This window comes from Bacillus sp. FSL E2-8887 (assembly GCF_038007205.1).
Lineage (GTDB): Bacteria > Bacillota > Bacilli > Bacillales > Bacillaceae_G > Bacillus_A > Bacillus_A mycoides.
Genome location: NZ_JBBOWS010000001.1, coordinates 5,140,172 through 5,255,514, shown reverse-complemented (window position 1 = coordinate 5,255,514; position 115,343 = coordinate 5,140,172). Strand labels below are relative to the sequence as shown.

At 39.8% G+C, this 115,343-nt stretch carries 110 protein-coding genes, 18 tRNA genes, 9 rRNA genes, 2 pseudogenes, 2 riboswitches and 2 other annotated features (2 of these 143 running past the window's edge); of the genes and pseudogenes, 11 read left to right on the top strand and 128 right to left on the bottom strand.

Going from position 1 to position 115,343, the window contains the following annotated elements:
• Positions 1 to 457, bottom strand: the 5' portion of a protein-coding gene (locus NSQ08_RS27175; protein ID WP_002140132.1) for an ABC transporter permease. The gene continues 461 nt to the left of window position 1, outside the view; 457 of the gene's 918 nt are visible here — the first part of the coding sequence; its start codon is at positions 455 to 457; the stop codon falls past the left edge of the window.
• Between the two features lie 137 nt (positions 458 to 594).
• Positions 595 to 700, bottom strand: a riboswitch (SAM riboswitch).
• 395 nt (positions 701 to 1,095) lie between these two features.
• Here NSQ08_RS27175 and NSQ08_RS27170 point away from each other — a divergent pair.
• Complete coding sequence (locus tag NSQ08_RS27170) at positions 1,096 to 1,248, top strand: DUF3951 domain-containing protein (protein ID WP_002029357.1); 153 nt, start codon at positions 1,096 to 1,098, stop codon at positions 1,246 to 1,248.
• A gap of 18 nt (positions 1,249 to 1,266) precedes the next feature.
• On the opposite strand, the gene NSQ08_RS27165 is transcribed toward NSQ08_RS27170, so the two are convergent.
• From NSQ08_RS27165 to NSQ08_RS27140, 6 genes are all read right to left on the bottom strand, one after another.
• Positions 1,267 to 1,770: a lipoprotein gene (locus tag NSQ08_RS27165; RefSeq protein WP_016121352.1), complete on the bottom strand. Its 504-nt coding sequence runs from the start codon at positions 1,768 to 1,770 to the stop codon at positions 1,267 to 1,269.
• Positions 1,771 to 2,020: 250 nt separating this feature from the next.
• Positions 2,021 to 3,280 carry a multidrug effflux MFS transporter gene (locus tag NSQ08_RS27160; protein ID WP_340780006.1) on the bottom strand — a complete coding sequence of 420 codons (1,260 nt, stop codon included), beginning with the start codon at positions 3,278 to 3,280 and terminating at the stop codon, positions 2,021 to 2,023.
• Positions 3,281 to 3,397: 117 nt separating this feature from the next.
• Positions 3,398 to 5,116, bottom strand: coding sequence for a DUF3981 domain-containing protein (locus tag NSQ08_RS27155; RefSeq protein ID WP_033709756.1), 1,719 nt, complete (start codon positions 5,114 to 5,116; stop codon positions 3,398 to 3,400).
• Between the two features lie 78 nt (positions 5,117 to 5,194).
• Positions 5,195 to 5,728: an MFS transporter gene (locus NSQ08_RS27150; protein WP_012260185.1), complete on the bottom strand. Its 534-nt coding sequence runs from the start codon at positions 5,726 to 5,728 to the stop codon at positions 5,195 to 5,197.
• A complete protein-coding gene (locus NSQ08_RS27145) occupies positions 5,725 to 7,161 on the bottom strand; it encodes an FAD-binding oxidoreductase (protein WP_340780005.1) in 1,437 nt (478 codons plus the stop codon). The genes NSQ08_RS27150 and NSQ08_RS27145 overlap by 4 nt, the downstream gene beginning before the upstream one ends.
• A gap of 118 nt (positions 7,162 to 7,279) precedes the next feature.
• Entirely contained in the window at positions 7,280 to 8,044 is a 765-nt protein-coding gene (locus NSQ08_RS27140) for a DUF6612 family protein (RefSeq protein ID WP_002191718.1), read from the bottom strand.
• 145 nt (positions 8,045 to 8,189) lie between these two features.
• Here NSQ08_RS27140 and NSQ08_RS27135 point away from each other — a divergent pair, with 145 nt between their 5' ends.
• The 4 genes from NSQ08_RS27135 (at position 8,190) to NSQ08_RS27120 (ending at position 11,886) form a co-directional block, all read left to right on the top strand.
• Positions 8,190 to 9,098: an NAD(P)-dependent alcohol dehydrogenase gene (locus NSQ08_RS27135; RefSeq protein WP_340780004.1), complete on the top strand. Its 909-nt coding sequence runs from the start codon at positions 8,190 to 8,192 to the stop codon at positions 9,096 to 9,098.
• An 80-nt stretch (positions 9,099 to 9,178) separates the two neighbouring features.
• Positions 9,179 to 9,292: riboswitch (SAM riboswitch) on the top strand.
• Positions 9,293 to 9,377: 85 nt separating this feature from the next.
• Positions 9,378 to 10,190 carry a MetQ/NlpA family ABC transporter substrate-binding protein gene (locus NSQ08_RS27130; RefSeq protein ID WP_000756967.1) on the top strand — a complete coding sequence of 271 codons (813 nt, stop codon included), beginning with the start codon at positions 9,378 to 9,380 and terminating at the stop codon, positions 10,188 to 10,190.
• Between the two features lie 12 nt (positions 10,191 to 10,202).
• Complete coding sequence (locus NSQ08_RS27125; protein ID WP_061674526.1) at positions 10,203 to 11,243, top strand: methionine ABC transporter ATP-binding protein; 1,041 nt, start codon at positions 10,203 to 10,205, stop codon at positions 11,241 to 11,243.
• Positions 11,218 to 11,886: a methionine ABC transporter permease gene (locus NSQ08_RS27120; RefSeq protein WP_002124718.1), complete on the top strand. Its 669-nt coding sequence runs from the start codon at positions 11,218 to 11,220 to the stop codon at positions 11,884 to 11,886. Before NSQ08_RS27125 ends, NSQ08_RS27120 begins: the two co-directional genes overlap by 26 nt.
• 48 nt (positions 11,887 to 11,934) lie before the next feature.
• On the opposite strand, the gene NSQ08_RS27115 is transcribed toward NSQ08_RS27120, so the two are convergent.
• The gene (locus NSQ08_RS27115) at positions 11,935 to 12,711 is read right to left on the bottom strand and encodes an SDR family oxidoreductase (protein ID WP_113770488.1); all 777 of its coding nucleotides are present in this window, start codon (positions 12,709 to 12,711) and stop codon (positions 11,935 to 11,937) included.
• A gap of 520 nt (positions 12,712 to 13,231) precedes the next feature.
• Between NSQ08_RS27115 and NSQ08_RS27110 the strand changes: the two genes are divergently transcribed.
• The 4 genes from NSQ08_RS27110 to NSQ08_RS27095 all read left to right on the top strand — a co-directional run bounded on the left by NSQ08_RS27110 (position 13,232) and on the right by NSQ08_RS27095 (position 16,833).
• Positions 13,232 to 14,533, top strand: a complete 1,302-nt coding sequence (locus tag NSQ08_RS27110) for a DUF5068 domain-containing protein (protein ID WP_340780003.1) — start codon at positions 13,232 to 13,234, stop codon at positions 14,531 to 14,533.
• Positions 14,534 to 14,673: 140 nt separating this feature from the next.
• Positions 14,674 to 15,165 carry an RNA polymerase sigma factor gene (locus NSQ08_RS27105; protein ID WP_002029371.1) on the top strand — a complete coding sequence of 164 codons (492 nt, stop codon included), beginning with the start codon at positions 14,674 to 14,676 and terminating at the stop codon, positions 15,163 to 15,165.
• Complete coding sequence (locus tag NSQ08_RS27100) at positions 15,165 to 16,079, top strand: sigma factor regulator N-terminal domain-containing protein (RefSeq protein ID WP_002029372.1); 915 nt, start codon at positions 15,165 to 15,167, stop codon at positions 16,077 to 16,079. The genes NSQ08_RS27105 and NSQ08_RS27100 overlap by 1 nt, the downstream gene beginning before the upstream one ends.
• Before the next feature lie 247 nt (positions 16,080 to 16,326).
• On the top strand, positions 16,327 to 16,833 hold the full coding sequence (locus tag NSQ08_RS27095) for a DoxX family membrane protein (protein WP_002029373.1): 507 nt from the start codon (positions 16,327 to 16,329) through the stop codon (positions 16,831 to 16,833).
• Positions 16,834 to 17,014: 181 nt separating this feature from the next.
• Here NSQ08_RS27095 and NSQ08_RS27090 read toward each other — a convergent pair.
• The 21 genes and pseudogenes from NSQ08_RS27090 to NSQ08_RS26990 all read right to left on the bottom strand — a co-directional run bounded on the left by NSQ08_RS27090 (position 17,015) and on the right by NSQ08_RS26990 (position 34,114).
• Positions 17,015 to 18,981: pseudogene (locus NSQ08_RS27090) on the bottom strand (S9 family peptidase).
• A gap of 417 nt (positions 18,982 to 19,398) precedes the next feature.
• On the bottom strand, positions 19,399 to 21,201 hold the full coding sequence (glmS, locus tag NSQ08_RS27080; protein WP_002029375.1) for a glutamine--fructose-6-phosphate transaminase (isomerizing): 1,803 nt from the start codon (positions 21,199 to 21,201) through the stop codon (positions 19,399 to 19,401).
• Between the two features lie 12 nt (positions 21,202 to 21,213).
• Positions 21,214 to 21,398, bottom strand: a pseudogene (locus NSQ08_RS29965) (hypothetical protein).
• Between the two features lie 285 nt (positions 21,399 to 21,683).
• Positions 21,684 to 23,030 carry a phosphoglucosamine mutase gene (glmM, locus tag NSQ08_RS27075; RefSeq protein WP_002091472.1) on the bottom strand — a complete coding sequence of 449 codons (1,347 nt, stop codon included), beginning with the start codon at positions 23,028 to 23,030 and terminating at the stop codon, positions 21,684 to 21,686.
• Complete coding sequence (locus tag NSQ08_RS27070) at positions 23,023 to 24,510, bottom strand: CdaR family protein (RefSeq protein ID WP_340780000.1); 1,488 nt, start codon at positions 24,508 to 24,510, stop codon at positions 23,023 to 23,025. The genes glmM and NSQ08_RS27070 overlap by 8 nt, the downstream gene beginning before the upstream one ends.
• Positions 24,503 to 25,324, bottom strand: a complete 822-nt coding sequence (gene cdaA / locus NSQ08_RS27065) for a diadenylate cyclase CdaA (RefSeq protein ID WP_002191712.1) — start codon at positions 25,322 to 25,324, stop codon at positions 24,503 to 24,505. The genes NSQ08_RS27070 and cdaA overlap by 8 nt, the downstream gene beginning before the upstream one ends.
• 248 nt (positions 25,325 to 25,572) lie before the next feature.
• On the bottom strand, positions 25,573 to 26,466 hold the full coding sequence (gene rocF, locus NSQ08_RS27060) for an arginase (protein WP_002009861.1): 894 nt from the start codon (positions 26,464 to 26,466) through the stop codon (positions 25,573 to 25,575).
• A gap of 274 nt (positions 26,467 to 26,740) precedes the next feature.
• On the bottom strand, positions 26,741 to 27,886 hold the full coding sequence (locus tag NSQ08_RS27055; protein ID WP_088034696.1) for a glycerate kinase: 1,146 nt from the start codon (positions 27,884 to 27,886) through the stop codon (positions 26,741 to 26,743).
• Positions 27,887 to 28,011: 125 nt separating this feature from the next.
• Positions 28,012 to 28,084, bottom strand: a tRNA-Ala gene (locus NSQ08_RS27050).
• Between the two features lie 10 nt (positions 28,085 to 28,094).
• Positions 28,095 to 28,166 (bottom strand) — tRNA-Gly (locus NSQ08_RS27045).
• 5 nt (positions 28,167 to 28,171) lie between these two features.
• Positions 28,172 to 28,247: transfer RNA gene (locus NSQ08_RS27040), tRNA-Lys, on the bottom strand.
• A 5-nt stretch (positions 28,248 to 28,252) separates the two neighbouring features.
• Positions 28,253 to 28,327: transfer RNA gene (locus tag NSQ08_RS27035), tRNA-Gln, on the bottom strand.
• 83 nt (positions 28,328 to 28,410) lie between these two features.
• Positions 28,411 to 28,494: transfer RNA gene (locus NSQ08_RS27030), tRNA-Tyr, on the bottom strand.
• Between the two features lie 16 nt (positions 28,495 to 28,510).
• Positions 28,511 to 28,586 (bottom strand) — tRNA-Val (locus NSQ08_RS27025).
• A gap of 5 nt (positions 28,587 to 28,591) precedes the next feature.
• Positions 28,592 to 28,666, bottom strand: a tRNA-Glu gene (locus NSQ08_RS27020).
• 23 nt (positions 28,667 to 28,689) lie between these two features.
• Positions 28,690 to 28,762, bottom strand: a tRNA-Thr gene (locus NSQ08_RS27015).
• 4 nt (positions 28,763 to 28,766) lie between these two features.
• Positions 28,767 to 28,841, bottom strand: a tRNA-Asn gene (locus tag NSQ08_RS27010).
• A gap of 9 nt (positions 28,842 to 28,850) precedes the next feature.
• Positions 28,851 to 28,966 (bottom strand): 5S ribosomal RNA (gene rrf, locus NSQ08_RS27005).
• A 91-nt stretch (positions 28,967 to 29,057) separates the two neighbouring features.
• Positions 29,058 to 31,978: ribosomal RNA gene (locus NSQ08_RS27000) — 23S ribosomal RNA — on the bottom strand.
• Between the two features lie 141 nt (positions 31,979 to 32,119).
• Positions 32,120 to 33,671: ribosomal RNA gene (locus NSQ08_RS26995) — 16S ribosomal RNA — on the bottom strand.
• The 16S, 23S and 5S rRNA genes sit together here with 9 tRNA genes alongside, the layout of an rRNA operon.
• 224 nt (positions 33,672 to 33,895) lie before the next feature.
• The gene (locus NSQ08_RS26990) at positions 33,896 to 34,114 is read right to left on the bottom strand and encodes a hypothetical protein (RefSeq protein WP_002139933.1); all 219 of its coding nucleotides are present in this window, start codon (positions 34,112 to 34,114) and stop codon (positions 33,896 to 33,898) included.
• A 192-nt stretch (positions 34,115 to 34,306) separates the two neighbouring features.
• Here NSQ08_RS26990 and pdaB point away from each other — a divergent pair, with 192 nt between their 5' ends.
• Complete coding sequence (pdaB, locus tag NSQ08_RS26985) at positions 34,307 to 35,071, top strand: polysaccharide deacetylase family sporulation protein PdaB (RefSeq protein ID WP_002029332.1); 765 nt, start codon at positions 34,307 to 34,309, stop codon at positions 35,069 to 35,071.
• Positions 35,072 to 35,195: 124 nt separating this feature from the next.
• On the opposite strand, the gene kbaA is transcribed toward pdaB, so the two are convergent.
• Positions 35,196 to 35,807 (bottom strand): KinB signaling pathway activation protein KbaA, encoded by a 612-nt coding sequence (kbaA, locus tag NSQ08_RS26980; RefSeq protein WP_002124701.1) that lies wholly within the window; start codon positions 35,805 to 35,807, stop codon positions 35,196 to 35,198.
• 139 nt (positions 35,808 to 35,946) lie between these two features.
• Here kbaA and gerD point away from each other — a divergent pair, with 139 nt between their 5' ends.
• Entirely contained in the window at positions 35,947 to 36,561 is a 615-nt protein-coding gene (gene gerD / locus NSQ08_RS26975) for a spore germination lipoprotein GerD (RefSeq protein ID WP_002009716.1), read from the top strand.
• A gap of 53 nt (positions 36,562 to 36,614) precedes the next feature.
• Here gerD and NSQ08_RS26970 read toward each other — a convergent pair whose 3' ends face one another.
• The 98 genes from NSQ08_RS26970 to ftsH form a co-directional block, all read right to left on the bottom strand.
• Complete coding sequence (locus tag NSQ08_RS26970; RefSeq protein ID WP_002029334.1) at positions 36,615 to 37,682, bottom strand: Mrp/NBP35 family ATP-binding protein; 1,068 nt, start codon at positions 37,680 to 37,682, stop codon at positions 36,615 to 36,617.
• Positions 37,683 to 37,826: 144 nt separating this feature from the next.
• Positions 37,827 to 38,540 (bottom strand): N-acetylmuramoyl-L-alanine amidase CwlD, encoded by a 714-nt coding sequence (gene cwlD, locus NSQ08_RS26965; RefSeq protein ID WP_002009721.1) that lies wholly within the window; start codon positions 38,538 to 38,540, stop codon positions 37,827 to 37,829.
• Positions 38,541 to 38,606: 66 nt separating this feature from the next.
• The gene (locus tag NSQ08_RS26960; protein ID WP_340779989.1) at positions 38,607 to 39,035 is read right to left on the bottom strand and encodes a DUF2521 family protein; all 429 of its coding nucleotides are present in this window, start codon (positions 39,033 to 39,035) and stop codon (positions 38,607 to 38,609) included.
• A gap of 162 nt (positions 39,036 to 39,197) precedes the next feature.
• Positions 39,198 to 39,590, bottom strand: a complete 393-nt coding sequence (gene rpsI / locus NSQ08_RS26955; RefSeq protein ID WP_002009728.1) for a 30S ribosomal protein S9 — start codon at positions 39,588 to 39,590, stop codon at positions 39,198 to 39,200.
• Positions 39,591 to 39,611: 21 nt separating this feature from the next.
• The gene (gene rplM / locus NSQ08_RS26950) at positions 39,612 to 40,049 is read right to left on the bottom strand and encodes a 50S ribosomal protein L13 (protein ID WP_002029337.1); all 438 of its coding nucleotides are present in this window, start codon (positions 40,047 to 40,049) and stop codon (positions 39,612 to 39,614) included.
• A gap of 152 nt (positions 40,050 to 40,201) precedes the next feature.
• Entirely contained in the window at positions 40,202 to 40,945 is a 744-nt protein-coding gene (gene truA, locus NSQ08_RS26945) for a tRNA pseudouridine(38-40) synthase TruA (RefSeq protein ID WP_340779984.1), read from the bottom strand.
• 14 nt (positions 40,946 to 40,959) lie between these two features.
• On the bottom strand, positions 40,960 to 41,754 hold the full coding sequence (locus NSQ08_RS26940; RefSeq protein WP_002124692.1) for an energy-coupling factor transporter transmembrane component T family protein: 795 nt from the start codon (positions 41,752 to 41,754) through the stop codon (positions 40,960 to 40,962).
• A complete protein-coding gene (locus tag NSQ08_RS26935; RefSeq protein WP_002124690.1) occupies positions 41,742 to 42,623 on the bottom strand; it encodes an energy-coupling factor ABC transporter ATP-binding protein in 882 nt (293 codons plus the stop codon). Before NSQ08_RS26935 ends, NSQ08_RS26940 begins: the two co-directional genes overlap by 13 nt.
• Positions 42,599 to 43,441 carry an energy-coupling factor ABC transporter ATP-binding protein gene (locus NSQ08_RS26930; RefSeq protein ID WP_002029339.1) on the bottom strand — a complete coding sequence of 281 codons (843 nt, stop codon included), beginning with the start codon at positions 43,439 to 43,441 and terminating at the stop codon, positions 42,599 to 42,601. Before NSQ08_RS26930 ends, NSQ08_RS26935 begins: the two co-directional genes overlap by 25 nt.
• A gap of 104 nt (positions 43,442 to 43,545) precedes the next feature.
• Entirely contained in the window at positions 43,546 to 43,908 is a 363-nt protein-coding gene (rplQ, locus tag NSQ08_RS26925) for a 50S ribosomal protein L17 (protein WP_000331490.1), read from the bottom strand.
• A 35-nt stretch (positions 43,909 to 43,943) separates the two neighbouring features.
• Positions 43,944 to 44,888 carry a DNA-directed RNA polymerase subunit alpha gene (locus NSQ08_RS26920; RefSeq protein WP_002009743.1) on the bottom strand — a complete coding sequence of 315 codons (945 nt, stop codon included), beginning with the start codon at positions 44,886 to 44,888 and terminating at the stop codon, positions 43,944 to 43,946.
• 180 nt (positions 44,889 to 45,068) lie between these two features.
• Entirely contained in the window at positions 45,069 to 45,458 is a 390-nt protein-coding gene (gene rpsK, locus NSQ08_RS26915) for a 30S ribosomal protein S11 (protein WP_002009745.1), read from the bottom strand.
• 24 nt (positions 45,459 to 45,482) lie between these two features.
• Positions 45,483 to 45,848, bottom strand: a complete 366-nt coding sequence (rpsM, locus tag NSQ08_RS26910; protein ID WP_002063431.1) for a 30S ribosomal protein S13 — start codon at positions 45,846 to 45,848, stop codon at positions 45,483 to 45,485.
• 21 nt (positions 45,849 to 45,869) lie between these two features.
• On the bottom strand, positions 45,870 to 45,983 hold the full coding sequence (gene rpmJ / locus NSQ08_RS26905) for a 50S ribosomal protein L36 (protein WP_000868344.1): 114 nt from the start codon (positions 45,981 to 45,983) through the stop codon (positions 45,870 to 45,872).
• Positions 45,984 to 46,018: 35 nt separating this feature from the next.
• On the bottom strand, positions 46,019 to 46,237 hold the full coding sequence (infA, locus tag NSQ08_RS26900; RefSeq protein WP_001029884.1) for a translation initiation factor IF-1: 219 nt from the start codon (positions 46,235 to 46,237) through the stop codon (positions 46,019 to 46,021).
• Positions 46,238 to 46,305: 68 nt separating this feature from the next.
• Positions 46,306 to 47,052: a type I methionyl aminopeptidase gene (gene map / locus NSQ08_RS26895; RefSeq protein ID WP_000582542.1), complete on the bottom strand. Its 747-nt coding sequence runs from the start codon at positions 47,050 to 47,052 to the stop codon at positions 46,306 to 46,308.
• Complete coding sequence (locus tag NSQ08_RS26890) at positions 47,052 to 47,702, bottom strand: adenylate kinase (protein WP_002063428.1); 651 nt, start codon at positions 47,700 to 47,702, stop codon at positions 47,052 to 47,054. Before NSQ08_RS26890 ends, map begins: the two co-directional genes overlap by 1 nt.
• A gap of 54 nt (positions 47,703 to 47,756) precedes the next feature.
• Complete coding sequence (secY, locus tag NSQ08_RS26885; RefSeq protein ID WP_002091534.1) at positions 47,757 to 49,058, bottom strand: preprotein translocase subunit SecY; 1,302 nt, start codon at positions 49,056 to 49,058, stop codon at positions 47,757 to 47,759.
• Entirely contained in the window at positions 49,058 to 49,498 is a 441-nt protein-coding gene (rplO, locus tag NSQ08_RS26880) for a 50S ribosomal protein L15 (protein WP_002009754.1), read from the bottom strand. The genes secY and rplO overlap by 1 nt, the downstream gene beginning before the upstream one ends.
• A gap of 33 nt (positions 49,499 to 49,531) precedes the next feature.
• Complete coding sequence (gene rpmD, locus NSQ08_RS26875; RefSeq protein WP_001085231.1) at positions 49,532 to 49,714, bottom strand: 50S ribosomal protein L30; 183 nt, start codon at positions 49,712 to 49,714, stop codon at positions 49,532 to 49,534.
• Between the two features lie 13 nt (positions 49,715 to 49,727).
• Positions 49,728 to 50,228, bottom strand: coding sequence for a 30S ribosomal protein S5 (gene rpsE, locus NSQ08_RS26870; RefSeq protein ID WP_002063426.1), 501 nt, complete (start codon positions 50,226 to 50,228; stop codon positions 49,728 to 49,730).
• Between the two features lie 21 nt (positions 50,229 to 50,249).
• Complete coding sequence (rplR, locus tag NSQ08_RS26865; protein ID WP_002009761.1) at positions 50,250 to 50,612, bottom strand: 50S ribosomal protein L18; 363 nt, start codon at positions 50,610 to 50,612, stop codon at positions 50,250 to 50,252.
• A 31-nt stretch (positions 50,613 to 50,643) separates the two neighbouring features.
• Complete coding sequence (gene rplF, locus NSQ08_RS26860; RefSeq protein WP_002063425.1) at positions 50,644 to 51,183, bottom strand: 50S ribosomal protein L6; 540 nt, start codon at positions 51,181 to 51,183, stop codon at positions 50,644 to 50,646.
• Positions 51,184 to 51,215: 32 nt separating this feature from the next.
• A complete protein-coding gene (rpsH, locus tag NSQ08_RS26855) occupies positions 51,216 to 51,614 on the bottom strand; it encodes a 30S ribosomal protein S8 (RefSeq protein WP_002091529.1) in 399 nt (132 codons plus the stop codon).
• A 29-nt stretch (positions 51,615 to 51,643) separates the two neighbouring features.
• Positions 51,644 to 51,829, bottom strand: coding sequence for a 30S ribosomal protein S14 (gene rpsN, locus NSQ08_RS26850; RefSeq protein ID WP_001085700.1), 186 nt, complete (start codon positions 51,827 to 51,829; stop codon positions 51,644 to 51,646).
• A gap of 33 nt (positions 51,830 to 51,862) precedes the next feature.
• The gene (rplE, locus tag NSQ08_RS26845; protein WP_002091528.1) at positions 51,863 to 52,402 is read right to left on the bottom strand and encodes a 50S ribosomal protein L5; all 540 of its coding nucleotides are present in this window, start codon (positions 52,400 to 52,402) and stop codon (positions 51,863 to 51,865) included.
• A gap of 26 nt (positions 52,403 to 52,428) precedes the next feature.
• A complete protein-coding gene (gene rplX, locus NSQ08_RS26840; protein ID WP_000558201.1) occupies positions 52,429 to 52,740 on the bottom strand; it encodes a 50S ribosomal protein L24 in 312 nt (103 codons plus the stop codon).
• A gap of 38 nt (positions 52,741 to 52,778) precedes the next feature.
• The gene (gene rplN, locus NSQ08_RS26835; protein ID WP_002063420.1) at positions 52,779 to 53,147 is read right to left on the bottom strand and encodes a 50S ribosomal protein L14; all 369 of its coding nucleotides are present in this window, start codon (positions 53,145 to 53,147) and stop codon (positions 52,779 to 52,781) included.
• A 43-nt stretch (positions 53,148 to 53,190) separates the two neighbouring features.
• Positions 53,191 to 53,454 (bottom strand): 30S ribosomal protein S17, encoded by a 264-nt coding sequence (rpsQ, locus tag NSQ08_RS26830; RefSeq protein WP_002091526.1) that lies wholly within the window; start codon positions 53,452 to 53,454, stop codon positions 53,191 to 53,193.
• A 20-nt stretch (positions 53,455 to 53,474) separates the two neighbouring features.
• A complete protein-coding gene (gene rpmC, locus NSQ08_RS26825) occupies positions 53,475 to 53,675 on the bottom strand; it encodes a 50S ribosomal protein L29 (protein WP_002091523.1) in 201 nt (66 codons plus the stop codon).
• The gene (gene rplP, locus NSQ08_RS26820; protein ID WP_002063419.1) at positions 53,665 to 54,099 is read right to left on the bottom strand and encodes a 50S ribosomal protein L16; all 435 of its coding nucleotides are present in this window, start codon (positions 54,097 to 54,099) and stop codon (positions 53,665 to 53,667) included. Before rplP ends, rpmC begins: the two co-directional genes overlap by 11 nt.
• Before the next feature lies 1 nt (position 54,100).
• On the bottom strand, positions 54,101 to 54,760 hold the full coding sequence (gene rpsC, locus NSQ08_RS26815; protein WP_002009771.1) for a 30S ribosomal protein S3: 660 nt from the start codon (positions 54,758 to 54,760) through the stop codon (positions 54,101 to 54,103).
• 3 nt (positions 54,761 to 54,763) lie between these two features.
• On the bottom strand, positions 54,764 to 55,105 hold the full coding sequence (rplV, locus tag NSQ08_RS26810; RefSeq protein WP_002009773.1) for a 50S ribosomal protein L22: 342 nt from the start codon (positions 55,103 to 55,105) through the stop codon (positions 54,764 to 54,766).
• Positions 55,106 to 55,122: 17 nt separating this feature from the next.
• On the bottom strand, positions 55,123 to 55,401 hold the full coding sequence (gene rpsS, locus NSQ08_RS26805; protein ID WP_000124452.1) for a 30S ribosomal protein S19: 279 nt from the start codon (positions 55,399 to 55,401) through the stop codon (positions 55,123 to 55,125).
• A 60-nt stretch (positions 55,402 to 55,461) separates the two neighbouring features.
• On the bottom strand, positions 55,462 to 56,292 hold the full coding sequence (gene rplB / locus NSQ08_RS26800) for a 50S ribosomal protein L2 (RefSeq protein ID WP_002063418.1): 831 nt from the start codon (positions 56,290 to 56,292) through the stop codon (positions 55,462 to 55,464).
• 28 nt (positions 56,293 to 56,320) lie between these two features.
• The gene (gene rplW / locus NSQ08_RS26795) at positions 56,321 to 56,611 is read right to left on the bottom strand and encodes a 50S ribosomal protein L23 (RefSeq protein WP_001205557.1); all 291 of its coding nucleotides are present in this window, start codon (positions 56,609 to 56,611) and stop codon (positions 56,321 to 56,323) included.
• On the bottom strand, positions 56,611 to 57,234 hold the full coding sequence (gene rplD / locus NSQ08_RS26790) for a 50S ribosomal protein L4 (RefSeq protein ID WP_001127261.1): 624 nt from the start codon (positions 57,232 to 57,234) through the stop codon (positions 56,611 to 56,613). Before rplD ends, rplW begins: the two co-directional genes overlap by 1 nt.
• Before the next feature lie 25 nt (positions 57,235 to 57,259).
• Positions 57,260 to 57,892 carry a 50S ribosomal protein L3 gene (rplC, locus tag NSQ08_RS26785; RefSeq protein ID WP_000160209.1) on the bottom strand — a complete coding sequence of 211 codons (633 nt, stop codon included), beginning with the start codon at positions 57,890 to 57,892 and terminating at the stop codon, positions 57,260 to 57,262.
• A 34-nt stretch (positions 57,893 to 57,926) separates the two neighbouring features.
• Positions 57,927 to 58,235, bottom strand: coding sequence for a 30S ribosomal protein S10 (rpsJ, locus tag NSQ08_RS26780; protein WP_001040595.1), 309 nt, complete (start codon positions 58,233 to 58,235; stop codon positions 57,927 to 57,929).
• A 400-nt stretch (positions 58,236 to 58,635) separates the two neighbouring features.
• The gene (gene tuf, locus NSQ08_RS26775) at positions 58,636 to 59,826 is read right to left on the bottom strand and encodes an elongation factor Tu (protein WP_002009778.1); all 1,191 of its coding nucleotides are present in this window, start codon (positions 59,824 to 59,826) and stop codon (positions 58,636 to 58,638) included.
• 117 nt (positions 59,827 to 59,943) lie between these two features.
• A complete protein-coding gene (gene fusA / locus NSQ08_RS26770; protein WP_002139943.1) occupies positions 59,944 to 62,022 on the bottom strand; it encodes an elongation factor G in 2,079 nt (692 codons plus the stop codon).
• A gap of 206 nt (positions 62,023 to 62,228) precedes the next feature.
• Positions 62,229 to 62,699: a 30S ribosomal protein S7 gene (gene rpsG / locus NSQ08_RS26765; protein ID WP_002063416.1), complete on the bottom strand. Its 471-nt coding sequence runs from the start codon at positions 62,697 to 62,699 to the stop codon at positions 62,229 to 62,231.
• A 29-nt stretch (positions 62,700 to 62,728) separates the two neighbouring features.
• Positions 62,729 to 63,151 carry a 30S ribosomal protein S12 gene (rpsL, locus tag NSQ08_RS26760; RefSeq protein WP_001142341.1) on the bottom strand — a complete coding sequence of 141 codons (423 nt, stop codon included), beginning with the start codon at positions 63,149 to 63,151 and terminating at the stop codon, positions 62,729 to 62,731.
• Positions 63,152 to 63,265: 114 nt separating this feature from the next.
• Positions 63,266 to 63,514, bottom strand: coding sequence for a 50S ribosomal protein L7ae-like protein (locus tag NSQ08_RS26755; protein WP_000121833.1), 249 nt, complete (start codon positions 63,512 to 63,514; stop codon positions 63,266 to 63,268).
• A gap of 113 nt (positions 63,515 to 63,627) precedes the next feature.
• Entirely contained in the window at positions 63,628 to 67,239 is a 3,612-nt protein-coding gene (rpoC, locus tag NSQ08_RS26750) for a DNA-directed RNA polymerase subunit beta' (RefSeq protein ID WP_002009783.1), read from the bottom strand.
• Between the two features lie 37 nt (positions 67,240 to 67,276).
• Entirely contained in the window at positions 67,277 to 70,810 is a 3,534-nt protein-coding gene (rpoB, locus tag NSQ08_RS26745; RefSeq protein ID WP_002113316.1) for a DNA-directed RNA polymerase subunit beta, read from the bottom strand.
• A gap of 291 nt (positions 70,811 to 71,101) precedes the next feature.
• Positions 71,102 to 71,701: a class I SAM-dependent methyltransferase gene (locus tag NSQ08_RS26740; RefSeq protein WP_002124684.1), complete on the bottom strand. Its 600-nt coding sequence runs from the start codon at positions 71,699 to 71,701 to the stop codon at positions 71,102 to 71,104.
• 76 nt (positions 71,702 to 71,777) lie between these two features.
• The gene (gene rplL / locus NSQ08_RS26735) at positions 71,778 to 72,137 is read right to left on the bottom strand and encodes a 50S ribosomal protein L7/L12 (protein WP_002009788.1); all 360 of its coding nucleotides are present in this window, start codon (positions 72,135 to 72,137) and stop codon (positions 71,778 to 71,780) included.
• Positions 72,138 to 72,204: 67 nt separating this feature from the next.
• Positions 72,205 to 72,705: a 50S ribosomal protein L10 gene (gene rplJ, locus NSQ08_RS26730; protein ID WP_002009790.1), complete on the bottom strand. Its 501-nt coding sequence runs from the start codon at positions 72,703 to 72,705 to the stop codon at positions 72,205 to 72,207.
• A 39-nt stretch (positions 72,706 to 72,744) separates the two neighbouring features.
• Positions 72,745 to 72,890 (bottom strand) — a sequence feature (ribosomal protein L10 leader region).
• Between the two features lie 49 nt (positions 72,891 to 72,939).
• Positions 72,940 to 73,632, bottom strand: coding sequence for a 50S ribosomal protein L1 (rplA, locus tag NSQ08_RS26725; protein ID WP_002009792.1), 693 nt, complete (start codon positions 73,630 to 73,632; stop codon positions 72,940 to 72,942).
• A 180-nt stretch (positions 73,633 to 73,812) separates the two neighbouring features.
• Entirely contained in the window at positions 73,813 to 74,238 is a 426-nt protein-coding gene (gene rplK, locus NSQ08_RS26720; protein WP_001085872.1) for a 50S ribosomal protein L11, read from the bottom strand.
• A gap of 168 nt (positions 74,239 to 74,406) precedes the next feature.
• Entirely contained in the window at positions 74,407 to 74,940 is a 534-nt protein-coding gene (nusG, locus tag NSQ08_RS26715) for a transcription termination/antitermination protein NusG (RefSeq protein WP_002009795.1), read from the bottom strand.
• A 131-nt stretch (positions 74,941 to 75,071) separates the two neighbouring features.
• Positions 75,072 to 75,251 (bottom strand): preprotein translocase subunit SecE, encoded by a 180-nt coding sequence (gene secE / locus NSQ08_RS26710; protein ID WP_002009797.1) that lies wholly within the window; start codon positions 75,249 to 75,251, stop codon positions 75,072 to 75,074.
• 32 nt (positions 75,252 to 75,283) lie between these two features.
• Positions 75,284 to 75,430 carry a 50S ribosomal protein L33 gene (gene rpmG / locus NSQ08_RS26705; protein ID WP_012260172.1) on the bottom strand — a complete coding sequence of 49 codons (147 nt, stop codon included), beginning with the start codon at positions 75,428 to 75,430 and terminating at the stop codon, positions 75,284 to 75,286.
• Between the two features lie 128 nt (positions 75,431 to 75,558).
• Positions 75,559 to 76,218, bottom strand: a complete 660-nt coding sequence (locus NSQ08_RS26700; protein ID WP_193658094.1) for an RNA polymerase factor sigma-70 — start codon at positions 76,216 to 76,218, stop codon at positions 75,559 to 75,561.
• A gap of 67 nt (positions 76,219 to 76,285) precedes the next feature.
• Positions 76,286 to 76,798 (bottom strand): NYN domain-containing protein, encoded by a 513-nt coding sequence (locus tag NSQ08_RS26695; protein ID WP_340779941.1) that lies wholly within the window; start codon positions 76,796 to 76,798, stop codon positions 76,286 to 76,288.
• Positions 76,799 to 76,801: 3 nt separating this feature from the next.
• Positions 76,802 to 77,545 (bottom strand): 23S rRNA (guanosine(2251)-2'-O)-methyltransferase RlmB, encoded by a 744-nt coding sequence (gene rlmB / locus NSQ08_RS26690; RefSeq protein ID WP_002091503.1) that lies wholly within the window; start codon positions 77,543 to 77,545, stop codon positions 76,802 to 76,804.
• Positions 77,542 to 77,949 carry a Mini-ribonuclease 3 gene (locus NSQ08_RS26685; protein WP_002009804.1) on the bottom strand — a complete coding sequence of 136 codons (408 nt, stop codon included), beginning with the start codon at positions 77,947 to 77,949 and terminating at the stop codon, positions 77,542 to 77,544. Before NSQ08_RS26685 ends, rlmB begins: the two co-directional genes overlap by 4 nt.
• 2 nt (positions 77,950 to 77,951) lie before the next feature.
• Positions 77,952 to 79,349 carry a cysteine--tRNA ligase gene (gene cysS, locus NSQ08_RS26680; RefSeq protein WP_002091500.1) on the bottom strand — a complete coding sequence of 466 codons (1,398 nt, stop codon included), beginning with the start codon at positions 79,347 to 79,349 and terminating at the stop codon, positions 77,952 to 77,954.
• The gene (cysE, locus tag NSQ08_RS26675) at positions 79,330 to 79,995 is read right to left on the bottom strand and encodes a serine O-acetyltransferase (protein ID WP_002091498.1); all 666 of its coding nucleotides are present in this window, start codon (positions 79,993 to 79,995) and stop codon (positions 79,330 to 79,332) included. Before cysE ends, cysS begins: the two co-directional genes overlap by 20 nt.
• A gap of 137 nt (positions 79,996 to 80,132) precedes the next feature.
• Positions 80,133 to 80,378 (bottom strand) — a binding site (T-box leader).
• A 47-nt stretch (positions 80,379 to 80,425) separates the two neighbouring features.
• Positions 80,426 to 81,883, bottom strand: a complete 1,458-nt coding sequence (gene gltX, locus NSQ08_RS26670) for a glutamate--tRNA ligase (protein ID WP_002091496.1) — start codon at positions 81,881 to 81,883, stop codon at positions 80,426 to 80,428.
• A gap of 89 nt (positions 81,884 to 81,972) precedes the next feature.
• Positions 81,973 to 82,449, bottom strand: coding sequence for a 2-C-methyl-D-erythritol 2,4-cyclodiphosphate synthase (gene ispF / locus NSQ08_RS26665; protein ID WP_000488386.1), 477 nt, complete (start codon positions 82,447 to 82,449; stop codon positions 81,973 to 81,975).
• A 113-nt stretch (positions 82,450 to 82,562) separates the two neighbouring features.
• Positions 82,563 to 83,243, bottom strand: coding sequence for a 2-C-methyl-D-erythritol 4-phosphate cytidylyltransferase (ispD, locus tag NSQ08_RS26660; protein WP_002009811.1), 681 nt, complete (start codon positions 83,241 to 83,243; stop codon positions 82,563 to 82,565).
• Positions 83,244 to 83,259: 16 nt separating this feature from the next.
• Positions 83,260 to 84,363 (bottom strand): PIN/TRAM domain-containing protein, encoded by a 1,104-nt coding sequence (locus NSQ08_RS26655; RefSeq protein ID WP_002063406.1) that lies wholly within the window; start codon positions 84,361 to 84,363, stop codon positions 83,260 to 83,262.
• Between the two features lie 160 nt (positions 84,364 to 84,523).
• Positions 84,524 to 85,597, bottom strand: a complete 1,074-nt coding sequence (disA, locus tag NSQ08_RS26650) for a DNA integrity scanning diadenylate cyclase DisA (protein ID WP_000392162.1) — start codon at positions 85,595 to 85,597, stop codon at positions 84,524 to 84,526.
• A 3-nt stretch (positions 85,598 to 85,600) separates the two neighbouring features.
• Positions 85,601 to 86,977: a DNA repair protein RadA gene (gene radA, locus NSQ08_RS26645; protein WP_002009817.1), complete on the bottom strand. Its 1,377-nt coding sequence runs from the start codon at positions 86,975 to 86,977 to the stop codon at positions 85,601 to 85,603.
• Positions 86,978 to 87,071: 94 nt separating this feature from the next.
• Positions 87,072 to 89,507 (bottom strand): ATP-dependent protease ATP-binding subunit ClpC, encoded by a 2,436-nt coding sequence (gene clpC / locus NSQ08_RS26640; protein ID WP_002009819.1) that lies wholly within the window; start codon positions 89,505 to 89,507, stop codon positions 87,072 to 87,074.
• A gap of 22 nt (positions 89,508 to 89,529) precedes the next feature.
• Positions 89,530 to 90,594: a protein arginine kinase gene (locus NSQ08_RS26635; protein ID WP_002169332.1), complete on the bottom strand. Its 1,065-nt coding sequence runs from the start codon at positions 90,592 to 90,594 to the stop codon at positions 89,530 to 89,532.
• A 4-nt stretch (positions 90,595 to 90,598) separates the two neighbouring features.
• The gene (locus tag NSQ08_RS26630) at positions 90,599 to 91,147 is read right to left on the bottom strand and encodes a UvrB/UvrC motif-containing protein (protein ID WP_002009823.1); all 549 of its coding nucleotides are present in this window, start codon (positions 91,145 to 91,147) and stop codon (positions 90,599 to 90,601) included.
• A gap of 169 nt (positions 91,148 to 91,316) precedes the next feature.
• Positions 91,317 to 91,778, bottom strand: coding sequence for a transcriptional regulator CtsR (ctsR, locus tag NSQ08_RS26625; protein ID WP_002029353.1), 462 nt, complete (start codon positions 91,776 to 91,778; stop codon positions 91,317 to 91,319).
• A gap of 213 nt (positions 91,779 to 91,991) precedes the next feature.
• A 5S ribosomal RNA gene (gene rrf, locus NSQ08_RS26620) occupies positions 91,992 to 92,107 on the bottom strand.
• Positions 92,108 to 92,156: 49 nt separating this feature from the next.
• Positions 92,157 to 95,077, bottom strand: a 23S ribosomal RNA gene (locus NSQ08_RS26615).
• 146 nt (positions 95,078 to 95,223) lie between these two features.
• A 16S ribosomal RNA gene (locus NSQ08_RS26610) occupies positions 95,224 to 96,773 on the bottom strand.
• 77 nt (positions 96,774 to 96,850) lie between these two features.
• A tRNA-Ala gene (locus tag NSQ08_RS26605) sits at positions 96,851 to 96,926 on the bottom strand.
• Positions 96,927 to 96,935: 9 nt separating this feature from the next.
• A tRNA-Pro gene (locus NSQ08_RS26600) sits at positions 96,936 to 97,009 on the bottom strand.
• An 8-nt stretch (positions 97,010 to 97,017) separates the two neighbouring features.
• Positions 97,018 to 97,091, bottom strand: a tRNA-Arg gene (locus tag NSQ08_RS26595).
• A 3-nt stretch (positions 97,092 to 97,094) separates the two neighbouring features.
• A tRNA-Leu gene (locus NSQ08_RS26590) sits at positions 97,095 to 97,183 on the bottom strand.
• 16 nt (positions 97,184 to 97,199) lie between these two features.
• Positions 97,200 to 97,274, bottom strand: a tRNA-Gly gene (locus NSQ08_RS26585).
• A 29-nt stretch (positions 97,275 to 97,303) separates the two neighbouring features.
• Positions 97,304 to 97,384, bottom strand: a tRNA-Leu gene (locus tag NSQ08_RS26580).
• 14 nt (positions 97,385 to 97,398) lie between these two features.
• Positions 97,399 to 97,474: transfer RNA gene (locus NSQ08_RS26575), tRNA-Lys, on the bottom strand.
• Between the two features lie 13 nt (positions 97,475 to 97,487).
• Positions 97,488 to 97,563: transfer RNA gene (locus tag NSQ08_RS26570), tRNA-Thr, on the bottom strand.
• 4 nt (positions 97,564 to 97,567) lie between these two features.
• Positions 97,568 to 97,643, bottom strand: a tRNA-Val gene (locus NSQ08_RS26565).
• A gap of 5 nt (positions 97,644 to 97,648) precedes the next feature.
• Positions 97,649 to 97,764: ribosomal RNA gene (rrf, locus tag NSQ08_RS26560) — 5S ribosomal RNA — on the bottom strand.
• Positions 97,765 to 97,865: 101 nt separating this feature from the next.
• Positions 97,866 to 100,786: ribosomal RNA gene (locus NSQ08_RS26555) — 23S ribosomal RNA — on the bottom strand.
• A gap of 146 nt (positions 100,787 to 100,932) precedes the next feature.
• Positions 100,933 to 102,484 (bottom strand): 16S ribosomal RNA (locus tag NSQ08_RS26550).
• Between the two features lie 401 nt (positions 102,485 to 102,885).
• Positions 102,886 to 104,385: a lysine--tRNA ligase gene (gene lysS / locus NSQ08_RS26545; RefSeq protein ID WP_002009709.1), complete on the bottom strand. Its 1,500-nt coding sequence runs from the start codon at positions 104,383 to 104,385 to the stop codon at positions 102,886 to 102,888.
• A 160-nt stretch (positions 104,386 to 104,545) separates the two neighbouring features.
• On the bottom strand, positions 104,546 to 105,544 hold the full coding sequence (gene dusB, locus NSQ08_RS26540) for a tRNA dihydrouridine synthase DusB (RefSeq protein WP_002009708.1): 999 nt from the start codon (positions 105,542 to 105,544) through the stop codon (positions 104,546 to 104,548).
• A gap of 23 nt (positions 105,545 to 105,567) precedes the next feature.
• Positions 105,568 to 105,771, bottom strand: a complete 204-nt coding sequence (locus NSQ08_RS26535) for a helix-turn-helix domain-containing protein (RefSeq protein ID WP_002009706.1) — start codon at positions 105,769 to 105,771, stop codon at positions 105,568 to 105,570.
• Complete coding sequence (gene folK / locus NSQ08_RS26530; RefSeq protein WP_002138868.1) at positions 105,723 to 106,238, bottom strand: 2-amino-4-hydroxy-6-hydroxymethyldihydropteridine diphosphokinase; 516 nt, start codon at positions 106,236 to 106,238, stop codon at positions 105,723 to 105,725. Before folK ends, NSQ08_RS26535 begins: the two co-directional genes overlap by 49 nt.
• Positions 106,235 to 106,597, bottom strand: coding sequence for a dihydroneopterin aldolase (gene folB, locus NSQ08_RS26525; protein WP_000358063.1), 363 nt, complete (start codon positions 106,595 to 106,597; stop codon positions 106,235 to 106,237). Before folB ends, folK begins: the two co-directional genes overlap by 4 nt.
• Positions 106,598 to 107,458: a dihydropteroate synthase gene (gene folP / locus NSQ08_RS26520; protein WP_061689485.1), complete on the bottom strand. Its 861-nt coding sequence runs from the start codon at positions 107,456 to 107,458 to the stop codon at positions 106,598 to 106,600.
• The gene (gene pabC, locus NSQ08_RS26515; RefSeq protein WP_002091560.1) at positions 107,433 to 108,305 is read right to left on the bottom strand and encodes an aminodeoxychorismate lyase; all 873 of its coding nucleotides are present in this window, start codon (positions 108,303 to 108,305) and stop codon (positions 107,433 to 107,435) included. Before pabC ends, folP begins: the two co-directional genes overlap by 26 nt.
• Entirely contained in the window at positions 108,299 to 108,886 is a 588-nt protein-coding gene (pabA, locus tag NSQ08_RS26510; RefSeq protein ID WP_002029312.1) for an aminodeoxychorismate/anthranilate synthase component II, read from the bottom strand. Before pabA ends, pabC begins: the two co-directional genes overlap by 7 nt.
• 5 nt (positions 108,887 to 108,891) lie before the next feature.
• Entirely contained in the window at positions 108,892 to 110,289 is a 1,398-nt protein-coding gene (gene trpE / locus NSQ08_RS26505; RefSeq protein WP_340779909.1) for an anthranilate synthase component I, read from the bottom strand.
• Between the two features lie 223 nt (positions 110,290 to 110,512).
• Complete coding sequence (gene cysK / locus NSQ08_RS26500) at positions 110,513 to 111,436, bottom strand: cysteine synthase A (protein WP_002130221.1); 924 nt, start codon at positions 111,434 to 111,436, stop codon at positions 110,513 to 110,515.
• A gap of 117 nt (positions 111,437 to 111,553) precedes the next feature.
• Entirely contained in the window at positions 111,554 to 112,429 is an 876-nt protein-coding gene (gene hslO / locus NSQ08_RS26495) for a redox-regulated molecular chaperone HslO (RefSeq protein ID WP_002009693.1), read from the bottom strand.
• A 6-nt stretch (positions 112,430 to 112,435) separates the two neighbouring features.
• The gene (locus NSQ08_RS26490; RefSeq protein WP_002009692.1) at positions 112,436 to 113,224 is read right to left on the bottom strand and encodes a type III pantothenate kinase; all 789 of its coding nucleotides are present in this window, start codon (positions 113,222 to 113,224) and stop codon (positions 112,436 to 112,438) included.
• A 221-nt stretch (positions 113,225 to 113,445) separates the two neighbouring features.
• Positions 113,446 to 115,343 carry the 3' portion of an ATP-dependent zinc metalloprotease FtsH gene (ftsH, locus tag NSQ08_RS26485; RefSeq protein ID WP_002091565.1) on the bottom strand. It continues 4 nt past the right edge of the window, so the window shows 1,898 of its 1,902 coding nt (coding positions 5-1,902); its start codon lies off the right edge, out of view; its stop codon occupies positions 113,446 to 113,448.

Genomic DNA, 115,343 nt, shown 5'->3' with positions numbered 1-115,343 from the left:
ATACTTGTATAAATAGTGGTGCTAAAATAAAACTAGGAATAGAAATACCGAGAATCGCAAGCAAGCTCACACTATAATCAATCACTTTCCCATGATATAGCGCGGCAAATGTACCTGCTGCAATTCCGACTAACAATGAAATAACAAGTGCTTGTAAACCAATAATTGCCGATGGTCCAAAACCAGTTGTTATAATTTCCGATACACCTTGACCTGTCGATTGAACAGATTCGCCAAAATCAAAATGAACTACCCCATCCAAATAAGCAACATACTGATTCCATAACGGTTCATCAAGGTGATACTTCGCTCTCATGTTTTGTATTACTTCTTCAGGAAAGATTTTCGCATCTGATGAAAACGGATCACCTGGAATAATATGCATAATTAAAAATGTTACTGTCGTAATGACCCATAGCGTGAATACCATAACCGATAGTTTTTTAATAACATACACTTCAATAACCCCCTAAACAAATGAATTTACTTTGTTTTATTGACATATTTGTTGCCATTACTCCTTCTCTACTTCTTAAAACACAAAAAGCCTTGATCTTAAAAAATAAGATCAAGGCTTAATAAACGAAGGCCCATCACTTATCTTTCAAGACTTGCTTGCTGGAATTAGCACGGTGTTCCTGTTACAGAACCCGCTGCTGAGGTGTCATAGGGCCAGTCCCTCTACCTCTCTGGATAAGTAAATTACTATATTATTATTTGGTTCAAATTGTATATTTTGAATTATAATTCTGAAAAAATGAAAAGTCAATCAAATTGGATATATTTAGAAAAATCAGTTTTCTATTATATTAGTTATTGAAATTACAATCTTTCGCTTATAATAAAAAGAAATTGTATTAAAGGCGTTATAAGATGGATCCCTTACTTCTTGCTACTATAGGATTACCATTAACAATCGTAATACTTGTACTTGTCATCATCGGCTTCTATAAAGTGAAACTTTAATCAGTGGGGGTTTTGTTCATCCCCCACTGATTATCAGCCCTCACCAATCGGGCTTTTACGGGCAGTTGATCCCCTACCTAACTTCTTTGCTTTCACTGAACTTTGAGGTGGGGGTCTTACTGCCCGTTAATGCGGGATAAACTCTTCATTAAAAAGAAAAGCATCACTTCTTTTTACACTCCATTCGATAATATTACTGGCCAAACAATTTCAGAATTTCACGAAGAACAGAAGGTATTAGTATCCGAGGATGAAGACGGAGATGGTAAAAAGAAAAAATAACCTTGCGCATGCGCAAGGTTATTTTTTCGCCTCTGTTTGAAAGCGTTTATAGTATGTCGATGCTGTTGAAAAATTAATTTCTATATCACGAATCAACGATGAATCTTCTTCTTTAGCTAACTTCTGTAATTTTTTCATCGCTTGTTCTGCTTCATTTAAGAAACCAACATATAGTTCATGTTCGTCCTCTTTCGACTTCGGCACACGAATTTCTTTACGCATATGATCAATATCTTCTAACATGCCCGTCGTTACCTTCTGCACGTCTTCTTTATATTTAGCATTCGTTATTTCCTTACCGCCCTTTTCTTTTGCCACTTCCCATAACTGTAATGCTTTATTAATTTCTTTGTTCATCTTCATATCATATTTTTCATGTATTTCGCGATACACTTTCATCTCTTCTGTTTGTTCAGTAGATTGCTCTACCTTTTCTTTCGGTTCTTTCGTATCTTTATTTCCATTACACCCTGCTAGAAGGAGCATACTTCCCATTACAGCAATACCCAAAACCTTCTTCATCTCTTCTTCTCCTTTTATCTACAGCTATTACTCATTATAGTTTCTTTTATCTCCACTTGTTATTATACCGAGAACACCCTACTTTTTACACTTAAGACGAGATCTTAATATACACACCAACATTTTTGTCACAGTATCGTCACTTTATGCAAATAACTTTTGCATCACCTTACAACGCTGTATGGGTTATTTCAAAGAAATGAAAAAAGAGCTGATTCAACACATGTTTGAATCAGCTCTTTTTTATAAATTAGGCCTCTAAATTTTGTCTTTGTTGCAGTTCAAACTGCTTCTCACTTCTTCTGGCCATAAATAGATAACATAACACAGCACCAATTTCACAAAGCGCTATAACAACCCCCATCGGTAATGCGGTATTGCTTCCGCCAATACCTACTAATGGTGCAACAAGTGCTCCTGAAATGAACTGTAATAAACCTAATAAAGCCGATGCCGTTCCTGCAGCCTGTTTCTGATTTCTCATCGCTAACGAGAACCCAGTTGTTGATACAACCCCGACACTTGATACAACAAGGAATAACGAGCATAAAACACCGATTAGCCCTATTCCTAATACGATTGTAAGTAGTAATGATAGACCGCCAACAGCTGCAATAATAATACCGGAAACGAATAAAGTTTTCTCATTCACATTCCCTGCTAAACGGCCCGTAACCTGACTAGCAATAATAATACCGATACCGTTAATCGCAAAGAATAAGCTAAATTGCTGTGGTGATGCTCCGTATATGTTCTGCAACACAAACGGTGAACCAGAAATATAAGCAAACATTGCAGCTGTTACTAATCCTTGCGACAATGCATACCCCATAAATAAACGATCTTTCAGAAGCTTTCCGTATGTTGCAAGCGTTCCTGATAATCCACCTGTCTCTCTTTCTTCAGGAGGTAATGTTTCACGTAATACGAAAGTAGCTGATATTAGCATGAATACACTAATTGCTCCAAGAACGATAAAAACGCCGCGCCATGATGTGAACTGTAATAATTGCCCTCCAATAATTGGTGCCAAAATAGGCGCTGCTCCGTTTACTAACATAAGCAGTGAGAAAAACTTCGTCATTTCAGAACCTGAATACATATCACGTACCATTGCACGTGATATAACGATACCAGCAGATCCTGAAGCACCTTGTAAGAAACGTAAAAGCACTAAACTCCAAATCGATGGTGCAACAGCACAAAGTAAAGAAGAAGCAACATAAATAATAAGAGCGATAATAAGAGGTTTGCGTCTTCCGTAAATGTCACTAATTGAACCAATAAATAACTGCCCTACTGAAAGCCCAAGCAGACAAGCAGTTAATGTAAGCTGCGCGAGGGATGCACCCGTTTGTAAATCATCCGTTAACTTTGGTAAAGAAGGCAAATACATATCAATAGATAATGGCCCAATTGCCGTAAGTGTCCCTAATACAAGAATCATCCATAACCTGTTTGTCTTTACAGGTTTATATATTTCGTGATTAACTCCATTCACTTTTTCCATTCACCCTTTCATATAAATACTTAACCGTAACAATTATAGTTACAACATGAATATACGTCAAGTATACCGTATTTTCCTGTTTAATAATGTAAAAAAAGCGATAGAATCTCTATCGCTTTACTTTTTCAAATTACTATTTGTAAATTTAGATACAGATGCCATCATTTCTCCTGTGTCTAAATATGTGATTTGAATTGGATCTCCTACTTCTGTAAACATTGCATATGGGAATTTCTTCGCCGGTACCATGAATACTTTTTGCTCGTTTTCTAATAGTACGTACACAATCGTATTTTCACCTGATTTTTCTTTATACACACGTTGTACAGTACCTTCTTTTTGCGCTTCTTTCCCATTTGAAGTCGGTCTAAATGAATCACCACTTCCGCTCAGCGCATTTTTATAATTCTCAAGTGCTTCTTTTTGCGTTGAACCTGTTGCAAACACTTTTGCATTAGAAGCATATATGACAGTATGAGCACGTACTAATCCGCCGTCATCAATAACCGGTACAATCCAAGAAGGTTTACCATATACGTTATAAATAACCGGCATTGTTCCATGCCATTTCTCTCTCTTAAAGGAATTATCCACTACTTCTGTAGCAGCCGAACCATCCATAATTCCCTTTACTTCTTTTCCGTTATAGTAATACAACTTACCTGTACGCGCATCAATAAGCGAATAGCCTAGTGCAGAATCTACTCCTTCTTTCGGAGAGGTGAAATCAGTAAAATAATATAACGTTCCATCCTTACCGAAGATTGGTGTAACTCCTTCTTTCGTTCCCCACTCAGTCGGAATCTTCATATCCGTTTGTGAGAATTTTGTATTCCAAAATCCGTGAATATATTTACCAAAATACGTATTTAATGTAGATGCAGTCTCGTGATTTAATACGCCATCAACGAATTTAGGTGCCTTTCCTTTGTCGTATCTTTTCACTTCACCTGTTTGTGCGTCTACTACTACAACACCTTCTACTTCAAATCCAGATCTTCCTGAAATAAATTCACCATACGTCATTGTATAATACGGTTTCCCTTTATCATCAACTTCAAATTTTGGTTTTCCTTTAAAAACTAAATCTGGCTCTGCTTTTCGAACGACACGTTCTAATTTATTACCGAAAAACATGCTCGGCACATATTTCATTTTATAACCAAGATGCAGTTTCGCTTCCGCATCAGGATTCGTACCTGACATCGTTACGTACCCTGGAATTGTCTCAGCTTTACGTGCTTTAAAAAAGCCTGAAACTTCAATCGGTGCTACATATAAAGCCTCACCATTTACCATTTGTGGCGTTAATTCCCCTAGCTCAAAATAAGCTACTTTCGGAATATCCCCAAATACCTTTTTCATTTTATTTTCCGCTGTTTTAGGCGGAACTGTAAACGGCTGATCATTTTCAGTAAATGGCTCTGAAATATCTTTCTCGATCTTCACAACAGAATCATATTTTTTTTGCGTGATTACTATATCGTGCAAATAACCAAAATAGCCGTAACTTGCGAGTAAGACAAACATTAGAAGTCCCTTTAACGTACCTTCTAATTTCCCTACCTGCTCTTGTGAGAATAAAACAAGCCCAATTAAAATCGCTACTGCAACAGAATAATGAGTAAGAATAGAATCTGCTCGATCATCAATTAGCCAGAAATATTCATAGATTGCAATACCTATCCAAAATAAAACAGGAATAACTAAAATAGATGATTTCTTACCCTTTACAACTTTCTCATTTCCTCCTTTATCCACCGCGCGAATTTTATTACCGCTTCTAGTCCATGGAATCAAAAACAAAGTGAGAATAGCTAAAACTATAAATTTCATCAAAGGCAATGTCCCCTTTTCTTTTGTCTTCTCCATAAGTATAACAAATAAAGGGTAATCAGGTAAAAATGGGTATGATTATATTTTTTTGCTACTTAATACAATTCCACTCACTGCATATAAAATAGATGCTATATAAAAAATGGTGCCAATCGTAAAGAAATCTACTAAATATCCCGTTGCAATAACTGCTACTGCTCCTCCAACCGATGTCCACACATGATATTTTCCAATCTCATAACCAGCTTTTTTCTGTTCTACCTTTCGTGCTAACGATGTCTTCTCCGTATTACGCTGCACAGCACCTAAAATACCCATTAAAATTTGGAGAATGTATACATGCCAAACTTCTGTTGCAATAGGGAAAAAAAGCATTAATATAGCCATGGACCATGCGTATATAATTAATAACTTTCTATCACCTACCCTATCAGAGATTCTTCCAACTAACGGATATACTAGAGCTGAAGTTAAGGCAAATAAGCCGTACGCCCAGCCAAATTGCGAGAAACTATTTCCTACATTTCGAAGCAATAGTATATAAAAAGGAAATACCATACTACCTGCCATCATAATAATGCTTTGTGAGGCTACAAATCTTCTATATGTCATTTGCTATACTCCTTATAAAATAAATTCACAAACCTTTCCTCTGGGTCTACTTCCTTCTTCTTCTGAAGGAATTCTTCTATGCGAGGATACGCTTTCTTTAGTTGCTCCTTTTCCGGATAAGAATAATACGGTAAATAATAACTTCCATTATGCTTTAACGTAACATCAATCATCTTTTGAATGACCACTTTTGTTTTCTTTATTTCATCTTCAGAACGCCCTTGATTAATTAGAAGCACAAGCGCAAACATATCATCTTTCGCATAAGATAGCACCGCATTCTCATTCTTTTCTACATAGCGGATTGTAATGTTAAGAAGGTTTAATTCCTCTTCATTTAAAACGCTTCGCAAATCATCTATATACTCTGCAAAACCATCTATCGGTACAAAGTACTCTTGTAAAACTTCGGTCAAGTTTGGATTATCGTATTCCATAAAAGCACTATCAGATCTCATTACGTTATTTCGAGTTTCGTACTTACCATCTGTACGTTCAAAATAACTTCTTTGTATATCCCAAAATGCGCCCTTTCCCCAGTCACTATAACGTGATAACCCAAGTAAGAATTTCGGCGCAGCTATAATATTTTCTTCTTTTAATTTGCTGTACTCTTTCAACTTCTGTTGATCTTCTGCCAGTACATAATCTGTTACATACATTTCTTTTAAAAATGAATTTGGGGCAACAGAAATACGTGCTAAATGCATACGTATATTCTCATCCCTTCGCACTTTATTCTTAAAGTATGAAGAGTATTCTTTATAATCTAGTACTTTCGTATGCATTTCATACAATTCATCGTTTGTTAACTGTAGCGTCACATCTAAAATCACACCAAATAATCCATATCCCCCAATTACATATGGAAACAAGTCAGCATTTTCTTCTCTATTTACATTACGCACCGTACCATCTGCCATTAACAATCTGAACGACTCTACTGTATCAATCAATGCTTCATGACGAATATCACGCCCATGTACATTTACACTTAATGAACCACCCACAGTAAAAATATTTTGAGATTGCATCACTTGAACTGCAAGACCATATGGATTGATTTTCTTTTGAATGTCATTCCATGTGACACCGCTTTGTACCCTAATCCTCTTCTTCTCCGGATCGAATTCTAATATTTCATTATACCCTTTCATATCAAGCATCGTACCGTTCGGATAATACGTCTGCCCACCTTGGCTATGTTGCATACCTGCAATAGAAATCTTCTCTCCAGAAACATTTGCATCTTGCACTAACTGTTTTAATGAACGTTCATCCTCAGCATTTTCAACACGTTTAATTTTCGTTGGAAGCAACTTCCCTACATCACTCATAATAGGATGATCCAGTTGCCCTTTGTATGTATATACAGATGTCGCGAGCAACACTGTATACGCTACAATAACAACTGCTATCTTTCTTTTTTTCAAATGGCACTCTCCTCTTCTAACGTTCTTCCTCTTCATATTGTACCTACTTTCCTACGAAGAAGGTATTAACAAAAAAGAGAGAGACCCTTTATTTTAGGTCCCTCCCTCATCAAGACTGTTACTTTGCTGCTGGCAGCTGTATTGGCTCAAACTTTTCGTACGATGTATATTTTGCATTCGTAATAATGTGTGCCTTATCCTTACCATTACTACTCATAATCATATCTATCTTCGCTGATTCATATTTAAAATCTTTTGTAATGATATATTCTGCATCCACTTCTTCTATCTTTGCGTTTTGTGCTTGTAGCATTTTCTTCTGCGTTTCATCCATGCTAGTTAACATACTTTCTGTTTCTTGCCCTTTTAATGTAAATTTCAGTTTATATTTATCTCCGCTTTTCTCCATCTTCATTTTATCTAAAACTACTGCTGGTACTTCTAACTTATCTATAATATCTTGAGTCGCTTTCATTCCACCAGCGTTTAATTGCTCCTCTGGTACGGTTATAACTTCTCCTGTATTAGGGTTTTTCACCTCACCAGCAACTTTACCATCCACTGTATACACTACAACATCTGTACCAGAAATATTCATTTCAGAACGAGAATTCTTTGTCTTTGGCTCTAATTGCATCTTAGCCTTTAATATATCCATCTCTGTTCCCTCAGCTTTTATCCCTACATCATATGTCATCGTTACATTTTCTTCATTTTTAAAAGCTTCGTTCGTTTTCTTGAAAACATCCTTCGCTGCTAATTCCTTTTCTTTTTGCATAGCTTCTTTTTTCGGTTCATCAGTCTTTGTTGTTTTCTCATTGCTACACCCTACCCCCAGACTGATTGCAAGCACTAAACTTGAAATAAAAATAGTTTTTTTCATAATGTCGCCCCCTTTCTCAAAATAATATCACCTCTTTTCCTACGAAATCTATATAATTTTTAATCTTTATTCGCTATATAGCGACATGTTTGATGAGAGTTTTAAATATGATGTAAATAACAACAACTCATTTCAGGAGGTCATTATGAAGGCGATTATTTGCACACAGTATGGACCACCTAACGTTCTTCAGCTTCAAAATATAGAGAAACCTACACCTAAAAAGAACGAAGTATTAATTAAAATTCACGCAACAAGTGTAACGACTGGAGATTGTAGAATACGCGGCTTTAATAGCCCCCTCTTATTTTGGATTCCTATGCGGATCATATTAGGTTTCAGAAAACCGAGAAAACCTGTACTCGGCGTAGAGTTATCCGGTGAAATCGAGGAAGTAGGAACAGATGTAACTCAATTTAAAAAAGGTGATTCAATTTTTGCATTAACAGAACTAAACCTCGGTGGTTATGCCGAGTACACATGCGTACATGAAAGTGGATTAATAACATTAAAACCTACCAATGTGACGTATGAAGAAGCGGCAGTTATTCCTTTTGGTGGAACTTCAGCATTACATTTCCTGATAAAGGGCCGTATAAAAAAAGGGCAACAAGTGCTCATATATGGTGCCTCCGGATCAGTAGGAACAGCTGCTGTACAACTTGCTAAATATTTCGGCGCGACCGTTACGGCTGTTTGTAGTAATTCAAATTTTGAACTCGTGCAATCTTTAGGAGCTGATAAAGTAATTGATTATACGAAAGAAGATTTTACTAAGCAAGGCAAATGCTACGATATTATATTTGATGCAGTTGGGAAGTATAAAAAATCCCTTTGTACAAATACATTAACACCCAATGGAAAATATGTATCTGTTAATGGAATGATGGCCAAGGTAAGTAAAGAGGATATGATTCTATTAAAAAAACTAGTCGAAACGGAAAAACTAAAGCCCGTTATTGATAGAACTTACCGATTAGAAGAAATTGCTGAAGCTCATATGTATGTGGAAAAGGGACATAAAAAAGGGAACGTTTCGATTACCTTAAAATAAAATATATTCAGAAAATAATATTGACAATTCTTTTTGTAAGATTTACTATTAGTACCATATTTAAAAACTACATACACATACTCTTATCAAGAGTGGCGGAGGGACTGGCCCGATGATGCCCGGCAACCGAGCTTAGAACGTATAAGCTAAGGTGCTAATTCCTGCAGAACGATTTTCGTTTTGGAAGATAAGAGAGGAACCTATTTCGTCTATTCGGCACCTCTCTTATTTTTGAGAGGTGCTTTTTATTTTGGAACGTATATTAAGGGGGAATTATAGATGAAAAAGGTATTATTAAGTATTGTAAGCGGAGCTGTATTATTATTAGGTGCGTGTGGTGCTAATTCTGATAAAGAGGTAAAAGCATTAGATGAGAAAAAGATTACTGTCGGTGTAACAGGCGGACCGCATGAACAAATTTTTGAAAAGGTAAAAGAAGTGGCAGCAAAAGATGGTCTCGAAATTGATGTAAAGGTATTTAATGATTATGTAGCACCAAACGTATCTTTAGATGAAAAAAGCCTCGATGTAAATAGCTATCAAACTAAATCTTATTTAGACGTATTTAAAGCTGAACGCAACATGAAATTAACTGAAGTATTTTCCACAGTAACATTCCCTATGGGTGTATATTCTAAAAGCTTAAAAGATGTAAAAGAATTAAAAGAGGGCGATGCAATCGCTGTCCCAAATGATCCAACAAATGAGCTTCGTGCTTTAAAGCTATTTGAAAAAGCGGGTGTTTTAAAGGTTGATCCAAAAGCTACAGAAAAAGCGACTGCAAAAGATGTAATTGAAAACCCGAAAAATTTAAAGATTGTTGAATTAGAGGCATCTCAATTACCAACACAACTAAGTGAAGTAAAGGCAGCTGCAATTAATACAAACTTTGCATTAGGTGCAAAATTAAGCCCAGCGAAAGATTCTATTTTCCGCGAAGGAAAAGATTCACCATATGTGAATTGGGTCGTTGTTCGTACTGAAAATAAAGATGATGCTGTTGTTAATAAATTAAAGAAAGCTTATCAATCTAAAGAAGTAAAAGATTTCATTGAGAAAAAATTCGATGGTTCTGTTTTACCGTCTTGGTAGGAGCTGACTATAATGATTGAATTAAAAAATGTCTCCAAAGTATTTACAACAAAAAAAGGGAATGTTGAGGCTCTTAAATCAACTTCCCTTAAAGTAAAAAAGGGCGAAGTATTCGGAATCATCGGATATAGTGGCGCTGGTAAAAGTACATTAATCCGTTGTGTAAATTTATTAGAAAAACCAACGACAGGAGATATCATTGTAAATGAACAAGAGTTAACAACCTTATCGACAAAAGAACTCGCAAAGGCGAGAAAAAAGATCGGCATGATTTTTCAAGGATTCAATTTACTTAAAACCGTTACCGTTTATGAAAATATCGCACTACCCTTACGTCTATCTGGTCTTCCCAAAAATGAAATTGAAAAAAGGGTAGAAAAGTATTTACGCATTGTTGATCTCTTTAATAAAAAAGATGCCTATCCAAGTGAATTATCTGGTGGTCAAAAACAACGTGTAGCGATCGCTCGCGCACTATCTCATGAGCCTGAAGTTTTATTAAGTGATGAAGCAACGAGCGCATTAGATCCGGAAACGACCGATTCTATTCTTGATTTATTATTAAAGATCAACGAAGAAATCGGAATTACGATTTTGCTAATTACACACGAAATGAATGTCATCCAGCGTATTTGTGACCAAGTTGCTGTAATGGAACATGGGGCGGTAGTCGAAAGTGGAACCGTAAAAGATATTTTCACAAACCCACAACATGTAACAACGAAGAAATTTGTAAATAGCGCGTTTGCAGCTAAAATTCCAGAAGATGTACAGAAAGAACTACAAAGCACCGGGGAAATCGTAACACTTTCATTTATAGGAACCGCTTCAGGAGAACCAGCGTTAGCTATCGCTACAAAACGTTTCCACGTATATCCGAATATTTTATCAGGCAATATTACGCAGTTAAAACATGAGGCATATGGGAAACTGACCGTTCATATGCAAGGTGAAAAAAGTGAAGTACACCGTGCCTTATCATTTTTACAAGAACAAGGGATCATCGTAGAAGGAGGTAGAACAGATTATGGGAAACAAGTCCTTTTTGGATGAGTGGGGTAACGTAATATGGGAAGCAACAATTCAAACATTTCAAATGACATCTATTTCACTACTTATCTCTATTCTTATTGCATTACCACTCGGCGTCACACTTGTTTTAACGAGACCTGGTGGACAGCGAGAAAATAAGATTATCTATCCTATTCTTAATACAGTTATTAATATCATTCGTTCTCTTCCATTTATCATTCTATTATTCTTCATTTTACCTTTTACAAAGTTTCTAATGGGAACGTCCATTGGCGTGCAAGGTGTTATCGTACCACTTGTTGTCTTCACAGCCCCTTACATTGCCCGTTTAATGGAAACTGCTTTATTAGAAGTGGATCGCGGTGTCATTGAAGCATATCAAGCAATGGGAGTCTCTACTTTAAAAATCATTTGGCACGTTATGGTTAAAGAAGCTCGCCCGTCTCTCGTACTTGGATTAACAATCGCAACGATCGGCTTAATCGGTGCAACAGCAATGGCTGGACTTGTAGGTGCTGGCGGCCTTGGTGATTTAGCATATCGATTCGGACATTTACGCTACGAACCTGAAGTAATGTATGCAACAGTCTTTATTTTGATTATCCTCGTTCAAGGATTACAGTCTTTAGGGAATGGTGTTGCACGAAGATTGAAGAAAGATTAAAAAGAAGGTATCTCATTGAAATGAGATACCTTCTTTTTAATTATAAAATTATCTCTTAAATCCACCTTCTGAATGAATAACTTGCCCTGTAATCCATTCGGCTTCTTCGCTCACTAAAAACTTAATAAGTCTTGCTGCATCCTTTGGCTCACCAATTCTGCCGAAAGGAAACATCGGTCTTAATCCTTGCTTTATCTCCTCATTCATCCATCCTGTACTAGTTGGACCTGGATTAATTGCATTCACTGTTATCCCTAAATGGGCCACTTCCGCTGACAACGTACTAGTAAGAGCGTCAATTGCTCCCTTCGTTGTTGCATACGCTAATTCTCCTGCCATAGGTCCTTTAAATTGTCCCGACGTCATATTCACAATTCTACCACCAGATTTCTTATCAAAACCTTGGGCAAATTGACTACTTAACAATGTAGTCGCACGAACATTTACCATGTAGTGCTTATCTAGTTCTTCAGCAGTCAAATTAGAGAAATCATTATTTGTAGAATATGCTGCATTATTAATTAATATATGAGGGTACCCTAATTGTTCAGTAACTTTATTTATAAGCTGATTTGATGCATCATTCTGAGTTAGATCTAACTCCATGCTCGATACTTTGACACCGTTTTGTATCAACTCTTCTTTTAATTGTATTTGTTCATTTTCATCAACGCCCCAAGGCATCTCTTTATCGTATTCTGTCCAATACGTAAAAAATATATCGTATCCAGCCTCTGCTAACTCTTTACAAATAGCTGCTCCTATACCGTCTAGACGACTTACACCTGTAACAACTGCTATTTTATTTTTTAATTGATTCATCATATACTCCTCCAATTTTAAAGGACGCATATTTTATATAGGAGATATAAACTTTCCCACAAAAAAGACAGATACATAAAATAGGCATCTATCCTTACAAAAGGGATGTACAAGCTAAATATGCAGTCCTTGAATGATTTACAGATAGCTAAATAAACCCTCACTTATGAGAGAAAAATTCATCTATCTAATTTCTAATCATTACAAGTTCATCCACATATCGAGTCTTTGTCCCCTTTCAATATATCTCTATTATTTACTCTAACAAAAAGATTCAATATTTAAAATAGAAAAGATAATCTTCTCTCTCTTTTGGCGGAAAAATATTGTAATTACCTATATAAGCTTTAAATATGTTTCTATTAAAAATAACCATTAAGATATCAAAATAATAAAAACAATCAGAAAAACACTGGTAAATACTGGTTCACTTTCTTATAATAAAACGTGGGGCTAATGTGAGAGATATAAAGGGTCTGATTATACAGACCCAACTGGTTTTAAACAAATAGGGGGAAGAAACATGTCAAAAAAATTACTTTCTTTATTTTCTACACTAATCGTAGCAGCTTTTGTAATAACTGGCTGTGGTCAAAGCGATACGACAAATAAAGAACAAAAAGAAGATGTAACGCAAGAAAACAAAACAAAAAAAACGGATACAACGAAAGAAAATAAACCTGAAGAAAAAAAATCCGAAGATAAAAAAGCTGAAGATAAAAAGCCTGAAAATACAGCTACTAGCTCAAGCGATTACTCTAAGCTGATTTCCTATATGGAAAAAGAAACAGGTGGTAAAACAAAAGTTCTTTTTGAAAATAAGGAACCACAAGTGTATAAAGCTGAAGATGTTTCAGTAACAATGAATGGTTATACATTAGTTGAATTAAATGGATTCCATACAAACTTCGACATTCCGTTTAATCGTCAAACAGAGGGCGGAGTTATTCTTGTGAACTACAGCATAAAAAATAGTTCAGCTAAAGATATTTATTATATGCCAGCATTGGACATGTCATTTACTGGTGCTCAGAAAGCATATAGTAACTATAGAGATTTAATTCCAACAGAAGATCAGCTACCAACTAAGCTTGCTCCAACGAATGATTACTTAGTAAAAGCAGGAGAAACTATTTCTGGTTATATCGCTTATCCATTCGGAAAAGATGATCTAGCGAAAATTTTAAATCTCTCAACGGTCTCAGTCACAGTCCCAACTGCACAAGCTAATAAAGGAAAATTTGATGCTCCAATCGGAAGTCCTGGAAGCTTTTCATTAAGTTTAAACAAACAAGGTGCTGAAAAGGTTGCAACAGATAACACTTTCTACCAAGATAAAGCTACAGCTAATAACATGGGCGATAAAAAAATGTTAAAAGAGAAATCAAGTATTAATAACAGCCAAGAATTAGGCGCTGTTAATGTTACATTAGACGGATACCAATTCACTCAATTCACACCAAATTCCGTCGAAGCTCCACGCTTTGCAAATTTTAAAAACGGTCTTGTTCTGTTAACAGTAAAATTCAAGCTTGATAACAAAGATGCTCAAGACGTTTCACTATCTCCTATAAGCTCTACATTAAGAGTGAATGATGGTACACAATATACGATTAATGAAGGTATGCTATTAAATTACGACTATAACGCTTCAGTCAAAACAGGAACATCTGGAGAGTTACTGCAAGTATATATTTTAGACCAAGAGCAGTATGAAAAGACTTTGAAAGACAAAAGCTTCGAGATTGAGTTAGGACCTATGAGAAATAAAGAAGCAAAAGATATTTCACAGGGTAAAAAAGCTAAATTTACATTACCTAAATAGATTACTAAACATATAATAGAAAAGGCATATAACATATGATTGTTATATGCCTTTTCTATTTGTATAAAGAACAAAATTTTAATTTAAGTGTATACATTTATCATTACCTATCCGTTGTATAAGTGTAGGGAGGAAAAGTGATGGGAAAAGAAAATATATTGACCTCCTATCTTATCAATTTAGGAGAGGAAGTGTTCAAACTACTATTAGCGAAAGGGGCTATAAAAGAAGATGCAGAAGACATCATCCAAAATACCTTCTATAAAGTATACACATTGCTAGATGATCTAACCGAGGGTAACATACGTCCATGGTTTTTCAGAGTCGCATTAAACGAATACATTGACTTGAAAAGGAAAAAAGAGCAACAAAACATCTATTTAACTGAAGAGATTTATTCAAAATTACAATATACAGACCGAGAATTAGACGCTGTTTTAAATAAAGATGAGATTTTCTATCTATTAAAAGATATAAAACTAGAATATAAAGAAGCCTTCTTTTTAAAGTACTACTACAACTTTTCATATGAGGAAATCGCCCTAATACTAGATATTCAAGTAAACAGCGTCAAACAAAAGTTACATCGTGCACGTAAAGCAGTTCACTCAAAAATAGGAGGAAAACCTTAATGGATACTTCTTTAAAAGATGCATTAAAAAAAGCTAAAAGAAAACAGTTATTTAAAAATATTATTACCTCTATTATCGTTGTAATCATACTTATCCCTATATTTTATAAAGTTGGCAATTACTTCGCAGCAAAAAGCTCTACGAAGCTTCACGAAAAACTCTTTTTACATAACGCAATTGCAGAACCGAATATACAAATTGATTCTCAAGTAACGAGTAGTTCATCTATGTTTGGCGGCAATATCACATCCAATCGTTCTAAAAACATTAATGGTTACGTAGTACGATGGAATACACTGACAAGCCCTTACGATTGGTTTCGCTCTAACATCGATTACAATGAGTTAATACCAGGAACTCATTGGGGTAGGTCTAATAAAGAGTCTTATAATTACGATAAACAAACGAAAAATAAAGTTGCTACATTTTATAATCCGGCCATCAAGGAATATTACGATGGAGTCAAAAATGAATTAAGTGCAGTTTCCAAAATGGAAAACTATGTTGCGGAAGTCGCTATCTCTTTCGATCAACCTTATACATTAAAAGAAATTCAAACAAAAATACCGGATAACTTAAATATCGTATGGCTATATATGGTCTCACCTATTAGAGATGAGAGCGGAGGCCCTGCTGGTATGCCAGTTTACGGATTTGAGCCAGGAACCCCTCCCGAAGAATCGTACAAAAGGTTCTTTGATTCCCTTAAACAATATAATGATGGGTATGACAAGGACATTCAAAAATTTTTAAAATCAAACGAAAACAAACCATTCGATCAAGTGAAAATCTTAGGGGTTATGCTAACAGGAAAAACGGAAAACTTTAAGGAATTAGAAAACCAAGACTTTATTCGCGGTGCTTCTGTAGGGGCTACTGCACAAGTTGTTCCTTATATAAAACCAGAGAAATAATAAGGAAAAGACAAGATAAACTAATAGTAGCTAGTTAAAAGAACGTACATGAATCTGTTTACTATGGGAGCAACCTATTTTAGTGGAGAGCTCCCTTCATGTATTATTCATCCTCCAAACAATATATTTCCAAATACTTTATGTACAAATGAAAAATCATAATTTTTGTTCACACTTTATCCATTGTGAATTTATTCACAATGGATATATAATAAACATGTAAATACAATACATTGGAGGGATTTCAATGGTTATCAATTTTTTAAGAACTGATAAACGCGCTACTTTCATATTATTATTTTTACGACTTTACATAGGATATGCATGGCTCGCTGCTGGAATAGGAAAAGTTTTTGGACAGTCTTTTGATGCAAGTGGTTTTCTAAAAGGAGCTATCGCTCAAGCATCAGGTGACCACCCTGCAGTACAAGGTTGGTGGGCAGATTTTCTTCAACATTTTGTTCTTCCAAACGCAGACCTATTTAGCTTTTTAGTTCAATGGGGAGAAATTTTAGTAGGTCTAGGTTTGATTTTAGGTGGATTAACAAAAACAGCTGCATTTTTCGGCATCATAATGAACCTTTCATTTTTATTAAGCGGAACTGTTAGTGTAAACCCAAACCTACTTATTTTAACTATGTTCATTTTAGTTGCAGGACATAATGCTGGACGTATTGGATTAGATGGTTATGTTTTCCCAAAACTTTTCAAAAAAAATAACCGTGAAGCATATAAATTAAGTAAAACTGCATAAGAATAGTTCATCTTTTAAATATAAATAAGGAAAGAGCCTACATTCAGGCTCTTTTCTCATTTACACCAAAATATTTCACAGTTTGCCTTATCCGAAATGTTAAACTCAATCATATATAACCGGATAAATGTGTACGACTTTATTTCAAGCACCTAAAAAGCTTAAAGACTAAAACAAGCCATTATAAAACCCTAAAACCTTTCATACTTTCTCCAAGAATATAGTGTGAAAACCACATCAAATTCTGCTTCATAATAGCCACATTAATTCCTGGCTGATCAGAACTATATGCCATTCCTTTAAAAATAATTAATTCTGTATCAACTTCCATATCCCTTAACCCTTGATATAGCTCATATGCATTGGAAGTTGGAATCCTTGCATCCTTTTCGCCATGTTGGATTAAGGTAGGCGTACAGGCTGATTTAATATACGTCATTGGTGATGTTTTCGTATATATCTCCGGATCATTCCATAGAGTATTTCCTAAATACATTCTAATAAAGTAAGGTATATCTGTATTCACATAATGGGTACTCCAGTTAGTAATTCCACCTCCAACTGAAATAGCTTTAATCTATTACTAAATGTAGAACAGAAAGCTGATATATATCCCCCGTTGCTCCATCCCATAACCCCTACTCTATCTTTATCTGCAATCCCTTGCTCAACTAGTTTATCCACTCCAGATATAACATCCTCATAGTCAGCAATTCCCTGTTTTCTATAGTTGGCTTTTAAGAACTCATTACCATAGCCAGAACTTCCTCTATAGTTTGGCTCTAAAACTATAAAGCCTTTTTCGATAAACTGCTCAATCGGATATTTCTCATTAAAACAGTCTGAGAATATCGGAAAAGATGCCCAAGCCGGACCACCATGGATTACTACTAATAAGGGATATTTTTTGTTGGCATCAAAATCTACTGGGGTTGATAAAACACCCTCTATTTCAAGACCATCACTACTTTGCCATGAGATTATTTCCCTGTTACTTTTCAGCTTCCCTTTAAAAAGGCTATTTTCATCCGTTATTTTTTTATCGTCTAAATAAATTTCAAAGGTTTCATTTGTTATAGCCTTACTATAGGATATATGATTTCCATCCCTTGTTATAGAAGCATCCATTATAAAGCCATCTACTTTGTCACTTAACATTTCCACAGTGCCATCCTCACATAGCAATCCAATACGATAGTTAGTTTTATCCTGCCATCTAATTAAAATCCCCTTATCTGTCCACTGTAATGGCATAACCGTACTATCAAAGTTTGTTAGAGGCTGAATTACCTCTCCAGTATTCATATCATATATCTCTAATGTACTTTCTTGTATATGGTTTCTATAGTAATCCTTCTCTCTTATGCTTGCTGAATAACATATTTTGCTGCCTTCAGGAGAAAAGCAAACGCTCCCTCCCAACAACTTATCTACATTCATCTTTTGTAGTTCCTCAGCTTCAACATCTAATATGTATAGATCACCATTCATATGATCGTTTAGGCTTGGTGTAGCCATAAGTACAACCTTTGTCCCATCATTTGAAATATCAAAGTTATGTATATAAAAATCCTTACCCTCCGTTAATTGATAAACACCGCTAATTTCTCGTTCCCCTTTATCATTTTGTATCACTTTTTCTATTTCAATGTAGTATAAACAATTATTCTGGTGTTCCTTACCTGCATGTTGGAAGTCCCCATATAGCTCTTTACGTTTCTTTATTTCCTCACATTCTTTTGACTGTGTAACATAATAAAAACCTTTACCAGTAGGCTCCCATTTAAAATTACTGACTCCTTCTTTCTCATCAGTAATTTGAACCCCGTCATAACCATCTATTGACTTAACAAAGATTTGATTTTTCTTATTATCTCCGTCACCAACTGGGCTAAGGTATGCGATATCCCTAGAATCTGGGGACCATAATGGGCATGTACTTTCTATATCTCCAATTGTTAATGGGTAACTCTGAACCTTATCTTTTTCATATATCCACACATGATTCCTATATGTATTGTCTTCCCAATTAGCCATCTTCTTTACAAATGCTAGGTTCTTGCCATCATCACTTATGTTTGTACTTGATAAAGCCGGTAATGAAATAATCTCTTCTATACTTAAATATGTTTTTTCTTTCACCTTCATTAATAAACCCCCTTGTAATGTCTAGTAATCTAATTTGTTCAATAAAGTGAAACTTTAATCAGTGTTTTTTTCCATCAACGAATATCTGAAATAACAACAGAAAATTCAGTTAAATAAAAGTGGTTCCGTCCCAAATCCGATAAAACCTCATGCTGTCTGCCGGTTTTTATACTTTTTAAATCCCACTGACCGATCTAATGAGGGATCATCTTGAATTTCAAGACAAGGCTGATAATCTCTCCCACTGCCAGTTCCTTGCCCCTCTTTAATCCACTTATCGATTTTAGATGTTCTTTTTTTCGACACAAAAATGCCCCTTTAGATAATCATATCCAAAGGGGCAAAGCTTCACAACTTTTTTATAAACGTCGTGACTTTATTTTAAATTTACAATAATCTAGTTACTCTACCAATCTCCTACTCAACAGTAACAGACTTAGCTAAGTTACGTGGCTTATCAACGTCACATTCGCGGTGAAGCGCTGCGTAGTATGAGATAAGTTGGAATGGAATAACTGCTACTAGCGGTGCTAGTGCTTCGTGTACAGCTGGTAATACGAAGCTGTCACCTTCCATTTCTAAGCCTTTCATTGAGATGATACATGGGTTAGCTCCGCGTGCTACTACTTCTTTCACGTTACCACGAATTCCAAGGTTTACGTGCTCTTGTGTAGCAAGTGCGATAACTGGTGTACCGTTTTCGATTAAGGCAATTGTACCGTGTTTTAATTCTCCTCCAGCAAATCCTTCTGCTTGGATGTAAGAGATTTCTTTTAGTTTTAACGCACCTTCTAAACCTACGAAGAAGTCTACGCTACGTCCGATGAAGAAGCAGTTACGCGTTGTTGCTAAAAATTGTTTTGCTAATGCGTCCATTTCTTCTTTTTGATCACAAAGTTCTATCATTGCATTTGCTACAAGTCCTAATTCGTGTGTTAAATCAAAATCAAGAACTTCGCCTTTTGCTTTAGCAATGTCCGCAGCTAAAATTGAAAGTACCGCAAGCTGTGCTGTGTAAGCTTTCGTTGATGCAACTGCGATTTCTGGTCCCGCGTATAACGGAAGTGTATAATCAGCTTCACGAGAAAGCGTAGAACCAGGTACGTTTGTAATCGTTAATGCTTTATGACCCATTTCATTCGTTTGTACAAGTACTGCACGGCTATCAGCTGTTTCACCACTTTGTGAAATGTAAATGAAGAATGGTCTCTCTGTTAATAATGGCATGTTATAAGAAAATTCACTTGCTACATGCACTTCAACTGGCATTTTTGCAAACTTCTCGATAAATTGTTTTCCAACAAGACCTGCATGATAACTTGTTCCACATGCAATGATGTAAATACGATCGCTATCTAAAATTGCGTTACGGATATCTTCATTCAGTTCAATCTCGCCATTTTCATCTTGGTACTTTTGAATTATATTACGGATTACAAGTGGTTGCTCATCGATTTCTTTAAGCATGAAATGAGGGTATGTTCCTTTTTCAATATCACTTGCGTCTAATTCCGCTGTAAACGGTGCACGTTCAATCGTTTCACCTTGTAAGTTTTTAATTGTAATACTTTCTTTCGTTACGATTACGATTTCTTTATCCATTAACTCAATAAATTGATCTGTAACTTGTAACATCGCCATAGCGTCGCTCGCCACAACATTAAAGTTGTCACCAACACCTACTAATAGCGGGCTTTTGTTTTTAGCAACATAAATCATGTTTGGATTTTCAGCATCAAGTAATCCGATTGCATAAGAGCCATGTAAAAGAGATAGCGTATTACGGAACGCTTCTTCTACACTTAGTCCTGTGCTCACTTGTTGTTCCATAAGTTGCACGATAATTTCTGTATCTGTTTCACTTACGAACGTTACATCTTGTAAATATTCCTTTTTCACTAACTCATAGTTTTCAATTACACCGTTATGAACTAGTGTAAAGCGTTTTGATGTACTTTGATGCGGATGCGCGTTTAGTTTGCTTGGAACACCGTGTGTAGCCCAGCGTGTGTGACCGATTCCCACGCTTGCTGCTACGTTCTCTTCTACGACTTCGCGAAGTTTTGCAATACGGCCTTTTTCTTTGTATACAACAACACCGTTCTCTGCTTGTACTGCAATACCTGCTGAATCATATCCGCGATATTCTAGCTTTTCTAAACCTTTTAATAAAATTTCCTTTGCATCTTGCTCTCCAATAAATCCTACGATTCCACACATGTTTAGTCGCCGTTACAAATGCTTACACTGCTTTGCGAACATGTAACGACATAGTCCGATACCATTTATTTATATTAAAAAAACGGATTACATATTGCTAGCCCTGTAAGCTTGTAACGGCTTTCACCTTCCTCTCGATTGGGTTAAAGTCCGTATATACTTATACAGCTAGTATTCATCCGTTCCTTTTCTCTCATCACACTTTCACCTTTGTCCACTAAGTCACCTTAATGTTTTAAGTAAAAGATTGCGGTTGTGATGAACAACCGGGAGTCATCCGCCGAAATCTCGATAAACTCCACCTCGTCAACTACACTACTTGTAGTTCTGGCGCTTTTATAATTTACAATATTTCCTTTGAGAAAAAGAACAAGACCATCGTATAACAAACAATATAAATCGTCAATGAAATTTTTTTCATTGTCTATAAAACATATGAAAAAGGAGCACTTTTTGTGCTCCTTTTAAATAAAACCAGCTAATTATTCAACGCCAACTTCAGCTTTCACAACTTCTACAATACGATGTACATACCCATCACAAATTTCTTGTGTCGGTGCTTCTGCCATTACACGAATAAGTGGTTCTGTTCCAGATGGACGAACAAGAATACGACCGTCTCCATTCATTTCTTCCTCTACAACACGAATAATTTCTTTAATTTTCTCATTTTCTAATGCTAGTTTTTTATCTGTTACACGAACGTTTACTAGTAATTGTGGGAATTTTGTCATCTCACCTGCAAGCTCAGATAATGGCTTTTTCGTCATTTTCATGATGTTTACAAGTTGAAGTGCACTTAACATTCCATCACCAGTTGTAATGTAATCAAGTAAGATAATATGACCTGATTGTTCTCCGCCCAGGTTATATCCACCACGTTTCATCTCTTCCATTACGTAGCGATCACCAACTGCTGTTTTATCACTTGTAATACCGTTTGCTTCAAGCGCTTTGTAGAAACCTAAGTTACTCATAACTGTTGAAACAACTGTATTATGTTTCAATTGACCAGTTTCTTTCATATACTTCGCGCAAATAAACATAATTTGATCGCCATCAACGATGTTTCCTTTTTCGTCTACTGCGATTAAACGGTCTCCGTCACCATCAAAAGCAAGACCAATGTCAGCACCTTTTTCTTTTACTAATTCAGCTAACACTTCTGGATGCGTAGAACCTACTCCAGCGTTAATATTCATACCGTTCGGTGAAGTTCCCATTGTTGAAATATCAGCTTCTAAATCTGCAAATAAATATGGAGCTAAAGAAGATGTAGCACCATGTGCACAATCTAAAGCAATATGTAAACCAGAGAAATCTTCCTCTACAGTTTGTTTAATGTATTGTAAATATTTTTGTCCACCTTCAAAGTAATCACTCACTTGTCCAAGGTTAGTACCTGTTGGACGTGGTAGCTCATCAACTTCTTTGTCTAATAACGCTTCAATTTCTGCTTCTTGCTCATCTGTTAATTTAAATCCATCTGAACCGAAGAACTTAATTCCATTATCTTGTACTGGGTTATGAGATGCAGAGATCATAACACCTGCTTGCGCCCCTAAAGCTTTTGTTAAATAAGCCACACCTGGTGTAGAAATAACACCAAGGCGCATTACTTCCGCTCCAGTTGATAATAGGCCTGCTACTAAAGCTCCTTCTAGCATATGTCCAGATACACGTGTATCACGGCCAATAATTACTTTTGGACGATCTGTATCTTTTGTTAATACATAGCCGCCAAAACGTCCTATTTTAAAAGCTAATTCAGGTGTTAATTCCTTATTTGCAACCCCACGTACTCCGTCTGTACCAAAATATTTACCCATTATTATTCGCTCCTTTTTCGTGCTCTTTTTGATTATCTACTGTTGGTTCTTGGCTTGGTTCTTGGCCATTTTCTTTTTCTTTTTCTTTTTCTTTATCTTTATCTTTTTCCTGATCCTTTTCTGGATCTGGTTCAGGATTTTTTGGTTTTTCAGTTTGATTTTCTTGATTGTTTTTTGAATCTGGTTGTTCAATATTACCCTGTACTTCTTTATCCGGCTTTTCTTTCTTCACAATTGTGACTTTAGCACTTTTTTGTTTTGCTTCTATCGAAATATTACCAGGACCACTCACTTGAATAGAAACATCTTTCGTCCCCGGAGATACATTTTGCAGATTAATCGCCGCTGTTATTTGAGCAGCTGTTATTTTATCTACTATACTTGCTTCTCCTGAAATATCAACGCTTATCTTTCCATCTTGTGGCGAAAGTAGCTGCGCAGTAACATCATTCGGAATTCCACTTTTTTGAATCGGGATACCATCAATAGTTTTACTTTTCGTTTGTTTTACCTTTTGTACCCCTACGGAAACCTTCACTTGATTTGGTTTTGCACTTGTTACACCTTTTGGCAATAAAACAGAGGCATCGAATGTTGTAGAATCCGTCAATTGACTAAAATCTACCTCGACCCCCTCTATAGATTGTATATTATCCAAAATGTCTTTTGGACCTGCTATCGTTACTTCTCTTGGCTCAACGCTAATATTTGTAACAGTCAATCCTTCTGGCAAACTCCCCTTTTTCGTATACGTCACAGGAACAGTTTTTTCAGTATTATTGGCCGTAGCTTGCGTCGCCACATTCAATGTTACACTAATTTTAGATGGACTCGTTCTTACATTTAAACGTTTTCCTTCTTTATTGTATAATGTAACTTCGGCTGTTTTTGTAACAGTTTTATTAACACCTTTTAAATCAATATACGCCTTAGCAGATGAAATACTTTCAATTTCTTCTTTCGTCCCAACTACCTCAACAGTATCAGGTTTAATGTTTGATTTTTCGAGAGTAGAACCCGCTGGCATTTGATCCTCATTTGATAATTTTAAGTCTACATGAACGTATTTTCTCGCTTTTTCATGTAGAGTAATTTTAATTGTTGATGGCTGAACTGTTCCTTTCACATCATCTGGAAGCCCGTTCGTTTTCAAAGAAACTTCATAAGTTCCTTTTTCGCTATCTCTCAAATCAACTGGTATATCAAATTGTTTTTTTGCTTTTGCTGTAGCAACTGCTGATTTTGGACCTTCCAACTTCACCTTGACTCCACCTGATGGAATACCACTTACAATATATTTCTCTTCATCATACTTAAGGGTAATAGGATAATCAGTTAATGTTTCTTTCGTTTCATTTACGAAAGGTAATATACTCGATGTCGTATTTTTTTCAGTTAAAGTTGCTGACATGAAAAGCATACACGCCAATAGTAATGAGATTCCTTTTAAAAACCAATGATTCTCCATTAACTTATCCATGACGCTTTCTCCTCCAATTCCATAAAGACGAAGAAGTCGTTTTTTCATTCCCACTAAATTCTGCTAACAACATGTCCTTCAGCTGTTCTGTCTTCAAATCACGATGTAACTTCCCGTTTTTCGTTAAAGAAATTTGGCCTGTTTCTTCCGACACAACTACTGTAATACTATCAGTGACTTCACTAACTCCCATTGCAGCACGATGCCTAGTTCCTAACTCCTTAGAAATAAATGGGCTTTCTGATAACGGAAGGTAACATGCTGCTGCTTTAATTGTACTTCCCTGCATAATTACTGCTCCATCATGAAGAGGGGTATTAGGGATAAAAATATTAATGAGTAATTCCGATGACACATTTGCATTTAGCGGAATACCCGTTTCTACATAATCATCCACCCCAGTCTCTTTTGACAAAGTAATTAGTGCACCAATTCTACGTTTTCCCATATATTCCGTTGCTTTCGCTATCGCTGTTGCAACAATTTCAGGTTCATCGTCCTCGTGGGTTCCCACACGCGAAAATAAGCTACCCCGTCCTAGCTGCTCAAGTGCTCTTCTCAATTCTGGCTGGAAGATAATAATAACGGCTAAAAATCCCCACGTTAATACTTGTTCCGTTAGCCAATATAGCGTATGCAATTCAAGTAAAATACTAATCATCCGGACGACAATAATAACTGTAATACCTTTTAAAAGTTGCACAGCCTTCGTGCCCCGAATTATAAGAATTAGCTTATATATAATAAACCATACAACAGCAATATCTAATGCCGTACTAAGATATTTCAAAATGGTCGTATCTTCAAAAGGCATGCTAACCCTTCCTCCTACTTACGAGCAATTCTATCCATATATTGAAATATTATTTTATGCTCTATCTGTATGTATTTCCAACAACTAGTTAATTATACCATACATGAACCAAACGACAATTACAAACGCCCCCCTTTAGCTTAAATTGGTAAGATGTCAAACTTTCTTATTCTACAGTATAATATAAGTCATTATTATACGCCTATTTTCAAATAAAAAAAGCAACTTCTCAGTTGCTTTTCTTACATTTATTTTAGTTTTTCACCGAATAAAGAACCCATTAAAGCAACCGCTGTTGTTGCTGTTCTATTTCTCTCATCTAAAATCGTATTTACTTCAACAAATTCAGCAGATGTAACAATATCAGCTTCTGCTAACATTTCCATCGCTAGGTGGCTTTCACGATACGATAAACCACCAATTACAGGCGTCCCAACTCCTGGTGCATCATGAGGATCAAGACCATCTAAATCTAATGATAAATGAACACCGTCAGTATGAGATAAGTAAGCAATTGTTTCTTCCATAACAGCCGTCATACCCATACGATCAATTTCATGCATTGAAAATACTTTAATGCCTTCATTACGAATAAAGTCTTTTTCCCCTTCATCTAATGCACGTGCACCTATAATTACAACGTTCTCTTTTTTTACTTTCGGGTATGCCCCGTATAAATCTACAAGTGAAGAATGTCCATAACCTAAACTTGCAGCAAGTGACATACCGTGAATATTTCCAGATGGTGATGTTTCTTCTGTATTTAAATCACCGTGTGCATCATACCAAATAACACCTAAATTTTTATAATGTTTCGCCACACCAGCTAGCGTACCGATAGCAATACTATGATCACCGCCTAATACAAGTGGAAAACGACCTTCTTCTATAATATGATCAACCTTAGTCGCTAGTTCATTACATACAGTTGCAACTTGAGTAAGGTTTCGTAACTTTGTATTTTCATCTACTTCTTTTTCTCTCTCTATACATATATCTCCCATATCTTTTACGTCATATCCAATTTGTTCAATTCTTTCAACTACCCCTGCATAACGGATCGCGCTTGGTCCCATATCAACCCCGCGACGCATCTGTCCTAAATCCATTGGAACTCCAATAACTGAGATTTCTTTTTTCATAGATAGTATCCCCCTTTTATGCCTTCACTAAATATTTTAAATCTTTTATATAGTCTGACTCAACTCGACATTTTTCTGCATGGATATACATTTTATTCACTTATATTTACGTTGGACTCCCGATTTTTAAACTATTCTATGTATAAAGTTAACTTAATGAATGAACCAACTAACTTTTCTATCAGCTAATATTTTTATCCGTGCCTTTCTCCATCAATACCTAGAATTACACAAAATATCCTCAAATAACTGAATTTAAAAAACACTTCTACACTTAGAAGCGTTTTTCTGATGCTAGTTTCCACACTGCTGCAATATTTTTTGCTGTCATTTCGATATTCTCTTCTGCCGCTTTATATGCTTCTTCTAATGTCATTGGGCTAGCCGTAATACTAAACACTGCATCAATTCCCTTTTCGTAAACAGTCGTATAATTCGAGGATACAGATCCACCAATAGCAATTACAGGAATATGACGGCATTTCGCCCGCTTCGCGACACCAACAGGAGCTTTTCCATAAGCTGTTTGTTCATCTATCCTTCCCTCACCAGTTACAATAAGATCGGCACCCTCTATACACTTATCAAAATTTGTATAATCTAATACAATTTCAATCCCTTTTCTTAGCTGTCCCTTTAGTACTGCAACGACAGCGGCTCCCATTCCTCCAGCTGCCCCTGCACCAGGTATTAGGGACACATCAAAAGATACGTACTGTTTAAGTATATTAGCATAATGTTTTAAATTCCCGTCTAGCTCTTTCATCATCTCTACATTCGCACCCTTTTGTCTCCCAAATACAAAAGATGCTCCCTTTGGTCCAACTAATGGATTGTCGACATCACATGCTGCTTCTAGCTTTATATCCTTCAAACGTGTATCCATACGAGAAAGGTTAAGAGCAGTAATCAAATGTAATGTTCCTCCAGAGGGCTCAATTACTTCACCTTTCCTATTAATAAACTCTACGCCTAAAGCAGACAACATACCTGCCCCACCATCATTTGTAGCACTTCCTCCAAGCCCTAAAATAATGTGTTTAGCTCCTTGATCTAATGCATGTAATATCAGTTCACCTGTCCCTTTTGTCGTTGTAATAAGTGGGTTTCTCTTTTCAATTGGAACGTGTTGTAATCCTGATGCTGCCGCCATGTCAATAAATGCTGTCTCCTTATCCTTAGACATACCATAATAGGCTTGCACACTCTCCCCAAGCGGCCCTGTCACATTAAGTGATATAATTTCCCCCATTGTAGCACCAACAAGAGATTCGACCGTTCCTTCACCTCCATCTCCAATTGGTACTTTAACGTACTCTGCTTTAGGAAAAACTGCTGCAAAGCCCCTTTCAATAGCTTCACATACCTCTATAGCTTTCAGGCTTTCTTTATATGAATCCGATGCAATGACAACTTTCATAATTATCCCCCCTTATTCAATCCCTTTTTTCATTTTAAACGATATACGGAAAAGTTTCCTTTTTGAGTGGAATTTAAACACAAAAAAAAGCTTACATCATTTGATGTAAGCTTTTCCTATTTATATGGAGCCTAGCGGGATCGAACCGCTGACCTCCTGCGTGCAAGGCAGGCGCTCTCCCAGCTGAGCTAAGGCCCCTTAGTAATTAAGCGGAAGACGGGATTCGAACCCGCGACCCCAACCTTGGCAAGGTTGTATTCTACCACTGAACTACTTCCGCGAAAATGGTGAGCCATGAAGGATTCGAACCTTCGACCCTCTGATTAAAAGTCAGATGCTCTACCAACTGAGCTAATGGCTCGTAAATGGCTGGGCTAGCTGGATTCGAACCAGCGCATGACGGAGTCAAAGTCCGTTGCCTTACCGCTTGGCTATAGCCCATCGAAATAGTTATCTTCTTTTCAAAGACAAATGTTATTTTACCATAATGTCCAATAAAAAACAACTGCTATATAGCAGAAGAATGGTGGAGGGGGGCAGATTCGAACTGCCGAACCCAAAGGAGCGGATTTACAGTCCGCCGCGTTTAGCCACTTCGCTACCCCTCCGACATTTAAAAATATATGGTGGAGGATGACGGGATCGAACCGCCGACCCCCTGCTTGTAAGGCAGGTGCTCTCCCAGCTGAGCTAATCCTCCAAAAGTGGTGACCCGTACGGGATTCGAACCCGTGTTACCGCCGTGAAAGGGCGGTGTCTTAACCACTTGACCAACGGGCCAAAAAAAAACAAAACTTTTCCCAAGCTTCCAACCGGGCTTGAACCGGTGACCTCTTCCTTACCATGGAAGTACTCTACCAGCTGAGCTATGGAAGCATAATGGCTCCGCAGGTAGGAATCGAACCTACGACCGATCGGTTAACAGCCGATAGCTCTACCGCTGAGCTACTGCGGAATAATATAAGCCTGGCAACGTCCTACTCTCACAGGGACAAGGTCCCAACTACCATCGGCGCTAGAGAGCTTAACTTCCGTGTTCGGTATGGGAACGGGTGTGACCTCTCTGCCATCATTACCAGACTTTTATCATTATACACATTCTTTTGAGAATGTCCAAAGGAATTTTAAATATATATTCCTTCAAAACTAGATAACATTAGCTTCATATTATATGGTTAAGTCCTCGATCTATTAGTATTCGTCAGCTCCACATGTCACCATGCTTCCACCTCGAACCTATCAACCTGATCATCTTTCAGGGATCTTACTAGCTTACGCTATGGGAAATCTCATCTTGAGGGGGCTTCATGCTTAGATGCTTTCAGCACTTATCCCTTCCGCACATAGCTACCCAGCTATGCCCTTGGCAGAACAACTGGTACACCAGCGGTGCGTCCATCCCGGTCCTCTCGTACTAAGGACAGCTCCTCTCAAATTTCCTGCGCCCACGACGGATAGGGACCGAACTGTCTCACGACGTTCTGAACCCAGCTCGCGTACCGCTTTAATGGGCGAACAGCCCAACCCTTGGGACCGACTACAGCCCCAGGATGCGATGAGCCGACATCGAGGTGCCAAACCTCCCCGTCGATGTGGACTCTTGGGGGAGATAAGCCTGTTATCCCCGGGGTAGCTTTTATCCGTTGAGCGATGGCCCTTCCATGCGGAACCACCGGATCACTAAGCCCGACTTTCGTCCCTGCTCGACTTGTAGGTCTCGCAGTCAAGCTCCCTTATGCCTTTGCACTCTACGAATGATTTCCAACCATTCTGAGGGAACCTTTGGGCGCCTCCGTTACACTTTAGGAGGCGACCGCCCCAGTCAAACTGCCCACCTGACACTGTCTCCCGGGTCGATAAGACCCGTAGGTTAGAATTTCAATACAGTCAGGGCGGTATCCCACCAGCGCCTCCACCGAAGCTAGCGCTCCGGTTTCAATGGCTCCCGCCTATCCTGTACAAACTGTACCAAAATTCAATATCAGGCTACAGTAAAGCTCCACGGGGTCTTTCCGTCCTGTCGCGGGTAACCTGCATCTTCACAGGTACTATAATTTCACCGAGTCTCTGGTTGAGACAGTGCCCAAATCGTTACACCTTTCGTGCGGGTCGGAACTTACCCGACAAGGAATTTCGCTACCTTAGGACCGTTATAGTTACGGCCGCCGTTTACTGGGGCTTCAGTTCAGAGCTTCGCTTACGCTAACCCCTCTCCTTAACCTTCCAGCACCGGGCAGGTGTCAGCCCCTATACTTCGCCTTACGGCTTCGCAGAGACCTGTGTTTTTGCTAAACAGTCGCTTGGGCCTATTCACTGCGGCTTTCCGTTAAGAAAGCACCCCTTCTCCCGAAGTTACGGGGTCATTTTGCCGAGTTCCTTAACCAGAGTTCTCTCGCACACCTTAGGATTCTCTCCTCGCCTACCTGTGTCGGTTTGCGGTACAGGCACCTTTTATCTCGCTAGAAGCTTTTCTTGGCAGCGGGGAATCAAAGACTTCGCTCCATAAGGAGCTTCCCCATCACAGCTCAGCCTTCACGATAAGCGGATTTGCCTACTTATCAGCCTAACTGCTTGGACGTGCACAACCAATCGCACGCTTCTTCTATCCTTCTGCGTCCCTCCATTGCTCAAACGATAAAGAGGTGGTACAGGAATATCAACCTGTTGTCCATCGCCTACGCCTGTCGGCCTCGGCTTAGGTCCTGACTAACCCTGAGCGGACGAGCCTTCCTCAGGAAACCTTAGGCATTCGGTGGACGGGATTCTCACCCGTCTTTCGCTACTCATACCGGCATTCTCACTTCTAAGCGCTCCACCAGTCCTTCCGGTCTGACTTCACTGCACTTAGAACGCTCCCCTACCACTGATACCATTGGTATCAATTCGCAGCTTCGGTGGTGTATTTAGCCCCGGTACATTTTCGGCGCAGAGTCACTCGACTAGTGAGCTATTACGCACTCTTTAAATGGTGGCTGCTTCTGAGCCAACATCCTAGTTGTCTAAGCAACTCCACATCCTTTTCCACTTAATACACACTTTGGGACCTTAGCTGGCGATCTGGGTTGTTTCCCTCTTGACTACGGATCTTATCACTCGCAGTCTGACTCCTAAGGATAAGTCATTGGCATTCGGAGTTTGACTGAATTCGGTAATCCGATGAGGACCCCTAGTTCAATCAGTGCTCTACCTCCAAGACTCTTACACTTAAGGCTAGCCCTAAAGCTATTTCGGGGAGAACCAGCTATCTCCAGGTTCGATTGGAATTTCTCCGCTACCCACACCTCATCCCCGCACTTTTCAACGTGCGTGGGTTCGGGCCTCCATTCAGTGTTACCTGAACTTCACCCTGGACATGGGTAGATCACCTGGTTTCGGGTCTACGACCACGTACTAAACGCCCTATTCAGACTCGCTTTCGCTGCGGCTCCGCCTCTTCAGCTTAACCTCGCACGGGATCGTAACTCGCCGGTTCATTCTACAAAAGGCACGCCATCACCCATTAACGGGCTCTGACTATTTGTAGGCACACGGTTTCAGGATCTCTTTCACTCCCCTTCCGGGGTGCTTTTCACCTTTCCCTCACGGTACTGGTTCACTATCGATCACTAGGGAGTATTTAGCCTTGGGAGATGGTCCTCCCAGATTCCGACGGAATTTCACGTGTTCCGCCGTACTCAGGATACATTCAAGAGAGAACGAAGTTTCGACTACGGGGTTATTACCCTCTGTGACGGACCTTTCCAGGTCGCTTCGTCTACCTCGTTCCTTTGTAACTCCGTATAGAATGTCCTACAACCCCAAGAGGCAAGCCTCTTGGTTTGGGCTAGATTCCGTTTCGCTCGCCGCTACTCAGGAAATCGCATTTGCTTTCTCTTCCTCCAGGTACTTAGATGTTTCAGTTCCCTGGGTCTGTCTTCCATACCCTATGTATTCAGGTAAGGATACCATACCATTACGTATAGTGGGTTTCCCCATTCGGAAATCTTCGGATCAAAGCTTACTTACAGCTCCCCGAAGCATATCGGCGTTAGTCCCGTCCTTCATCGACTCCTAGTGTCAAGGCATCCACCGTGCGCCCTTTCTAACTTAACCAAACTAAAATTAAAAAAATATGAGCTACACTGTTATCTAGTTTTCAAAGAACATACATTTTGAGAGATAGTTCTCTCAAAACTGAACGAAACAAAACAAGTCAACGTTTATTGATGAACTGCGTTCATCAATTCTCCATAGAAAGGAGGTGATCCAGCCGCACCTTCCGATACGGCTACCTTGTTACGACTTCACCCCAATCATCTGTCCCACCTTAGGCGGTTGGCTCCATAAAGGTTACCCCACCGACTTCGGGTGTTACAAACTCTCGTGGTGTGACGGGCGGTGTGTACAAGGCCCGGGAACGTATTCACCGCGGCATGCTGATCCGCGATTACTAGCGATTCCAGCTTCATGTAGGCGAGTTGCAGCCTACAATCCGAACTGAGAACGGTTTTATGAGATTAGCTCCACCTCGCGGTCTTGCAGCTCTTTGTACCGTCCATTGTAGCACGTGTGTAGCCCAGGTCATAAGGGGCATGATGATTTGACGTCATCCCCACCTTCCTCCGGTTTGTCACCGGCAGTCACCTTAGAGTGCCCAACTTAATGATGGCAACTAAGATCAAGGGTTGCGCTCGTTGCGGGACTTAACCCAACATCTCACGACACGAGCTGACGACAACCATGCACCACCTGTCACTCTGCTCCCGAAGGAGAAGCTCTATCTCTAGAGTTTTCAGAGGATGTCAAGACCTGGTAAGGTTCTTCGCGTTGCTTCGAATTAAACCACATGCTCCACCGCTTGTGCGGGCCCCCGTCAATTCCTTTGAGTTTCAGCCTTGCGGCCGTACTCCCCAGGCGGAGTGCTTAATGCGTTAACTTCAGCACTAAAGGGCGGAAACCCTCTAACACTTAGCACTCATCGTTTACGGCGTGGACTACCAGGGTATCTAATCCTGTTTGCTCCCCACGCTTTCGCGCCTCAGTGTCAGTTACAGACCAGAAAGTCGCCTTCGCCACTGGTGTTCCTCCATATCTCTACGCATTTCACCGCTACACATGGAATTCCACTTTCCTCTTCTGCACTCAAGTCTCCCAGTTTCCAATGACCCTCCACGGTTGAGCCGTGGGCTTTCACATCAGACTTAAGAAACCACCTGCGCGCGCTTTACGCCCAATAATTCCGGATAACGCTTGCCACCTACGTATTACCGCGGCTGCTGGCACGTAGTTAGCCGTGGCTTTCTGGTTAGGTACCGTCAAGGTGCCAGCTTATTCAACTAGCACTTGTTCTTCCCTAACAACAGAGTTTTACGACCCGAAAGCCTTCATCACTCACGCGGCGTTGCTCCGTCAGACTTTCGTCCATTGCGGAAGATTCCCTACTGCTGCCTCCCGTAGGAGTCTGGGCCGTGTCTCAGTCCCAGTGTGGCCGATCACCCTCTCAGGTCGGCTACGCATCGTCGCCTTGGTGAGCCGTTACCTCACCAACTAGCTAATGCGACGCGGGTCCATCCATAAGTGACAGCCGAAGCCGCCTTTCAATTTCGAACTATGCAGTTCAAAATATTATCCGGTATTAGCCCCGGTTTCCCGGAGTTATCCCAGTCTTATGGGTAGGTTACCCACGTGTTACTCACCCGTCCGCCGCTAACTTCATAAGAGCAAGCTCTTAATCCATTCGCTCGACTTGCATGTATTAGGCACGCCGCCAGCGTTCATCCTGAGCCAGGATCAAACTCTCCAATAAAGTTAGTTTGTCTAGCATCTAAAAATAAAAATTGACGTTCACGTTGTTTGTTTCGTTCAGTTTTCAAAGAACTACTTAGTCGCTCATTTGCGACTTCCTTATGTTAACATCTTCATTTTTCGATGTCAACTAAGTTTTTTAATTTCTTTTTTGTCGTTTTCTGCGTTTCTGCATCAGCGACGTTTATTAATTTATCATATCCTTACTCTTAGCGTCAACACTTTTTAATAAAAAATTCTTTTTCTTACATAACGAATACATTCTTCCCTATTAGCAACTCTCCGAAATAAACAAAAAATGATTTTATACCTTTCTTCCATCGCCTTTTTTACAACGCTATGTATACGCTCATCTTCAAAATCAAATAAAAGTTCCTCTAACTCTCTCTTCAGTATGTATTCCATTTCTTTTTTCTCTTCCTTCGTCAACATAATCCCAAGCAAATTATCACCTCAATAACTCCTTACGTGTACCGATAAACGCCCCACTCATTTTCAATTATCAATAATGTATCACCAAAAACAAAATTCTATCACTCATTATATCCACCACTTACGATATTAATCCCTTGTTCTCTTTTTTAAATTTAAAGCATATATGTAACTGAAAAGGATTGGACAAAGGGGCGTAATATTATGTTTTTCTTTTTTATTACGAGTAAAAGAACATTTAAACACATTAGCTTAATAGTCGTACTTTCCTTATTTACAGCATGGCTACTCTTTTTAAAAACATATTCACATGAATCTGCTTTTTCAACTGCTACTGGCCCTAAAGTGATTTACAAAGGGGACACTGCAAAAAAACAAGTTGCATTCACGTTTGACATTAGCTGGGGGGACAAAAAAGCTATTCCAATCCTTAATACACTCAAAGAAAGAGAAATTAAGAATGCAACCTTCTTTCTCTCTGCTGCATGGGCTGAAAGACACCCTGATATTGTCGAACGCATCATGAAAGATGGACATGAGATTGGTAGTATGGGCTATAATTACACATCCTACACTTCACTAGAAGCAAATGAAATACGACGAGATCTTTTGCGGGCACAAGATGTTTTTACGAAACTTGGCGTAAAACAAGTCAAGCTATTACGTCCACCTAGTGGCGATTTTAACAAAACAACTCTTAAAATAGCGGAATCACTCGGATACACCATCGTTCATTGGAGTAACAATTCAAATGACTGGAAAAATCCCGGCGTAAATAAAATCATTTCCACAGTCTCTAGCAATTTAAAGGGTGGAGATATCGTCTTATTACATGCTTCTGATTCTGCCCTTCAAACAAATAAGGCTTTACCATTACTCTTACAAAAATTAAAGAGCGACGGATATGAACAAACATCTGTATCACAACTTATTTCCAACACAAGTACAAAAAGTGAAGATATTAAGTAGTTCCTTTCTACACGGTCCTTCACACATAAAAAGCTCTGTTATCTTTTGTTAAGATAGCAGAGCTTTTTTATCCTAGCATTTACGGACGATAAGAATCTGGATAATTAAAAATCCACTCTCCTCATTAAGCTGACTTACTCTTTTGTCCAATTAAACGATGCAATACAAGTAACTGATATGAATTACATAATAAAAGTGGTATCACCATTAAATATAACCAATCTGTATCATTAATCCGGAGCGCTGGTACCCATTCAAGAATTGTTACAACAACCATAAAGAACAGAGCGGGAACAAATGCTTTTTTATTCGTTTCTTTACTCTTTATATAAGCGACAATTGCCCCAAACACAAATAACATCCCAGCAACAAGTATGTTATTCCCTAATGAAACTTCCCCATTTGCAACAAGTACTGACCTTAAATAAACGAAATCAAATAATACGAACGCAATAAAGAACAGTTGCACTGTATTCCATAAAGAAGATGACCGAAACATCCCTAATCCAAAACGATGGATCGTTAAATACGCAAAGAACCCCATTTGACTTATAACACTAAAAATAAATCCTACGCCCATCAACCAAAAGGAAATTGCTAAAATCTCTTTTCCGTCGAAATTTTGAAAAAATTTAGCGTACTTGTCCCACTCTAAAACAAAACCAATAAAGACTGTGCTAATCCCACCAAGAAACAACGTCGTAAAAAATAGTCGTACCCACTTGCGGCTATTCACAACACATCCCCCATTATTCTTATATTTCTAATTAAATTGTAACAATGACAATTTCAAAAAGCTAGCCATGTTAATGTATAAATTCCTTAAAGAGATTTATATTAAAAAAAGAGAACTTTGCTGAAAGGAGCTCCAACTTATGAAACGGATGCTGCTCGTTTTGATTTCTTCTTTTCTATTTATAGCACTAGCGGCATGTGCACAAGAAAAAGAAGCAAAATCCGAACTTGATTATGATCAAACAAAAAAAATGATTGTTGATATTTTAAAAACCGATCAAGGAAAAAAAGCGATCCAAGATGTATTAACTGATGAAAAAATGAAACAAGCACTCATACTAGATGAAACAGTAGTAAAGAAAACGATTGAAGATGCACTGGTATCTGAAAAAGGGCAACAATTCTGGGAAAAGCTCTTTAAAGACCCTGAGTTCTCATCGAAATTTGCTAAAAGTATGGGAAAAGAACAAACAAACTTAATGAAAACTTTACTAAAAGATCCTGAATACCAATCAGGTGTTATAGAGATTATGAAAAATCCTGAAGTAGAGAAAATTATGTTACAAACAATGAAGAGTAAAGAATATCGTCAATATTTACAGCAAGTACTAACTGAAACTGCCGAAAGTCCTCTCTTCCAAGCTAAGATGATTGACATCATTAGTAAAGGTGTACAAAAAGCCGAAAAAGGTGGGTCTGATAAGAAAGGCGCAGGTGGTGAAGGCGGTTCTCAAGATGGGAACAAAGAACAATAATAAAAATTATAGCACTGAGTGGACAATGTATATATTGTCCACTCATTACTACTTTAGTTTTGCGCGACAGCTGTTTTATCAATAACTGTCTCAGCTATCGTACGATAAATGAGACCCGTTGTATGTGTATCTTCATATACTGACGGCGCAAAGTCCTCTTTATTCCAATCAGGTTGTTGAAGTGGAATTCGGCCAAGTATATCCGTTTGGAGTTCCGTAGCCAATTTATCTCCTCCACCTCTTCCAAACACATACTCTTTTTCACCAGTTGCTTTACTTTCAAAATACGCCATATTTTCAACAACACCAAGAATACTATGTTCTGTACGTAAAGCCATGGCTCCAGCGCGCGCTGCTACAAATGCCGCTGTTGGATGCGGCGTTGTTACAATAATCTCTTTACAAGCCGGCAACATCGAATGTACATCTAAAGCAACATCACCTGTACCTGGTGGTAGGTCCAATACTAAGTAATCTAAATCACCCCACTCTACTTCTGTGAAAAAGTGATTTAACATTTTCCCAAGCATCGGTCCTCTCCAAATAACAGGTGCGTTATCTTCTACAAAGAATCCCATTGAGATTACTTTCACGCCTAGACGCTCCACTGGTATTATCTTATCACCTCTTACGATTGGACGTTTTTCTATACCCATCATATCCGGTACACTAAAACCGTAAATATCCGCGTCGATGATACCAACCTTTTTGCCTAAACGAGCTAAAGCAATTGCAAGGTTAACAGAAACAGTTGATTTCCCTACTCCACCTTTTCCACTTGCCACTGCTAAAAATGTTGTATTTGAGTTCGGTGATAATAAGGATTCACTTTTCTCTTCCTCTTGCGGTGGTGCAAACTGAGCTAATTCCTCTTCTGTAAATTCTGCAAAACGAAGTCCAACTGTTGTTGCTCCAAGTTCTTTTACTAACTTTACAATTCCAGACTGCAACTGCATTTGTTCCGCTGTACCCGTCTTTACAATTGCAATTTTAACACTTACATGTTCCTTCTCAGGCTTGACTGTCACCTCTTTAATTGCATTTGTTTCTTTTAACGTTTTATGTATAAACGGATCTACAATCCCTTCCAATGCTTCCACTACCTGCTCTTTTGTTACCATAATTAGCCCAGCCCCCTGTATGAAAAATAACGTATTGTTAATTAAATTTATCTATCTTTATTTTTGAAATAAATGCGTTTACATTTCCAGTATAACATATTTTCGGAAAACTTCGTTAACGAGAGAAACTCGAAAAAATCCTCCTTATTCTGGAGGATTTCCTTTTTCCGTAAAATAACGTAATATACCACGATATATTGCAGCAGCTACTTTTTGTTGGTATTTCTCCGAATTTAACATATATCTTTCATTCACATTCGATAAAAAGCCAGCCTCAATTAAAGCACCTGGTGTTTTGGCATACTTCAATAAATACACGTGAGGAATTGTTTTAGCAGAACGATTCGTATTTTCTAAGCTTGTTCTCAATTCAGCTTGTATAAATTTCGCAGCCCGTTCATTTTCAATCGAAGAACGATAGTAGAACGTTTGTGCGCCCTTAGATCCACTACTAGTTAGGGCATTTAAATGAATACTCGCAAAAAAGTCTACATCAGGCTTATTAATGATCTCAACACGCTTTTTTAAATCCTCTGCTTTACGTCTACTATATGACTTTGTATCTTTATTAGCTAAATCATAATCTCCTTCACGCGTTAAAATAACTAAAGCACCTTGTTCTTGTAAATAATCTTGTACCTTTTTTGTAATCTCAAGTGTAATATCTTTTTCTACAATATCCTTTCCACCAACAGCCCCTCCGTCTGGCCCACCATGCCCAGCATCTAGTACAATCACTTTCCCTGATAAGGGTAAATTCCAAGCTCGCCACGATTTTGTAATTTGAAATTCTTGTTTAACTAAAAAAAACAAAACAACCGCAGCGAGCGCAAAAGAGATAATTCGAATTCTCTTCATACCTTTCCTCCTCCAGCTAGTCCCTCTAATTACTTATATGGGACAAGAGGAAAGTTTATGCTTGTCTTAGTGTAGCTTTAATCGATATCTTCTTTCGCCTTTTTCATAGCCTTCCTGCCACCACAAGCCGATAAACTGCTGGCAAGATTCAAAAAGCAATCCCTCGTCTTGCAACTTAATTTCACGTATAGTCATACTCGTTAAAAATTGAAATAACGTTTCAGTTAATTGTTGTTCTTCTTCTAAAGCCCTATATTTTACATCAAAGAATGATTCGCCATGATAACCAAATTTACTGTATCTCGCTCCTAATAAATAAGATTCTATCCCTAGTTCAATGCAATAATCTTCATACTGACGATGAAGTTCTTGCATTTGAAAGGCATCACGAATATTTAAACGCAATGTTTTTAATGATAATTCTCGCAGCATCTTCCGCTCGTATTTTAACTGCTTTTCTTTTTGTTTTTCTTGTAAGCTGACAATGACATTCATAGTACTTATAAACCTCCCTAATACGTATTAGTCTAAACTTCTAAAGAAGAAGCATACGTAGGACGGTAGCACTAAAATATTCCAAGCTAAAAAAATTACAAAAGAAGAATTAAACATAAAAAAACCCCAACCAAAATGGTTGGGGTTTGTAGTTCGCAAAAATTAACGTTTTGAGAACTGAGGTGCACGACGTGCGCCTTTAAGACCGTATTTTTTACGCTCTTTCATACGTGCGTCACGAGTTAATAGACCCGCACGTTTTAATGTTAGACGGTATTCTGGATCAGCTTTTAATAAAGCGCGAGAAATACCGTGACGAATAGCACCAGCTTGACCAGTGTATCCACCACCATTTACGTTTACAAGTACATTGTAGTTACCTAAAGTTTCTGTTGCAACTAGAGGTTGTTTCACTACTTCACGTAATGCAGCAAATGGGATATAGTTTTCAAAATCACGACCGTTAATAATAACGCGTCCTTCGCCTGGAACTAGGCGTACGCGCGCTACTGAACTCTTACGACGTCCAGTGCCATAGTATTGAACCTGTGCCAAAGTAAGCCCTCCTTTAATTAATTATCCGCGAAGTTCGTAAACTTCTGGTTGTTGTGCTTGGTGTGGATGCTCTGCTCCAGCATACACGTTTAATTTCTTAGACACTTGACGTCCTAAACGTCCTTTTGGAAGCATGCCTTTAATTGCAAGCTCTAACATTTGTACAGGGTAGTTTGTACGCATTTCTAGAGCTGTTCTTTGCTTAAGTCCACCTGGGTGGTTAGTGTGACGGTAGTAAATTTTATCGTTTAATTTATTACCTGTTAAATGAATTTTCTCAGCGTTAATAATAATTACATGATCACCCGTGTCAACGTGTGGTGTAAATGTTGGTTTGTGTTTACCACGTAAAATGGATGCTACTTCAGTAGATAGGCGACCTAAAGTTTGACCTTCAGCATCAACCACATACCATTTACGCTCAACTTCGTTAGCTTTTGCCATAAAAGTCGTACGCATGTGTTTCCCTCCTCGTTATCTTTTCCATAGAAAAAATCTATTGTTTATCTTAAACACGATTTCCTTCCGGGGCTAATCGTGGTTTTAGAAACAATACCATATGTTATGATATACTTTTGAGTTTCTAATGTCAAGCAAATGTTACACCAGGATTAGTTGTTATAGTTTACCTGCCATAAGTAAAGTCCATGACCTGGAGCCATCTTTCCAGCAAACTGGCGATTTTGTTTCGCTAAAATCTCTGGAATACTATCCGGATCAAGCTTTCCTTGACCTACGCTAAGTAACGTACCAACAATAATTCTGACCATATTATATAAAAATCCATTACCTACAAAGCGAAAAATTAATTCATCGTCTTGCTCAATTAATTCGATTTCATAAATTGTTCGTACTTTATCTTTTTTGTCAGTTTTTGCCGAACAAAAAGAAGTAAAGTCATGCGTTCCAATAAAATAAGGAATCGCTTTTCTTATAGAGTTTATTTCGAGTGGATATGGATATTGATATACGTAATTTCTACGGAATACATCCGCAGTCTTTGATAATAATACACGATAGCGATATTCTTTTTTCTCGACACCGTAACGTGCATGAAATTCTTCTGTTTTCTTCTCTACCTGCTTGATAATAATATCATCCGGCAACATTGTATTTAAAGCATTACTCCATTGCCACTCTTCAAGAGACAAAGGTGTATCAAAGTGTATCACTTGTCCTTTGGCGTGAACGGTAGAATCCGTTCTGCCTGATGCCTGCACACGAACAAGTTCTCCTTTATGCAACTTCTGCAATGCTTTCTCTATTTCTTGTTGAACAGTCCGATGCTGTGGTTGAATTTGGTAACCACAAAAATGAATGCCATCATATGCAACTGTACATTTTATTCTTTCCATTTCTCTATTCTCCATTACGACCGCACCCATGCCAAAATACAAGCTAAACAAAGTAAGCTTACAATTGTTACTGTATCACTTATTTTCCAGCGTAGTTGCCTAAATTTAGTACGTCCTTCGCCACTTTTATATCCACGAGATTCCATCGCAATCGCTAAGTCCTCTGCACGCTTAAAAGCACTGATAAATAATGGAACGAGTAGTGAGATAATAGCTTTCATCCTATCTTTTATCGGTCCCCCGGCGAAATCAATGCCACGTGACGCTTGTGCTTTCATAATTTTACTCGTTTCATCCATTAATGTCGGGATAAAACGTAGTGAAATTGACATCATTAATGCGATTTCATGAACAGGAACTTTTATACGCTTGAACGGCTTTAATAACGTCTCCAACCCATCTGTAATTTCAATAGGTGTCGTCGTTAACGTTAATAATGTCGTCATTAAAATAATAACGAAGAATCGTATAGAAATGTATATCCCTTGCTCTAATCCTTTTTCATGTATCGAAAACCAACCAAGCTGGAATAGTACTTCCCCTTCTTTATTTGTAAAAATATGCAGGAAAAATGTAAAAAGAAAAATCCACAGAATTGGTTTTAAGCCCGAAAGTACATAACGAATCGGCACTTTTGCAAAAAATAAAGCAATGAGTGCATATAAAAATAAAAATCCATATGAAATCGCATTATTTGCTAAGAAAACAACAAATACATATAAAAAGACAATCAACAGCTTCGTACGAGGATCAAGTTGATGAATGAGTGACTGACCTGGAATATATCTCCCAATAATCAACTGCTGCATGATTCATGACCACCTTTTCGTAACACCTGTACAACTTCATGAGTAAGATCCTCTAAAGATAAGGTAGCCTTCGAAATTGAAATACCAAACTTCTCTTCAATTGCACGTTTATACTTTAAAGACATTGGAAGATCCACACCGATTTGTTCTAATTCATCAGCATATGAAAATACTTCCTCTGCTCTTCCTTGCAAAAAGACCGTTCCTTTATGCATGACCACTATTTGATCTGCATACTTAGCGGCATCCTCCATATTATGGGTAACAAGAATGACTGTAAGCCCCTGTTCCTTATGCAAATTGTAAAACATCTCCATGAGCTCGTGCTGTCCTTTTGGATCAAGCCCTGCTGTAGGTTCATCTAATACAAGCACTTCGGGTTCCATCGCTAGTACGCCTGCTATTGCAACACGCCTCATTTGCCCACCGCTTAATTCAAACGGAGAACGTGCTAATAACTCTATGTCCAATCCAACAAGCTGGATTGCATCTTTCGCCTTTTGTTTTGCCTCTTCTTCAGATACACCAAAATTAGTCGGTCCAAAACAAATATCCTTTTCAACTGTTTCTTCAAATAGTTGATGTTCTGGAAACTGAAAGACAACCCCTACTTTTTTTCGTAGCGGCTTAAGCTTTTTCTCTTTCTTCCCTGCTGAAATTAAATGTTCACCAATTTGAACCGTACCATTTGTCGGCTGCAATAAACCATTTAAATGTTGAATCATCGTCGACTTACCTGAACCAGTATGACCGATAATGGCATAATAGCCCCCACTTGGAAACGACACGTCTACATCATAAAGTGCGCGTCTTTCAAATGGAGTTTTATATTGATAACGATGTTCTACTTTTTGGAATGTAATCTCCAAAGTTCGTTCACCAAGCTTTCCATTGTAAGATGCGTATTTTGCAAGTGAATTCCATTTCTTTTTAATAATTCTGCTATTTTCACCGAAAAAGGTACATCTAATCCAATCTCTTGGAGCATATGAGAGGATTTGAAAATTTGCTCTGGAGTACCTTCCTCTAATATTTCTCCCTTGTTCAAAATAATAATACGGTCTGACTGTGCCGCTTCTTCTAAATCGTGCGTAATCGATAACACCGTAATACCCTTTTGATCAACAAGTTGTCTGACCGTTTCTACTACTTCACGTCTCCCCTGAGGGTCTAACATTGAAGTTGCTTCATCTAGTATTAAAATAGATGGTTGAAGTGCTAAAACACCTGCTATTGCGACTCGCTGCTTTTGTCCACCAGATAACGAATGGGGTTCTTCATTTAAAAAATCTTCCATACGGACAAGTTGCAGAGCTTGTTCTAGTCTTTCTATCATCTGCTCCCTTGGCATTCCGATGTTCTCTAGGCCGAATACAACGTCATCTTGTACTGTCGTTCCAACAAATTGATTATCTGGATTTTGAAATACCATGCCAATTTGCTTTCGAACATCCCATACTGTTTCCTCTGATAAAATCATTGTATCATTTAAAGTAATTTTCCCTGATTCCGGTAAAAATAAGCCATTCAATAATTTTGCAAGTGTAGACTTCCCTGAACCATTTTGTCCAATAACAGATACCCATTCTCCTTCATATAAGGAAAACGAAACATCTTTTAATGCATAAGAGGCTGCCCCAGGATATTGAAATGATATATTTTCTGTCCGAAGTTTCTCTTTTTTCAATACAAGGCACCCTTTCTTTCGTCAAGTTAGCCTATTTTTATACTTAAAAAAAAAGGGCCATGACCAGTTACTTGAAAAGAACTGTCCTGCCCTTTTAATCATCATTATACTAACTCGATAATTACCATTGGTGCTGCGTCTCCGCGACGTGGACCAATTTTTGCAATACGAGTGTATCCGCCTTGGCGCTCAGCATAGCGTGGAGCTACATCAGCGAATAATTTTTGAAGTGCATCTTGACCAGTCTCAGCGTTAGCAACCTCATTACGGATGAAAGCTGCTGCTTGACGACGAGCATGAAGATCTCCGCGTTTACCTAAAGTGATCATTTTTTCCACTACAGAACGAAGTTCTTTTGCACGAGTTTCTGTCGTTTGGATGCGCTCGTTGATAATTAAATCAGTAGCTAAATCACGTAACATAGCTTTACGTTGCGCACTTGTACGGCCTAATTTTCTGTATGCCATTCGTAGTTCCCTCCTTTGTTGATGGGTTTAAATCCTCAGTCGTCTTTACGTAAACCTAAACCTAATTCCTCAAGTTTATGTTTAACTTCTTCTAAGGATTTACGTCCTAAGTTACGAACTTTCATCATATCTTCTTCTGTTTTGTTCGCAAGCTCTTGTACAGTATTAATTCCTGCACGTTTTAGGCAATTATAAGAACGAACAGAAAGATCTAGTTCTTCGATAGTCATCTCAAGAACTTTTTCTTTTTGATCTTCTTCCTTCTCGACCATAATCTCAGCATTTTGTGCTTCGTCAGTTAAACCAACAAAGATATTTAAATGCTCAGTTAAGATTTTGGCACCTAAAGAGATAGCTTCTTTTGGCCCGATGCTTCCATCCGTCCATACATCAAGCGTAAGCTTATCATAATTAGCCACTTGTCCGACACGTGTCTTTTCCACTTGGTAAGTCACACGTGATACTGGAGTATAAATAGAATCAATAGGAATTACTCCTATTGGTTGATCTTCGCTTTTATTTGCATCAGCTGGCGTATACCCACGGCCACGCTTTGCAGTTAAACGCATGCGGAAATGCGCATTTTTTGCTAACGTCGCAATGTGTAAATCTGGATTTAAGATTTCAACATCACTATCGTGAGTAATATCAGCAGCTGTGACAATACCTTCGCCCTGTACATCGATTTCCAACGTCTTCTCTTCTTCAGAGTAGATTTTAAGAGCTAACTTTTTCAAGTTTAAGATCATCGTCGTAACGTCTTCTACTACGCCCTCAACTGTTGAAAATTCGTGTAAAACGCCATCGATTTGGATAGCAGTTACAGCGGCACCAGGGAGTGAGGATAAAAGAATACGACGTAAGGAGTTACCCAAAGTAGTACCATATCCACGCTCAAGCGGTTCAATCACGAATTTGCCATACTTAGCATCTTCGTTAAGTTCAACCGTTTCGATTTTCGGTTTTTCGATTTCAATCATTAACTAAACCCTCCTTCAAAACGTCGAAACCCCGGTTAAACAAAGGAAGAACCTCTGTTTAACCGAAAGTCCCCCTTAGGCAGTTCCCGATTGTGCACAACAAGCGATGTTTCTGTACGAAATTTCTCGATAATGCATCATATCCATTATAGACAAAAGGGAAAATTCTATACAGAAAAATTACACACGACGACGTTTTGGTGGACGACATCCATTATGAGGAACTGGAGTAACATCTCTAATTGCTGTTACTTCTAGACCTGCCGCTTGAAGAGCACGAATTGCAGCTTCACGACCAGCACCAGGACCTTTAACAGTAACCTCTAAAGTTTTTAAACCATGCTCCATTGCAACTTTAGAAGCAGCTTCAGCAGCCATTTGCGCAGCGAATGGAGTAGATTTACGAGATCCACGGAAACCAAGTGCACCAGCACTAGACCAAGAAAGTGCGTTACCATGAGTATCTGTAAGTGTTACGATTGTGTTGTTGAAAGTAGAACGAATATGAGCTATACCAGCTTCAATATTCTTTTTCACACGTTTTTTACGAGTGTTTGTTTTACGTGCCATTGTTAGTTCAACCTCCTTTACTTATTATTTCTTTTTATTTGCTACTGTACGACGTGGACCTTTACGTGTACGAGCATTGTTTTTAGAGTTTTGACCACGAACTGGTAAACCACGACGGTGACGAAGACCACGGTAAGAACCGATCTCCATTAGACGTTTAATGTTAAGAGATACTTCACGACGAAGGTCTCCCTCAACTTTAATACGATCGATGATATCACGGATACGTCCTAATTCATCTTCCGATAAATCACGAACTCGTGTTTCCGAAGAAATACCAGCTTCTGTAATAATTTTTTCAGCAGTTGTGCGACCAATGCCGAATACGTAAGTTAAAGAAATAACAACGCGCTTGTCACGAGGAATATCTACACCTGCGATACGTGCCATTCTGAATGCACCTCCTTCTGATTAACCTTGTTTTTGTTTATGTTTAGGGTTTTCACAAATAACCATTACTTTTCCACGTCTACGAATAACTTTACATTTTTCGCAGATTGGTTTAACTGACGGTCTTACTTTCATGTCTCGAACCTCCTTAAAGATTACGGAGTGCTATATTATTTAAAACGGTACGTAATACGACCACGATTTAAATCGTACGGAGATAATTCTACCGTAACTTTGTCTCCTGGTAAAATACGAATGAAGTTCATACGGATTTTACCAGAAACGTGAGCCAATACGACATGCCCATTCTCTAATTCTACTTTGAACATAGCATTTGGCAACGTTTCAAGAACGGTACCTTCGACTTCAATTACATCATCTTTAGCCATTCAATAGTTCTCCCTTCTTCAAATCAGTAACATTTTACACTGCTCTGAAATCCCGGAGAGCCAGCTACTTATAAAGTGGTAAGGATTTCGTATCCTGCTTCTGTAAGAGCAATCGTGTGCTCAAAATGGGCACACCATTTACCATCTACCGTTACCACTGTCCAGTCATCAGATAGTGTTTTTACATATCGTCTTCCTTGATTCACCATCGGCTCAACACAGATGACCATTCCCGGCTTTAATCTAGGGCCTCTATTTGGTGGACCATAGTGCGGGATTTGAGGGTCCTCATGTAAGTCTTGCCCGATTCCGTGACCAACATACTCCCTAACGATCGAGAACCCATTCTCTTCAGCATGTGTTTGAACCGCATGCGAGATATTTGATAATCTTTCGCCTGGTTTTACTTGTTCTAGACCAAGATACAACGATTTTTCTGTGACATCAAGTAGCTTTTGAACAGATTCAGAAATGTTTCCAACTGGATACGTCCATGCAGAATCTCCATGGTACCCATTGTATTTCGCACCAATATCGATACTGATGATATCGCCCTCTTCGAGCTTACGCTTCCCTGGAATCCCGTGTACAAGCTCTTCATTTACAGAAGCACAAATGCTCCCCGGAAATCCGTTGTATCCTTTAAAAGATGGCGTAGCACCATATTTTCGAATCGTCTTTTCCGCTATTTGATCGAGCTCTTTCGTTGTAATTCCTGGAGTAATATGTTGTTTCAACTCTTGATGAGTTAAAGCAACGATCCTGCCAGCTTCTCGCATGATTTCTATCTCGCGAGGAGTTTTGCAGATGATCATTACGCTAAGCCTCCGATGAGAACATCGATATCAGCAAATACTTTATTGATATCTTGCTCACCATTAATGCTTTGTAAGTAGCCAAGCTCCTCGTAGAAATCAAGCAAAGGTTTTGTTTGCTTAATATTTACATCTAAACGATTTGCTACAGTTTCTTCATTGTCATCAGAGCGTTGATATAATTCGCCACCACATTTATCGCACACATCAGCTTTTGCTGGCGGATTGAATTCTAAGTGGTAAGTTGCACCGCATTCTTTACAAATGCGACGGCCTGTAAGGCGTGTTAATAACAATCCTGAATCCACATTAATGTTTAAAACATAGTCGATTTTTTTGCCAAGATCTTTCATAATCTCTTCAAGAGCTGATGCTTGTGCAACAGTTCGTGGGAAACCATCTAATAAGAAGCCTTTAATACAGTCTTCTTGGCTTAAACGTTCACGAACAATTCCAATTGTAACTTCATCTGGAACAAGCGCACCTTTATCAATAAAAGATTTTGCTTGTAAACCAAGTTCAGTTTCAGCCTTCATAGCTGCACGGAACATATCTCCTGTTGAGATGTGAGGGATGTTATACTTGGCAACAATCTGTTCGGCTTGTGTACCTTTACCAGCACCAGGAAGCCCCATTAAAATCAAGTTCATCCTTGTTCCCCCTCAGTACATGAGCATGTAGGGAAGACAGTTCTTCCCACTTACTCACTGCTTGATAAACCCTTTGTAATGGCGTTTTACCAATTGGCTTTCTAGCTGCTTCATTGTTTCTAAAGCAACGCCGACAACGATTAACATACTCGTTCCACCAATCTGTGCAGATGGAGGAAGATTTCCCAATTTCGTAAAGATAACTGGTAAGATTGCAATCGCTGCTAGGAAAATTGATCCCACAAAGGTCAAACGATACAAGATTTTTGTTAGATATTGTTCTGTATTCTTACCCGGACGAATACCTGGAACATATCCACCTTGCTTGTTTAGATTCTCTGACATTTGCTCTGGATTAACCTGAACAAATGCATAGAAGTATGTGAAGGCTACAATGAGCGCAACATATATGATCATTCCCACTGGGTGAGAATAGTTAAAGTTTGCAATAATCCACTGCGATACATCATGTTTCGGGAAGAACTGTGCAATAGTTGGAGGCGTAATTAAGAATGAAACAGCAAAAATGACTGGAATAACACCCGCACTATTTACCTTAAGTGGTAAATGAGTGTTTTGTGCTCCAGCATGATTCCCATTCCCTCCTGTTACACGCTTCGCGTATTGAATTGGGATCTTTCTAACAGCCTGTTGAATGAAAATAACACCAACAATAACTGCTAGCACAGCTAGTAAAATCAATGCAACTTTAACGATACTCATGAACAATTGATCTCCTATATTTTGAAACTGTTGTTGATACACTTGAGATATAACACTTGGGATCGCTGCGGCAATACCACCAAAGATAAGAATGGAAATACCATTACCTACACCTTTAGATGTAATCTGTTCACCTAACCACATTAAAAATGCAGTACCAGCAGTCAGTACCGTAGCAATGTATAAATAAGTGCTCCAACCTGGATTCAAAATTAATTGCCCACCTACCATACCGTTAAAACCGATTGACATACCAAACCCCTGAATAAACGCAAGAACAATTGTAAAGTAACGCGTGAATTGCGTTAGTTTACGACGGCCCATTTCGCCTTGCTTCGACCATTCCGAAAATTTAGGAACAACATCCATCTGCAATAATTGCACGATGATGGATGCTGTAATATACGGCATGATTCCCATCGCGAAGATGGAGAAGTTCTTCAAGGCGCCACCGCCAAATGTATTTAGGATACCTAAGGCATTTAATTGATCTTGTGCTTTCAGTACGTCTCCATTTGTAAATGGCACTGGGATAAACGTGCCAATCCTGAATACGACTAACATCGCTAAAGTGAATAATATTTTACGTCTTATCTCAGCAACGCGCATAAAGTTGGAGATTGTACGAAACATTAGATCACCTCAACTGATCCGCCAGCTGCTTCAATTGCTTCTTTAGCACTTGAAGAGAACTTGTGCGCTTTAACAGTTAATTTTTTCTCTACTGCTCCGCTTGCAAGAATTTTAACACCGTCGTTTAACTTGCTGATAACGCCAGTTTCCAGCAATAATTCAGGTGTTACTTCTGTACCATCTTCAAAACGATTTAACGTTGATAAGTTTACAATAGTAAACTCTTTACGGTTAATGTTTGTGAAGCCGCGTTTTGGTAAACGACGGAATAGTGGAGTTTGACCACCTTCGAAGCCAAGACGAACACCGCCGCCAGAACGTGCGTTTTGTCCTTTATGACCTCTACCAGCAGTTTTACCGTTACCAGAACCGATACCACGACCGACACGGTTACGTACTTTACGAGAACCTTCTGCAGGTTTTAATTCATGAAGTTTCATTCCCAGGCACCTCCTTATATTAATGAGTTATCCTTAAGCTTCTTTTACAGTTATAAGGTGAGAAACTTTGTTGATCATACCAAGAATAGCAGGAGTTTCTTCCTTAACTACAGTTGAATTCAACTTTTTAAGACCTAAAGCTTCTACCGTCGCACGTTGATCTTGTGGACGACCAATTACACTACGAGTGAGGGTAATTTCTAACTTTTTCGCCATTTGTTTTCCCTCCTTAACCTAGTAGCTCTTCTACAGATTTACCGCGTAATTTTGCAACATCTTCAGCGCGCTTAAGTTCGCTTAATCCGTTCACAGTAGCGCGAATCATGTTGATTGGTGTGTTAGTACCAAGAGATTTCGAAAGAATATCTTGTACACCAGCTAATTCTAGTACCGCACGAACAGGTCCACCAGCAATAACACCAGTACCCTCAGCAGCAGGTTTTAAGAATACTTCACCAGCTCCAAAATGACCGTTGATTGTATGTGGAATTGTTGTACCAACTAATGGTACTGCGATTAGGTTTTTCTTAGCGTCTTCGATAGCTTTACGGATTGCGTCTGGTACCTCTTGTGCTTTACCAGTACCGAATCCAACATGACCGTTTTTATCGCCAACTACAACTAGTGCAGCAAAGCGGAAACGACGACCACCCTTAACAACTTTCGCGACACGATTTATCGTAACTACACGTTCTTCAAGTTCTAATTTACTTGGGTCAATGCGTTGCATCAATTTTCCCTCCTTTGACCATTAAAATTGTAATCCAGCCTCACGAGCAGCTTCAGCTAGAGCTTTAACACGGCCATGGTATAAGTAACCACCGCGATCAAATACTACTTCTTTAACGCCTTTCTCTACAGCACGCTTAGCAACTGATTCTCCAACTTTCGTAGCAGCTTCAGTATTGCTAGTACCGTTAAGAGCAAGGTCTTTATCAAGAGTAGATGCACTTACTAATGTTACACCATTTACATCATCAATAACTTGAGCGTAAATATGTTGGTTAGAACGGTACACGTTTAAACGTGGACGTTCTGCAGTACCAGTAAGTTTAGCACGTACACGTGCATGTCTTTTCTTACGAGTCGCATTTTTAGCAGCTTTAGTGATCATTCTTGTCACTCCTTTCTTTCACCTAACGGGTTTACTTAGCAGTTTTACCTTCTTTACGACGAACAACTTCGCCTTCGTAACGAATACCTTTACCTTTATATGGCTCAGGAGCACGTACAGCACGGATGTTAGCAGCAAATTCGCCAACACGTTGCTTGTCGATACCTTTAATTACGATTTTAGTTGGTACAGGTACTTCAACTTCAAGTCCTGCTTCTGGAGTCATTTCTACTGGATGAGAATAACCTACGCTTAAAACAAGTTTATCACCTTGTTTTTGAGCACGGTAACCAACACCGACTAATTCAAGTCCGCGTGCAAAACCTGTAGTTACACCTTCAACCATGTTTCCGATTAAAGCACGAGTTGTACCGTGTAATGCACGGTGTTCCTTCTGTTCAGATGGACGCTCAACTGTTAGTGTATTTTCTTCAATTTTGATAGACATATCAGTTTTGAAAGTACGAGTTAATTCACCTTTAGGGCCTTTTACTGTTACAGTATTGTCTTCTGCAACTGTAATAGTAACACCTGCAGGGATTTCAAGAATCTTTTTACCAATACGAGACATGTGGTCACACCTCCGTTCGTTTTAAATATATATTACCAAACGTATGCTACTACTTCTCCACCAGTTTGTAATTGACGAGCATCTTTGTCTGTCATTACTCCCTTAGATGTAGAAACAAGAGCGATACCTAATCCGTTAAGTACACGAGGTACTTCATCAGCTTTTGCGTAAACGCGTAAGCCAGGTTTACTGATACGCTTTAATCCAGTGATTACACGTTCATTGTTTGCACCATATTTCAGGAAAATACGAAGGATACCTTGTTTGTTATCCCCGATGTATTCTACATCACGAATGAAACCTTCACGCTTTAAAAGATCAGCGATCTCTTTTTTGATTTTAGAAGCAGGAACCTCTAATTTCTCATGACGTACCATATTCGCATTACGGATGCGAGTAAGCATGTCTGCAATTGGATCTGTCATCACCATGTGTTTTACCTCCTTCCCATTTGTGGGTTTTACCAACTAGCTTTTTTAACACCAGGAATTTGACCTTTATATGCAAGTTCACGGAAACAAATACGGCAAAGCTTAAATTTGCGGTATACAGAATGCGGACGACCGCAGCGTTCGCAACGTGTATACTCTTGTACTTTAAACTTAGGAGTACGCTTTTGTTTCGCGATCATAGATTTTTTAGCCACGTTTTCGCCTCCTCTACTTAGCGTTGGCTTCCATTATTTTTGGAATGGCATACCGAATTGTGTTAAAAGTTCACGAGCTTCTTCATCAGTTTTCGCTGTAGTAACGATTACGATGTCCATACCTCGGACTTTACTTACTTTATCATAATCAATCTCAGGGAAAATTAGTTGCTCTTTAACACCTAATGTGTAGTTCCCACGACCATCAAATGATTTCTTAGAAACACCACGGAAATCACGTACACGTGGTAAAGAAACTGATACTAATTTGTCGAAGAACTCATACATTTGCTGACCGCGTAAAGTTACTTTCGCACCGATTGGCATACCTTCACGAAGACGGAAACCAGCGATTGATTTTTTAGCGCGAGTTACAACAGGTTTTTGACCTGCGATTTGAGTTAATTCTTCTACTGCATTGTCTAAAGCTTTTGAGTTAGATACCGCGTCACCAACACCAGTGTTGATTACGATCTTTTCGATTTTCGGTACTTCCATCACAGATTTATAGTTAAACTTGCTCATTAGAGCAGGAGTAATTTCCTTTTGGAACTTCTCTTTAAGGCGATTCAATGAAGTGACCTCCTTTCTTAAGAAAATTATTTATCTAATAATTCACCAGATTTTTTTGCAATACGCACTTTTTTACCATCTTCTACTTTGAAGCCTACGCGAGTAGGTTCGCCTGTTTTCGGATCTAATACCATAACATTAGAAACGTGAATAGGTGCTTCTTTCGTAATAATTCCACCTTGTGGATTTAATTGAGATGGCTTAGAGTGTTTTTTAACGATGTTAACACCCTCAACGATAACACGGTTTTGCTTTGGGAAAGCCACAAGGATAACACCTTGTTTTCCTTTGTCTTTACCAGTGATTACCTGAACTTTATCACCTTTTTTTACATGCATCTTAATTCTGCACCTCCTTAGCAAGGCAATACCTTAAATTATAGAACTTCTGGAGCTAAAGAAACGATCTTCATGAAGTTGCTATCACGTAATTCACGAGCTACTGGTCCGAAGATACGAGTACCACGTGGGCTCTTATCGTCTTTGATGATAACCGCTGCGTTTTCATCAAATTTAATGTAAGAACCGTCCGGACGACGAGCTCCGCTCTTCGTACGTACCACTACTGCCTTAACAACGTCACCTTTTTTAACAACGCCACCTGGTGTTGCTTGTTTTACCGTAGCAACGATAATATCACCAATATAAGCATATTTACGACCAGAGCCGCCTAATACTTTAATTGTTAAAAGTTCGCGGGCACCAGAGTTGTCAGCAACTTTCAAACGAGATTCTTGTTGGATCATGTTATGAAACCTCCCTTCGGACTAAAAATTCCGATTCGTCTATTTAGATAACAACCGCTTCTTCAACGATTTCAACTAAACGGAAACGCTTAGTAGCAGAAAGCGGGCGAGTTTCCATGATTTTAACGATATCGCCAAGTTTCGCTTGGTTTTGCTCATCATGGGCTTTATACTTTTTAGAATACTTAACACGTTTTCCGTATAAGGAATGAGTTTTGTAAGTTTCAACTAAAACTGTAATCGTTTTGTCCATTTTGTCAGAAACAACACGACCAGTATAAACTTTGCGTTGGTTACGTTCGCTCACTATGCAAACCTCCCCTCAATTTATCGATTAATTCCGATCTCTCTTTCACAAACTACAGTTTTCATACGAGCAATCGCTTTACGTACTTCACGGATGCGAGTTGGGTTCTCTAATTGTCCTGTAGCAAGTTGGAAGCGAAGATTAAACAACTCTTCCTTTAAAGCTTTAACTTTTGTTTCGATTTCGGCAGTGGTTAATTCACGAATATCATTAGTTTTCATTAGATTCACCACCATTTTCTTCACGTTTTACGAATTTACATTTCACAGGTAACTTGTGAGCTGCAAGACGTAATGCTTCGCGTGCTACCTCTTCAGATACACCCGCAATTTCAAACATAATTTTCCCAGGTTTTACTACTGCTACCCAGCCTTCTGGTGCCCCTTTACCGGAACCCATACGTACTTCTAGAGGTTTTGCAGTGTAAGGTTTAGAAGGGAAAATTTTAATCCATACTTTACCGCCACGTTTCATGTGACGAGTCATTGCACGACGAGCAGCTTCGATTTGACGGTTTGTAATCCATGAAGCAGCTAGTGCTTGTAAACCGAATTCACCAAAAGCGATTTCAGTTCCACCTTTTGCACGACCACGCATTTTACCACGATGCTCTCTACGATATTTTACGCGTTTAGGCATTAACATATTATTTTCCTCCTTCCTCAGAAGCTTTCTTTTTTGTAGGAAGGACTTCTCCACGGTAGATCCATACTTTTACGCCTAATTTACCGTATGTTGTATCAGCTTCAACTGCTGCATAGTCAATATCAGCGCGAAGTGTATGAAGTGGAACAGTTCCTTCACTGTAAGATTCTGCACGAGCGATATCAGCTCCGCCAAGACGACCAGAAACCTGTGTTTTAATACCTTTTGCTCCTGCACGCATAGCACGTTGAATAACTTGCTTTTGTGCACGACGGAATGATACACGGTTTTCTAATTGACGAGCGATGTTTTCGCCTACTAATTTAGCGTTAAGATCAGCTCTCTTAACTTCTAAAATGTTAATGTGTACACGCTTGCCTGTTAATTGATTAAGAGCTTTACGAAGTGCTTCAACTTCAGTACCACCTTTACCAATTACCATACCAGGTTTTGCAGTGTGAATTGTAACATTTACACGATTTGCTGCACGTTCGATTTCTACTTTAGCAACAGCAGAATCTTTTAAGCGTACAGTAATGTACTCACGGATTTTGATGTCTTCATGTAATAACGTAGCATAATCTTTCTCAGCGAACCAACGAGATTCCCAGTCGCGGATAATACCGACACGAAGACCAATTGGATTAACCTTCTGACCCATCGATTATCCCTCCTTCTTTTCTGATACCACAACTGTGATGTGGCTTGTGCGTTTGTTAATTTGGCTTGCACGACCCATTGCACGTGGACGGAAACGTTTCAACGTTGGACCTTCGTCAACGAAGACTTTTTCAACAACTAGGTTGTTAATATCCATCTCATAATTGTGCTCTGCATTTGCGATTGCAGATTTTAAAACTTTTTCTACAACTGGAGAAGCAGTTTTTGGTGTGTGGTTAAGGATAGCAATCGCTTCACCCACTTGCTTACCTCGGATTAAGTCTACTACTAAACGAACCTTACGAGGAGCAATACGAACTGTTCTCACTACTGCTTTAGCTTGCATTGAAGTGCCTCCTCTCATTATCTTCTAGTTTTCTTATCGTCAGCAAGGTGACCTTTATACGTACGAGTTGGTGCGAATTCACCTAACTTATGGCCAACCATATCCTCAGTGATGTACACAGGTACGTGTTTACGACCATCATATACAGCAATTGTATGTCCGATGAACTGAGGGAAGATTGTTGAACGGCGAGACCAAGTTTTAACAACTTGTTTTTGCTCAGATGCAACTAATTTTTCCATTTTGTTCATTAAGTGATCATCGACAAATGGTCCTTTTTTTAAGCTACGAGCCATTTTGGTGCCTCCCTTCGTGATTGGCGTACGGTTCTTGAAGCGAACCGTACTACAATCCCATTATTTTTTACGACGACGAACGATAAATTTATCAGACGCTTTGTTTTTCTTACGAGTCTTGAATCCAAGAGTTGGTTTACCCCATGGAGACATTGGAGACTTACGTCCGATTGGAGAGCGACCTTCACCACCACCGTGTGGGTGATCAACCGGGTTCATTACAGAACCACGAACTGTTGGGCGCTTACCTAACCAGCGAGAGCGACCTGCTTTACCGATTTTGATAAGTTCGTGTTGTTCGTTACCAACTTGACCGATTGAAGCGCGACAAGCAGATAATACTAAACGTACTTCACCAGAAGTTAAACGTACAAGTACGTATTTTCCTTCTTTACCAAGTACTTGAGCAGATGTACCAGCAGAACGAACTAATTGTCCGCCACGACCAGGCTTAAGCTCGATGTTATGAACAACAGTACCTACTGGAATGTTGATTAATGGTAATGCGTTACCGATTTTAATGTCAGATTCAGGACCAGACATAACTTCCATACCTACTTCTAAAGTTTTAGGAGCAAGAATGTAACGTTTTTCACCGTCAACGTAATTAATTAATGCGATATTCGCAGAGCGGTTTGGATCATATTCGATCGTAGCAACGCGTCCTGGAATTCCATCTTTGTTACGCTTAAAGTCGATGATACGGTATTGACGCTTATGTCCGCCACCTTGATGACGTACAGTAATTTTACCTTGGTTATTACGACCAGCCTTTTTGCTTAAAGGAGCAAGTAAAGACTTTTCCGGTCTGTCGGTCGTGATTTCAGCGAAATCATTCGTAGTCATGTTACGACGACCGTTAGTAGTTGGATTATACTTTTTAATTCCCATCTCAATTTCCCTCCTTCTTTAGTAAGAATTAAACGCCTTGGAAGATTTCGATTTCTTTGCTGTCAGCAGTTAGCTTAACGATTGCTTTACGACGACGGCTAGTAAAACCAGCGTGACGACCAACACGTTTTGCTTTCGGCTTGTAGTTCATGATATTTACTTTGTCTACATTAACACCAAAGATCGCTTCTATAGCGTCTTTAACCTCTGTTTTATTAGATTTAACGTCCACGTCGAACGTGTATTTTTTTTCAGCCATCATTTCCATAGAACGTTCAGTGATAACTGGGCGCTTAATGATATCACGAGGATCTCTCATTATGCAAGCACCTCCTCTACTTTTTCCACTGCCGCTTTTGTCATGATTAGCTTATCATGATGAAGCACATCTAGCACGTTTACGCCATCAGCAGTGATTACTGTTACTCCAGGGATATTGCGAGCAGATAACTCTACAGATTCGTTTGCATCAGCAGTTACGATAAGAGCTTTCTTCTCAACAGTTAATCCTTTAAGTACTGCTACCATGTCTTTTGTTTTTGGTGCATTTAACACTAGGTCCTCAAGAACTACAATGTTGTTCTCAACTACTTTAGTAGCTAATGCAGATTTGATTGCTAAACGACGAACTTTCTTAGGAAGTTTGTACGCATAGCTTCTTGGTGTAGGTCCGAATACCGTACCACCACCACGCCATTGAGGAGAGCGGATAGAACCTTGACGAGCACGTCCAGTTCCTTTTTGACGCCATGGTTTACGACCACCACCGCGAACTTCAGAGCGAGTTTTTACTTTGTGTGTACCTTGACGTAAAGATGCACGTTGCATCATTACAGCTTCAAATAGTACAGCTTCATTTGGTTCGATACCGAAAATAGCTTCAGCTAATTCGATTTCACCAACCTGTGAACCAGTTTGGTTATATACAGTAACTTTTGGCATTGGAATTCCTCCTTCCTATTGTGAATTATTTGCTAACCTTCACAGCGCCTTGAACAACTACAAGAGATTTCTTAGCACCTGGAACGTTACCTTTTACTAGTAATAAGTTGCGCTCAGTGTCAACTTGAACGATTTCTAAGTTTTGGATAGTAACTTGGTCTCCACCCATACGTCCAGCAAGTTTTTTGCCTTTGAATACACGGTTCGGAGCAACTGGCCCCATTGAACCTGGACGACGGTGATAGCGAGAACCATGAGACATAGGTCCGCGAGATTGTCCGTGGCGTTTAATAACACCTTGGAAACCTTTACCTTTAGAAATTCCTGTTACGTCAACGATTTCACCTGCAGCGAAAACTTCAACTTTTACCTCTTGACCAACCTCTAATCCGTCCACGTCTGCATCGCGGATTTCGCGAATGAAGCGCTTAGGAGTTGTAGATGCTTTAGCAGTGTGGCCTTGTTCAGGTTTGTTAGTTAACTTTTCACGTTTATCTTCAAATCCTAACTGAATTGCGTTGTAGCCATCAGTTTCAGTTGTTTTCTTTTGAAGAACAACGTTTGGATTAGCAGCGATTACCGTTACTGGGATTAACTCACCGTTCTCAGCAAATACTTGAGTCATACCGATCTTTCTTCCTAAGATTCCTTTGGTCATGAGTTACACCTCCTACATTTTTAAGTTATATGAATTATAATTTGATTTCGATATCTACACCAGATGGTAAATCTAAACGCATTAATGAATCTACTGTTTGCGGAGTAGGACTCACGATGTCGATTAGACGTTTGTGCGTGCGCATTTCGAATTGTTCACGAGAATCTTTGTACTTATGAACAGCACGAAGAATTGTGTAAATAGTCTTCTCAGTTGGTAATGGGATTGGACCAGAAACTGTTGCCCCAGAACGCTTAGCTGTTTCTACAATTTTCTCAGCTGATTGATCAAGAATACGGTGATCATAAGCTTTTAAACGGATACGAATTTTTTCTTTTGCCATTATTTTCCCTCCTTCGTTCGCCTATTTCTAAAATAGACCTTCTCCATGGAAATTTCCCCACACCATGCCATGGCAAAGCGGCCGGGTGTGTCAGCAACCTTCCACTTCATCGCAGTCAAAGACCAACATTGTCTATTATACAATGTTATTCGTCTAGATGCAAGCATCTTTTTGTTCGCATCTGCTTTTCTCTACTTTTGCTATTATACATGGCACTTTAAAGAATATCAAGTTTTCATCTACTCTTATTCACCTTACAGTTTTTGGGTGTTGTTTTCGTTTTACATACTATAGAAGAAACTCATCCAAAAATAGAAAACGCATCTCTTTCTTCTATAGTAATAAGCAATAAAAAAACTCAAGGGAGAATCCCTTGAGTTTTTAATAATCTAATTAAAGACTACTCAGCAACGATTGTAGCAACTACACCGTAACCTACTGTACGTCCACCTTCACGAATAGAGAATTTTGTTCCCTCTTCGATAGCGATTGGAGCGATAAGTTCGATAGTCATTTCGATGTTGTCACCAGGCATTACCATTTCAGTACCTTCTGGTAATTGGATGATACCAGTTACGTCAGTTGTACGGAAGTAGAACTGTGGACGGTAGTTAGCGAAGAATGGAGTATGACGTCCACCTTCTTCTTTAGATAATACGAAAACCTCAGCTTTGAATTTAGCGTGTGCTTTTACAGAGCCAGTTTTAGCAAGAACTTGTCCACGTTGGATGTCTTCACGAGCAACCCCACGAAGTAAAGCACCGATGTTGTCTCCAGCTTGAGCTTGGTCAAGAAGCTTACGGAACATTTCTACACCAGTTACAGTTGTAGTAGCATTCTCTTCAGCAAGACCGATGATTTCTACTACGTCACCAACTTTAACGATTCCACGCTCAACACGACCAGTTGCAACTGTACCACGACCTGTGATAGAGAATACATCCTCGATAGGCATTAAGAATGGTTTGTCAGTTTCACGTTCTGGAGTTGGGATGTAAGCATCAACTTCAGTCATTAATTCGATGATTTTTTCTTCCCACTCAGCTTCTCCTTGAAGAGCTTTAAGAGCAGAACCTTTAATTACAGGAATATCGTCGCCTGGGAATCCGTATTCAGATAATAGGTCGCGAACTTCCATTTCTACTAATTCTAATAATTCTTCGTCATCTACCATGTCGCATTTGTTTAAGAATACAACGATGTAAGGAACACCTACTTGACGAGAAAGAAGGATGTGCTCACGTGTTTGAGGCATTGGACCATCAGCAGCAGATACTACTAAGATACCGCCGTCCATTTGAGCAGCACCAGTGATCATGTTTTTAACATAGTCAGCATGACCTGGGCAGTCAACGTGTGCATAGTGACGAGTTTCAGTTTCGTACTCAACGTGTGCAGTTGAGATTGTGATTCCGCGCTCTCTTTCTTCTGGAGCAGCGTCAATTTGATCGTATCCGCGTGCTTCAGCACCACCAGCTTTTGCAAGAACTGTAGTGATCGCAGCAGTTAATGTAGTTTTACCATGGTCAACGTGGCCGATTGTACCGATGTTAACATGGGGTTTAGAACGTTCGAATTTAGCTTTAGCCATTCTAAATTCCTCCTTAGTTTATATAGGTTATTTTATATTTAGACTAGAAAGTGAAACTTGCGTCTCACTTTCTAAGCTTACATAAGTAGTTATACTTGAACAATCGATAAAAATCAATTATTCACCTTTATTTTTTTTAATAATTTCTTCAGAAACAGACTTCGGTACTTCTTCATAATGATCAAATGTCATTGAGAATGTTCCGCGTCCTTGAGTGTTAGAACGTAATGCTGTTGCATAACCGAACATTTCAGAAAGTGGAACCATAGCGCGAACAACTTGTGCGTTACCGCGAGCTTCCATACCTTCTACACGTCCACGACGAGATGTTACGTCGCCCATAATGTCACCCATGTACTCTTCAGGAATTACAACTTCAACTTTCATCATTGGCTCAAGAATTACTGGGCTACATTTAGAAACCGCAGCTTTAAGCGCCATAGATGCAGCGATTTTGAACGCCATCTCAGATGAATCGACATCATGGTAAGATCCGTCAACTAACGCAGCTTTAATATCAACTAGTGGATAACCAGCTAGTACACCATTTTTAAGTGCGTCTTCAAGACCCGCTCCAACAGCTGGGATGTATTCACGTGGAACTACACCACCGACAACCTTGTTTTGGAATTCGAATCCTTTACCTTCTTCATTAGGTTCAAACTCAATCCAAACGTGACCGAATTGTCCACGACCACCAGATTGACGAGCGAACTTACCTTCAACTTTCGCAGCAGCGCGGAAAGTCTCACGGTATGCTACCTGAGGAGCACCAACGTTTGCTTCCACTTTGAATTCACGGCGCATACGGTCAACGATGATATCAAGGTGAAGTTCACCCATACCAGCGATGATTGTTTGGCCAGTTTCTTGGTCAGTGTGAGCACGGAATGTTGGATCTTCTTCAGAAAGCTTAGATAATGCTGTACCCATTTTATCTTGGTCAGCTTTAGATTTTGGTTCGATAGCTACAGAGATAACTGGTTCTGGGAATTCCATAGACTCAAGGATAACAAGACTCTTCTCATCACAAAGAGTATCACCAGTAGTAGTATCTTTTAAACCTACAGCAGCAGCGATATCACCAGCGTAAACTGTTGAAATCTCTTCACGGCTGTTAGCGTGCATTTGTAGGATACGACCTACACGCTCACGCTTACCTTTAGTTGAGTTTTTCACGTATGATCCAGAGTTTAACACACCAGAATATACACGGAAGAACGTTAACTTACCAACATAAGGGTCAGTCATGATTTTGAATGCTAGAGCTGCGAATGGTTCTTCATCGCTAGACTTACGTTCGATAGCTTCCTCCGTATCCGGAAGAGTACCTTTAATAGCGGGTACATCTAATGGAGATGGTAGGTAGTCAATAACTGCGTCTAACAGAATTTGAACACCTTTATTTTTGAATGCAGAACCACAGATTACTGGGAAGAATTCAACAGAAGTTGTAGCCTTACGGATACCAGCTTTAAGCTCTTCTACAGTGATTTCTTCACCTTCTAGGTACTTCATCATCATTTCTTCATCAAGCTCAGCTACCGCTTCAATAAGTTTTCCACGGTATTCTTCAGCTAATTCTTTGTGCTCTTCAGGAATTTCAACACGCTCGATGTCTGTTCCTAAATCGTTACTGTACATGTAAGCACACTCTTCAACAAGGTCAATAATACCATTGAACTCGTCTTCAGCACCGATTGGTAACTGAATTGGATGTGCGTTTGCTTGTAAACGATCGTGGATTGTTCCTACAGAGTATAAGAAATCTGCACCAATCTTATCCATTTTGTTAACGAATACGATACGAGGTACACCATAAGTAGTAGCCTGACGCCAAACAGTTTCTGTTTGTGGTTCTACACCAGATTGTGCATCAAGTACTGCTACTGCGCCATCAAGTACGCGTAAAGAACGTTCTACTTCTACTGTGAAATCTACGTGTCCTGGAGTGTCAATGATATTTACACGGTGACCTTTCCATTGTGCTGTAGTTGCAGCAGAAGTAATTGTGATACCACGTTCTTGCTCTTGCTCCATCCAGTCCATCTGAGATGCACCTTCATGAGTTTCACCGATTTTATGAATACGTCCTGTGTAATACAGAATACGCTCAGTTGCTGTTGTTTTACCAGCATCGATGTGAGCCATGATACCAATATTACGAGTGTTTTCTAAAGAGAACTCTCTAGTCATTTGGTGTCTTGCTCCTTCCATATATGGATTGGATTATTTTATTTTAAGTAGCAAAAAAGCCACTTTATATCGTTACATATGCCAGTGTCCAGTACCCTCATTATGTAAAACGAGCGCCCAACGAAAGGGAGAGGCATTCTCCCTCTCCACACTTCCATAAGCGACAAATAAAGCGGTTTATGCTTACATTTATTTTACGTTGAATCCTACCAACGGTAATGAGCAAATGCTTTGTTAGCTTCTGCCATTTTATGAGTATCTTCACGTTTCTTAACAGCTGCACCAGCGTTGTTAGATGCATCTAAGATTTCGTAAGCTAGACGCTCTTCCATAGTTTTTTCACCACGAAGACGAGCATAGTTTACTAACCAGCGAAGACCTAAAGTTGTACGGCGTTCTGGACGAACCTCAACTGGAACTTGGTAGTTAGCACCACCAACACGACGAGCGCGTACTTCAAGAACAGGCATGATGTTCTTAAGAGCTTGCTCGAATACTTCCATTGGTTCTTTATCTGAACGTTCACGAACGATCTCGAAAGCGTTATAAAGAATTGTTTGAGATTTACCTTTTTTACCGTCAACCATCATTTTGTTGATTAGGCGTGTTACAAGCTTAGAATTGTACATTGGATCTGGTAACACGTCACGTTTCGCAACAGGTCCTTTACGAGGCATATTGAGTTCCTCCTTTCATTATAAATTTATTATTTTTTAGCAGGTTTTGGTCGCTTAGTACCATATTTAGAACGTCCTTGCATACGTTTGTCAACACCAGCTGTATCAAGCGCACCACGAACGATGTGGTAACGTACCCCTGGTAAATCCTTTACTCGACCACCGCGAATTAATACTACGCTATGCTCTTGTAGGTTATGACCGATACCTGGGATGTAAGCTGTAACTTCAATACCATTTGTTAAACGTACACGAGCGTATTTACGTAACGCTGAGTTAGGTTTCTTCGGAGTCATTGTACCAACACGAGTACACACACCACGTTTTTGAGGTGCAGAGATATCAGTTGATTTTTTCTTTAAAGAATTAAAACCTTTGTTTAACGCAGGTGATTTAGACTTCCATACTTTATCAGTACGACCATTTCTCACTAATTGGTTAATAGTAGGCATTTGATTATCCTCCCTTCGCATGTTTGTATGACCACATATCCAGGTGGTTCATTATTAGTTGAAAACAAAGTTTTTGCAAGGAAGAGCAAATGCTCTCTCCTCACAAAAACAGTTTTAACTTATTATTCCTATTGCTGAAGCTCCCACTTGAATCCCCGAAACTTTTCCAAGCTTACGAACTGATTCAACTTTGGTTATGGGTATGTTATGTTGCAAGGCAGTACGAATGATAACATGGGTTAACCGCACATCAGCATCTTCCGCAATAACAACTTCTTTAACTATACCATTTTTGATTGCTTCCAATGTTCGTTTATGACCAACGACTACATTTTCAGCATTTGACACTTTTTGATAAGACATTTAAATATCCTCCAAAGCATCATTCAGGAGCAACCTTGATTATAGTAACATTTTGTCTCATACAATGTCAACTAGGATCAGCTGTTTTTATACAAAATTTACGACGGAAAATTTTACTGTTCCACATAAACTTCATCGTTTTCTACATTCATGTTATCTTGTGTTGTTTTTACAAGATCCACTTTGCGATAACGATTCATACCTGTTCCAGCAGGAACAAGCTTACCGATAATAACATTCTCTTTCAATCCTAGAAGCTCATCGCGTTTACCCTTAATTGCTGCATCTGTTAGAACACGAGTTGTTTCTTGGAATGACGCCGCAGATAAGAACGAATCTGTCTCAAGTGAAGCTTTTGTAATACCAAGTAGAACTGGTCTAGCCGTTGCTGGTTGTTTACCTTTCAGTAACACCTTCGCATTCGCATCAGTAAACTGATGGATATCTAGTAATGTTCCTGGTAATACATCTGTTTCACCCGCATCACTTACACGAACTTTACGTAGCATTTGACGTACCATTACTTCTACGTGTTTGTCACCAATTTCTACCCCTTGCATACGGTATACTTTTTGAACTTCACGTAATAAGTATTCTTGAACTGCTGTAATGTCCGTTACTTTTAGTAATTCCTTCGGATCAATAGAACCTTCTGTTAACTCTTTACCATGGCTAATTGGCTGTCCTAGAGTTACTTTCAGACGAGCACCGTAAGGAATAGCATACGTACGAGCTTCAACTTCACCCTGTACAACTACTTCTTGGCGATCTTTAACATCGTTGATCGCTGCGATAACACCGTCAATTTCACTGATAACTGCCTGACCCTTCGGATTACGAGCTTCGAAGATCTCTTGGATACGAGGTAAACCTTGTGTGATATCATCCCCGGCAACCCCACCTGTATGGAACGTACGCATCGTTAACTGTGTACCTGGCTCACCGATAGATTGAGCTGCGATAATACCTACCGCTTCTCCTACTTCTACGTCTGTACCAGTTGCTAAGTTACGACCGTAACACTTCTTACATACACCATGGCGAGTATTACACGTAAACGCTGAACGAATGTTTACAGTTTCAACACCCGACTTTTCAACGATATGAGCAATATCTTCAGTAATTAATTGATTTTCAACAACTAATACTTCACCTGTTTCAGGATGTTTTACAGTTTTTCTTGCAAAACGTCCAACAAGACGATCATATAGTGACTCAATAACTTCATTACCCTCTTTAATCGCACCAATTAGTAAACCGCGATCTGTTCCACAATCATCTTGACGAACAATTACATCTTGTGCAACGTCTACAAGACGACGTGTTAAGTAACCAGAATCGGCAGTTTTAAGTGCTGTATCGGCAAGACCTTTACGCGCACCATGCGTAGAGATGAAGTACTCAAGTACTGTTAAACCTTCACGGAAACTCGATTTGATCGGAAGCTCAATGATACGACCAGATGGATTGGCCATCAGACCACGCATACCAGCAAGCTGAGTAAAGTTCGATGCGTTACCACGGGCACCGGAATCACTCATCATGAAGATTGGGTTGCGTTTATTCAAGGATTTCATCAGCTTTCCTTGGATAACATCTTTTGCATTACTCCAAATAGAGATAACGCGATCGTAACGTTCTTCTTCCGTGATTAAACCGCGACGGAATTGTTTAATTACATTATCTACTTTTGCTTGTGCTTCATGGAGAATTTCATCTTTTTCACCTAATACAAGAATATCTGATACCCCAACTGTAATACCAGCTTTTGTAGAGTATTTAAATCCTAAGTTTTTCATACGGTCAAGCATGCGAGACGTTTCTGTAATTTGGAAACGTTTGAATACTTCCGCAATAATATTACCAAGGATTTTCTTGCTAAATGGTGCCACTTCTTCGCGACTAGCAATAATTTCTTTAATGTTCGCACCTTTTTCAACGAAATATTCCGCTGGTGTTTCTTTTTCAAGGTTTGAGTTTGTTGGTTCATTAATATAAGGGAACGACTCTGGTAAGATTTCGTTAAATATTAATTTACCAACTGTTGTTAATAGAAGCTTACTCTTTTGCTCTTCAGTAAACGTTACATTATTTACCGAACTCGCAGCAACTGCAACACGTGTGTGCAGATGTACATATCCATTTTGGTATGCAAGTATTGCTTCGTTTGCATCTTTGAAGACCATACCTTCACCGATTGCACCCTCGCGCTCAAGTGTTAAGTAATAGTTACCTAATACCATATCCTGAGATGGAGTAACAACTGGTTTTCCGTCTTTTGGATTCAAGATGTTTTGTGCCGCTAACATAAGGATACGAGCTTCTGCTTGTGCCTCTGATGATAACGGAACGTGAACCGCCATTTGGTCACCGTCAAAGTCCGCGTTGTATGCAGTACATACAAGTGGGTGAAGACGGATTGCACGACCTTCTACTAGTGTAGGTTCAAACGCCTGGATACCAAGACGGTGAAGTGTTGGTGCGCGGTTTAGAAGTACTGGATGCTCTTTGATCACAGATTCTAAAACGTCCCAAACTTCAGGGTGTACACGCTCGATTTTACGTTTAGCACTCTTAATGTTGTGTGCTAATCCTTTTCCAACTAACTCTTTCATAACGAAAGGTTTAAACAATTCAAGTGCCATTTCTTTCGGCAATCCACATTGGTACATCTTTAAGTTCGGTCCTACAACGATTACAGAACGGCCAGAGTAGTCAACACGTTTACCTAATAAGTTTTGACGGAAACGTCCTTGTTTACCTTTAAGCATGTGAGATAGTGATTTTAATGGACGGTTACCTGGTCCAGTAACTGGACGGCCACGGCGACCATTATCGATTAATGCGTCTACAGCTTCTTGTAACATACGTTTTTCGTTTTGAACGATAATGCTTGGTGCACCTAAGTCCAATAGACGTTTTAAACGGTTGTTACGGTTAATTACACGACGATATAAGTCGTTTAAGTCAGAAGTAGCAAAACGTCCACCATCTAACTGTACCATTGGGCGTAGTTCTGGTGGGATAACTGGAAGAACCTCTAAGATCATCCAAGATGGGTGATTTCCAGAGTTACGGAATGCTTCTAATACTTCTAGACGTTTAATAGCACGAGTACGGCGTTGTCCTTGTGCTGTTTTTAATTCTTCTTTTAAGAAGTCTACTTCTTTATCTAAATCGATGTCTTGCAGTAATTTTTTAATCGCTTCTGCACCCATAGCAGCATGGAATGTACTGCCATATCGATCACGATATGCACGGTATTCTTTTTCAGAAAGTAATTGCTTCTTATCAAGTGGTGTATCTCCACTTTCTGTTACAACATAAGAAGCGAAATAAATTACTTCTTCAAGCGCGCGAGGGGACATGTCTAAGACAAGTCCCATGCGGCTCGGGATACCTTTGAAATACCAAATATGAGATACAGGAGCAGCTAATTCGATATGACCCATACGTTCACGACGAACTTTTGCACGCGTTACTTCAACGCCACATCGATCACAAACTACACCTTTATAACGTACACGTTTATATTTCCCGCAATGACATTCCCAGTCCTTTTGTGGTCCGAAAATACGCTCACAGAACAAGCCATCTTTTTCAGGCTTTAACGTACGATAGTTAATTGTTTCTGGTTTCTTAACTTCACCGTATGACCAAGAACGAATCTTGTCAGGTGAAGCAAGTCCAATCTTCATATATTCAAAGTTATTTACATCTATCAAGGGGCCTACCTCCCTTTTAGTCTACAGGTTATCCCAATTATTCCTTAGTTGTCTCAACTTCAACATTCAATTTATCTGCTGATTGATGATCATCGTCATCTTCCGTATCACGCATTTCAATTTCTGTATCGTTGATAGACATCATTTTAACGTCCATACCTAAACTTTGCAGTTCTTTAATCAATACTTTGAATGATTCAGGAACGCCTGGTTCTGGAACATTTTCACCTTTAACAATTGCTTCATACGTCTTAACACGTCCAATAACATCATCAGACTTCACTGTTAAGATTTCTTGAAGAGTATAAGCAGCACCATAAGCTTCAAGTGCCCAAACCTCCATCTCACCGAAACGCTGTCCACCGAACTGAGCTTTACCTCCAAGAGGTTGCTGCGTTACAAGTGAGTATGGTCCAGTAGAACGAGCATGAAGTTTATCGTCAACCATGTGCGCAAGTTTGATCATATACATGACACCAACAGATACACGGTTATCGAATGGCTCACCAGTACGTCCGTCATACAGGATTGTTTTCGCGTCATTTGCCATACCAGCTTCTTCAATTGTGCCCCATACATCTTCCTCACGAGCACCATCGAATACCGGTGTTGCAATGTGAATACCAAGGTATCTTGCTGCCATACCAAGATGAAGCTCTAATACCTGACCGATATTCATACGAGATGGTACCCCTAATGGGTTTAACATGATATCGATTGGCGTACCATCTGGTAAGTAAGGCATATCTTCTTCCGGTAAAATACGGGAGATAACACCTTTGTTACCATGACGACCGGCCATTTTGTCACCTTCAGAAATTTTACGCTTTTGAACGATATATGCACGTACAAGTTGATTCACGCCTGGTGGCAATTCATCGCCATCTTCACGGTTAAACACTTTTACGTCTAAGATAATACCGCCACCACCGTGTGGTACACGTAGTGATGTATCACGTACTTCACGTGCTTTTTCACCGAAGATTGCATGTAATAGACGTTCTTCTGCCGTTAATTCTGTTACACCTTTTGGCGTTACTTTACCAACAAGTAGATCTCCATCTTTTACTTCAGCACCGACGCGAATAATACCGCGCTCGTCGAGATTACGAAGTGCATCTTCTCCAACATTCGGGATATCACGTGTAATTTCTTCTGGTCCAAGCTTCGTATCACGAGCTTCTGATTCATATTCTTCAATATGGATAGAAGTGTACACATCATCTTTTACAAGGCGCTCACTCATGATGATCGCATCCTCATAGTTATAACCGTCCCATGTCATAAAGCCAACAAGCACGTTACGTCCAAGCGCCAGTTCACCTAGTTCCATAGAAGGACCATCCGCAAGGATTTCACCTTTTACAACTTGGTCTCCAACACTTACGATTGGACGTTGGTTGTAGCAAGTTCCTTGGTTAGAACGAATGAATTTTTGCATTTTGTAGCGATCTAAGTCGCCTTTTACTGTTTGACCGTCAACGTCTACATAGCGACGTACCCAAACTTCACGTGCTTCTACGCGCTCAACAACACCAGGCTGTTTACAGATTACTGCAGCACCTGAGTCTTTTGCTGATACGTACTCCATACCTGTACCTACAATCGGAGATTCCGGATTTATTAACGGAACCGCCTGACGTTGCATGTTCGCTCCCATAAGTGCGCGGTTAGAGTCATCGTTTTCTAAGAACGGAATACAAGCTGTCGCTGCCGACACTACTTGTTTTGGAGATACATCCATGTAGTCGATGCGTTCTTTATTTGTGACAATGTTTTCACCACGGAAACGAGCTACGATATCTTCATCAAGGAATTCCCCTACTTCAGATAATTTCATATTCGCTTGGGCTACAACATAGTTATCTTCTTCATCTGCTGTTAAATAATCAACCTGCCCTGTTACAAGACCAGTTTCTGGGTCAACACGACGGTATGGCGTTTCAATGAAACCAAACTCATTTACTTTCGCAAACGAAGATAATGAGTTAATCAAACCGATGTTTGGTCCCTCTGGCGTTTCAATTGGACACATACGACCATAGTGAGAGTAGTGAACGTCACGTACTTCAAAGCCTGCGCGCTCACGCGTTAAACCACCGGGTCCTAATGCAGATAGTCTTCGTTTGTGAGTTAACTCTGCTAATGGGTTTGTTTGATCCATGAACTGAGATAACTGAGAACTTCCGAAGAACTCTTTAATAGATGCAATAACCGGGCGAATGTTAATTAACGCTTGTGGTGTAATTGCATTTGTATCTTGAATCGACATTCTCTCACGAACAACACGTTCCATACGAGAAAGACCGATACGGAATTGGTTTTGTAGTAACTCTCCTACAGAACGCAGACGACGATTTCCTAAGTGGTCAATATCATCTGTATCCCCTACTTTATATAGCAAGTTAAAGAAGTAGCTAATAGAAGCAAGAATATCACCTGGTGTGATGTGTTTTATATCACGAGTAATATTTGCATTCCCAATTACGTTTATAGATCGTTCGCCTTCTGATTCTGGAGCATAAATCTTAATAGATTGCAGCTCAACATCGCCTGCTACCACTCCGCCCATTGGTTTCGCTGTTTTGAATCCAATGTTTTTCTCTAAGTAAGGTAGAATGCGATCCAGTGTACGACGATCTAAGACTGTTCCTTCTGCCGCTAAAATTTCACCAGTTTCTGGATCCACCAGTGTTTCAGCTAAACGTTGGTTAAACAATCTGTTTTTAATGTGTAGCTTTTTGTTGATCTTATAGCGACCTACATTTGCTAAATCGTAGCGCTTTGGATCAAAGAAACGAGACACAAGTAAGCTCTTTGCATTTTCTACTGTTGGTGGTTCACCAGGGCGTAGACGCTCATAAATTTCAAGCAATGCTTTCTCTGTGCTATCTGTGTTGTCTTTTTCTAACGTATTGCTTAAGTATTCGTTATCACCTAAAAGCTCGGTGATTTCTTGATCAGAGCCAAACCCTAATGCGCGTAACAAAACAGTTACAGGAAGTTTACGCGTACGGTCAATACGCACATATACAACATCCTTAGCATCTGTTTCATACTCTAACCAAGCTCCGCGGTTTGGAATTACAGTAGCAGTAAAACCACGTTTTCCGTTTTTATCCACTTTGCCACTATAGTATACGCTTGGAGAGCGAACTAACTGGGAAACGATAACACGTTCTGCACCGTTAATTACGAATGTTCCAGTCTCTGTCATGAGTGGGAAATCTCCCATGAACACATCTTGTTCTTTTACTTCACCAGTTTCCTTGTTGATTAGACGCACTTTTACACGAAGTGGTGCTGCATACGTCACATCACGCTCTTTGCATTCTTCTACAGAGTATTTAGGTTCACCCAAGCTGTAGTCGATAAATTCAAGCGATAGATTTCCCGTAAAGTCTTCGATCGGAGAAATGTCTTGGAACATTTCTCGCAAACCCTCATCAAGAAACCACTGATAAGAAGAGGTTTGAATTTCGATAAGATTTGGTAACTCTAATACTTCACTAATACGGGCATAACTTCTTCGTTGGCGGTGGCGTCCGTATTGAACTAGTTGACCTGTCAACTGCTTCACCCCTCAAATCATGAGTATTATAAATGCACAAAAAAATTTGTGCAAAATCACAAATAAATACAACTACTGCTATTAGCGTAGTTTTTTTCTCTTAAAGATAGATACGTTGAGTCTTTCTACCTGCTCAAAAAAGAAAAATGGCTTCTATAAGAAAACCATCATTCTGTTTCATAATCTGCTGATTTTACTATCTTTTCCAAGAGAAGCAAAAATATACATCTTTCTCAACGCAGAAAATCATATATTGGCATTGTATAATGTTAACATAGCCAAAAATAACCGTCAACGCTTTTTTGATTTTATGATATAATATCCTTTTTTCTTTTCTACAACTTCAACTTCAGAAAATACTTCTTCTAGTTTTTTCATCGCAGATGGCGCACCTTGTTTCTTTTGAATAACAATCCACAATTCTCCACCTGAAACTAAATACTCCACAGCCTTTTCTAAAATCTCATGCACGATATCTTTACCAGCACGAATTGGAGGATTAGATAGAATAACAGCATACTTGCCATCTACATTTTCATAGACACTACTTTGCAAAATACGTATATTTTCAATTCTGTTATTAGCGGCATTTTCTTTTGCAAGTCCCAAGGCCCTTTCATTCACATCCACCATGTGAATTTCACGATTTTGAAACTCTTTCGCTAACGACAAACCGATTGGACCGTACCCACATCCTACGTCTAACACATTACCTTTAACATCTGGCATTTGAAACGCTTCAATTAAAAGACGAGAACCAAAGTCCACTTCGTTTTTCGAGAACACCCCATGGTCAGATAAAAAAGTAAATCGAGATTCACGAAGTGTAACTTCCCATCGTTTACGATCACTTTTACTAGAAGGGTCGTTAGAAAAATAATGGTCTGCCATATGGCCACCTCTTTTCTTTACAGTTAAAAAAAAAGCTCGCATAAGAGCGAGCTTTTTTTAAAGCACCAAAAGTTAATTACTTAACTTCTACAGCAGCGCCAACTTCTTCAAGTTTAGCTTTCATTTCTTCAGCTTCCTCTTTAGTAACGCCTTCTTTGATTGCTTTTGGAGTGTTGTCAACTAATTCTTTAGCTTCTTTTAAGCCAAGACCAGTGATTTCACGTACAGCTTTGATAACTTTGATTTTTTGAGCGCCAGCACTTGCAAGTACTACGTCAAATTCAGTTTGCTCAGCAGCAGCTTCACCAGCGCCACCAGCTACAGCTACAGGAGCAGCAGCAGTTACGCCGAATTCTTCCTCGATAGCTTTTACTAAGTCGTTAAGTTCTAATACAGTCATAGATTTAACTGCTTCAATGATTTGTTCTTTAGTCATTGTAAATATCCTCCCTTAAATAGGTTTGTATTGTTTTATAGATAACAAGTAATTATCTTTTAAAAAATTAAGCGCCTTGCTCTTCCTTTTGATCTGCAACTGCTTTAGTAGCAAGTGCAAGGTTACGGATTGGAGCTTGAAGAACGCTAAGAAGCATAGAAAGTAAGCCTTCACGTGATGGAAGAGTAGCGATAGCTTTAACCTCATCAAGTGTTACAAGTTTACCTTCGATTACGCCCGCTTTAATTTCTAAAGCTTCATGATTTTTAGCGAAGTCGTTTAATACTTTCGCAGGAGCAACTACATCCTCGTTACTGAACGCGATTGCGTTTGGTCCTGTTAAGAATTCGTTTAACTCAGCCATTTCAGCAGACTCTGCAGCACGACGAGTTAAAGAGTTTTTGTAAACTTTGAACTCAACGCCAGCTTCACGTAAGTTTTTACGTAATTCTGTTGCTTCAGAAACTGTTAAACCACGGTAGTCAACAACAATTGTAGATTTACTCGCGCGAAGTTTTTCAGCGATTTCAGTTACAACTTGTTGTTTAGTTTCGATTACTTTGCTCATGTTATTACACCTCCTGTAGATTATATAGAAGATGTACCGAAAGTGCACTAAAAACCTCCATGCCCAACTTGTAGACATGGAGGCATATAGTCACAGAAAAAAGATTCCGCTTCGTATATTAACACCTAGGTAGGAAATTAAGTCGAATCGACTCCTACTGTCTACGGTACACTATTAAAATTCACAACATAAATGATTATATTAAAACTTCTTTATGAAGTCAACTTCCAATTTTTACGCAAGTGTAGAAACGTCTACGCGTACGCCAGGTCCCATTGTAGAAGCAACAGTTGCGTTCTTCATGTAAGTACCTTTTGCAGCAGCTGGCTTAGCTTTTTGTAGCGTGTCAGCAATTGTTTTGAAGTTTTCTACTAATTTAGCATCTTCGAAAGATACTTTACCGATTGGAACGTGGATGTTACCAGCTTTATCAACGCGGTATTCAACTTTACCAGCTTTGATTTCGTTAACAGCTTTAGTTACATCGAAAGTAACTGTTCCAGTTTTAGGGTTTGGCATTAAACCTTTAGGTCCTAATACACGACCAAGTTTACCAACTTCACCCATCATGTCAGGAGTTGCTACTACTACATCGAAATCAAACCAACCTTTTTGGATTTTACCGATGTAATCAGCATCGCCTACGAATTCAGCGCCAGCAGCTTCAGCTTCTTTTGCTTTTTCGCCTTTAGCGAATACTAATACACGTTGTACTTTACCAGTACCGTGTGGAAGAACAACTGCACCACGAATTTGTTGGTCAGCTTTCTTAGGGTCAACACCTAAACGGAATGCAGCTTCTACAGTTGCATCAAATTTAGCTGTGTTTGTTTTCTTTACTAATTCTACTGCTTCTGTTGCAGAGTAAGCAGATGCACGATCAACAAGCTTCGCAGCTTCAACGTACTTTTTACCTCTTTTAGCCATGTTTGTTTCCTCCTTGAATGTGGTTTTAGCGGAATAACCTCCCACGTTTACGCCTTCATTCCGGGAACCCCCGAGGATGTGCGCCCATCCATTTATTTAAAAATGATGATCATTTACGATAATAAAGGTTGCGAATTGGAATTCCAGACCCGCAACCTTTTTTACAAAAAACAAATCGAATTAGTCTTCGATAACGATGCCCATACTGCGCGCAGTACCTTCAACCATACGCATTGCAGCTTCTACGCTAGCAGCGTTTAGGTCAGGCATTTTAGTTTCAGCGATTTCGCGTACTTTATCACGCTTAACAGTTGCCACTTTATTACGGTTTGGTTCACCAGAACCAGACTCAATACCAGCTACTTTCTTAAGAAGAACAGCAGCAGGAGGAGTTTTAGTAATGAAAGTGAATGAACGGTCCTCAAATACCGTAATTTCAACAGGGATGATAAGACCAGCTTGATCAGCTGTACGAGCGTTAAACTCTTTACAGAAGCCCATGATGTTAACACCTGCTTGTCCTAATGCTGGACCAACCGGCGGAGCTGGATTAGCTTTACCTGCAGGAATCTGAAGTTTTACCATTTTAATTACCTTTTTAGCCACGAGACACACCTCCTTAAGTCCGTGATGTGGTCAATTGGGCAGTGATTTGCCCTCCCACTTCATATTTTATCATAATGATAAAATCTTTTTCAAAAAACGTCTCCGTTACCGAAGACGTACTGACTTAAAAGATATTATCACTTTTTACAATTCATTTCAAGTTTCATTTTATAATTTTTCAATTTGATGGAAATCAAGTTCAACCGGAGTCTCGCGACCGAACATGTCTACAAGCACGCTAACTTTTTTCTTTTCCACATCAATTTCTTCAATCGCACCTGTATAATCCGCGAATGGCCCCTCATTTACACGCACTGTTTCATGAAGTTCAAATTCGAAATCAACCACTTCATTGTCCATTCCCATATGCTTCATGATGGTAACAACTTCCTCTTCTAATAGAGGCGATGGTTTAGATCCTGAACCAGAAGAACCGACAAAGCCTGTTACACCTGGCGTATTACGAACAACATACCAAGAATCATCAGTCATGATTAGTTCTACTAATACGTAACCTGGGAACACTTTTCTTTTCGTTATTTTTTCTTTACCATTTTTCATTTCTACTTCTACTTCTTCCGGGACAACAACACGGAAAATTTTATCTTGCATACCCATTGATTCTACACGTTTCTCTAGGTTTGCTTTTACTTTATTTTCATATCCAGAATAAGTATGGACAACATACCAACTTTTTTCCATTCATTTAGGACGAGCGTCCTTCCCTCCCTGACGTACATTTTTTTGCGCAAATGAAAAAACCCGTTCACCGGGCTTTTACACAGTTCTTATAAATAACATTATATCATGGATAAGTGCTTCTTATTCAAGAATTAACCAAGAATTAACCGAATTAAAGAAGAAATGCCCATATCAACCACTGCGAAGAAAATCGCAAAGAACACAACTGTCGCGATAACAGTCGTTGTTGATCGGAGTAATTCATCTTTTTTAGGCCAACTTACTTTTTTCATTTCGCGACCTACATCGCCGAAAAAGTTCGTTAAACGCATCTACGGGACCTCCAGTTTATTATTTCAATTATTTATTTTGTTTCTTTGTGAACTGTATGCTTATTGCATGTTTTACAAAACTTCTTTATCTCAAGTCGCTCTACTGAGCTCGTATCTTTCATCGTAGAGTAGTTTCGATTTTTACACTCTTCACATGAGAGTACAACTTTTTTCCTCATTAGTTACACCAACCTTGTAACATTGTCCCTAAAAATGTATCATACAACAAAAGACAATGTCAATGTCATGACTTTCACTCTCTTAACAAAAAGAAAACAGGTGAATTATTTTACACCTGCGGCACTTGCTATGAATTTAAAGTTGCGCTCTCTCTCATCTCCATATATCTTTCTAATTTCCTTTTTACACGCTGCAATGCGTTATCAATAGATTTCACGTGCCTGTTTAACTGTTCTGAAATTTCTTGATAGGAACGACCATCTAAGTATAAAGAGAGCACTTTTCTTTCTAAATCGCTTAATAATTCAGATATTTTAGATTCTATGTCTGTATATTCTTCCTGACTTATAATCATCTCTTCTGGATCAGTTACTTTCGATTCCGAAATAACATCTAATAATGTTCGATCAGATTCCTCATCGTAAATTGGCTTATCTAAAGACACATACGAATTTAACGGAATATGTTTTTGCCTTGTTGCTGTTTTAATAGCGGTAATAATTTGTCGAGTGATACACAGTTCAGCAAATGCTTTGAACGAAGACAGCTTGTCCCCTTTATAATCACGAATAGCTTTAAACAATCCAATCATGCCTTCTTGAACAATATCTTCTCGATCGGCACCCACTAAGAAATAAGATCTTGATTTCGCGCGAACAAAGTTCTTATATTTGTGAATTAAATATTCTAGAGCGTCAGTATTACCTTTTCGAACTAACTCAACGATTGCCTCATCCTCTAAATCACGAAATGTAACGTCGCCTACACTTACGAAGCCTGCTTCCACCCTGATCCCTCCGACCGCTATATATTTAGCAATATTATACAGTAAAAAGATAAAGAGCGTCAATGCTTCAACGCTCTCCTCTTCTTAATTTTTCTAATTTTTCTGTAATATCTTCACTAAATATCTTTCGCATGGCGGGTTGCTTTTCTTTCGTGTCTTTTGTACGCCTTCTTACTTGTTGTTCCATCGCTTGCACTTCTAACTCTAATTCACGCGCAGATTTTCGAAGTGCACCTTGCGCAAATATAATCCATTGCTCCGTATAATCCGAAGTTGCAACGTATATTTGTGTATTTATATTTCTAAGCTCAATCGCAAGTTGTTCTATCTTTTCATCTGCAGTTTGATTTTTTCTCGTGAATATTACTTCCACCCGTGATTGTTTCATCTTTTTTTCAATACCATAGACTGTATAGGCATCAAAGACAATCATTACCTTTGTGCCTGTATACCCTTGATAATCCGCCATCTTATCAATAAGTGCGTCTCTTGATGACTGTAAATCTACATCCCGCAGTTTCTTCAAGTCTCCCCAAGCCCCGATAATGTTGTAACCGTCAACGATTAAAATATCGTTCATTTTTTATTTACCAATTTCGTGACGTTTACGATATACCTCATACATTAACAAACTTGCGGCTACTGAAGCATTTAAGGATGTAACTTTACCGACCATCGGTAAAGTAATTAGGAAATCACACTTTTCACCAATAATACGACTCATACCTTTTCCTTCACTACCAATTACTAGTCCGATTGGCATATTACCATCTAAATTACGGTAGTCTGTTTTCCCTTTGGCATCTGTACCAGCAATCCAAAGTCCACGTTCTTTTAATTCATCAATTGTACGCGATAAATTTGTTACACGTGCAACAGGAATATATTCAATTGCCCCAGTCGACGCTTTCGCAACTGACGCTGTAAGCCCCACAGCTCTTCTTTTTGGAATAATAACCCCATGAGCCCCTGTTGCATCCGCAGTACGCATAATAGAGCCTAAGTTATGCGGGTCTTCAATTTCATCTAAAATTAAGAAGAACGGATCTTCATTGCGTTTTTCTGCTAATTTAAACAAATCCTCTAACTCAGCATATTGATATGCAGCTACTTGAGCAATTACACCTTGATGATTACCCTCAACCAATTGATCTAATTTCTTCTTTGGTGCGTGTTGCAAAATAACCTTATTCTCTTTTGCTAATGCTAGTACAATTTGCACTTGTCCTTTGGCAGCACCTTCCGCTACCAAAATTTTATTAATATCTCTCCCCGCTCTTAAAGCTTCAATTACAGGGTTACGTCCGATAATATATTCACTACTCATGATGATGTGCTCCCTTCCTTTTCTTCCAAAACGTCAATCGCCTTATATACAATCTCGTCCAATCTTTCACGATTATTCAACAAGTGATGATAACCGATTAGCGCTTCAAAGGCTGTACTATGTCGATATGTTTGTACATCTGTATTTTTTGGAACAGTACCCGAATTCGCATTACGCCCTCTTCTTAATACCGCCTCTTCCTCTTCTGTCAAAAATGCCGTTTCTAATAAATGATAAACAACTTTCGCCTGTGCTTTTGCCGAAACAAAGCCCGTCCCTAAGCGATGTAATTGATTAGGGCGAACTGTCCCCTTTTGAAGGAGGTGATAGCGGATATATTGCTCATATACCGCATCACCCATATATGCTAAAGCTAAGCTGTTTAATTGCTTTGCATCAATCATTCTTATCCTCTTTTCCATCTTGTACCTTGAGCGGTATCTTCTAAAATAATATTACGTCCTTTTAAATCATCGCGAATTTGATCAGATAGTGCGAAGTCACGATTTTGACGAGCTTCAATACGCTTTTGGATTAGTGCTTCAATTTCTTCATCAAGCAACTCTTCTTGCGCTAATTCTAATCCTAAAATACTAAATAATGTTTCAAGTTGTTTTACATACGCTTCAATTACAACTTTAGAAGTATGTTCTTCTAACAAATATTGATTTGCGTGATTTGCTACGTTATATAATTCAGTAATCGCATTAGCCGTATTGAAATCATCATCCATCGCTTCTTCGAATGCAACCTGGAACTTTTCCATTTCAGCTAACCATTTTTCATTATGGTCCGTTAAATCCGTACTACTTTCCATACGATGCTTTAAGTTACCGTAAGCTGTTTTAATTCTTTCTAGTCCATTATTAGTACTTTGCAATAAATCCTCGCTAAAGTTAATTGGGTGACGGTAATGTACCGATAGCATAAAGAACCTGATTAACTGTGGATCATATTGTTTAATGATATCGTGAACTAAAATGAAGTTTCCAAGCGACTTAGACATCTTCTCGTTATTAATATTAATATATCCGTTATGCATCCAATAACGTGCAAATGTTTTTCCTGTCAACGCCTCAGACTGCGCAATTTCATTTTCATGATGAGGAAATGCTAAATCTTGACCACCAGCATGAATATCAATTGTATCCCCTAAATATTTACGCGCCATTGCTGAGCATTCAATATGCCACCCTGGGCGTCCTTTCCCCCAAGGGCTTTCCCAGAAGATTTCTCCTTCTTTCGCAGCTTTCCATAAAGCAAAATCAAGAGGGTCTTGTTTCTTTTCTCCTACTTCAATACGTGCACCGTGACGCAAGTCTGCAATCGGTTGATGTGATAATTTACCGTAACCTTCGAATTCTTTCGTTTTAAAGTACACATCACCTTCTGATTCATATGCATACCCTTTATTCACAAGTTCTTGAATAAATTCAATAATGATATCCATATTTTCCGTTACACGTGGATGAACCGTTGCATGTTTGCAACCTAGTGCCGTTACATCTTCAAAGTAAGCTTCAACAAAACGATCTGCAATTGTTGGCACATCTTCACCTAATTCGTTTGCCGCCTTAATTAATTTATCATCCACGTCAGTAAAGTTAGATACATACTGCACATCATATCCTTTATATTCTAAGTAACGGCGTACTGTATCAAACACCATAGGTGGTCTTGCATTCCCAATGTGAATGTAGTTATACACTGTAGGTCCGCACACATACATCTTTACCTTATTTTCTTCTAATGGCATAAACTCTTCTTTTTGACGCGTTAACGTATTATAAATGTGAATAGTCATTTTTATCCTTCCTTCCTACCTTTACTTCAAGTTGCTTTCTCAATTTATCAAGTTCTACTTCCATAACCTTTAATTTATCAAAAATCGGATCCGGAAGATCAGAATGATTTAATTCTTGACCAATTTTTACTCCATTTTGAATAACGACTCGGCCAGGTATACCTACAACTGTAGAATGCGCAGGAACTTCCTTTAACACGACAGATCCTGCTCCAATTTTAGAATTCTCTCCAATAGTAATAGAACCTAGTACTTTAGCACCTGTTGCAATTAATACATTATCCTGAATTGTAGGGTGCCTCTTTCCTTTTTCTTTACCTGTACCACCTAATGTGACACCTTGATAAATTGTTACGTTTTCGCCAATTTCACACGTTTCGCCAATCACAACCCCCATTCCATGATCAATGAAAAAACGACGACCAATAGTTGCTCCTGGATGAATCTCAATGCCAGTAAAAAAACGACTAACTTGCGAAATCCAACGTGCCATAAAGAAAAAATTCCTTTTATAAAAAGCATGTGCAATTCGATGGGCCCAAACTGCATGTAATCCAGAGTAAGTTAAAATGACTTCGAAATAACTTCTTGCCGCTGGATCCTGTTCAAAAACGACTTCAATATCTTCCCGAAGCCTCTTAAACATCGATGTTCCCTCCCCTTTATGGGCTGCTTTTTTCGAGTGAACTAACTCCCCACTTCCCCCTAAATCTTTATACAAGGGGATAAAACTTATACTCACACCATTTACATGGTATAAAAAAAAGACGCCTCTGTCATATAGACAGAGACGCCTTTTAAGCGCGGTTCCACTCTGTTTAGGCTAAAGAAGCCTCAAACTCATCCATGATAACGGTTTACACCGCTTCTGTTTACTTTGCGCCCTAAGACGTTCCGCGAAATACTTCGCTGTTCAACAGAAGACTCGAAGGGGCATTTCAAAAATCCGCTTATAAACCACTTCCAGCCTAAGGGTGGTTCTCTCTGTAAAAAGCCTGATTTTCTACTTCTCCTTCTCGTCGCTTTTCCTTATTAGATTTTAGGTATACTTATTATATTGATAAACCTAGAAAATGTTAACCAATTACTTTTTGAATACGATTTAAAACTTTTTCTTTTCCAAGAAGAGCAATAGCGTTAGGAAGCTCTGGACCATGTGTTTGTCCAGTAGTAGCAACACGGATTGGCATAAATAGGTTTTTACCTTTATGTCCTGTTTCTTTTTGAACTGCTTTAATAGCCGCCTTAACTGCCGCTGGCTCCATTGCTTCTAAAGCTTCTAATTGATCGGCAAATGCACGAAGTACTTCAGGTACTTGTTCACCTTTCAATACTTCTTGTCCCTCTTCTTCATGATCAACATGATCTTTAAAAAACATTTCAGAAAGCTCTACAATTTCAGCTCCAAAGCTCATTTGGTCATGATATAAAGCAATTACATCACGAACCCACGCTTGTTCTTGTTCGCTTAAGTTTTCACCTACGCGACCCGCTTTCACTAAATGCGGTAAGCTTAGTTCAACAACCGTATCTAAATCTTGTTTTTTCATATATTGGTTGTTCATCCATTTTAGTTTTTGGGAATCAAATAATGCAGGTGATTTTGATAAACGAGCTGCATCAAACATTTTGATGAACTCATCTTGAGAGAAGACTTCTTCTTCACCTACTGGTGACCAACCTAGTAATGCAATAAAGTTAAAGATTGCTTCTGGAAGATATCCAAGCTCTTTATATTGCTCAATAAATTGAATAATAGATTCGTCACGCTTACTTAGCTTTTTACGGCTTTCGTTTACAATTAAAGTCATATGACCGAACTTCGGGATATCCCAACCGAAAGCTTCGTAAATCATCATTTGTTTTGGCGTGTTTGAAATATGATCATCACCACGAAGTACGTGTGTAATCTCCATTAAGTGATCATCTACCGCTACCGCAAAGTTATAAGTTGGAATTCCATCTTTTTTCACGATAACGAAATCACCAAAATCATTTGAATGGAATGCAACTTCATCTTTTACGAGATCTTTAAACGTGTAGTCGCTATCAGCCGGCACACGGAAGCGAATACTTGGAATACGGCCTTCAGCCTCAAATCCTTTAATTTGCTCCTCAGTTAAATCACGGTGGTTTCCTGCATAACGCGGTGTTTCACCACGAGCGATTTGACCTTCACGTTCTGCTTCTAGCTCTTCTTCTGTCATATAACATTTGTAAGCTAAATCACGCTCTAATAAATCTTTATATAATTTTTTATAAATATCTAAACGCTCTGTTTGACGATATGGTCCAAATTCACCACCAACATCAACACCTTCATCCCAGTCCATACCGAGCCATTTCAAGTATTTTAATTGGCTTTCTTCTCCACCAGCAACATTACGTTTCACATCAGTATCTTCAATACGAATAATAAACTTACCATCTTGATGACGAGCAAATAAATAATTAAATAATGCCGTACGCGCATTTCCGATATGTAAGTGTCCTGTTGGACTTGGCGCATAGCGCACTCTCACTTGCTTTTCCATAGTTGGTACACCTTCCAATCTTAATGTCAACACATTCTATAATTGTACACCAAAAAAACGTGATTATCCATCTTACGAATTAAAAACCACTATTTTTTCTGTAATAAAACAACCGCTTGAGAAGCAATCCCTTCTTCTCTACCTGTAAATCCTAATTTTTCTGTTGTTGTTGCCTTTACATTAATATTATCAATAGACGTTTCTAATAGTTCACTAATGCGTTTACGCATGCTTTCAATATGCGGTGCCATTTTTGGCTTTTGGGCAATAATTGTACAATCTAGGTTTCCTAGCTCATAACCTTGTTCACGCACAAATTCCCAAACCTTTTGTAACAATACAGCTGAATCCGCATCTTTGAAGGCAGGATCTGTATCGGGAAAATGTTTTCCAATATCTCCTGCTGCAATTGCTCCTAGACATGCGTCAGCAATCGTATGTAACAATACATCTGCATCCGAGTGACCGATTAATCCTTTTTCATGAGGAATTGTAATTCCACCGATAATTAACGGTCTACCTTCCGCAAATTCATGTACATCAAAACCTTGTCCAATTCGAAACATTCTTTACATCCTCCTCAATCTAAACTACTTTATGAATTCTATATTATATTGCTATCTCTATAAAGAAAAGCCCGGCAACTGCCGAGCTTTTCTTTACTATAATACCATCACTTCTATTTCTTCTGAACATGAAGGAAACTTTCAGCAATTAGTAAGTCCTCTGGAGTCGTCACTTTAATATTATAGTAACTCCCCTCTACTACGCCTACTTTCTTCCCTACACGTTCTACGAGACTTGCGTCATCTGTACCAAGAAAACAACTTTGCTTTGCACTTCTATGAGCTTCTAATAAAAGAGGAACAGAAAATCCTTGCGGTGTTTGAACCGCTTTAAGCTGAGAACGTTCTACCGTTTCAACAACAACACCCTGTTCTACTTTCTTAATGGTATCCTTCACTGGCACCGCACAAATGGAAGCACCATATTTCTCTGCTGCAGTTAATACATCTTGCATCATCTTATTCGTTACGAACGGGCGCGCACCATCGTGTACGAGAACATATTCAACACCACTCACATACTGAAGCGCATTATACACACTATCTTGTCTTTCGGCCCCGCCTTGAATAAATTGCACCTGCTTTTCAACCGGGTACTTCTGCATTAACTCCTCAAAATAAGGGCGTTCCTCTTCGTTAATTGCCATGATAATACGTTTACATGCTTTATCTTTTTCAAAAGCACGTAATGTATGCACAATGATAGGTACTCCATTTATAAGTAAGAACAACTTGTTTTTGCCAGCACCCATCCGTTTCCCTTGACCCGCTGCTGGAATAATTAACGTATACATATTAATAATCCTCTACTTATAATGCTTTTTCTAATAATTTACGTTTTGCGAAAATCATACGACCAGCCGATGTTTGCAACACACTTGTAACTAGTACATTAAGTTGCGAACCGACATATTCTCTACCGTCTTCTACTACAATCATCGTGCCATCATCTAAATATGCCACACCTTGATTTTGTTCTTTACCATCTTTCACAACATAAACACTTAATTCTTCGCCAGGGAGTACGACTGGTTTAATTGCATTTGCTAAATCGTTAATGTTTAATACTGTTACTCCTTGTAATTCAGAAACTTTGTTTAAGTTGAAATCATTTGTTACAACAGTTCCACCAGTGATTTTAGCTAACTTTACAAGCTTGCTATCCACCTCTTGGATATCCTCAAAATCGCCTTCATAAATTTCCACCGGAATTGGTAGCTCTTTTTGAATACGATTTAAAATGTCTAATCCTCTGCGACCACGATTACGCTTTAAAGCATCAGAAGAATCGGCAATATGCTGAAGCTCTTCTAATACGAATTGTGGAATCACAATTGTTCCTTCTAAAAACTTCGTTTGGCAAATATCCGCAATACGTCCATCAATAATTACGCTTGTATCGAGAATTTTCCAATGAGTTGTAGATTTTTCTACCTCTACCTCTTCGTTCTCGCTATTGTTTTTCTTCTTACCTCCACGCTGGGGTAATGTAAATAATCCTAGCAATTCATTTCTCTTTTTAAATCCTACTTGGAATCCTAAATAACCAAGTAAAAGAGTAAAGAACACTTGTAATACTGTACTAATGACTGGAATCGTGAATTCACGAATTGGTATCAAAATTAAATATGCAACAATAAGACCAGAGATCAACCCTAATGTACCAAATAAAACATCCGCTACCGGTGCCTTTACAAGGGCTTCTTCGATATGTTTAATAAGTTGAACAATATAATCCACAAGCCAAAATGTTGTTAAAAATAAAATAATTGCACCAATAATTGCACGAACGTACGATCCCTCAAGCAAAGGAACAGCACCAACGTCCAATACATTAATAACTTTTGGGATTAGAAAAATCCCTAACGCTCCCCCGATCACTAAAAAGAAGAGCTGTACGATCCTTTTTAACATCCAACCACCTCCTACTCATTATTAACCATTGTTTTGCTAATCAAAACGCCGAATGCAAAAGCGGACGTGTTTTTTTGTAAATAGTTTTATTTACCAATATACCATATCATATAACAAAAATGTTCTAGTGTCGTTATATTATGGAATCAATGTAATATTCTTAATTGTGTCTACTCATATAGAGATGCTCTTGAATTCTTTTTAGACCCTCTCGTATTTTCTTCGCCCTAACTTCCCCAATTCCTTCCACATCATCCAATTCATTAATAGTTGCACGACAAACACCTTGCAATGTTTTAAATCGATTAATTAAATTTTCAATGATAAGTGGTGGAACACGAGAAATTTTGCTTGCGATTCGGTATCCCCTCGGTGTCACGCTTTCTTCTAAGCTCATTTGCCCTGGATAGCCGAGCAATTTAACTAAATCGCTATCCTCTAAAAGCTGTGTATTTGCAAGATCTTGTAACTTTTTCAAAATTTGATGGTGATCCTGCGTTTTTTCTTGATAATAATCCTTAATTAATAACGCTGCCTCTGCTTCTAAGTCGGCTAGTAATTCTGTAAGTTGTAAACGAATTAACCTTCCTTCCGTTCCTAACTCATGAATGTAGCTCACTATTTCATTTTTAATACGCAGTACCATTTCAACACTATGTAAAACGTGAACTACCTCGGACATTGTAACGACCTCTTCAAATTCTAGAATGCCCAAATTCGTAATCCCATCATTCCATACAGCTTTATATTTTTCTAACGTTTGAATAGCTTGGTTTGCCTTTGTTAAAATTACACCTATATCTTTTAGTGTATAACGTAAGTTCCCTTGATATAGTGTAATTACGTTACGTCTTTGTGAAATAGCCACAACAAGGCTAGCCGTCTGCTTTGCTACACGCTCTGCCGTTCGGTGACGCATACCTGTTTCAATAGAATCAATGGATGGATCTGGAACTAATTGTGCATTTGCAATTAAAATTTTGCTCCCAGTTTCATTTAAAATAAGTGCCCCATCCATTTTTGCTAATTCATATAAACTAGCCGGTGAGAATGCACAATTAATGTGAAATCCTCCATCAACAATACTTTTAATCTGCTCATTATACCCAAGAACAATTAGCCCTCCAGTTTGCGCACGAAGTACGTTATCTATCCCTTCGCGTAGTGGTGTTCCTGGGGCAACAAGCTGTAGAATATTAATCATACTTTTGACACGTTGCTTGTTTTCCTCCATAGCCTAGCCTCCTAATGTCAAACGAAGCGCTTCTCCTAAATTAGAAACACCTACTACCTCAATCCCATCTGGAATTGTCCATCCTCCCAAATTTTTTCTAGGAATAATAGCACGTTGAAATCCTAATTTCGCTGCTTCTTGTACACGTTGTTCAATTCTTGATACTCTTCTTATTTCTCCAGTTAGGCCTACTTCTCCTATTACCGCATCGGCTGGTGCAGTAGCTTTATCTCTGAAACTTGAAGCAATACTTAAGGCGACAGCTAAATCGATTGCTGGTTCATCTAATTTCAAGCCACCCGCAACTTTTAAATATGCGTCTTGATTTTGCAACAATAAACCTGTTCTTTTTTCTAGCACTGCCATAATAAGTGAAACGCGGTTATGATCAATTCCCGTCGCCATTCTTCGAGGATTTCCAAAACTAGTAGGGGAGATTAATGCTTGTATTTCTACTAAAACCGGTCTTGTTCCTTCCATTGAAGCAACCACTGTGGATCCTGCAACTCCAACCGGACGTTCCTCAAGGAAAATTTCAGAAGGATTTAGTACTTCTGCAAGACCTAGTTCCTTCATTTCAAAGATACCCATTTCATTTGTGGAACCAAAACGGTTCTTCACAGCTCGCAAAATACGATATGTATGGTGACGATCTCCTTCAAAGTAAAGAACTGCATCAACCATATGTTCTAGCATACGTGGTCCTGCAATTGCCCCTTCTTTTGTCACATGTCCGACGATAAAAATAGGAATCCCTTTCGTCTTTGCAAGTTTCATTAATTCCGCTGTACATTCACGTACTTGCGTTACACTCCCTGGGGCTGACGTCACTTCAGGTAAATGTATCGTCTGAATGGAGTCAATAACAACAAAAGCTGGATTCATCTCTTCAATGTGCGCTGCAATTCTCTGTAAATCAGTCTCTGCTACAACAAATAGATTACTACCCTTTACATGCAAACGATCTGCACGAAGTTTGATTTGCTTTGCTGACTCCTCACCTGATATGTATAGTACATCATATGAAGAATCTGCTAATTGCGATGAAATTTGTAATAACAATGTTGATTTCCCAATCCCAGGGTCTCCACCAATAAGTACTAAAGATCCATCTACAATCCCGCCACCAAGTACACGGTTAAACTCTTGAAATTTCGTTTCAATACGCGCCTCAGACTTTGTTTCTACCTCTGTTAAGCGTCTTGGTTTTGTTACTTCTGATTGAATTGCATTGGCATAATTAAGGCGTCTTGATGATACAACTGGTTCCATCTCTTCAACAAGCGTATTCCATTGACCACATCCAGGACATTTCCCCATATATTTTGGCGACTGATAACCACATTCTTGACATGTAAATTTTGTTTTCTTTTTAGCCATATCTTTTATAGTTCACTTCACTTTCATCTACAAACGTTTATCCTTCTCGTACAAGAAAGAGGGCTATCGCGTAGCCCTCTTTGTTTGTCTATACTTATTTTACCTTTTCCGCACTATGAATGACAAATGATTCTCCTTCTATATCAAAGATAACTTTTTGTCCTTTCTCAATAGCACCTTTTAACAGTTCTTCTGATAGTCTATCTTCTACATGTTTTTGAATTGCTCTACGAAGCGGACGAGCACCGTACTCTCGATCAAATCCTTTATCAGCAATTGCTGAAATTGCTCCTTCTGTTAAGTGCAATTCAATCTCTTGTTCTTTTAAGCGTTTCACTAACTGATTCACCATAAGAGTTACAATTTCTTGAATATGTTTTTTCTCAAGCATATGGAACACGATAATTTCATCAATACGGTTTAAGAATTCTGGACGAAATGCTTTTTTCAATTCATCCATTACTTTACCTTTCATATCTGAATAATCGCGGCTCTCATCTTGTACGTTAAATCCAAGATGTTTATTACGTTTTAATGCGTCTGCACCAACATTAGACGTCATAATAACAATTGTATTACGGAAATCAACTGTACGTCCTTTAGAATCTGTTAAACGGCCATCTTCTAATACTTGTAGTAAAATATTAAACACATCAGGATGAGCTTTCTCTACTTCATCTAATAAGACAACTGAATATGGCTTACGACGAACTTTCTCTGTTAATTGTCCACCTTCTTCATATCCAACATATCCTGGAGGAGATCCAACTAAACGAGAAGTAGAATGCTTTTCCATGTACTCAGACATATCGATGCGGATCATTGCATCCTCATCACCGAACATAGATTCTGCTAATGCCCTTGCTAGTTCTGTTTTACCTACACCAGTAGGTCCTAGGAAAATAAATGAGCCAATTGGACGTTTCGGATCTTTTAATCCCGCTCTCGCACGACGAACAGCTTTTGCCACAGCTACAACTGCTTCATCCTGCCCAATTAAACGATCATGTAAAATTGATTCCAAGTTTAATAACTTATCTGTCTCTGTTTGTGCAAGTTTAGAAACTGGAATACGTGTCCATGTGGAAACGACATTTGCAATATCTTCTACTGTTACTTCTGAGTTTTCTTGTCCTTGTTTCTCTTTCCACTGACGCTTTGTATCTTCTAACTTTTCACGTAAACGTTGTTCCATATCACGTAAGGAAGCAGCTTTTTCAAATTCTTGGCTTTGTACAGCTGCATCTTTTTCTTTTCTAATTTCCTCAAGCTTCACTTCAAGCTCTTTTAAGTTTGGCGGTGTTGTATAAGAACGTAAGCGCACTTTTGATGCAGCCTCATCAATTAAATCGATTGCTTTATCAGGTAAAAAACGGTCTGTAATGTAACGATCTGAAAGTTTTACAGCCGCATCGATTGCATCATCTGTAATAGATACGCGGTGATGCGCCTCATAACGATCACGTAAACCTTTTAAAATTTGAACTGATTCTTCTAAGTTTGGTTCATCAACATGAATTGGTTGGAAACGTCTTTCTAATGCCGCATCCTTTTCAATATATTTACGATATTCGTCTAAAGTTGTTGCACCAATACATTGTAATTCACCACGTGCTAAAGATGGTTTTAAAATATTCGATGCATCAATTGCACCTTCCGCCCCTCCTGCACCAATTAACGTATGAAGCTCATCAATAAATAGAATGATGTTACCAGCTTGGCGAATCTCATCCATCACTTTCTTTAAACGATCCTCAAATTCACCACGATATTTTGTTCCAGCAACAACTGTACCCATATCTAATGTCATAACACGCTTATCTCTTAAAGTTTCAGGAACTTCATTATTTACAATTTGCTGTGCTAATCCTTCCGCAATTGCTGTCTTACCTACACCAGGTTCTCCAATTAATACTGGATTGTTTTTTGTTCTACGGCTTAACACTTCAATTACACGTTGAATTTCTTTACTACGTCCAATAACAGGATCTAAACGATTTTCACGTGCAACAACTGTTAAATCACGTGCTAGACTGTCAAGTGTAGGTGTATTCGCATTTGTTGATGAACCACCCTGGTGACCTGAACTAGCTTCATTACTTCCAAGGAGTTGTAACACTTGTTGTCTTGCTTTATTTAGGCTTACACCTAAATTATTTAAAACGCGTGCTGCTACACCTTCACCTTCACGGATTAAACCAAGTAAAATATGTTCTGTTCCAACGTAGGAATGGCCTAGCTTACGAGCTTCGTCCATAGACAACTCAATAACTTTTTTAGCACGAGGTGTGTAATGTACTGTTTGAGAAGCTTCCGTTCCACGTCCAATTAATGCTTCTACCTCTTTTTGAACTTTCTCTGGACTTAATCCAAGAGCAATTAACGCTTTTGCTGCAATTCCTTCACCTTCGCGTACAAGCCCAAGTAAAATATGTTCTGTTCCAATATTATTATGCCCAATGCGAATTGCTTCCTCTTGAGATAAAGCTAATACTTTCTGTGCTCGTTCTGTAAATCTTCCAAACATCATAGAAATCGCCTCCTACTTGCGCTTAATTTTGTTCAATTCGTAATCGCTCACGGATTAAGGTTGCTCTTCGATAATCTCTTTCTTCTGGTCCTAAAGGTCCTCCTGCATATTGTTGCAAAATGCCTGGCTGAGTGAGAACCATTAACTCAGTTAAAATATTTCTCGATATACCTTGTATATATCCTAAGTCAATACCAAGCCGTACATCTGATAAGCAAGTGGCTGCTTCTGCAGATTGAATTAAACGACTGTTAGCTAGTATTCCGTAAGAACGATATACTTTATCTTCAAGCTCAATGCTTGAATTTTGTACAATTAATTCTCTAGCCGTTTTTTCTTGATGGATGATTTGTTGAATGACACTCTTTAAATCTGCAATAATATCTTCTTCTGATTTCCCTAGTGTCATTTGATTTGACACTTGAAATATATTACCTAACGCTTCGCTACCTTCACCGTATATTCCTCTTACTACTAACCCTAATTTTTGAATTACTTGTATAATACGGTTAATTCTTTTCGTTAAAACCAGTCCCGGCAAATGAATCATTACCGAAGCCCTTAATCCTGTACCGACGTTAGTGGGGCAACTCGTAATATATCCAAGCGATTCATCAAAAGCATATTCAACCTGCTCCTCGATCCAATTATCTATTTGATTGGCACTTTGAAGCGCCTCTGATAACTGTAAACCTGAAAATAGGCACTGAATCCTAACATGATCCTCTTCATTAAGCATGATACTTATATGTTCACTTTCTGATAGTAGGCATGCTCCGTATTCTGTTCCTGCAAGATTTGGACTAATTAAATGCTTCTCAACTAAAACTCTCCTTTGAAGAGGATTTAATTCATTCATTTTTAATAGTTCAAACTCCCCAAAAGGTTCTACAGGTTTTTTTATAAACTTCTTCTTAAATAACTCATGAATCTGCTTAGCTTCTTCCTCGTTTTGCATAGTAGAGAATTGATATTTTTTAAAATTACGAGCCAAACGAATTCGACTACTTAAAACAATATCAGAATCAGGGCCATCTCCCTTCATCCATGGACTAATCGCTTCATTCATGATTCTGTCCAGTGACATAGAACTATTCCCCCTCTCTATGCTCACTAAGCTGATTTACAAGACCTCGAATTTTATCTCGTACTTCAGCCGCTTTCTCAAATTCCTCTTTCTGTACATATTGTTTCAGATTGAGTTTTAGTTCATCTAATTCTTTCTTTAAGTAGATATTTCCTTCTATACGTTCAGGAATTTTTCCACAATGATCCGTATGCCCACCGTGAAGACGTTTTAACAATGGTTTTAAGTGCCCCTTAAATGTATCGTAACAAGAAGCACATCCAAAGCGTCCCACTTTTGTAAATTGTTCATATGTCATCTTACAATTCGGACATCTTGATATATTTGTATTTGAAAATGCATCTTGCCCTTCTTCAAACATTGCCGGTTCACTATGCAATAATCCGGCTAATAGGTCATGGAATGAAAAATTAGACTGCGGTGATTGAAAGAAAGACGTATAGCCACTTTGTTCTGCACATTGCTCGCAAAGATGAACTTCCGCCTTTTTTCCGTTGATTACTTTTGTATAATGTAAAGTTGCTGGTCTTATATTACAGTTTTGACAAGTCATCGCTATCCCCCACCTTTACAACAGGAACGATCTATCCCATGATACTTTTCATACATTACTAGATTGTTCTCTTTCCTTAATCCATTTAGTAAAAGCACATGTCATCTTTCAAAATCCCTACAATATTAAACTGCATTATCTTAGCTATCATTCTTAACAAAAGTTATATTTATTTATATTTCAGTGTTCTTAACATTGCGCATAATATTCGAGCCCTAAGTTCATCTCGAGAAGGAACATCCATTAATAATACAGAACGATCTAGTACGCTTAACATAAGTTTAGCTTCACGATTTGTTATAATACCCTCTTCTATTAAACGTATAATCATGCTTTCTGCATTTCCTTGTGCAACGCTATGATCAATCATATGAAGCATTTGATCAATAATGTCTATATCATCATGCAGTTTGACTTTTATAATGCGAATGTAACCTCCTCCACCTCGTTTACTTTCTACTACGAATCCTCTTTCTAACGTAAAACGGGTATTGATTACATAGTTGATTTGAGACGGCACACAATCGAATCGATCAGCGACCTCATTCCTCTTGATTTCAATCGCATTATTATTGCTTAAGTCAATAACTTGCTTTAGATATTTCTCAATGATATCAGATATATTTCTCATTTATCCGCCACCTTTATTGACTTTGACTATCTTTGACTTTAATTATATACGTATTAAAAAAATTTGCAACTCTTTTGCTTATTCACTATCCTAGCCACATTTCCCTGTCTTTAATCAAAAGGACGATTCTTTAAGTAAAGATTTTTTAAATTACTATGAATTGTAAAAAGAAACACGAAAAAACACAAGTCAAAAGACTTGTGTTTTTATTTTGCTTGGCGACGTCCTACTCTCACAGGGACAAGGTCCCAACTACCATCGGCGCTAGAGAGCTTAACTTCCGTGTTCGGTATGGGAACGGGTGTGACCTCTCTGCCATCATCACCAAACTGATGAAGGTATATTCCTTCAAAACTAGATAACATTGCTTCATATTATATGGTTAAGTCCTCGATCTATTAGTATTCGTCAGCTCCACATGTCACCATGCTTCCACCTCGAACCTATCAACCTGATCATCTTTCAGGGATCTTACTAGCTTACGCTATGGGAAATCTCATCTTGAGGGGGCTTCATGCTTAGATGCTTTCAGCACTTATCCCTTCCGCACATAGCTACCCAGCTATGCCCTTGGCAGAACAACTGGTACACCAGCGGTGCGTCCATCCCGGTCCTCTCGTACTAAGGACAGCTCCTCTCAAATTTCCTGCGCCCACGACGGATAGGGACCGAACTGTCTCACGACGTTCTGAACCCAGCTCGCGTACCGCTTTAATGGGCGAACAGCCCAACCCTTGGGACCGACTACAGCCCCAGGATGCGATGAGCCGACATCGAGGTGCCAAACCTCCCCGTCGATGTGGACTCTTGGGGGAGATAAGCCTGTTATCCCCGGGGTAGCTTTTATCCGTTGAGCGATGGCCCTTCCATGCGGAACCACCGGATCACTAAGCCCGACTTTCGTCCCTGCTCGACTTGTAGGTCTCGCAGTCAAGCTCCCTTATGCCTTTGCACTCTACGAATGATTTCCAACCATTCTGAGGGAACCTTTGGGCGCCTCCGTTACACTTTAGGAGGCGACCGCCCCAGTCAAACTGCCCACCTGACACTGTCTCCCGGGTCGATGAGACCCGTAGGTTAGAATTTCAATACAGTCAGGGCGGTATCCCACCAGCGCCTCCACCGAAGCTAGCGCTCCGGTTTCAATGGCTCCCGCCTATCCTGTACAAACTGTACCAAAATTCAATATCAGGCTACAGTAAAGCTCCACGGGGTCTTTCCGTCCTGTCGCGGGTAACCTGCATCTTCACAGGTACTATAATTTCACCGAGTCTCTGGTTGAGACAGTGCCCAAATCGTTACACCTTTCGTGCGGGTCGGAACTTACCCGACAAGGAATTTCGCTACCTTAGGACCGTTATAGTTACGGCCGCCGTTTACTGGGGCTTCAGTTCAGAGCTTCGCTTACGCTAACCCCTCTCCTTAACCTTCCAGCACCGGGCAGGTGTCAGCCCCTATACTTCGCCTTACGGCTTCGCAGAGACCTGTGTTTTTGCTAAACAGTCGCTTGGGCCTATTCACTGCGGCTTTCCGTTAAGAAAGCACCCCTTCTCCCGAAGTTACGGGGTCATTTTGCCGAGTTCCTTAACCAGAGTTCTCTCGCACACCTTAGGATTCTCTCCTCGCCTACCTGTGTCGGTTTGCGGTACAGGCACCTTTTATCTCGCTAGAAGCTTTTCTTGGCAGCGGGGAATCAAAGACTTCGCTCCATAAGGAGCTTCCCCATCACAGCTCAGCCTTCACGATAAGCGGATTTGCCTACTTATCAGCCTAACTGCTTGGACGTGCACAACCAATCGCACGCTTCTTCTATCCTTCTGCGTCCCTCCATTGCTCAAACGATAAAGAGGTGGTACAGGAATATCAACCTGTTGTCCATCGCCTACGCCTGTCGGCCTCGGCTTAGGTCCTGACTAACCCTGAGCGGACGAGCCTTCCTCAGGAAACCTTAGGCATTCGGTGGACGGGATTCTCACCCGTCTTTCGCTACTCATACCGGCATTCTCACTTCTAAGCGCTCCACCAGTCCTTCCGGTCTGACTTCACTGCACTTAGAACGCTCCCCTACCACTGATACCATTGGTATCAATTCGCAGCTTCGGTGGTGTATTTAGCCCCGGTACATTTTCGGCGCAGAGTCACTCGACTAGTGAGCTATTACGCACTCTTTAAATGGTGGCTGCTTCTGAGCCAACATCCTAGTTGTCTAAGCAACTCCACATCCTTTTCCACTTAATACACACTTTGGGACCTTAGCTGGCGATCTGGGCTGTTTCCCTCTTGACTACGGATCTTATCACTCGCAGTCTGACTCCTAAGGATAAGTCATTGGCATTCGGAGTTTGACTGAATTCGGTAATCCGATGAGGACCCCTAGTTCAATCAGTGCTCTACCTCCAAGACTCTTACACTTAAGGCTAGCCCTAAAGCTATTTCGGGGAGAACCAGCTATCTCCAGGTTCGATTGGAATTTCTCCGCTACCCACACCTCATCCCCGCACTTTTCAACGTGCGTGGGTTCGGGCCTCCATTCAGTGTTACCTGAACTTCACCCTGGACATGGGTAGATCACCTGGTTTCGGGTCTACGACCACGTACTAAACGCCCTATTCAGACTCGCTTTCGCTGCGGCTCCGCCTCTTCAGCTTAACCTCGCACGGGATCGTAACTCGCCGGTTCATTCTACAAAAGGCACGCCATCACCCATTAACGGGCTCTGACTATTTGTAGGCACACGGTTTCAGGATCTCTTTCACTCCCCTTCCGGGGTGCTTTTCACCTTTCCCTCACGGTACTGGTTCACTATCGATCACTAGGGAGTATTTAGCCTTGGGAGATGGTCCTCCCAGATTCCGACGGAATTTCACGTGTTCCGCCGTACTCAGGATACATTCAAGAGAGAACGAAGTTTCGACTACGGGGTTATTACCCTCTGTGACGGACCTTTCCAGGTCGCTTCGTCTACCTCGTTCCTTTGTAACTCCGTATAGAATGTCCTACAACCCCAAGAGGCAAGCCTCTTGGTTTGGGCTAGATTCCGTTTCGCTCGCCGCTACTCAGGAAATCGCATTTGCTTTCTCTTCCTCCAGGTACTTAGATGTTTCAGTTCCCTGGGTCTGTCTTCCATACCCTATGTATTCAGGTAAGGATACCATACCATTACGTATAGTGGGTTTCCCCATTCGGAAATCTTCGGATCAAAGCTTACTTACAGCTCCCCGAAGCATATCGGCGTTAGTCCCGTCCTTCATCGACTCCTAGTGTCAAGGCATCCACCGTGCGCCCTTTCTAACTTAACCAAACTAAAATTAAAAAAATATGAGCTACACTGTTATCTAGTTTTCAAAGAACATACATTTAAACTTGAGAGATAGTTCTCTCAAAACTGAACGAAACAAAACAAGTCAACGTTTATTGATGAACTGCGTTCATCAATTCTCCATAGAAAGGAGGTGATCCAGCCGCACCTTCCGATACGGCTACCTTGTTACGACTTCACCCCAATCATCTGTCCCACCTTAGGCGGCTGGCTCCATAAAGGTTACCCCACCGACTTCGGGTGTTACAAACTCTCGTGGTGTGACGGGCGGTGTGTACAAGGCCCGGGAACGTATTCACCGCGGCATGCTGATCCGCGATTACTAGCGATTCCAGCTTCATGTAGGCGAGTTGCAGCCTACAATCCGAACTGAGAACGGTTTTATGAGATTAGCTCCACCTCGCGGTCTTGCAGCTCTTTGTACCGTCCATTGTAGCACGTGTGTAGCCCAGGTCATAAGGGGCATGATGATTTGACGTCATCCCCACCTTCCTCCGGTTTGTCACCGGCAGTCACCTTAGAGTGCCCAACTTAATGATGGCAACTAAGATCAAGGGTTGCGCTCGTTGCGGGACTTAACCCAACATCTCACGACACGAGCTGACGACAACCATGCACCACCTGTCACTCTGCTCCCGAAGGAGAAGCTCTATCTCTAGAGTTTTCAGAGGATGTCAAGACCTGGTAAGGTTCTTCGCGTTGCTTCGAATTAAACCACATGCTCCACCGCTTGTGCGGGCCCCCGTCAATTCCTTTGAGTTTCAGCCTTGCGGCCGTACTCCCCAGGCGGAGTGCTTAATGCGTTAACTTCAGCACTAAAGGGCGGAAACCCTCTAACACTTAGCACTCATCGTTTACGGCGTGGACTACCAGGGTATCTAATCCTGTTTGCTCCCCACGCTTTCGCGCCTCAGTGTCAGTTACAGACCAGAAAGTCGCCTTCGCCACTGGTGTTCCTCCATATCTCTACGCATTTCACCGCTACACATGGAATTCCACTTTCCTCTTCTGCACTCAAGTCTCCCAGTTTCCAATGACCCCACGGTTGAGCCGTGGGCTTTCACATCAGACTTAAGAAACCACCTGCGCGCGCTTTACGCCCAATAATTCCGGATAACGCTTGCCACCTACGTATTACCGCGGCTGCTGGCACGTAGTTAGCCGTGGCTTTCTGGTTAGGTACCGTCAAGGTGCCAGCTTATTCAACTAGCACTTGTTCTTCCCTAACAACAGAGTTTTACGACCCGAAAGCCTTCATCACTCACGCGGCGTTGCTCCGTCAGACTTTCGTCCATTGCGGAAGATTCCCTACTGCTGCCTCCCGTAGGAGTCTGGGCCGTGTCTCAGTCCCAGTGTGGCCGATCACCCTCTCAGGTCGGCTACGCATCGTCGCCTTGGTGAGCCGTTACCTCACCAACTAGCTAATGCGACGCGGGTCCATCCATAAGTGACAGCCGAAGCCGCCTTTCAATTTCGAACTATGCAGTTCAAAATATTATCCGGTATTAGCCCCGGTTTCCCGGAGTTATCCCAGTCTTATGGGTAGGTTACCCACGTGTTACTCACCCGTCCGCCGCTAACTTCATAAGAGCAAGCTCTTAATCCATTCGCTCGACTTGCATGTATTAGGCACGCCGCCAGCGTTCATCCTGAGCCAGGATCAAACTCTCCAATAAAGTTAGTTTGTCTAGCATCTAAAAATAAAAATTGACGTTTACGTTGTTTGTTTCGTTCAGTTTTCAAAGAACTTTTTTGGTGGAGCCTAGCGGGATCGAACCGCTGACCTCCTGCGTGCAAGGCAGGCGCTCTCCCAGCTGAGCTAAGGCCCCAAACAAGTATCGGGAAGACAGGATTTGAACCTGCGACCCCCTGGTCCCAAACCAGGTGCTCTACCAAGCTGAGCCACTTCCCGAAAGAAAACGCGCCCGAGAGGAGTCGAACCCCTAACCTCTTGATCCGTAGTCAAACGCTCTATCCAATTGAGCTACGGGCGCATATGGTGCCGAGGGCGGGGGTCGAACCCGCACGGTGGTCACCCACCGCAGGATTTTAAGTCCTGTGCGTCTGCCTGTTCCGCCACCCCGGCATGTCATACTGAAAATTGGAGCGGAAGACGGGATTCGAACCCGCGACCCCAACCTTGGCAAGGTTGTATTCTACCACTGAACTACTTCCGCAAGACATGTTTGAGTTATTTTATTAAAAGTGCGGGTGAAGGGAGTCGAACCCCCACGCCAAAGGCGCTAGATCCTAAGTCTAGTGCGTCTGCCAATTCCGCCACACCCGCATATTTCATTAAAATGGTGAGCCATGAAGGATTCGAACCTTCGACCCTCTGATTAAAAGTCAGATGCTCTACCAACTGAGCTAATGGCTCTTGCAATAAAAACTGGTGCCGACTAGAGGACTTGAACCCCCAACCTACTGATTACAAGTCAGTTGCTCTACCAATTGAGCTAAGTCGGCTAAATGGTGGAGGATGACGGGATCGAACCGCCGACCCCCTGCTTGTAAGGCAGGTGCTCTCCCAGCTGAGCTAATCCTCCGAATTGCCTGGCAACGTCCTACTCTCACAGGGACAAGGTCCCAACTACCATCGGCGCTAGAGAGCTTAACTTCCGTGTTCGGTATGGGAACGGGTGTGGCCTCTCTGCCATCATTACCAGACTGTATTCATTTAAGACAAGAATTATTATAACTTATTTACTTTTAAAAGTCAATAAGTTTTTTATATTCTTTCAAAACTAGATAACAGTGCTTCATATTATATGGTTAAGTCCTCGATCTATTAGTATTCGTCAGCTCCACATGTCACCATGCTTCCACCTCGAACCTATCAACCTGATCATCTTTCAGGGATCTTACTAGCTTACGCTATGGGAAATCTCATCTTGAGGGGGCTTCATGCTTAGATGCTTTCAGCACTTATCCCTTCCGCACATAGCTACCCAGCTATGCCCTTGGCAGAACAACTGGTACACCAGCGGTGCGTCCATCCCGGTCCTCTCGTACTAAGGACAGCTCCTCTCAAATTTCCTGCGCCCACGACGGATAGGGACCGAACTGTCTCACGACGTTCTGAACCCAGCTCGCGTACCGCTTTAATGGGCGAACAGCCCAACCCTTGGGACCGACTACAGCCCCAGGATGCGATGAGCCGACATCGAGGTGCCAAACCTCCCCGTCGATGTGGACTCTTGGGGGAGATAAGCCTGTTATCCCCGGGGTAGCTTTTATCCGTTGAGCGATGGCCCTTCCATGCGGAACCACCGGATCACTAAGCCCGACTTTCGTCCCTGCTCGACTTGTAGGTCTCGCAGTCAAGCTCCCTTATGCCTTTGCACTCTACGAATGATTTCCAACCATTCTGAGGGAACCTTTGGGCGCCTCCGTTACACTTTAGGAGGCGACCGCCCCAGTCAAACTGCCCACCTGACACTGTCTCCCGGGTCGATGAGACCCGTAGGTTAGAATTTCAATACAGTCAGGGCGGTATCCCACCAGCGCCTCCACCGAAGCTAGCGCTCCGGTTTCAATGGCTCCCGCCTATCCTGTACAAACTGTACCAAAATTCAATATCAGGCTACAGTAAAGCTCCACGGGGTCTTTCCGTCCTGTCGCGGGTAACCTGCATCTTCACAGGTACTATAATTTCACCGAGTCTCTGGTTGAGACAGTGCCCAAATCGTTACACCTTTCGTGCGGGTCGGAACTTACCCGACAAGGAATTTCGCTACCTTAGGACCGTTATAGTTACGGCCGCCGTTTACTGGGGCTTCAGTTCAGAGCTTCGCTTACGCTAACCCCTCTCCTTAACCTTCCAGCACCGGGCAGGTGTCAGCCCCTATACTTCGCCTTACGGCTTCGCAGAGACCTGTGTTTTTGCTAAACAGTCGCTTGGGCCTATTCACTGCGGCTTTCCGTTAAGAAAGCACCCCTTCTCCCGAAGTTACGGGGTCATTTTGCCGAGTTCCTTAACCAGAGTTCTCTCGCACACCTTAGGATTCTCTCCTCGCCTACCTGTGTCGGTTTGCGGTACAGGCACCTTTTATCTCGCTAGAAGCTTTTCTTGGCAGCGGGGAATCAAAGACTTCGCTCCATAAGGAGCTTCCCCATCACAGCTCAGCCTTCACGATAAGCGGATTTGCCTACTTATCAGCCTAACTGCTTGGACGTGCACAACCAATCGCACGCTTCTTCTATCCTTCTGCGTCCCTCCATTGCTCAAACGATAAAGAGGTGGTACAGGAATATCAACCTGTTGTCCATCGCCTACGCCTGTCGGCCTCGGCTTAGGTCCTGACTAACCCTGAGCGGACGAGCCTTCCTCAGGAAACCTTAGGCATTCGGTGGACGGGATTCTCACCCGTCTTTCGCTACTCATACCGGCATTCTCACTTCTAAGCGCTCCACCAGTCCTTCCGGTCTGACTTCACTGCACTTAGAACGCTCCCCTACCACTGATACCATTGGTATCAATTCGCAGCTTCGGTGGTGTATTTAGCCCCGGTACATTTTCGGCGCAGAGTCACTCGACTAGTGAGCTATTACGCACTCTTTAAATGGTGGCTGCTTCTGAGCCAACATCCTAGTTGTCTAAGCAACTCCACATCCTTTTCCACTTAATACACACTTTGGGACCTTAGCTGGCGATCTGGGCTGTTTCCCTCTTGACTACGGATCTTATCACTCGCAGTCTGACTCCTAAGGATAAGTCATTGGCATTCGGAGTTTGACTGAATTCGGTAATCCGATGAGGACCCCTAGTTCAATCAGTGCTCTACCTCCAAGACTCTTACACTTAAGGCTAGCCCTAAAGCTATTTCGGGGAGAACCAGCTATCTCCAGGTTCGATTGGAATTTCTCCGCTACCCACACCTCATCCCCGCACTTTTCAACGTGCGTGGGTTCGGGCCTCCATTCAGTGTTACCTGAACTTCACCCTGGACATGGGTAGATCACCTGGTTTCGGGTCTACGACCACGTACTAAACGCCCTATTCAGACTCGCTTTCGCTGCGGCTCCGCCTCTTCAGCTTAACCTCGCACGGGATCGTAACTCGCCGGTTCATTCTACAAAAGGCACGCCATCACCCATTAACGGGCTCTGACTATTTGTAGGCACACGGTTTCAGGATCTCTTTCACTCCCCTTCCGGGGTGCTTTTCACCTTTCCCTCACGGTACTGGTTCACTATCGATCACTAGGGAGTATTTAGCCTTGGGAGATGGTCCTCCCAGATTCCGACGGAATTTCACGTGTTCCGCCGTACTCAGGATACATTCAAGAGAGAACGAAGTTTCGACTACGGGGTTATTACCCTCTGTGACGGACCTTTCCAGGTCGCTTCGTCTACCTCGTTCCTTTGTAACTCCGTATAGAATGTCCTACAACCCCAAGAGGCAAGCCTCTTGGTTTGGGCTAGATTCCGTTTCGCTCGCCGCTACTCAGGAAATCGCATTTGCTTTCTCTTCCTCCAGGTACTTAGATGTTTCAGTTCCCTGGGTCTGTCTTCCATACCCTATGTATTCAGGTAAGGATACCATACCATTACGTATAGTGGGTTTCCCCATTCGGAAATCTTCGGATCAAAGCTTACTTACAGCTCCCCGAAGCATATCGGCGTTAGTCCCGTCCTTCATCGACTCCTAGTGTCAAGGCATCCACCGTGCGCCCTTTCTAACTTAACCAAACTAAAATTAAAAAAATATGAGCTACACTGTTATCTAGTTTTCAAAGAACATACATTTAAACTTGAGAGATAGTTCTCTCAAAACTGAACGAAACAAAACAAGTCAACGTTTATTGATGAACTGCGTTCATCAATTCTCCATAGAAAGGAGGTGATCCAGCCGCACCTTCCGATACGGCTACCTTGTTACGACTTCACCCCAATCATCTGTCCCACCTTAGGCGGTTGGCTCCATAAAGGTTACCCCACCGACTTCGGGTGTTACAAACTCTCGTGGTGTGACGGGCGGTGTGTACAAGGCCCGGGAACGTATTCACCGCGGCATGCTGATCCGCGATTACTAGCGATTCCAGCTTCATGTAGGCGAGTTGCAGCCTACAATCCGAACTGAGAACGGTTTTATGAGATTAGCTCCACCTCGCGGTCTTGCAGCTCTTTGTACCGTCCATTGTAGCACGTGTGTAGCCCAGGTCATAAGGGGCATGATGATTTGACGTCATCCCCACCTTCCTCCGGTTTGTCACCGGCAGTCACCTTAGAGTGCCCAACTTAATGATGGCAACTAAGATCAAGGGTTGCGCTCGTTGCGGGACTTAACCCAACATCTCACGACACGAGCTGACGACAACCATGCACCACCTGTCACTCTGCTCCCGAAGGAGAAGCTCTATCTCTAGAGTTTTCAGAGGATGTCAAGACCTGGTAAGGTTCTTCGCGTTGCTTCGAATTAAACCACATGCTCCACCGCTTGTGCGGGCCCCCGTCAATTCCTTTGAGTTTCAGCCTTGCGGCCGTACTCCCCAGGCGGAGTGCTTAATGCGTTAACTTCAGCACTAAAGGGCGGAAACCCTCTAACACTTAGCACTCATCGTTTACGGCGTGGACTACCAGGGTATCTAATCCTGTTTGCTCCCCACGCTTTCGCGCCTCAGTGTCAGTTACAGACCAGAAAGTCGCCTTCGCCACTGGTGTTCCTCCATATCTCTACGCATTTCACCGCTACACATGGAATTCCACTTTCCTCTTCTGCACTCAAGTCTCCCAGTTTCCAATGACCCTCCACGGTTGAGCCGTGGGCTTTCACATCAGACTTAAGAAACCACCTGCGCGCGCTTTACGCCCAATAATTCCGGATAACGCTTGCCACCTACGTATTACCGCGGCTGCTGGCACGTAGTTAGCCGTGGCTTTCTGGTTAGGTACCGTCAAGGTGCCAGCTTATTCAACTAGCACTTGTTCTTCCCTAACAACAGAGTTTTACGACCCGAAAGCCTTCATCACTCACGCGGCGTTGCTCCGTCAGACTTTCGTCCATTGCGGAAGATTCCCTACTGCTGCCTCCCGTAGGAGTCTGGGCCGTGTCTCAGTCCCAGTGTGGCCGATCACCCTCTCAGGTCGGCTACGCATCGTCGCCTTGGTGAGCCGTTACCTCACCAACTAGCTAATGCGACGCGGGTCCATCCATAAGTGACAGCCGAAGCCGCCTTTCAATTTCGAACTATGCAGTTCAAAATATTATCCGGTATTAGCCCCGGTTTCCCGGAGTTATCCCAGTCTTATGGGTAGGTTACCCACGTGTTACTCACCCGTCCGCCGCTAACTTCATAAGAGCAAGCTCTTAATCCGTTCGCTCGACTTGCATGTATTAGGCACGCCGCCAGCGTTCATCCTGAGCCAGGATCAAACTCTCCAATAAAGTTAGTTTGTCTAGCATCTAAAAATAAAAATTGACGTTCACGTTGTTTGTTTCGTTCAGTTTTCAAAGAACTACTTAGTCGCTCATTTGCGACTTCCTTATGTTAACATCTTCATTTTTCGATGTCAACTAAGTTTTTCAATTTCTTTTTTGTCGTTTTCTGCGTTTCCGCATCAGCGACGGTTATTAATATATCATGTAGAAAAATGAAATGCAATAGTTTTTCTAATAAAATTTTTAACTTAGTAAAAAAGCATAAAAACAGCAACTTTCTTCTATATAAGTATAGTTTTTTAATCTGGCATCCACTTAACGAGCAATAATCTCGCTTTCCTTTTAATAGAAGGTTTCTCTCCCCTCAAATAAAGAAATAAAAAAAGCTTTGGAGAAATCTCCAAAGCTTAGTCTTGTTTATGGCGCATAGCTGGGAATAATAGTACGTCACGAATAGATGGTGCGTTTGTTAATAACATAACAAGACGATCAATACCGATTCCTAACCCACCCGTAGGAGGCATACCGTACTCAAGAGCTTCGATATAATCATCATCCATCATGTGAGCTTCGTCATTACCTTGCTCGCGCTCTTTTAGTTGAGCTTCAAAACGTTCTTTTTGATCGATTGGATCATTTAACTCAGTGAATGCATTTGCATGTTCACGCGCAACGATAAATAACTCGAAACGATCTGTGAATCGTGGATCTTCGTCATTCTTTTTCGCAAGTGGCGAAATTTCTACCGGATGACCGTAAATAAATGTTGGTTGGATTAATTTATCTTCTACTTTTTGTTCGAAGAACTCATTAATAATATGACCAACTTCCATTGTATTCTTAATTTCCACATTATGTTCTTTTGCAAGTTCACGCGCTTCTTCTACACTCATTGGATTCCAGAAATCTGCTCCAGAGTGTTGCTTAATTGCATCTACCATATGAAGACGTGTCCATTCTGGCTCTAGATTAATTTCATAATCACCATATTGGATTGTTGTTGTACCCAATACTTTTTTCGCGATATGAGCAACCATATTTTCTGTTAGTTTCATAATATCATTATAATCAGCGTACGCTTCATATAATTCAATCATCGTAAACTCAGGGTTATGACGAGTTGATACACCCTCATTACGGAATACACGGCCGATCTCATAAACCTTTTCTAATCCACCCACAATAAGACGTTTTAAATGAAGTTCAATTGCGATACGCATATATAATTCCATATCTAACGCATTATGGTGTGTAGTGAAAGGACGAGCAGACGCTCCACCTGCAATCGCGTGCATCATAGGCGTTTCCACTTCAAGATAACCGTTGTCATCTAAATATCTTCTCATTTCACGAATGATTTTACTACGGGTAACGAACGTTTCACGGCTTTCCATACTTGTAATTAAGTCCAAGTAACGTTGACGATAGCGTTGTTCAACATCTTTTAATCCATGGTATTTATCCGGTAATGGACGAAGGGATTTCGTTAAAAGTGTAAATCCTATTGCTTTTACTGAAAGTTCTCCAACGTTTGTTTTGAACACTTTACCTTCAATACCTACTAAGTCACCTAAATCTGCTGTCGTAAATAACTCGTACTCTTCATCTCCAACAGTATCTTTACGAACATAAATTTGAACTTGCCCCTGTAAATCTTGAATATGCGCAAATCCCGCTTTTCCTTTACCGCGTTTTGTCATAATACGACCAGCGATAGAAACAGTGATTTCTTTCTCTTCTAATTCTTCTTTAGAGAATTCTCCATATAGACTCACTAAGTCAGTTGTTGAATTTGTGCGTTCAAATCGTTTACCGAACGGATCGATTCCTTGCTCACGTAAATTATGTAGCTTTTCACGACGAACAAGCAATTGGTCGTTTAATTCTTCGTGGTTCATGTTATCCATGATATTAATATCACTCCAGCTCTATTAATTTTTACAATATATACAGTATAGCATTTTCTACTCAACTAGAAAAACTGCCAGCAGCTAACTGGCAGTTCTTCTTTCTTTCACGTAATTATAGGAAGTGTATAGAAGAATGTCAATCTCCTATGCCCCCTTATTAACCAACATAAATTGTTTGTTGTTTCGCTTCTACTTCTTCTACAAATGCACCTAATACATTCGCAAGGTCTTCACGTGTGTCGCAAGTATTGATACCATTACGCACACTCGCATTACCACGAACACCTTTTAAATACCAAGCTGCATGCTTTCTCATCTCTCTTACGGCAACATTTTCGTTCTTTAAATCGATAAGACGATCTAGATGCAACATACATACATCAATTTTCTCACGCACTGTTGGTTCCGGCATTAACTCACCTGTCTCTAAATACTTTACCGTACGATAAATCATCCACGGATCTCCAAGAGCAGCGCGACCAATCATAACACCATCTACACCAATTTCATCAAGCATACGCTTTGCATCTTGTGGTGTTTCGACATCACCATTTCCGATAACCGGAATATTTACAGCCTGCTTTACTTGTTTAATAATATTCCAATCCGCTTTACCTTCATACATTTGCACTCGTGTACGCCCATGAACAGCTATCGCTTGTCCACCAGCACGCTCAACAGCTCTAGCATTTTCTATTGCGAAAATATGTTCTTCATCCCAACCAATACGCATTTTAACTGTAACTGGCTTTTCAACAGCATCTACAACCGCCGCTACCATCTCATATATTTTATTTGGGTCTAAAAGCCACTTTGCTCCTGCATCACACTTAGTGATTTTCGGTACTGGGCACCCCATATTAATATCAATAATGTCTGCTGTCGTATATTTATCTACGTATTTCGCAGCATCTACAAGAGTTTCTTTCTCTCCACCAAAAATTTGTAAACTTAATGGCTTTTCTCTCTCATCGATATATAACATATCTAATGTTCTTTTGTTATTAAGTAATATTGCCTTATCACTTACCATTTCAGCACAAACTAAACCTGCACCAAATTCTTTTACCGTCAAACGGAATGCAGAGTTACACACTCCCGCCATCGGTGCTAGTACAACTGGATTTTTCATCTCAATATTTGCAATCTTTAACACCCGACTTACTCCTTCCTTTACGGTCACTTTGGCATCAATTCGTCTATTGAAACGTTTAATGTTTTAGCGACTTCTACTACAAAATCTTGGGAAGGTGATCTATTGCCCCTCTCAACTTCACCTAAAACCGATACAGATACCCCTAATTCTTTCGCAAAACCTTCTTGCGTATAGCCTTTTAGCTTTCGAAAAGCACGAATGCGTCTTCCCCATTTTTCTGCTTCCATACCGTTACTCCCTCTCGCCTTTTCATTTCTTCTACTTGTGAACGTGAAATGTCTTGTTTTATATCTTGATTGATTTCTAACAACGGAACGATAACAAAAGCTCTTTCGAACATCCGCGGATGCGGAACAATAAGATTCTCTGCTTCAATATTTTCTTGATTATATAGTAAAATGTCAAGGTCGATGGTCCTCGGGCCCCATCTAATTTCCCTTTTTCTTCCTAGGTCATTCTCTACCCTTTGTGTTACTTTCAATAATTCTTGCGGTGATAAATTGGTAGAAATTTTTATAACTAAATTTAAAAAGCAATTTTGGTCAGTATAGCCAACCGGATCAGTTTCATATACAGACGAAACATCATCAACTTGGATATGCTGGTTTTTATTTAAAAACTGAATTGCTTCAGTTAAATAAGTATAACGCTCCCCAATATTGGAACCTAATGCAATGTACGCTATATTATTCATGGACGCTCTCTCGTAATTTCTACCGCTACAGCACGATAATGTCCTGGTATCGGCGGATCCGGTTTAATTACCTTAATTGTACACCGTGAAATACTCTCATATTGTTTCAATATATCTGTAGCGATATTTTCAGCGATACTCTCTACAAGCTTATACGTTCTATCTTCAACAACTTTTCTACACAGCTCAAAAAGTTCCCCGTAATTGACAGAATGCTCTAAGTCGTCACTTTCTCCTGCGCGTTTTAAATCCAACTCCACCGTTAAATCTACTTTAAATCTCTGACCTAATTTATTCTCTTCTGGGAATACACCATGATAACCGTAAAACTCCATATCATGGATATAAATTTTATCCAATTACTTTACCCCCTTACCAATCATCGCGTCCATCATCTTAGCCATACGCGCCATTTCTTTCACATCATGAACACGGATAAACTCACAGCCCTTTTCAATACCAAGACAAACGGTAGCTCCCGTTCCTTCAAGACGTTCCTCCACTGGTAAATCTAACACATGGCCAATAAAGGACTTTCTTGAAGTACCTAAGAGAACTGGGTAACCCAGTACATTTAACTGTTCTAAATTGCGCATCGCTTCTAAATTTTGCTCAGGTGTTTTCGCAAAACCGATACCTGGGTCTAAAATAATATTCTCATCTCGCACACCAGCATCTTTAGCAATTTTAATACTTTCATACAAATCAGCAATCATATCGGCCATTAAATTGCGGTAATTCATATTATCTCGGTTATGCATTAAGATAATAGGCACATCATAATAGGCTGCAACTTCAGCAATCCTCGGTTCCGCCTTCGCTCCCCAAATATCATTAATAATATGAGCACCAGCTTCAATCGCTTGTTTCGCAACCTCAGCTTTATACGTATCAATAGAAATAGGTAGCTTTACTTCTTTTGACACTGCCTGAATCATTGGAACAACTCGCTTTATTTCCTCTTCTACTGAAACTTTAGCGAAACCCGGACGGGTAGATTCGCCGCCAATATCAATAATATGGACACCTTCACTTTTCATTTCTTTCGCATGTCGCACCGCAGCATCTACTTCGTTGTAACTCCCACCATCAGAAAATGAATCTGGCGTTACATTTAAAATCCCCATAATTAATGTCTTTTCATTTAAGTTCAATGTATATTCGCCGCAGCGCAAATCATAATCCCACTTCAAACTACACATCTCCTCTTCGCAATTCATTTCTGCTCCACAATTTCTCTCTCTGCACTCCATAAAGATCCATAAGTCTTTTTGTAACCACTCCCACTTTACCCGGGAAATCTTTCTCCTCTATACGATAAAGGGGGACAATCTCTTGAATAGAGTTCGTTACGAACACTTCATCCGCTGAAAGCAATTCATCTTTTGTAAAGAAACCTTCCTTTACTTCTATATCTAGCTCTTCAGCAGCCTTTATAATAAACGCACGAGTGATTCCGTTTAAAATCCCTGTTTCTAATGAAGGAGTATATAAAATATCTCCTTTAACAAAAAAGAGATTCGAAACAATACCCTCTGCAACATAACCTGTTTCGGTAAGAAAAATACCTTCCTTATTCACAACATTTCCAATTTCGCGTTTCCCTAAAATATTATTTAAATAATGATGGGACTTCAAGCGAAATGCACCCTCTGGTGTATTTCTCACTTGCTTTAAAATAACTCCTTCTTTTTCCACTACATTCCCTGGAGCTGCTAAAGGTTTTATAAAAACAATAACAGACGGTTCTTCATATACTTCCGTTTGTAATCCTATTTCATCTATACCCGCCGATACATTTAAGCGCACATATGCATGCTTTAACCCATTCTTAACAAGTAGATTCTTTAAAATAAGCATCACTTCATCTTTTGTCATTGTCCATTTGATTTGCAATATATCGAGCGCATCCATTAAGCGTTCATAATGATCATCCAATAAAAAGAGATGACCATTATAAATACGAAATGTCTCAAAAACCCCAAGTCCATATAGGTAACCGTGGTCATAAGGAGAAATTTTCGCTTCACTCGCTTCTACATACGCGCCATTTACGTAAATTAACACGATGTCACACTTGGGCTATATTTGCGAATGAAATTCTGTAGCAATTCTTTCCCGTGAGAAGTCATAATAGATTCCGGATGGAATTGTACCCCTTCAATCGGCAACGTTTTATGACGAAGCGCCATAATTTCACCTTCTTCAGTCCAAGATGTTATCTCTAAACAATTCGGTAACGTCTCTTTTTTAACGATAAGAGAGTGATACCGTGTCGCGGTAAATGGATTTGGGATATCAGAAAAAATCGTCTGCCCATCATGATGCATTAAAGATGTTTTTCCATGCATCAAACGCTCTGCCCTGACAACATCCCCTCCAAATACTTGTGCAATTGATTGATGTCCAAGACAGACCCCAAAAATCGGAAGCTTACCTGCAAAATATTTAATAACATCCATACTGATTCCCGCCTCATTAGGACTACATGGACCTGGCGAAATCATTAAAAAATCCGGTTTCATATTCTCAATATCCGAAATAGTCACTTCATCATTACGCCTAACAACAAGCTCTTGTCCAAGTTCTCCAAGAAACTGCACTAAATTAAATGTAAAAGAATCATAATTATCAATCATTAATATCATTTCTCTCACCTAACCGTTTCTTCGCTACTTTCTTTTGCACGCCATAAAGCGATTGCTTTTTTTAACGACTCTTTATATTCATTTTTTGGATTTGAATCAATTACAATACCCGCTCCAGCTTGCACATGCGCTTGTCCATCTTTAGCAAGTAGTGTTCGGATTACAATATTCAATTCCGTATCTCCAGAATAACCAATCCAACCAATTGACCCTGTATAAATTCCTCGGCGAACAGGTTCTAATTCTTCAATAATTTCCATCGTACGTATTTTCGGGGCACCGGTAATTGTCCCACCAGGAAATACAGCCTTCACCAAATCGAAAGCATCTTTATCTGCTTCCACCTCACCACGCACATTAGAAACAATATGCATAACGTGTGAGTATTTTTCAATCACCATAAATTCATCTACTTCAACAGTGCCATATTTACAAACCCGGCCCAAGTCATTTCGTTCTAAATCCACAAGCATTACATGCTCTGCTCTTTCCTTTTCATTTTCAATTAATTCTTTCGCTAATTCTTCATCCTCTTGCTCACTTGCTCCTCGAGAGCGCGTACCAGCAATCGGTCTTGTACTCACTTCTTTTCCTTGCTTTTTAATTAGCAATTCAGGCGAAGCACTAACAATTTGAAAATCTCCAAACTCCAAGTAACCCATATATGGAGATGGATTAATTCCACGAAGACTTGTATATATTTCTAGTGGATGTGTTTGTAATGTTCTTTCTTGTCTTGTCGACAAGTTTACTTGAAACACATCACCCGCTCCAATATATTCTTGAATACGTTCAACGGCCTTCATAAAGCCCTCTTCCGTAAAAGCGACTGCTTCATTTTTCTTTTCAGGAGATTCAAACGGCATAGTCACTTCGGGGGCTTCTTTCATCCAAAGACCCTTCCATTCATTTAATCGTTCTTCTGCCTCTTCACACTCATCTACATAATGCGTAATAATCCATAATACTCTCTCCTGTTGATCATACACAAACACGTCATCAAATAACAAAAAGAATATGTCAGGTATATTAATATCATCCTTCGCAAGAGAAGAAAGTTTTTCAATATAACGGATACAATCATAACTAAAGTATCCAATTGCCCCACCTTGAAAAGGTGGGTACTCCGGATTATAATCCGTTTTCCATTTCTCCATATACGCTTGCATTAAATCTAACGGATTCCCTCGCTTTATTGTTTCCTTACCACTTTCACTTATATGTAACGTCTCATTCTTACCCTGAATTACCGCTACTGGATCCAGCCCAACAATATTATAACGACCACCACGTCCACTTTCTAACAAAATATGTTGCGGCTTATCCTGAGAAAGAAATTTATATTGCTTAAAGAAATCTAACTGATATGGAATAGAAAGCGCTAAAGATTTTCTTCGTTGCATATCAACACCCCGTCTTCTGTTATCCCACCCTCTTAAGCCAATCAAATCAAACTACATAAAATTATTTATATAGAGAATGATTATACTTGAGGGCTAGTGAAAATAAATTAATTATACTACTTCTTATTTTACATGAAGTTTTCTAGTCATTCACTCTTTTCCTTTTTCCAATCAAAAAAGAAAAAGCATCCTTTTTTAAGGATGCTTTTCAAATCACATTCACTTATGACTCAAATTGATAAAGTGGTGTACTTAAATAACGTTCACCGTTACTTGGGATAATAACAAGTACCTTTTTCCCTTTACCTAATTTCTTCGCAACTTCTGTCGCTGCATAAACGACTGCTCCCGAAGAGATACCAACTAAAATACCTTCTTCTTTAGCCACTCTTCTCGCATATTCGAACGCTTGCTCCGTTTTCACTTGAATAATTTCATCATATACCTCTACATCCAATGTCTCCGGAACAAACCCCGCTCCAATTCCTTGAATCTTATGTGGTCCTGGCTTTCCACCAGATAATACTGGTGAATCCGCAGGTTCTACCGCGTAAATTTTGATATCTTTATAAGCCTCTTTCAGCACTTCACCGGCACCTGTAATTGTTCCACCTGTACCAATACCTGCGATAAACGCATCTAATTGATCCCCCATCTGTTCAACAATTTCTGGACCTGTTGTTATACGATGGATTTCTGGATTCGCTTGATTTTGGAACTGTTGTGGTATAAAGTACCCATGTTCTTCTGCTAATTCAGTTGCCTTTCGAATTGCTCCGCCCATTCCTTCAGGTCCTGGAGTCAATACTAATTCAGCACCGTAAGCGCGTAATAAATTACGACGCTCAATACTCATTGTTTCTGGCATTACTAAAATTGCCTTATATCCTTTAGCAGCTGCTACCATCGCTAAGCCAATACCTGTGTTACCACTTGTCGGCTCAATGATTGTATCGCCCTCTTTTAATAATCCTTTATTTTCAGCATCTTCAATCATAGCTAACGCGATACGATCTTTAACACTGCTCCCCGGATTCATAAATTCTAATTTTAAGTATACATCTGCGCTGTCTGATTCTACGATGCGGTTCAACTTAACGATCGGCGTTTTCCCGATTAATTCTGAAACTGATTGTGCCACTCGCATTCCTGTCACTCCTAACACCGAGTATTTTTATTGGTTTTATCTATATTTAGATTTTGTCAGAAAATTCCCTATTTGTCAATCTATTTGGGCGGCTGATTCTCCACCTAAACTTCTTTATTACAGCTTCTCAATTAGACTTGTAATATCTTCTTTAGCGAATTTATGTCGTTCATTACAGAAGTGACAGTGAACTTCCGTCTCTTCTTCTTCTGCACGAATTTGTTCTAACTCCGCTTTACCTAAACTAATTAGCACACTTTCAATACGCTCACGTGAACATGTACAATTAAATTGAACATCCATTGTTTCTAGCACTTTCACTTTATCTTCTCCAAGCACTTCATACAGTAATTCTTCTGGAGAAAGACCTTGTTCGATTAATTGTGATACCGGCGGGATTTGTTGAAGACGCTCTTCAATAAATGAAATTGTTTCTTCCTGCGCACCTGGCATAATTTGAAGAATGAATCCACCCGCCGCTAATACGCTATCATCTCCATTTACAAGAACACCAACACCTACAGAAGAAGGTGTCTGCTCAGAAACCGCGAAATAATATGTGAAATCTTCCCCTAGTTCTCCTGAAACAATGGGAGATTGACCAATAAACGGTTCACGCATACCGATATCTTTAATTACCGTTACAAATCCTTCTGTACCTACCGCTTGATATACACGTAATTTTCCTTGTTCCGTTCCTTCAAAATCAACATGCGGATTCGTTACATAACCACGTACATCCCCATTTGCATGAGCATCGACTAAAATAGGACCAATCGGGCCGTTACCCTCTACTTTAATCGTTAACTTCTGCTCGCCTTTTAACATAGCACCCATCATTGTACCCGCAGTTAAAGAACGACCAAGTGCCGCTGAAGCTGTTCTCCATGTATCATGACGCTTTTGCGCCTCACTTACTGTATTTGTTGTACGTACACTATAAGCACGAACCTCTCCATTAAACGCTAACGCTTTTACTAAATAATCTTTCATACTTATTTATTCACCCTTCTCATGTTGTAAATTTGCATTACGCTCATATAACATATACAAACCTTTTAACGTTAAAAACGGATCTACAATATCAATTACATTTGATTCTTCTGAAATTAATTTTGCTAATCCACCTGTTGCAATAACTTTCGGTTCTTGCTTAGCTTCTTCCTTCATACGCTTAACAATACCTTCCACTTGTCCAACGTATCCATAAAGAATACCTGATTGCATTGCACTTACTGTATTCTTCCCGATAACACTACCCGGTTTTGTAATTTCAATACGAGGAAGCTTTGCTGCCCTGCTATATAAAGCCTCTGCCGAAATCATAATTCCTGGCGTAATGACGCCACCCATATAATGCTTCTCTTCGTTAATATAACAATATGTAGTAGCCGTACCAAAATCAACAATAATAAGCGGACTTCCATATAAGTGGATTCCTGCTACTGCATTTACAATTCGGTCCGCGCCTACTTCACGTGGATTTTCATATTTAATATTCAAGCCAGTTTTTATCCCAGGCCCCACTACAAGCGGTTTAATTTTAAAATACTTTTCACACATACGCTCTAAAGCGAACATAATTGGCGGTACGACTGAAGACACAATAATACCTTTCACATCTTCAAAAGAAAGACCTTCATGCTCAAGTAACTGCTTTACAAGCATCCCATACTCATCTTCTGTTTTATGACGATCTGTTTCCATGCGCCAATGCTGACGAAGTTCTCCCTCTTCAAACACACCTAGTACCGCATTTGTGTTCCCTACATCCAATACAAAAATCATATTCTCACCACTTATCTTATTTAATCTATATTTGCGCAGTATGTATAAAACTTATAAAAACATCATATCACACATACTTATATAATCATTTTTTCTATACTCATCATTGTACAAAAAGATTACTCTCTATTTCAATTTTTAATAATAGTTTCATTCAATTTTTTTTGCCACTTAAATTCATTCCACAAAAAAAAGGAGTGACTATTGTCACTCCTTTTTTCTTACTTATCTTCTGTATCTTCATCGTCTTTCTTCATATTGATGTTTACTTTCACATCATCTGAAGATGTTGGACGCTCAGGTAATCTGCCATAATCATATAAATGATTAATTTGCTCTGCATCTAATGTTTCTACTTCAAGTAACGTTTTCGCGATAATATCAAGCTTATCTCGTTTTTCAGTAAGAATTTGTTTCGCACGAGCATAACAGTCTTTAATAATTATTTGCATTTCCACATCAATTTCATGTGCGATTGCATCACTGTAGTTTTGTTCTGAATGGAAGTCTCTTCCTAAGAATACCTGACCACCTTGTGAGCTACCAAATTGCATCGGTCCAAGCTTATCACTCATCCCGAATTCTGTAACCATACGTCTTGCAATACCAGTCGCACGTTGGAAGTCGTTGTGAGCACCTGTACTTGCTTCACCAAATACAATCTCCTCAGCTACTCGACCACCAAGTAAACCAGTGATTTTATCAAGTAACTCTGGTTTTGTCATGAAGTAACGATCTTCCTTCGGAAGCATTACCGCATATCCACCAGCTTGACCACGAGGGACAATTGTTACTTTATGAACGATATCTGCTTCATCAAGGACAACACCAATTACAGTATGGCCAGCCTCATGGAATGCAACGATATTACGTTCTTTTTCAGAGATAACGCGACTTTTCTTAGCTGGACCTGCAATAACACGATCCGTCGCTTCATCGATGTCACTCATATCAATTTTCTTCTTATCTTGACGCGCAGCTACTAAAGCAGCTTCGTTTAATAAGTTTTCAAGATCGGCACCAGAGAATCCTGGTGTACGAGTTGCAATTGCTCTTAAGTTGACATTCTCATCAAGCGGTTTATTACGAGCGTGTACCTTAAGTACAGCTTCACGACCATTTACATCTGGACGATCTACTGTAATTTGACGGTCAAAACGACCTGGACGTAATAACGCTGGATCAAGAATATCAGGACGGTTTGTCGCAGCGATGATAATAATACCTTCATTTGCACCGAATCCATCCATTTCAACAAGCAATTGGTTCAACGTTTGTTCACGCTCATCATGACCACCGCCAAGACCCGCGCCACGTTGACGTCCTACTGCATCAATTTCATCAATGAAAATGATACAAGGAGCATTTTTCTTTGCGTTTTCAAATAAATCACGTACACGGGATGCACCGACACCGACGAACATCTCTACGAAGTCAGAACCACTAATAGAGAAGAACGGAACGCCTGCTTCACCTGCAACAGCACGTGCTAGTAAAGTTTTACCTGTACCTGGAGGTCCCACTAATAGAACACCCTTCGGAATACGGGCACCAACTTCAGCGAACTTACGAGGGTCTTTCAAGAATTCAACTACCTCAACAAGTTCTTGTTTCTCTTCATCCGCTCCAGCAACATCTCTGAAACGAATTTTTTTCTTTTCATCATTGTATAGCTTCGCCTTACTTTTCCCGAAGTTCATAACACGGCTACCGCCGCCCTGAGCTTGGTTTAATAAGAAGAAGAATAAAATGAAGATAATGACAAACGGAATGATAGAAGTAAAGAACGTTACCCAAGCACTTGTTTCTTCTGCTGGTTGATACTTAACTTCAGCCCCTTGCGCTTTATCATTAATTTTCTTTTGTAATTCCTCAGTATTTGGTGCATAAGTAACAAATTGTTCTCCTTGGCTAGAAGTCTTGAATTGTCCCTTTACCTCAAACACACCATTTTTCGGTTGAAGCTGCACATTACGCACTTCACCTTTTTCAAGTTGAGTAATGAATTTATCGTAGCTAACTGATGTCGTTTTTTGCGTCGAACCATTAAAATAGCTCACGATTCCAATTACTACTAAGAATATCAGTAAATAAAAGATGGTATTACGGAAGATACGAT

Bases quoted from the DNA above. Each gene is read 5' to 3' on its own strand.
- rlmB (WP_002091503.1), bottom strand. From the start codon at position 77,545: ATGAGTAGTGAATATATTATCGGACGTAACCCTGTAATTGAAGCTTTA.
- NSQ08_RS27155 (WP_033709756.1), bottom strand. From the start codon at position 5,116: ATGAAATTTATAGTTTTAGCTATTCTCACTTTGTTTTTGATTCCATGG.
- rplM (WP_002029337.1), bottom strand. From the start codon at position 40,049: ATGCGTACGACTTTTATGGCAAAAGCTAACGAAGTTGAGCGTAAATGG.
- NSQ08_RS26940 (WP_002124692.1), bottom strand. From the start codon at position 41,754: ATGCAGCAGTTGATTATTGGGAGATATATTCCAGGTCAGTCACTCATT.
- nusG (WP_002009795.1), bottom strand. From the start codon at position 74,940: ATGGAAAAAAGTTGGTATGTTGTCCATACTTATTCTGGATATGAAAAT.
- NSQ08_RS26655 (WP_002063406.1), bottom strand. From the start codon at position 84,363: ATGTTAAAAAGGATCGTACAGCTCTTCTTTTTAGTGATCGGGGGAGCG.
- rplA (WP_002009792.1), bottom strand. From the start codon at position 73,632: ATGGCTAAAAGAGGTAAAAAGTACGTTGAAGCTGCGAAGCTTGTTGAT.
- radA (WP_002009817.1), bottom strand. From the start codon at position 86,977: ATGGCTAAAAAGAAAACAAAATTTACATGTCAAGAATGTGGTTATCAG.
- rplV (WP_002009773.1), bottom strand. From the start codon at position 55,105: ATGCAAGCTAAAGCAGTAGTGAGAACAGTTCGTATTGCTCCTCGTAAG.
- tuf (WP_002009778.1), bottom strand. From the start codon at position 59,826: ATGGCTAAAGCTAAATTCGAACGTTCTAAACCCCATGTTAACATCGGT.
- cdaA (WP_002191712.1), bottom strand. From the start codon at position 25,324: ATGCCTTTTGAAGATACGACCATTTTGAAATATCTTAGTACGGCATTA.
- NSQ08_RS27150 (WP_012260185.1), bottom strand. From the start codon at position 5,728: ATGACATATAGAAGATTTGTAGCCTCACAAAGCATTATTATGATGGCA.
- NSQ08_RS27135 (WP_340780004.1), top strand. From the start codon at position 8,190: ATGAAGGCGATTATTTGCACACAGTATGGACCACCTAACGTTCTTCAG.
- rplP (WP_002063419.1), bottom strand. From the start codon at position 54,099: ATGTTAATGCCTAAACGCGTAAAATATCGTAGAGAGCATCGTGGTAAA.
- secE (WP_002009797.1), bottom strand. From the start codon at position 75,251: ATGCGTTTAACGAACTTTTTCGGCGATGTAGGTCGCGAAATGAAAAAA.
- pabA (WP_002029312.1), bottom strand. From the start codon at position 108,886: ATGATATTAATGATTGATAATTATGATTCTTTTACATTTAATTTAGTG.
- rplO (WP_002009754.1), bottom strand. From the start codon at position 49,498: ATGAAACTTCATGAATTAAAACCTGCAGAAGGTTCTCGTAAAGTACGT.
- NSQ08_RS26685 (WP_002009804.1), bottom strand. From the start codon at position 77,949: ATGATTGATGCAAAGCAATTAAACAGCTTAGCTTTAGCATATATGGGT.
- rplR (WP_002009761.1), bottom strand. From the start codon at position 50,612: ATGATCACTAAAGCTGCTAAAAATGCGACTCGTAAGAAAAGACATGCA.
- rplF (WP_002063425.1), bottom strand. From the start codon at position 51,183: ATGTCTCGTATTGGTAAAAAGATTCTTGAAATCCCTGCAGGTGTTACT.
- ispD (WP_002009811.1), bottom strand. From the start codon at position 83,243: ATGTATACGTTAATTATTCCAGCAGCGGGTCAAGGGAAACGGATGGGT.
- ispF (WP_000488386.1), bottom strand. From the start codon at position 82,449: ATGTTTCGAATTGGACAAGGTTTTGATGTACATGAATTTGCGGAAGGT.
- glmM (WP_002091472.1), bottom strand. From the start codon at position 23,030: ATGGGTAAATATTTTGGTACAGACGGAGTACGTGGGGTTGCAAATAAG.
- NSQ08_RS27140 (WP_002191718.1), bottom strand. From the start codon at position 8,044: ATGAAAAAAACTATTTTTATTTCAAGTTTAGTGCTTGCAATCAGTCTG.
- secY (WP_002091534.1), bottom strand. From the start codon at position 49,058: ATGTTTCGTACAATCTCCAACTTTATGCGCGTTGCTGAGATAAGACGT.
- clpC (WP_002009819.1), bottom strand. From the start codon at position 89,507: ATGATGTTTGGAAGATTTACAGAACGAGCACAGAAAGTATTAGCTTTA.
- rpmG (WP_012260172.1), bottom strand. From the start codon at position 75,430: ATGAGGAAAAAAGTTGTACTCTCATGTGAAGAGTGTAAAAATCGAAAC.
- cysE (WP_002091498.1), bottom strand. From the start codon at position 79,995: ATGTTTAAGAGGCTTCGGGAAGATATTGAAGTCGTTTTTGAACAGGAT.
- NSQ08_RS27120 (WP_002124718.1), top strand. From the start codon at position 11,218: ATGGGAAACAAGTCCTTTTTGGATGAGTGGGGTAACGTAATATGGGAA.
- gerD (WP_002009716.1), top strand. From the start codon at position 35,947: ATGAAACGGATGCTGCTCGTTTTGATTTCTTCTTTTCTATTTATAGCA.
- cysS (WP_002091500.1), bottom strand. From the start codon at position 79,349: ATGACTATTCACATTTATAATACGTTAACGCGTCAAAAAGAAGAGTTT.
- NSQ08_RS26755 (WP_000121833.1), bottom strand. From the start codon at position 63,514: ATGTCTTATCAAAAAGTGTCAAATGCTGAAAATGTAGTCGTTGGTCAT.
- rpsH (WP_002091529.1), bottom strand. From the start codon at position 51,614: ATGGTGATGACAGATCCAATTGCAGACATGCTTACTCGCATCCGTAAT.
- rplB (WP_002063418.1), bottom strand. From the start codon at position 56,292: ATGGGAATTAAAAAGTATAATCCAACTACTAACGGTCGTCGTAACATG.
- gltX (WP_002091496.1), bottom strand. From the start codon at position 81,883: ATGGAAAAGCAAGTGAGAGTGCGCTATGCGCCAAGTCCAACAGGACAC.
- rpmC (WP_002091523.1), bottom strand. From the start codon at position 53,675: ATGAAAACTAATGATATTCGTGAATTAACCACTGCCGAAATCGAAACA.
- lysS (WP_002009709.1), bottom strand. From the start codon at position 104,385: ATGGATAACATGAACCACGAAGAATTAAACGACCAATTGCTTGTTCGT.
- NSQ08_RS26740 (WP_002124684.1), bottom strand. From the start codon at position 71,701: ATGGCAGACCATTATTTTTCTAACGACCCTTCTAGTAAAAGTGATCGT.
- NSQ08_RS27115 (WP_113770488.1), bottom strand. From the start codon at position 12,711: ATGATGAATCAATTAAAAAATAAAATAGCAGTTGTTACAGGTGTAAGT.
- NSQ08_RS26630 (WP_002009823.1), bottom strand. From the start codon at position 91,147: ATGACTTGTCAAAACTGTAATATAAGACCAGCAACTTTACATTATACA.
- NSQ08_RS26635 (WP_002169332.1), bottom strand. From the start codon at position 90,594: ATGTCACTGGACAGAATCATGAATGAAGCGATTAGTCCATGGATGAAG.
- infA (WP_001029884.1), bottom strand. From the start codon at position 46,237: ATGGCTAAAGATGATGTAATTGAAGTCGAAGGTACCGTTCTTGAAACG.
- rplC (WP_000160209.1), bottom strand. From the start codon at position 57,892: ATGACCAAAGGAATCTTAGGAAGAAAGATCGGTATGACTCAAGTATTT.
- NSQ08_RS27055 (WP_088034696.1), bottom strand. From the start codon at position 27,886: ATGAAAGTTGTCATTGCATCGGATTCATATAAAGAAAGCCTGAAAGCT.
- rplJ (WP_002009790.1), bottom strand. From the start codon at position 72,705: ATGAGCAAAGTAATCGAAACTAAACAACAAGTTGTAACTGAAATCGCT.
- folK (WP_002138868.1), bottom strand. From the start codon at position 106,238: ATGAATAATATAGCGTACATTGCATTAGGTTCCAATATTGGGGAGCGT.
- rpsG (WP_002063416.1), bottom strand. From the start codon at position 62,699: ATGCCTCGTAAAGGACCTGTTGCGAAACGTGACGTGTTACCAGATCCA.
- NSQ08_RS26890 (WP_002063428.1), bottom strand. From the start codon at position 47,702: ATGAACTTGATTTTAATGGGGCTTCCTGGTGCTGGTAAAGGTACACAA.
- pdaB (WP_002029332.1), top strand. From the start codon at position 34,307: ATGTTTTTCTTTTTTATTACGAGTAAAAGAACATTTAAACACATTAGC.
- ctsR (WP_002029353.1), bottom strand. From the start codon at position 91,778: ATGAGAAATATATCTGATATCATTGAGAAATATCTAAAGCAAGTTATT.
- NSQ08_RS27110 (WP_340780003.1), top strand. From the start codon at position 13,232: ATGTCAAAAAAATTACTTTCTTTATTTTCTACACTAATCGTAGCAGCT.
- rpmD (WP_001085231.1), bottom strand. From the start codon at position 49,714: ATGGCGAAAAAGTTAGAAATTACCCTCACTCGTAGTGTAATTGGTCGT.
- folP (WP_061689485.1), bottom strand. From the start codon at position 107,458: ATGAATTGCGAAGAGGAGATGTGTAGTTTGAAGTGGGATTATGATTTG.
- NSQ08_RS26970 (WP_002029334.1), bottom strand. From the start codon at position 37,682: ATGGTAACAAAAGAGCAGGTAGTGGAAGCATTGGAAGGGATTGTAGAT.
- NSQ08_RS26960 (WP_340779989.1), bottom strand. From the start codon at position 39,035: ATGAATGTCATTGTCAGCTTACAAGAAAAACAAAAAGAAAAGCAGTTA.
- rplL (WP_002009788.1), bottom strand. From the start codon at position 72,137: ATGACTAAAGAACAAATCATTGAAGCAGTTAAATCTATGACTGTATTA.
- NSQ08_RS27095 (WP_002029373.1), top strand. From the start codon at position 16,327: ATGGTTATCAATTTTTTAAGAACTGATAAACGCGCTACTTTCATATTA.
- trpE (WP_340779909.1), bottom strand. From the start codon at position 110,289: ATGCAACGAAGAAAATCTTTAGCGCTTTCTATTCCATATCAGTTAGAT.
- NSQ08_RS27160 (WP_340780006.1), bottom strand. From the start codon at position 3,280: ATGGAAAAAGTGAATGGAGTTAATCACGAAATATATAAACCTGTAAAG.
- rplX (WP_000558201.1), bottom strand. From the start codon at position 52,740: ATGCATGTAAAAAAAGGTGATAAAGTTCAGGTAATCACTGGTAAAGAC.
- rplD (WP_001127261.1), bottom strand. From the start codon at position 57,234: ATGCCAAAAGTTACTGTATATAACCAAACTGGTTCACAGGTTGGTGAA.
- NSQ08_RS27125 (WP_061674526.1), top strand. From the start codon at position 10,203: ATGATTGAATTAAAAAATGTCTCCAAAGTATTTACAACAAAAAAAGGG.
- disA (WP_000392162.1), bottom strand. From the start codon at position 85,597: ATGGAGGAAAACAAGCAACGTGTCAAAAGTATGATTAATATTCTACAG.
- cwlD (WP_002009721.1), bottom strand. From the start codon at position 38,540: ATGAAGAGAATTCGAATTATCTCTTTTGCGCTCGCTGCGGTTGTTTTG.
- rpsE (WP_002063426.1), bottom strand. From the start codon at position 50,228: ATGCAACGCATTGACCCAAGTAAATTAGAACTTGAAGAACGTGTAGTT.
- NSQ08_RS27165 (WP_016121352.1), bottom strand. From the start codon at position 1,770: ATGAAGAAGGTTTTGGGTATTGCTGTAATGGGAAGTATGCTCCTTCTA.
- map (WP_000582542.1), bottom strand. From the start codon at position 47,052: ATGATCATCTGCAAAACTCCTCGCGAGATAGAAATCATGCGAGAAGCT.
- rpsC (WP_002009771.1), bottom strand. From the start codon at position 54,760: ATGGGTCAGAAGGTTAATCCAATTGGTCTTCGTGTCGGTATTATCCGC.
- NSQ08_RS27170 (WP_002029357.1), top strand. From the start codon at position 1,096: ATGCGGGATAAACTCTTCATTAAAAAGAAAAGCATCACTTCTTTTTAC.
- NSQ08_RS27105 (WP_002029371.1), top strand. From the start codon at position 14,674: ATGGGAAAAGAAAATATATTGACCTCCTATCTTATCAATTTAGGAGAG.
- rocF (WP_002009861.1), bottom strand. From the start codon at position 26,466: ATGAAAAAAGAAATCTCAGTTATTGGAGTTCCAATGGATTTAGGACAG.
- NSQ08_RS26920 (WP_002009743.1), bottom strand. From the start codon at position 44,888: ATGATTGAAATCGAAAAACCGAAAATCGAAACGGTTGAACTTAACGAA.
- hslO (WP_002009693.1), bottom strand. From the start codon at position 112,429: ATGAAAGATTATTTAGTAAAAGCGTTAGCGTTTAATGGAGAGGTTCGT.
- rplW (WP_001205557.1), bottom strand. From the start codon at position 56,611: ATGAGAGATCCTCGTGATATCATTAAGCGCCCAGTTATCACTGAACGT.
- NSQ08_RS27100 (WP_002029372.1), top strand. From the start codon at position 15,165: ATGGATACTTCTTTAAAAGATGCATTAAAAAAAGCTAAAAGAAAACAG.
- truA (WP_340779984.1), bottom strand. From the start codon at position 40,945: ATGGAAAGAATAAAATGTACAGTTGCATATGATGGCATTCATTTTTGT.
- rpmJ (WP_000868344.1), bottom strand. From the start codon at position 45,983: ATGAAAGTAAGACCGTCAGTTAAACCAATCTGCGAAAAATGTAAAGTT.
- rpsK (WP_002009745.1), bottom strand. From the start codon at position 45,458: ATGGCACGTAAAACAAACACTCGTAAAAAACGTGTGAAAAAGAATATT.
- rplQ (WP_000331490.1), bottom strand. From the start codon at position 43,908: ATGGCATACAGAAAATTAGGCCGTACAAGTGCGCAACGTAAAGCTATG.
- glmS (WP_002029375.1), bottom strand. From the start codon at position 21,201: ATGTGTGGAATCGTAGGATTTATTGGAGAGCAAGATGCAAAGGAAATT.
- rpsM (WP_002063431.1), bottom strand. From the start codon at position 45,848: ATGGCACGTATCGCAGGTGTAGATATTCCTCGTGACAAGCGCGTTGTT.
- rpsL (WP_001142341.1), bottom strand. From the start codon at position 63,151: ATGCCTACTATTAACCAATTAGTGAGAAATGGTCGTACTGATAAAGTA.
- rplN (WP_002063420.1), bottom strand. From the start codon at position 53,147: ATGATCCAACAAGAATCTCGTTTGAAAGTTGCTGACAACTCTGGTGCC.
- fusA (WP_002139943.1), bottom strand. From the start codon at position 62,022: ATGACTAGAGAGTTCTCTTTAGAAAACACTCGTAATATTGGTATCATG.
- NSQ08_RS26695 (WP_340779941.1), bottom strand. From the start codon at position 76,798: ATGAACGATATTTTAATCGTTGACGGTTACAACATTATCGGGGCTTGG.
- rpsS (WP_000124452.1), bottom strand. From the start codon at position 55,401: ATGGCTCGTAGCTTAAAAAAAGGACCATTTGTCGATGATCACTTAATG.
- cysK (WP_002130221.1), bottom strand. From the start codon at position 111,436: ATGCGAGTGGCACAATCAGTTTCAGAATTAATCGGGAAAACGCCGATC.
- NSQ08_RS27070 (WP_340780000.1), bottom strand. From the start codon at position 24,510: ATGGATAAGTTAATGGAGAATCATTGGTTTTTAAAAGGAATCTCATTA.
- rpsJ (WP_001040595.1), bottom strand. From the start codon at position 58,235: ATGGCAAAAGAAAAAATTCGTATCCGTTTAAAAGCTTATGATCACCGT.
- NSQ08_RS26535 (WP_002009706.1), bottom strand. From the start codon at position 105,771: ATGGAAGCAGAAAAATGGGGAAGACGCATTCGTGCTTTTCGAAAGCTA.
- NSQ08_RS27130 (WP_000756967.1), top strand. From the start codon at position 9,378: ATGAAAAAGGTATTATTAAGTATTGTAAGCGGAGCTGTATTATTATTA.
- NSQ08_RS26490 (WP_002009692.1), bottom strand. From the start codon at position 113,224: ATGATTTTTGTATTGGATGTAGGGAACACAAATGCGGTACTAGGTGTG.